Origin of the sequence: Pyrinomonas methylaliphatogenes, from assembly GCF_000820845.2 — a bacterium.
Classification (GTDB): domain Bacteria; phylum Acidobacteriota; class Blastocatellia; order Pyrinomonadales; family Pyrinomonadaceae; genus Pyrinomonas; species Pyrinomonas methylaliphatogenes.
The window spans coordinates 344,210-443,598 of record NZ_CBXV010000002.1 but is presented as its reverse complement, the minus strand read 5'-3'; the positions used below and the strand labels follow the sequence as shown (position 1 = coordinate 443,598).

General features: G+C 59.1%; 79 protein-coding genes and 2 pseudogenes (1 of these 81 cut by a window edge). 37 read left to right on the top strand and 44 right to left on the bottom strand.

Annotated features, from left to right (window positions below):
* The first annotated feature begins 79 nt into the window (after positions 1-79).
* Positions 80-475: a hypothetical protein gene (locus tag PYK22_RS03565; RefSeq protein WP_041974326.1), complete on the top strand. Its 396-nt coding sequence runs from the start codon at positions 80-82 to the stop codon at positions 473-475.
* Between the two features lie 295 nt (positions 476-770).
* Complete coding sequence (locus PYK22_RS03560; RefSeq protein WP_041974324.1) at positions 771-1,163, top strand: hypothetical protein; 393 nt, start codon at positions 771-773, stop codon at positions 1,161-1,163.
* Between the two features lie 876 nt (positions 1,164-2,039).
* Here the strand turns inward: PYK22_RS03560 and PYK22_RS03555 are convergent.
* The 10 genes and pseudogenes from PYK22_RS03555 to PYK22_RS03500 form a co-directional block, all read right to left on the bottom strand.
* Entirely contained in the window at positions 2,040-2,519 is a 480-nt protein-coding gene (locus PYK22_RS03555) for a RidA family protein (protein WP_041974322.1), read from the bottom strand.
* 541 nt (positions 2,520-3,060) lie between these two features.
* Positions 3,061-3,978: a DNA adenine methylase gene (locus PYK22_RS03545; protein ID WP_041974318.1), complete on the bottom strand. Its 918-nt coding sequence runs from the start codon at positions 3,976-3,978 to the stop codon at positions 3,061-3,063.
* A 1-nt stretch (position 3,979) separates the two neighbouring features.
* Positions 3,980-4,867: a NotI family restriction endonuclease gene (locus PYK22_RS03540; RefSeq protein WP_041974317.1), complete on the bottom strand. Its 888-nt coding sequence runs from the start codon at positions 4,865-4,867 to the stop codon at positions 3,980-3,982.
* Positions 4,868-4,961: 94 nt separating this feature from the next.
* A complete protein-coding gene (locus PYK22_RS03535) occupies positions 4,962-6,779 on the bottom strand; it encodes an ATP-binding protein (protein ID WP_041974316.1) in 1,818 nt (605 codons plus the stop codon).
* A 4-nt stretch (positions 6,780-6,783) separates the two neighbouring features.
* Positions 6,784-7,542 carry a DNA double-strand break repair nuclease NurA gene (locus tag PYK22_RS03530; protein WP_175577163.1) on the bottom strand — a complete coding sequence of 253 codons (759 nt, stop codon included), beginning with the start codon at positions 7,540-7,542 and terminating at the stop codon, positions 6,784-6,786.
* A gap of 276 nt (positions 7,543-7,818) precedes the next feature.
* A pseudogene (locus PYK22_RS03525) lies at positions 7,819-8,966 on the bottom strand (IS256 family transposase).
* Positions 8,967-9,217: 251 nt separating this feature from the next.
* Positions 9,218-10,051 (bottom strand): class I SAM-dependent methyltransferase, encoded by an 834-nt coding sequence (locus PYK22_RS03520; protein ID WP_041974313.1) that lies wholly within the window; start codon positions 10,049-10,051, stop codon positions 9,218-9,220.
* Positions 10,052-10,366: 315 nt separating this feature from the next.
* A complete protein-coding gene (iscB, locus tag PYK22_RS03515; protein WP_041974311.1) occupies positions 10,367-11,797 on the bottom strand; it encodes an RNA-guided endonuclease IscB in 1,431 nt (476 codons plus the stop codon).
* 298 nt (positions 11,798-12,095) lie between these two features.
* Positions 12,096-12,902 (bottom strand): restriction endonuclease subunit S domain-containing protein, encoded by an 807-nt coding sequence (locus tag PYK22_RS03505; protein WP_041974307.1) that lies wholly within the window; start codon positions 12,900-12,902, stop codon positions 12,096-12,098.
* Positions 12,903-12,905: 3 nt separating this feature from the next.
* Complete coding sequence (locus tag PYK22_RS03500) at positions 12,906-14,744, bottom strand: N-6 DNA methylase (RefSeq protein WP_041974305.1); 1,839 nt, start codon at positions 14,742-14,744, stop codon at positions 12,906-12,908.
* Positions 14,745-14,837: 93 nt separating this feature from the next.
* On the opposite strand from PYK22_RS03500, the pseudogene PYK22_RS03495 reads away from it, so the two are divergent.
* The 11 genes and pseudogenes from PYK22_RS03495 to PYK22_RS03445 all read left to right on the top strand — a co-directional run bounded on the left by PYK22_RS03495 (position 14,838) and on the right by PYK22_RS03445 (position 31,006).
* Positions 14,838-15,835, top strand: a pseudogene (locus PYK22_RS03495) (integron integrase).
* 225 nt (positions 15,836-16,060) lie between these two features.
* Positions 16,061-17,656, top strand: coding sequence for an amidase (locus PYK22_RS03490; protein WP_041974302.1), 1,596 nt, complete (start codon positions 16,061-16,063; stop codon positions 17,654-17,656).
* Positions 17,657-17,781: 125 nt separating this feature from the next.
* Positions 17,782-20,055 (top strand): M28 family metallopeptidase, encoded by a 2,274-nt coding sequence (locus PYK22_RS03485; RefSeq protein ID WP_041974299.1) that lies wholly within the window; start codon positions 17,782-17,784, stop codon positions 20,053-20,055.
* Positions 20,056-20,349: 294 nt separating this feature from the next.
* A complete protein-coding gene (locus PYK22_RS03480; RefSeq protein ID WP_083437570.1) occupies positions 20,350-23,679 on the top strand; it encodes a TonB-dependent receptor in 3,330 nt (1,109 codons plus the stop codon).
* 248 nt (positions 23,680-23,927) lie between these two features.
* Positions 23,928-24,287 (top strand): DUF5658 family protein, encoded by a 360-nt coding sequence (locus tag PYK22_RS03475; RefSeq protein ID WP_157770644.1) that lies wholly within the window; start codon positions 23,928-23,930, stop codon positions 24,285-24,287.
* A 389-nt stretch (positions 24,288-24,676) separates the two neighbouring features.
* Entirely contained in the window at positions 24,677-25,846 is a 1,170-nt protein-coding gene (locus PYK22_RS03470; protein WP_060635294.1) for a S1C family serine protease, read from the top strand.
* A gap of 161 nt (positions 25,847-26,007) precedes the next feature.
* A complete protein-coding gene (locus PYK22_RS03465; protein WP_041974292.1) occupies positions 26,008-26,697 on the top strand; it encodes an inorganic pyrophosphatase in 690 nt (229 codons plus the stop codon).
* A 572-nt stretch (positions 26,698-27,269) separates the two neighbouring features.
* Positions 27,270-28,847 carry a hypothetical protein gene (locus PYK22_RS03460; RefSeq protein ID WP_157770643.1) on the top strand — a complete coding sequence of 526 codons (1,578 nt, stop codon included), beginning with the start codon at positions 27,270-27,272 and terminating at the stop codon, positions 28,845-28,847.
* A complete protein-coding gene (aroB, locus tag PYK22_RS03455) occupies positions 28,847-29,995 on the top strand; it encodes a 3-dehydroquinate synthase (RefSeq protein ID WP_162199783.1) in 1,149 nt (382 codons plus the stop codon). The genes PYK22_RS03460 and aroB overlap by 1 nt, the downstream gene beginning before the upstream one ends.
* Positions 29,996-30,010: 15 nt before the next feature.
* A complete protein-coding gene (locus PYK22_RS03450) occupies positions 30,011-30,439 on the top strand; it encodes a hypothetical protein (protein ID WP_157770642.1) in 429 nt (142 codons plus the stop codon).
* Between the two features lie 39 nt (positions 30,440-30,478).
* Positions 30,479-31,006 carry a metal-binding protein gene (locus tag PYK22_RS03445; RefSeq protein WP_041974285.1) on the top strand — a complete coding sequence of 176 codons (528 nt, stop codon included), beginning with the start codon at positions 30,479-30,481 and terminating at the stop codon, positions 31,004-31,006.
* Here PYK22_RS03445 and PYK22_RS16325 read toward each other — a convergent pair.
* The 4 genes from PYK22_RS16325 to PYK22_RS03425 form a co-directional block, all read right to left on the bottom strand.
* Positions 31,003-32,454: a serine/threonine-protein kinase gene (locus PYK22_RS16325; protein ID WP_060635292.1), complete on the bottom strand. Its 1,452-nt coding sequence runs from the start codon at positions 32,452-32,454 to the stop codon at positions 31,003-31,005. The two genes, PYK22_RS03445 and PYK22_RS16325, sit on opposite strands and share 4 nt — an antisense overlap.
* Before the next feature lie 180 nt (positions 32,455-32,634).
* Complete coding sequence (locus tag PYK22_RS16320) at positions 32,635-33,066, bottom strand: DUF2085 domain-containing protein (protein ID WP_060635291.1); 432 nt, start codon at positions 33,064-33,066, stop codon at positions 32,635-32,637.
* A 4-nt stretch (positions 33,067-33,070) separates the two neighbouring features.
* Positions 33,071-33,556 carry a zinc ribbon domain-containing protein gene (locus PYK22_RS03430; protein ID WP_041974283.1) on the bottom strand — a complete coding sequence of 162 codons (486 nt, stop codon included), beginning with the start codon at positions 33,554-33,556 and terminating at the stop codon, positions 33,071-33,073.
* An 11-nt stretch (positions 33,557-33,567) separates the two neighbouring features.
* Positions 33,568-34,392, bottom strand: coding sequence for a hypothetical protein (locus PYK22_RS03425; RefSeq protein WP_041974281.1), 825 nt, complete (start codon positions 34,390-34,392; stop codon positions 33,568-33,570).
* Between the two features lie 146 nt (positions 34,393-34,538).
* On the opposite strand from PYK22_RS03425, the gene PYK22_RS03420 reads away from it, so the two are divergent.
* Complete coding sequence (locus tag PYK22_RS03420) at positions 34,539-34,919, top strand: hypothetical protein (protein ID WP_041974279.1); 381 nt, start codon at positions 34,539-34,541, stop codon at positions 34,917-34,919.
* Here the strand turns inward: PYK22_RS03420 and PYK22_RS03415 are convergent.
* A complete protein-coding gene (locus PYK22_RS03415; protein WP_083437568.1) occupies positions 34,910-35,851 on the bottom strand; it encodes an NAD(P)/FAD-dependent oxidoreductase in 942 nt (313 codons plus the stop codon). The genes PYK22_RS03420 and PYK22_RS03415 overlap by 10 nt on opposite strands.
* Before the next feature lie 124 nt (positions 35,852-35,975).
* On the opposite strand from PYK22_RS03415, the gene PYK22_RS03410 reads away from it, so the two are divergent.
* From PYK22_RS03410 to bcp, 4 genes are all read left to right on the top strand, one after another.
* Positions 35,976-36,197, top strand: coding sequence for a Uxx-star family glutaredoxin-like (seleno)protein (locus tag PYK22_RS03410; RefSeq protein WP_041974275.1), 222 nt, complete (start codon positions 35,976-35,978; stop codon positions 36,195-36,197).
* Positions 36,198-36,302: 105 nt separating this feature from the next.
* Positions 36,303-38,732: a serine/threonine-protein kinase gene (locus tag PYK22_RS03405; protein WP_041974272.1), complete on the top strand. Its 2,430-nt coding sequence runs from the start codon at positions 36,303-36,305 to the stop codon at positions 38,730-38,732.
* Entirely contained in the window at positions 38,732-39,511 is a 780-nt protein-coding gene (locus PYK22_RS03400) for a metallophosphoesterase family protein (RefSeq protein ID WP_060635290.1), read from the top strand. The genes PYK22_RS03405 and PYK22_RS03400 overlap by 1 nt, the downstream gene beginning before the upstream one ends.
* A gap of 62 nt (positions 39,512-39,573) precedes the next feature.
* A complete protein-coding gene (gene bcp / locus PYK22_RS03395; RefSeq protein WP_041974269.1) occupies positions 39,574-40,032 on the top strand; it encodes a thioredoxin-dependent thiol peroxidase in 459 nt (152 codons plus the stop codon).
* Positions 40,033-40,252: 220 nt separating this feature from the next.
* Here the strand turns inward: bcp and PYK22_RS16315 are convergent, their stop codons facing one another.
* From PYK22_RS16315 to thiO, 5 genes are all read right to left on the bottom strand, one after another.
* On the bottom strand, positions 40,253-40,930 hold the full coding sequence (locus PYK22_RS16315; protein ID WP_083437567.1) for a TlpA family protein disulfide reductase: 678 nt from the start codon (positions 40,928-40,930) through the stop codon (positions 40,253-40,255).
* A gap of 16 nt (positions 40,931-40,946) precedes the next feature.
* Entirely contained in the window at positions 40,947-42,161 is a 1,215-nt protein-coding gene (locus tag PYK22_RS17470; protein WP_157770640.1) for a cytochrome c biogenesis protein/redoxin, read from the bottom strand.
* 112 nt (positions 42,162-42,273) lie between these two features.
* Positions 42,274-42,819, bottom strand: a complete 546-nt coding sequence (locus PYK22_RS03380; RefSeq protein ID WP_041974267.1) for a PepSY domain-containing protein — start codon at positions 42,817-42,819, stop codon at positions 42,274-42,276.
* A 74-nt stretch (positions 42,820-42,893) separates the two neighbouring features.
* The gene (locus PYK22_RS16310; RefSeq protein WP_060635288.1) at positions 42,894-44,261 is read right to left on the bottom strand and encodes a TlpA family protein disulfide reductase; all 1,368 of its coding nucleotides are present in this window, start codon (positions 44,259-44,261) and stop codon (positions 42,894-42,896) included.
* 12 nt (positions 44,262-44,273) lie between these two features.
* Positions 44,274-45,416, bottom strand: coding sequence for a glycine oxidase ThiO (gene thiO / locus PYK22_RS03370; protein WP_041974264.1), 1,143 nt, complete (start codon positions 45,414-45,416; stop codon positions 44,274-44,276).
* Between the two features lie 66 nt (positions 45,417-45,482).
* Between thiO and PYK22_RS03365 the strand changes: the two genes are divergently transcribed.
* Positions 45,483-46,496, top strand: coding sequence for an isocitrate dehydrogenase (NAD(+)) (locus PYK22_RS03365; protein WP_041974262.1), 1,014 nt, complete (start codon positions 45,483-45,485; stop codon positions 46,494-46,496).
* Positions 46,497-46,623: 127 nt separating this feature from the next.
* Here PYK22_RS03365 and PYK22_RS03360 read toward each other — a convergent pair whose 3' ends face one another.
* The 3 genes from PYK22_RS03360 to PYK22_RS03350 form a co-directional block, all read right to left on the bottom strand.
* Positions 46,624-49,443, bottom strand: a complete 2,820-nt coding sequence (locus tag PYK22_RS03360) for a M16 family metallopeptidase (RefSeq protein WP_162199782.1) — start codon at positions 49,441-49,443, stop codon at positions 46,624-46,626.
* A 517-nt stretch (positions 49,444-49,960) separates the two neighbouring features.
* Positions 49,961-52,714: a preprotein translocase subunit SecA gene (secA, locus tag PYK22_RS18000; RefSeq protein ID WP_041974257.1), complete on the bottom strand. Its 2,754-nt coding sequence runs from the start codon at positions 52,712-52,714 to the stop codon at positions 49,961-49,963.
* Between the two features lie 162 nt (positions 52,715-52,876).
* Entirely contained in the window at positions 52,877-53,878 is a 1,002-nt protein-coding gene (locus PYK22_RS03350) for a hypothetical protein (protein WP_041974255.1), read from the bottom strand.
* Positions 53,879-54,016: 138 nt separating this feature from the next.
* On the opposite strand from PYK22_RS03350, the gene PYK22_RS16305 reads away from it, so the two are divergent.
* Positions 54,017-56,731, top strand: coding sequence for a DEAD/DEAH box helicase (locus PYK22_RS16305; RefSeq protein WP_060635287.1), 2,715 nt, complete (start codon positions 54,017-54,019; stop codon positions 56,729-56,731).
* Positions 56,732-56,829: 98 nt separating this feature from the next.
* Positions 56,830-57,699, top strand: a complete 870-nt coding sequence (gene ispH / locus PYK22_RS03340; RefSeq protein ID WP_041974252.1) for a 4-hydroxy-3-methylbut-2-enyl diphosphate reductase — start codon at positions 56,830-56,832, stop codon at positions 57,697-57,699.
* A 178-nt stretch (positions 57,700-57,877) separates the two neighbouring features.
* Here the strand turns inward: ispH and PYK22_RS03335 are convergent, their stop codons facing one another.
* Entirely contained in the window at positions 57,878-58,480 is a 603-nt protein-coding gene (locus PYK22_RS03335; protein WP_157770639.1) for a hypothetical protein, read from the bottom strand.
* A gap of 96 nt (positions 58,481-58,576) precedes the next feature.
* On the bottom strand, positions 58,577-58,807 hold the full coding sequence (locus PYK22_RS03330; RefSeq protein WP_041974246.1) for a hypothetical protein: 231 nt from the start codon (positions 58,805-58,807) through the stop codon (positions 58,577-58,579).
* 306 nt (positions 58,808-59,113) lie between these two features.
* Here PYK22_RS03330 and PYK22_RS16300 point away from each other — a divergent pair, with 306 nt between their 5' ends.
* From PYK22_RS16300 to PYK22_RS17465, 6 genes are all read left to right on the top strand, one after another.
* Positions 59,114-60,229 carry a response regulator gene (locus PYK22_RS16300; RefSeq protein ID WP_157770638.1) on the top strand — a complete coding sequence of 372 codons (1,116 nt, stop codon included), beginning with the start codon at positions 59,114-59,116 and terminating at the stop codon, positions 60,227-60,229.
* Positions 60,230-60,411: 182 nt separating this feature from the next.
* Positions 60,412-63,135, top strand: coding sequence for a valine--tRNA ligase (locus PYK22_RS03320; RefSeq protein ID WP_041974242.1), 2,724 nt, complete (start codon positions 60,412-60,414; stop codon positions 63,133-63,135).
* Positions 63,132-63,986: a carboxylating nicotinate-nucleotide diphosphorylase gene (gene nadC, locus PYK22_RS03315; protein WP_041974239.1), complete on the top strand. Its 855-nt coding sequence runs from the start codon at positions 63,132-63,134 to the stop codon at positions 63,984-63,986. The genes PYK22_RS03320 and nadC overlap by 4 nt, the downstream gene beginning before the upstream one ends.
* 92 nt (positions 63,987-64,078) lie before the next feature.
* Positions 64,079-64,819 (top strand): hypothetical protein, encoded by a 741-nt coding sequence (locus tag PYK22_RS03310; protein ID WP_041974236.1) that lies wholly within the window; start codon positions 64,079-64,081, stop codon positions 64,817-64,819.
* 22 nt (positions 64,820-64,841) lie between these two features.
* A complete protein-coding gene (locus PYK22_RS03305; RefSeq protein WP_041974234.1) occupies positions 64,842-65,189 on the top strand; it encodes an XdhC family protein in 348 nt (115 codons plus the stop codon).
* 214 nt (positions 65,190-65,403) lie between these two features.
* Positions 65,404-65,706, top strand: coding sequence for a hypothetical protein (locus PYK22_RS17465; protein WP_157770637.1), 303 nt, complete (start codon positions 65,404-65,406; stop codon positions 65,704-65,706).
* A gap of 213 nt (positions 65,707-65,919) precedes the next feature.
* Here PYK22_RS17465 and PYK22_RS03295 read toward each other — a convergent pair whose 3' ends face one another.
* From PYK22_RS03295 to dapF, 3 genes are all read right to left on the bottom strand, one after another.
* Positions 65,920-67,452: a DUF3108 domain-containing protein gene (locus PYK22_RS03295; protein ID WP_162199781.1), complete on the bottom strand. Its 1,533-nt coding sequence runs from the start codon at positions 67,450-67,452 to the stop codon at positions 65,920-65,922.
* Positions 67,453-67,668: 216 nt separating this feature from the next.
* Complete coding sequence (pyrF, locus tag PYK22_RS03290; RefSeq protein WP_041974229.1) at positions 67,669-68,394, bottom strand: orotidine-5'-phosphate decarboxylase; 726 nt, start codon at positions 68,392-68,394, stop codon at positions 67,669-67,671.
* A 24-nt stretch (positions 68,395-68,418) separates the two neighbouring features.
* On the bottom strand, positions 68,419-69,276 hold the full coding sequence (gene dapF / locus PYK22_RS03285; protein ID WP_041974227.1) for a diaminopimelate epimerase: 858 nt from the start codon (positions 69,274-69,276) through the stop codon (positions 68,419-68,421).
* A 122-nt stretch (positions 69,277-69,398) separates the two neighbouring features.
* On the opposite strand from dapF, the gene panD reads away from it, so the two are divergent.
* Entirely contained in the window at positions 69,399-69,797 is a 399-nt protein-coding gene (panD, locus tag PYK22_RS03280; RefSeq protein ID WP_083437565.1) for an aspartate 1-decarboxylase, read from the top strand.
* Positions 69,798-69,826: 29 nt separating this feature from the next.
* Here panD and tyrS read toward each other — a convergent pair whose 3' ends face one another.
* The 7 genes from tyrS to PYK22_RS03245 all read right to left on the bottom strand — a co-directional run bounded on the left by tyrS (position 69,827) and on the right by PYK22_RS03245 (position 79,704).
* Positions 69,827-71,041, bottom strand: a complete 1,215-nt coding sequence (tyrS, locus tag PYK22_RS03275; protein WP_041974556.1) for a tyrosine--tRNA ligase — start codon at positions 71,039-71,041, stop codon at positions 69,827-69,829.
* A 29-nt stretch (positions 71,042-71,070) separates the two neighbouring features.
* A complete protein-coding gene (gene ftcD, locus PYK22_RS17145) occupies positions 71,071-72,480 on the bottom strand; it encodes a glutamate formimidoyltransferase (protein WP_083437564.1) in 1,410 nt (469 codons plus the stop codon).
* 64 nt (positions 72,481-72,544) lie between these two features.
* On the bottom strand, positions 72,545-73,321 hold the full coding sequence (locus tag PYK22_RS03265; protein WP_041974222.1) for a sulfite exporter TauE/SafE family protein: 777 nt from the start codon (positions 73,319-73,321) through the stop codon (positions 72,545-72,547).
* Between the two features lie 120 nt (positions 73,322-73,441).
* Complete coding sequence (locus PYK22_RS03260) at positions 73,442-74,299, bottom strand: hypothetical protein (protein WP_157770636.1); 858 nt, start codon at positions 74,297-74,299, stop codon at positions 73,442-73,444.
* A gap of 81 nt (positions 74,300-74,380) precedes the next feature.
* On the bottom strand, positions 74,381-75,892 hold the full coding sequence (locus PYK22_RS03255) for an outer membrane beta-barrel protein (protein ID WP_041974218.1): 1,512 nt from the start codon (positions 75,890-75,892) through the stop codon (positions 74,381-74,383).
* Positions 75,876-78,146 carry an outer membrane beta-barrel protein gene (locus tag PYK22_RS03250; protein WP_041974216.1) on the bottom strand — a complete coding sequence of 757 codons (2,271 nt, stop codon included), beginning with the start codon at positions 78,144-78,146 and terminating at the stop codon, positions 75,876-75,878. Before PYK22_RS03250 ends, PYK22_RS03255 begins: the two co-directional genes overlap by 17 nt.
* A 208-nt stretch (positions 78,147-78,354) precedes the next feature.
* The gene (locus PYK22_RS03245; protein ID WP_060635285.1) at positions 78,355-79,704 is read right to left on the bottom strand and encodes a DUF512 domain-containing protein; all 1,350 of its coding nucleotides are present in this window, start codon (positions 79,702-79,704) and stop codon (positions 78,355-78,357) included.
* A 370-nt stretch (positions 79,705-80,074) separates the two neighbouring features.
* On the opposite strand from PYK22_RS03245, the gene PYK22_RS03240 reads away from it, so the two are divergent.
* Positions 80,075-80,443 (top strand): response regulator, encoded by a 369-nt coding sequence (locus PYK22_RS03240; protein ID WP_041974549.1) that lies wholly within the window; start codon positions 80,075-80,077, stop codon positions 80,441-80,443.
* A 101-nt stretch (positions 80,444-80,544) separates the two neighbouring features.
* Here the strand turns inward: PYK22_RS03240 and ald are convergent, their stop codons facing one another.
* The 7 genes from ald to PYK22_RS03205 form a co-directional block, all read right to left on the bottom strand.
* Positions 80,545-81,669: an alanine dehydrogenase gene (ald, locus tag PYK22_RS03235; RefSeq protein WP_041974214.1), complete on the bottom strand. Its 1,125-nt coding sequence runs from the start codon at positions 81,667-81,669 to the stop codon at positions 80,545-80,547.
* Positions 81,670-81,774: 105 nt separating this feature from the next.
* A complete protein-coding gene (locus PYK22_RS03230) occupies positions 81,775-83,337 on the bottom strand; it encodes an aldehyde dehydrogenase family protein (protein ID WP_083437562.1) in 1,563 nt (520 codons plus the stop codon).
* 474 nt (positions 83,338-83,811) lie between these two features.
* Positions 83,812-85,371 carry a Do family serine endopeptidase gene (locus tag PYK22_RS03225; protein ID WP_060635283.1) on the bottom strand — a complete coding sequence of 520 codons (1,560 nt, stop codon included), beginning with the start codon at positions 85,369-85,371 and terminating at the stop codon, positions 83,812-83,814.
* Positions 85,372-85,622: 251 nt separating this feature from the next.
* Entirely contained in the window at positions 85,623-86,531 is a 909-nt protein-coding gene (locus PYK22_RS03220) for a DMT family transporter (RefSeq protein WP_041974212.1), read from the bottom strand.
* Positions 86,532-86,646: 115 nt separating this feature from the next.
* Positions 86,647-87,609, bottom strand: coding sequence for an MDR/zinc-dependent alcohol dehydrogenase-like family protein (locus PYK22_RS03215; RefSeq protein ID WP_041974210.1), 963 nt, complete (start codon positions 87,607-87,609; stop codon positions 86,647-86,649).
* An 11-nt stretch (positions 87,610-87,620) separates the two neighbouring features.
* Positions 87,621-88,142 (bottom strand): hypothetical protein, encoded by a 522-nt coding sequence (locus tag PYK22_RS03210; RefSeq protein WP_041974208.1) that lies wholly within the window; start codon positions 88,140-88,142, stop codon positions 87,621-87,623.
* A 75-nt stretch (positions 88,143-88,217) separates the two neighbouring features.
* Positions 88,218-88,466: a glutaredoxin family protein gene (locus tag PYK22_RS03205; protein WP_041974206.1), complete on the bottom strand. Its 249-nt coding sequence runs from the start codon at positions 88,464-88,466 to the stop codon at positions 88,218-88,220.
* A gap of 285 nt (positions 88,467-88,751) precedes the next feature.
* Between PYK22_RS03205 and purF the strand changes: the two genes are divergently transcribed.
* From purF to PYK22_RS16295, 8 genes are all read left to right on the top strand, one after another.
* Positions 88,752-90,188, top strand: a complete 1,437-nt coding sequence (gene purF, locus PYK22_RS03195; protein ID WP_211197601.1) for an amidophosphoribosyltransferase — start codon at positions 88,752-88,754, stop codon at positions 90,186-90,188.
* Between the two features lie 157 nt (positions 90,189-90,345).
* On the top strand, positions 90,346-91,479 hold the full coding sequence (locus PYK22_RS03190; RefSeq protein ID WP_041974201.1) for a ComEC/Rec2 family competence protein: 1,134 nt from the start codon (positions 90,346-90,348) through the stop codon (positions 91,477-91,479).
* A gap of 87 nt (positions 91,480-91,566) precedes the next feature.
* Positions 91,567-91,851, top strand: coding sequence for a DUF3006 domain-containing protein (locus PYK22_RS03185; protein ID WP_041974198.1), 285 nt, complete (start codon positions 91,567-91,569; stop codon positions 91,849-91,851).
* Between the two features lie 111 nt (positions 91,852-91,962).
* Positions 91,963-93,003, top strand: coding sequence for a phosphoribosylformylglycinamidine cyclo-ligase (gene purM, locus PYK22_RS03180; protein WP_041974195.1), 1,041 nt, complete (start codon positions 91,963-91,965; stop codon positions 93,001-93,003).
* Positions 93,004-93,058: 55 nt separating this feature from the next.
* Entirely contained in the window at positions 93,059-93,688 is a 630-nt protein-coding gene (gene purN / locus PYK22_RS03175) for a phosphoribosylglycinamide formyltransferase (protein ID WP_041974192.1), read from the top strand.
* Positions 93,689-94,155: 467 nt separating this feature from the next.
* Positions 94,156-94,674 (top strand): hypothetical protein, encoded by a 519-nt coding sequence (locus PYK22_RS03170; RefSeq protein ID WP_162199780.1) that lies wholly within the window; start codon positions 94,156-94,158, stop codon positions 94,672-94,674.
* Positions 94,664-95,041, top strand: a complete 378-nt coding sequence (locus tag PYK22_RS03165; protein WP_211197600.1) for a winged helix-turn-helix domain-containing protein — start codon at positions 94,664-94,666, stop codon at positions 95,039-95,041. The genes PYK22_RS03170 and PYK22_RS03165 overlap by 11 nt, the downstream gene beginning before the upstream one ends.
* Before the next feature lie 118 nt (positions 95,042-95,159).
* Entirely contained in the window at positions 95,160-96,692 is a 1,533-nt protein-coding gene (locus tag PYK22_RS16295; RefSeq protein ID WP_083437561.1) for a DUF4153 domain-containing protein, read from the top strand.
* 20 nt (positions 96,693-96,712) lie between these two features.
* Here the strand turns inward: PYK22_RS16295 and PYK22_RS03155 are convergent, their stop codons facing one another.
* A complete protein-coding gene (locus PYK22_RS03155; RefSeq protein WP_060635281.1) occupies positions 96,713-97,753 on the bottom strand; it encodes an alpha/beta hydrolase family protein in 1,041 nt (346 codons plus the stop codon).
* Positions 97,754-98,108: 355 nt separating this feature from the next.
* Positions 98,109-99,389: the 3' portion of a S8 family peptidase gene (locus PYK22_RS03150; RefSeq protein ID WP_041974188.1), read on the bottom strand. The gene runs 132 nt beyond the window's last position; only the last 1,281 of its 1,413 coding nucleotides appear in the window; its start codon lies off the right edge, out of view — the gene reads right to left on this strand; the stop codon is at positions 98,109-98,111.

The following is a 99,389-nucleotide window of genomic DNA, read 5'->3' as shown; positions in this document are numbered from 1 at the left end:
TAGAACTTGAAGAGCCTAGCGAGAACGTTTTCTCGCTAGACTCTTCCTTAAAGGATAAACAAAAAGGAGAAGCTGTCCTATGTTTAAGAGAATCATCACACTGCTTATAGTAGGGCTGGTCATTAACTTGGTTTGTGTTACGCCCACCGTCGTTGGTCAGCAAACTGGCTCGGACGCGCGTGCTGAGAAGATGAAGGCGAAAGTCATTAAGATTGGAACGGGGCCGGATGCGCGCGTCGAAGTTAGATTGAGCAATGGCCGACGGGTGAAAGGCTACATCAGCGAGAGCAAGGATGATTATTTCACAGTAGTGGATGATAAAGCTGGTGTCGCCACGCGGATAGATTACGCGCAAGTTGTAGGCTTCAAAACCCCGAAGATTTCTACTAAAACCAGGCGAATCCTTACTTTTCAAGCGATCTTCTTGGGAGTGATTCTAGGTGCTGCCCTGCTCCTTGTAGCCTCAGGGGATTAATCGCTTCTCTAGCGAAACTTCGTCCAAGTAAGCAGTTTCGCCTTCTACCCCTGCTTTGTTGAACGGTTTGATGAGCAAGGTGTGGCGTTTGCTGCCGCGCGCATCAATGTTGGCGAGCCAAGCAACCCGATCAACGGTTCGCATTTCATTCAAGACACGCAACACGGATTGCGGCAGAAGTTAGAGATGCCGTTGTGGTGATACCTAGCTCAGAGGCTTGGGGATAGATCGTTCTCCCTAAGCCTCTTTCTCAACGTGGCGAAATCACTCTAACAAGTCTGAAAGGAGAAACTCTATGTTCAAGAGAATTCTGGCGGCGATTTTAGTGGGACTGGTCATCAATTTATTTTGCACAACATCAGTCGTAGTCGCTCAGCAAACTAGCAGTAATACGCGGGCTGTCGAAGAGGTAAAAGCCAAAATAGTCCAGATTGGCACAGGACCAACTGCGCGAATTGAGCTTAGATTGACTGATGGAAGGAAAGTTAAAGGCTACATCAGTGAGATTGAAGAAGACCATTTTATCATTGTAGATGAGAAGACCAGTACGGCAACGCAGGTCGCTTACCAGCAAGTTCAGAAAGTTAAAAGACAGAAACTCTCTAATGACGCTAGAAAAATCGGCAAAATAGCTGCTCTGATTGCAGTGCCGATTGTACTGCTACTGATTCTTACTCCAAAGTCATAGCTGAACCGCGAGGCGCTCTTCATGCAAGGAACCTGAAATGTTAAGTCTGTAATTTGCTTGACTTTAATACATTGGAAATTAGGCACTTTTTCTTCGGCCAGAAATCATCACCGGACGTCGTGCCACATACAAAGCCGTCAAGCTATCGCCTCTTTCGCCGCATGGCGAGAAATTTCGCTCAGCTCGGATTCACGGCGAGCTTTCGAGGCCAAATGTCTTTTGCATGCCTGATTCTTGCGACATTTGGCTGCCTCCTTGTTGCCGCTGGCGCGGCCTTATTTCAAAGATCACCCTTTTGTCTATGGCGTTTTGCGCGACTTGCGGCTCTCTGGTCCCCTCTGTAAAACACCGCAGCATAATCATTTCGACCCTACAACGCTGGTGAGACCTGATGGCTTTCTTGACTGATATCGGGATCAGTCAGGTTTTGTGCGACTATGTAGCTGAGACAACCGGGCAAGCTGCTTGCACCCTAGATGAGGATGGAGATCAGCGCGGCGCGTTGCCTTGGCACAATCTTCATCTTTACAGATCAGACCGTACATATTGGTGCTCCTTTCAGCGATGCACAGCTAGAACGACCGCAGCCATGACGGACGCACGAACCCTTTCAATAGAGTCTCGACGAGTCGTGTGCATGATTAGCTGCCTCGACGACCTCCACTTCACTTGCGCCACGCGAGCGGCAGCAGGTGCGAGCGCTTGTTAGTCGCAATCGCTGACCTGACCCTGAGCAACACTCTACCGCCTTCACGCACGTCGTCCCTCTTCCGGCGAAGCGCCAACGCTATCACACCATACGGCTTCATAGCATGCCGGCGATGCAACAGCCCAAAGCCCGCCAGACTTTCCGCCCCCTGCCAGGCAGGATTCCGCTCACCGGATGGCGACTTCTGCAGCGATCACCACCGGGAGATTTAGAGGGAGCTGTGCCACGCCGATCGCGGTGCGCGCGTGTGCTCCCACTTCTGATCCGAAGACCTCCAGGAGTAGATCGGAGCAGCCGTTGATGACATTGGTGGTTTGCGTGAAACCGGGCGCGACGTTCACCATCCCGGAGACAAGCAACCACGCGGCGATGCGGTCGAGGTCGCCGAGAGAGCGCTTGAGACTGCTGAGGATCGCCAGTGCCGCAAGCCGGGCCGCAGCATACCCCTGCTCGGCTGGAACTTCGGCGCCGACGCGCCCGAAGGGAGGTGCCGGAGAGCCGTCTGGATTCAACGGGCCGTGGCCCGAGATGTATGCCCGATCGCCGTGCAGACGAACCCACACAAAGGAGATCTGCAGGTCCGGTGGCACCTTCGTTGGCTCAGGCAGAACCAAGCCAAGTCGTTCAAGTTTTCGCTCGATCTCCATTTTCGATCTTCTCCTCTCATGCCGGTGTTTGGCGGCAAGGTGGTGACGCATAGCCTATGGGCCGCGTACATTTCATCCATCTACGCAAGTGCTAGTTTGTCTGTATTCAACATTGGACGATTGAGCTTTCTGGGCGCGTTGTTGGCCTATGGCAATAGCCTCGAGAAATCGGTCCACGCCGATGACTGCCCTATCTAGACCAATCAAGCTTCTTACAAGAGAAGCAAGGATCACTCGCACCCAATTAGAGCACACAGGCCGCTGTTTATGCCAGCCAAGCGCAATGCATGCTTGGTCAGGCTGCCGATGAATTTGCCCTAGGGAATGGATCAGTCTGGCTCGTTTTGCGTATGGCCCAAAGTGTAGTCGCTGCCATTTGTGTGATTGTTCTCCATCCCGCTTCTCCCTGAAAGGGACTGACGGCTGAATTAGACGAGCCTCTCAGCGGTTGGCGTGAGCAGTGCGCGTGCGGCGCGCCCGCTTCACGCTTTTGTGAGGGCGCCTCTCATTTGGTTCTTTGACCCGACACATAGCTTTGCGCTCAAGCTCGGTGGGTAAGCGCGTCCAACCAAGACAAGTCCCTGCTGATGACGATTTCCCTCATAGTTGCGTGATGAGTGTTCTTCATCGGGATCAAGCGCATGTGAAATCCATGCCGTCGGGCCATTTCCTTCACTTCTTCTGCTTCATCATAGGTCATCAGAAAATGGCCCGCAAGCGACTCGCACAGCGTAAAGAGATATTCATGATCGATCTGATGATGCCTATAAAGACGCTTGCCGGCTTTCTTCCCACCGGCCGTGTATGGAGGATCGATGAAAAAGACTGCTTCTTCGCTCCTCGAGAATTCCGCCATCACTTTTAATCCGTCATCGCAACGGAAGTCGATTCTGTTTACGACCGCGTTGAGGTTAAGGAGTCTGTTGGCAAGCGTCTTGGGATACCAACGAGAGCCGATCCCTTTTCCGTTCTCCCCGTACTTTATAAAACGAGATCCTTCAGCGAGTATTCCTCCATGTAACGTTCTATTCTTCAGAATTGTCTGAAACGCCTTCTCTCGCGTCGTCGTGGGAGTTTTCTGAAGTTCCTCTAACACCGCTTCTCTCGTCATCTCGAACGTCAGAATTCGATTGGCCAGCCACTCCGCATCGCCATTGACTACGGTTTCCCAGACGGCAGCGATTTCGTCATCCAATTCGACCATGACAGCCCGTTCAACCAAATTCTCGAAGAGGGCTGTCAGGCTGATGGTCCCTCCGCCCGCAAACGGCTCGACCAGAATACGCGGCCTGTTCTTCAGACTGGCCATCCAGCATCGGAATGTCGGCACAAACCATGTCTTCCCGCCGGGATACCGAAACGGACTGCGCTGCGGGACAGAGGCAACGTTGACCGGCTTCGGTGTTTCTGCCTGCCCATATACATCAGCAAAGAGTGGTAATTGCCTCACTTTAGCCATATCAAAACAGCCTTTCGATAGTTTGATTTGTAGGGGGAGTTTCCAATTGCTCGTCGAGTTTTTCCTGAAGCAGTTTTATGAAATCTTCTACTCTCCCAGGCAACGGTGTAGTGATCGAAAGCAGAGCTGGTTCAAACTCAGTAAATACTTCATCCACCTTTGTAAGGTGGTATCGTCCCGGTGCGTTGCCTGCTTTCGTACGAAGCTCCAGATCATAGATGAGCCATGCAATATCTGCATCACGCTTCGGAACCTGTTTCAAGGTGGGAAGAGTGGCGAAGAAGCTTTTGTTCAATGCCACGGCAATCTTCTTTCCCCAAGCGTGGAGAATCCCACCCTTATAGACGAGCTGCGGGACGAGTCTCTTTCGAGAAGACGAAAGGTAATCGGGACGAGGATAGTTCGGCTCTCTAGACCAGTCCATCGTTGCTCGGCTTTCCGGGTCACCCATGTAATACTCGAAAGGTTCACGAACGTTGCCGGAGATGTAGACGGCCTGAATTTCCAGTGCGCCAAAATCAAGGACCTTGCCGCCGTCGTCATAAGCGACGAGAACCACATCGATGTTTCCCGCAGACTTGCCGTTGGCGTCATTTAAACGCACTTCGGTTAGGGAACTCCATCTCGTCCCTTCCTCAAAAAAGAAAGCTGCGGCATCGTCAGCGATGATCCAATCCTGGCGAAAACGGATTGGACAGGTAATGACGGGTTCGCTCTCGTGATAGATGCTGCATACGCCAAGAGGATTCTTCGCCTTGTCCTTCGTGCAATTGGGCACTTTGTTGTTAAAGGGACAGAGACGATGAGACTGGTATCGTTTAGCTGCGTCGGTTTGATCGGTTATCAGGTGACCGAAGACCTCTGCCAGTGGCTGTTTAATATCAGTCATGAAGCTTGCTCCCTTGTCTCAAGTCCTAACGGCACCGAGCTCAGCCGCTGCGACCGAGGCGAGCGAAGCGAGCCGAGGGGGCTGGAGCGAGATGTTAGGCCGCCTTCACTCGCTTACTGTTGACCTCCAAGAACTCTTCCACTGTGTTGAAAGCATTGAAGAACAGCGGCGTCCCGGCAAACGAGAGCGGGGACACCGGGCCGATGGTCATAAACGAGTACTCCCTCGTAGCAATGTCAAAGGATGAATGTGGGTCACGAAATAGCTGGTAGAGGTCAAGAGCTTTGCTCCGTCCGCCAACTAGTTCGCTCAATGCCTTGAACTCGGCTCCCATCCCCAAGCCGAAACCGAAGAAAAAGATGCGTAACTGCTCCAAGATTTCGCGGTGCAGGCTGGAGAGAGTCTGGCTGATGAAAAGCCACCCTACTCCGTATTTCCGAGTAGTGCGTGCCGCATCAATCAAGATGCCCCGCACTGCTTTCTTCTCCTCGCTTTCAGGGTCTTCACGGGGTGCAAGGCGGTGCGCTTCATCTATCAGTACTAGTGTATTGAGACTGCGGTTCTGTTTGTAGGCATATTCTGCCGCTGTGCGAATACCTTCCAACAATCGTTTGATGACCAGCGCTTGTATCATCTCATTCCAGAACAAGGGGGTACTTAGCTGGGATTGATCCCCAACAAAGAAGGGAAGCGTATCCAAACTGCCAGCAGTTTGAGTCGCCTGTTCTACCGATAGGTCTATCACGACAAGAGGCCGTTGCGTTTGATCGGGATCGAACAGGCTGGCCAGCAGCCGTTCCACTTTTTGTGCACCCTCTCGGTCTTCACGAAACAGTTGTGTAACAGGAAGCCAATAGTTGGTGAAGAAGAAATTGCGATCAGCTTGGTCGTACATGGACTGAAACCTATCTCGTGACCCTTCTGTACGATAAAAGACCTTCTGTACATTCTCATCGCCAAGCAGCCCCCAGGCACGATCGAAGGATTCACGGGTATGGAGGTCCTTTAGTGTAACTTTGGCACGCTGCAAGCGATCAGCCAGTGTGCTTGCTGCCAACTGCCGGTTTTCGCCCTTGGGAATGCTCAGTTGTTCAAAGAAAGGCGACTCATAGAGGATTTGAGCGAAGAGCTCCCACCGGTCCAGCACTAAGTCCCTCACACCATGCACCTGAACGGGTTTCCTAAGCCTGTTCAGAATGCTTTTCATCGGCAACTGAAATTCGCCTGGCACCGTTTCACCCCTCGCTTCCTTGGCAAATTCACCCTGAGGATCGATGACCAGAAGAGCCATCTTGGGATAACGGGCATAGGCCAGCAGGATCATCTTGGCCAGCACTGATTTCCCAGAACCGGTTTTACCAAAGATGCCCAGATGGTAAGCTTCGCCAGCGCCCTGTGGGCCAGTATCGAAATGCTTGAACCAAAGCGGCAGAAGAGGCTTTGAACCGTAGACATGTCCCAAGTAGAAAAGTTGATCGCGGTAGGGTGAGAGGAGTTCGGATAGAACAGCGTCATTCACCAGATGAATGGGCGTGCCCGTGGCCGGGACGGTGCCCAAGATACTGGGGCGATAGCCATTGGACCCGGCCGAGAAGACAGCACTGATCGTCATCTCCCCCAGGTGGGTATCTTGGCGCTCGCTCACTGTCTCCACCCGCCCGCGTTGACGGATCAGGCTGCGCATCGTGGGGTCTTCATGCCAGACGTTCCGCAATTTTACCTCGGTGATCTGCCCCAGCGCGTAATGGGAAAGACCGTCCTGGTGGTAGCGGAACAAGGCCAGTTCCCCTACAAGTTTCTTGTTGACAGCTTCGGCCAAGATGTCCAACGTTATTTCGCTGGTGGAGGATGGCGACCCTACAACGCCAATCCGTTCCGCCTCGTCCACAAGCTGGTCAAGGTTCTTGTCCATAGGGTCACACTCCTGATTCTGTGCGATAGCCGTGCAGGCCCAGAAAAATCTCGCCGATGTTTCCCTGGTAAGTCTCGGCAATATGCTGACTGGTTACTTGGCGAAACGTAGGGATGGCTTTGGGCAAGTGCTTTACCATCCGGTCCGCCATATAGAGAGGATAGGGCTCCATCACCGCAGGTGCACCACATTGGTGGCGAACTCCATGGAGCAATTTGGCCAAGCGTTGCTTATTTTCGGCTACTGCACGGCTCATTTCTATTCGGAGGGCTGGAAGCCAGGGATAGGGCCGATAGTAGGCGACCTGGATTTCGTTCAACGATGAGATTACCTTCTCCTTTATGCGGCCGGCTGCTTCCTTGGTGGCAGGCTCAAGCGGGGCCAGATTCAAGTGCCAGGGCTCGGATGGCTGCTGCAGTGACCTGGGGCTTGTATATTCACCCGGTTCCAACAGAAAGCTCAAGAGGCCGCGGTCGTCGTACATATCTGGCCACCCCATCTCCTGCCCGATTTCTCGCCTCGTCGTGTACTTGGGTATCGCCAACCAACAACGGTCGCTCCGAGTTGAGGCGAGTATGGTCAGGTATGCCTCCAAAGCCGAGATTGTCCGCTCAAGAAAGTGTGCTGTAGTACGCAGATGTGAAGTATCCCGACTTTTGTTCAATGCTTGGTTGAAATAGATGAGAGGAGTGGTGAGCGATCCGTCCAGAAAGACAACCTCATGCGGCGCTTGTGCAGCCAGCTCCAACTCCATTCCGATCATCAGGGCACGCAAAATCGTGCCTGTTTCGGCTTCATGAGCCTCTGTCTCTACCCAAACGAGATGCCGGGGTTCTGGCCAATGGCGCGCTTCCGAGGGTGGTGTTAGGCCTTCTACAGCGACGGCAGCCGCGGCAACTAGGTCGCTAGCCAACAGTCGCTCTACGGCATAGGAACCATCTACGCCACAGGTTGTTGGAATAGGCGGATATGGAAGTTCATTATCGCGGTGCAGCAAACCGGCCCGTTCAAGGCTTTCTCGCCATTCTTTGCGGTCGTGTCAAGATTTATGTGTAAGCGTCTGTGTACGGGGGGCATACCGCTCCTGAAGCATCCTCTCCAGTACTTCCTGCACGTCAGCAAAACCCTTGAGCTTGCGCTCCGCCCACCGCCCTTCCTGGCGCTCCCCCTCCAGGTACAAAAGCTTGTACACCGCTCCTTCGCCTGGGAACTTGTGATCCCTCACCTTGGTTCCTCGCCGCACTTCACGGATAAACCGCTCCATGAGGTTGGTGCTTTGAAGATATGGCCAGAGCACCTGGGGGTAATCGTAGAAGCGAAGCAGGGCCCCTGAGTTCTCCCACCAGGCCGCCACTAGGGAAGGGTACCTCCCTGAGCCCCTCCAGCTTCCGCAACGCCTCTTGCCGGCTCTCCGCCATGTAGACCCCCCTCAAGTCCTGGATCAGGGGAGCCCTGTCCCGTGTCCGCACCTAGCCCAGGCTGCCCCTCACCTGGTGCACCACACACCGCTGCCACCCCGCCTGGGGATACACCCGGCGGATAGCCTCCTCTATCCCCGGTAGGCCATCGGTGACGAAGAGCAAAACCCGCCGCAGGCCCCTCCCCCATAGCTCCTTCAGAACCCCCTCCCAGGCCGAGGCGTTTTCCGTGGGTAAAAGCCAAAAGCCCAGGATCTGCCTCTCCCCGCAAGGGGTGACGCCCAGGGCTACGTAAACGGCTTCTTTCTCCACCCCCAGACCTTCCCTGTGAACCTTCAGAAAGAAGCCGTCCAGGTAGACCCAGGCCATCTCCTCAGGCAGCGGCCTTTGGCGGAAGGCGCTTACCTTTTCAAGCACCCCATCGGTGAGGGCGCTCACGGTCTCGTGGGAGTACCGGTGGCCCAAAAGCAGGCTCATCACCTCGGCCGCCTTGCGCTGGGTGACCCCGGCGGCGTACAGGGCCACGGCCACCTCCCCCACGTCCACCTGGTGCCGGGCGTAGGGCTGGAGCAAGCTGGGGTAATACCGCCCTTCCCGATCCCGAGGGATGGAAGGTGGTCTCCAGTTTGCGGGGGTAGTGGCCGTTCTTGCGCCCGCCATGTTGGCGGAGGAAGGCGTCCCGGTCAACGTCCAGGAGAAACTGGAGCACCTCGGTCACCGTTTCCTTCACCGCTTCCCGTAACATCGCCTGCAGGGTATCCTGGTCCATGGGGTACCTCCTCTTGTCTGGTACCCCCTCTTTTTACACAAACCCCTACACATAATTCCTTACACGACCGAGTCTTCTGAAACGACGACATACAGATAATCAGGCTTCAGGTGCAATATCGCTAACATATTTGGCACCGGGCGACCACCTAATAGTGAAACCATTACTATTGCCATTGGTACTCCTTAAAGCCCGTGAGTACGACGAAGCAGGCTAACCATCAATTAGACCGCGTTGTGTTGAGTGCATTGTCAGGCCCTGGCAAGTACTACATTGGTACCGATTTCGTAGTGGAATCCCGCACCATCACTCTGCGAGCGCACGAGTTCAGCGCTGTCGTTGACAATGGCGTCGACGGTGCGCTGGCGTCCTTCGTCGTCAAGCGTGCTTGCCTGCGTGCTCATGCCGACGAGAGCCATGGCATTCAGGCGTACGAACACAGATCCGTCTTGGAACCGAATCGTCCGCGAGAAGCGCTTCGACCGAATGTCGTGAAATCCCGTCTCCCGAAGGATGGCTTTCAGAGAAGCAGGGTCGCCGAGGCTGTGGCGACGGTCGGCAATCGGTCCAATGTGTCGTTCCGCAATGGCGCGCAACTCGCGCAGCACCGGAAACTCCTCGTCAGGACGCCAGGTGCTCACGCCAAATCGCCCGCCCTTAACCAGGGCGCGATGCATCTCGCGGGCGGCTGTGGCTCGATCCGGGAAAAACTGAAATCCTTGCTGGCACATGACCACGTCAAACGCTTCGCCATCGCGCAACGGCAGGGCGCCAGCATCACCTTCCCGCCAGTCAATGGCGGGAGCTAGGCTTCGTGCGACGGCCAGCATCTGAGGGTTGACGTCGACGCCAACAACCGTCCCCGTCGAGCCCAGGCGCTCCTTGGCGATTCGCGCAACAATTCCGGTTCCGCACGCGATATCGAGAACGCGGTCGCCGGGTCCAAGGTCAATGTCTTGAAGCAGCGCGTCAACCCAAGGATGGAAGAGCGGGCCGACCAGGATCTGCTCATAGAGTTCGGCGAAACTCTGAGAGGACAAACGCTGTACTCCGTCAGCGTGTTCCAAGGGCCGTGTTGTGTTCATGCGAAGGCACCGCCTTAATTCTTCTGCGGTCTAACGCTCCGGTTCAGCGGCAGTTCCGCGCGCAGCGTGGGATCGCCCGCTGCAACCCGTTGTTGTGCGGCTCATATACACCGGCCCTCATCGCAGGTCCAGGCCCATGACATGCCTTCTCCGGTTAAAACCGCTCTCTCATCAGCGGGAGCCGTCTAACGGGCGGCGGTTCAGCCGCACGCGGAGCGAAGCGAAGCGTGTCGGCTGGAAGCGCGTGTTATGCCGCACCTTACTTGAGAGATTACTCGATTTCAACGGAAACTATCGTGGCGGAATCCCCTGCCTTTAGGCATGGGGAGGAGCCGCGACAGCAGGCCTCATCTGCTCATACGCCCACCCGTCACCACGTTGCAGCACCCGGCAATGCTTGTGGCTCACGCCTTGCACCGCACGTACTCCTCCCACGAACAAGTCGAACCACCCATTGGCGCGCACCGCTACCCGCCCCCTCCATCTCCCCGCGTATTTCCCGCGCGGTATCTCAGCTACGACCATATCCCCCGTCTGAAACCCAAAATGCCTCTTCTGCCGGTTTAAGTGCCGGACCGGGAAACCTTGTTTGTCCGTCCGGCATACCTGCCGGTTTCCACGGCCCTTCGCCTCCCATACCTGCACCCAAGCGGGAATGTCCCGGAACTTCTCTGGGGTGCTGTCCCCCACACAAGCCGCGTCCCAGTAATGTTCTTTCGGCAGCCCCATCCGCTCCCGGTTCCACTTCGTCCGTCCGCCACTCCCCACTTTCACCGAAGATCCCAGGGACAGAAGACGCCGGTACAGCGCCCAGCGGGTGGTGTTCGCCGCCGCGGCGTCTCTCAGCGGCACTTTCAGTTGCCCAAGGGCTTTCTGCACATTTACCGCCCGTACCCGGTCCAGCTTTCGTTTCGACCGCTGAAGAATCGCCAGCCACTCGCCCGGCATCCAATCATCTTTCTCCTCGTTGCACGTTCGGCAGGCAATCGCCAGGTTCGACACACGGTTGCTCCCGCCCCTGGAGCGCGGCACCACGTGCTCCACTTCCAGCACTGGGTCACCCGATTCACCACCGCAGTACGCGCACCGGTGGCCAAACTTCTGAAGCAAGTACTCCTTCACTTCATAGCCAAACAAAGTCCCATGCTGGTACTCGACACCCGAAATCTCGGGGTTCTCCAACTTCTGCGTGTCGAACCGCACCAACTCTACCGAAATCCCGCCAATCGGCACCCGAATCTTCCGCAGAGCATGGATCACTTGGTCCACTCGCGCCCCAAGCGATGGGGGCAACCATGTGTTGCGGTTCCCGTTGTCCTTTGGCCGCTGTCCGCACTTGCGACAGTACCGGCTACCGTGTTTCGCATTCTTCCCGCACCCGGCGCACTTCTCCGGGTGCCGGTTCAGGAAACGGGGCTTCCGGTACCGCGTCTTGCGGTTCCGCCGATTCCGCCGGATCATCCGGCGTTTCGCCAGCCGATCCTCGATGTCTGTCCGGTGGCGGATCTCTCCCAGGAACACCACTTCATTGCCCCGGAGCACGGCCACGCCCGTGACCTTTGATCCCGGGTCCAGCTTGAGTCGCAACGGTTGGACTTCGGAATCCTCCAGTACCCTGTCTTTGAGCCGGATCGTGAACGGGGCCAGTCTGTGGACGACAGCCCGCCCACGCCGTAGTAGTAACCGCGCACGTTTTTCCGTGCAGTGCATCAGCGGCTTCTTGTGCTTGTCCAAAACGAAAACCATCTTCCCACTCCTTTCGGAGTGCCCTTACGGGCCTGGTGACGCGCGGGATGGACTCCGCCCGCATCTCTCCTCGCCCATGTTCCGTGGGCTTTTTACGCCTGTGGCACGGCTCGCTTACACCCCCAGCTCGCTGTTTAACCGCAGGCGGCAGGGCCTGGAGCTGGAGAAGCACCCCAGGGTGCCATCACCCACAGAACGTAGCGCCTTCATCGCCCTTGTCCTTCGGGCTCCGGCGCTCGGGCTGGTCATAGGTACCGGCCTGCGCTGAAGGCTCTCAGGCACCTTCAAGCCCCCGGCTTTAGCTGTGGGGTCTATGACGTTCCATTTGTAATGCTTTTGGAGACGCCTGATATTCTTGTGGCAACGGATTGTTGAACTCTGGTTCGTCAGGTACGGCAATGTCCAGCAAATTAACATCTTCTACATTTTCTCCAGATGCAAGCCTTTCTATTGCATGACGAGCTATCCGAAGCAATTCGCTACGCTCCAGTAGCTTCTGTCGCCTAAGGCGTAACATAGAAGTATGTATATTAGCGACAAATTGCTGTTTCTCCTTCGGCATTAAGGGAATTCTGATGGTCATGAAGTCATCTTCTAGCACACGAGGACGCGAAGAACCAGTTTGCAAATAGTTAACCTGTTCTTGGACAAACTTGCTCAGCAATAGTGCGTGAAGATACTCTGGCAAAACTTTGTCTTTGTCTGGCGTAATGACAATACACTCACCAGTGCAAACCCCTTCCTTAACTGGGCCTTTAGCATGGTAACATTTGTTTAAATAAGGGCGAAGTCGTCCATATAACAAGTCATCTTCATGAAAGACTTTACACTGACTTCTTATCTCTCTTCCCTTAATTGGTGAAAAATCAACTAATTCTCCCGTGTCCGAGGCGATATTTGCAAGACTCAAGTAGTTAAAAGTGTGCTCTGGATACAAAGCAGGGTTAATCAATTCGCGTCTCAGTGTAGCAACCTGAGAGATTTCAACCAATTCATACTGCTGTACACCGTTAAGAGATGCTCCAAAATTCTCATCAAAGAATTCTGATTTGAAAACACCCTTCTTTATCAAATCGGCAATTGTGTGAGTTTCCGATACCCACATGATTTACCATCCGTTCCTGTTAATGAAATCTGCAAATTGCCTAGCAATTTCATCTACTTCTGAATTGGAGCGTTCTCTACCAGTTGCGTCATAACCGATATTATCAATGCGCCCTAAGAACACTGGCGCGTCAAAATTCTTGCTTTCGCCTGTTTTCCATTTTCGGAATATACAAAGACTTGTCTTGTGGGTTGCGCCATAAGGCATAAAAGTTTCTATTGGCAAACTCACTATTGCGCGAATTTTGACTTGATGCACTAGCCACTCTCGGACATACGCCGTTTGCTTATTAGCCAATATGCTGTCTGGTAATACAATTGCCATTCTTCCACCAGGCTTTAGAAATTGCAAACAGCGCTCCAAACCAAGTATTTCAAGCGGGACTGTTTTCCTATTCCTGCCGAGTTCAAATCTACCAAGCATGCGACGTGCTTCTTCTTGCATAAGTGAACCAAAAGGAGGGTTTGACACCACGATAGTAAATATCTCTGGATCCTTGTTTTCGTCTCCACCGAGAGCTATTATGTCTGGATAATTGTCAAAACTCAACAGCGCGTTGGTATTACGGATATTGCTATGACCATCATCGTGCAGTAACATGTCAGTCATTGCAATACGAACCATTCTGTCCGACTTCTCAATCCCATGTAGCTTGAAAAAACGAAATTCGTGAAGCGTGTATTCGTCAGTTTTATCTCCATAACGTTCAAGCACAAAGTCCAGCGAACGGGTTAAGAAATGCCCTGAACCGCAAAAAGGGTCTAGAATAATATCTTGTGGCGTGGGATTCAACATTTCTATCGCTAGGCGAACTACAGGATCGGGAGTAAAATATTGCCCCATTCCTGCGCGTATGGCTGAACTCAACACGCGTTGAAATGCTCTTCCTTTGACATCCAAGTTGCTGTCAATGAGTGAATAGTCTTGTAATATCTCTACGACTCGTGCGAGAGCCTCATCGCTCAGTCTAATGTTTGCTGAAAACACGCCACGACTTCTTTCATAACCAGGGATTCTCTGCGCGAAAATCTCTATGTCTCTTTTGCGCGCTTCATCATATAGCTCTCTGATGTTGGAGGCCGCTTCGGAGGCGCTGCTTGCGCCGTAAATCTGAAAACGGAAAGTTGCGCCTATCCCTTGTGTGCTGGTTGTGCGCTCATCATATATCTTTGTGTACAAGATTTTGCTTAATTCATCCAGTGCTTCATCAGCGTGCATGCCATCAATATCTCTGATTGCACTATGTGCTTCAAATAGAAGATTTTCATACCGGTGGGATATCGGCTTCAAGCCCGTCTTTATGCGCTTTGCGTCTGCATTGGGCGGAAGTTCACGGACAAGTCTTCCCTTGGTTGATAGTTTTTGCTCATAATGAGGGATGTCAGGGATATACTCAAAGTCATTGGGGTCTATTTTCTTGCGAATAACTTTAACTCTATGTGCGTCTGTCAACATCCCAATAGTAGCAGTATGTGTTGCTGATAAGTAGGTCTCTAGCTGACGTTCAGCACGCTCAAACGTTGGGTCAGACAATCCTGCTTTCTTAGTCTCAATAAAAATGTAGGGACGTCCACGTTCGTTTTTTAGGGCGATGTCAGCTTCTTTATCGGCAGTAGCAACTGGCACACTCTCTTCTACAACAATACGCTCGCCAAGCCACTCTCTAGGATAGCCATAGGTTTCAATTAGTTCACGAAGAACCCATTGCCGCACATATTCTTCAATGTCCCGCTCATCCATTTGGGGGTTTTCTATGGCTTTCCTTTGAGCGGCGGCAACATCAGCGTTAGTTGTGAGAAGCCAGTCTTCTGGTGGAATGCGATAAAAAGGGCGTATCTTCATTGACCTTCACCTTGTTTGGATGGGTTAAGCGGCATAACTAGTGATTAAATGTCACGCTGCCATATAACACCCCGTACTAGGATGTTATCCGATATGTCAGATGTTTCCCATAGCCAAAAACGGTACTCGCCCAAAACTTCCCCCTTTCTCAACGAGGTTCGCAATGTTCTGAGGCTCAAGCATATGAGCCGACGCACGGAAACCTCGTATGTGTATTACATATTTAGACTTCATTCGTTTTCACGTCAAGCGCCACCCAAACGAGATGGGGGTCGAGGAAATCCGGGCTTACCTATCCCACTTGGCTACCAAGAACAACGTGGCGGCCTCTACCCAGAACGTAGCCCTATCGGCGCTGCTCTTCTTGTACCGCCAGGTGCTGAAAGTCAACCTACCCGACATCGAGAACATTGAAAGGGCCAGGCGCTCTCGGCGGGTTCCGGTGGTGTTCACCCGTGGCGAGGTAGAGCAGGTTTTATCTCGTGCGTCGGGCATCCACCATCTGATTTTGAGCCTGCTGTATGGAACCGGGATGCGCCTGTCCGAATGCCTGAGCCTGCGGGTGAAGGATTTGGATTTCGAGCGGCTAGAGGTTACAGTTCGGGATGGCAAGGGTGAGCGAGATCGGCGAACCATGCTCCCACGCAAACTGGTTCCGGCGCTCCACCGGCAGCTCGAGTACGCCCGGCGTATGCACCGGCTAGACCTGGAAGAAGGCTTCGGTGAGGTCGAGATGCCCTACGCTCTGGCTCGTAAATACCCCAACGCGGCCAAGGAGTGGGGCTGGCAGTATGTATTTCCTGCGGCTCATCGTTCAAAAGACCCCCCGCACGGGACGGGTAGGGCGGCATCATCTGCTCGAGCACGCTGTTCAACGCGCCATGAAAAAAGCCGTACGCGCAGCAGGTATTCATAAACACGCCAGCATCCACACCCTGCGCCACAGCTTCGCCACCCGCTTGCTGAAGTCGGGCGACGATATCCGCATCGTGCAGGAGCTATTAGGCCATAAGGACGTAAAAACCACCGTGGTTTACACGCACGTTTTGAACCGAGGTGCAAGGGGCGTTCGTCGCCCGCTCGATTCATAGGGCCATCCCAGCCTACTTGAGGATGGGAAGTCCCGCGCCGTCTTTAAAAAAGCAGTCGAGACGTACGAAGCCATTCCCATCCCTTCAGTCCGAGACGGTCGCTGCCAAGAGCGACCGATCTCGAAGGGAGTCGAGATGTCCGATGCCATTCCCACACTTCTGGCCAACGGCATATAATGCGCTTGCGTTCTTGCAAACAGTCTCAATCGTCAATGGAAAGGATCGATGAATCGACGTGACTTCTTGCTGGCGGCGACCCTGGCCGGAGTGGCCGCCAAGATCGGCGCGTCGGCTGCGCAAAGCGGAGTGCCGGCGGCGGAACTTGAGGAAGTGACCATCGCCGAGTTGCAAAAGCGCCTGCAATCGGGCGAATGGAGCGCGCGCCGGCTCGCGGAGCGGTACATCGAGCGGATCGAAGCGATCGATCGCGCTGGCCCAAAGATCAACTCTGTCGTCGAGATCAACCCGGACGCGCTCGCCATCGCCGACGCGCTCGACCGCGAGCGGCGCGCAGGGCGCGTGCGCGGTCCGCTCCACGGCATCCCCATTCTGATCAAAGACAACATCGACACGGCGGATCGCATGGAGACGACCGCCGGATCGCTCGCGCTCGTCGGGGCGGCGAAACCTTTGCGCGACGCCTTTATCGTCGAACGCCTGCGCGCGGCGGGAGCGGTTATCCTTGGCAAAACGAACTTGAGCGAGTGGGCCAATTTTCGTTCGACGCGCTCGACGAGCGGTTGGAGCGCGCGCGGCGGACAGACGCGCAACCCCTACGCGCTCGATCGCAATCCATGCGGTTCAAGTTCCGGCTCGGGCGCGGCGGTCGCCGCCAACCTGTGCGCCGCTGCGGTCGGCACGGAGACCGATGGCTCAATCGTCTGCCCGTCTTCGACGAACGGCATCGTCGGCATCAAACCGACGCTCGGCTTGCTCAGCCGCTCAGGGATCATCCCGATCGCGCACAGCCAAGACACGGCTGGACCGATGGCGCGCACGGTCGCCGATGCCGCCATCTTGCTCGGTGCGATGGTCGGCGTGGACGCGCGCGACCCGGCGACGCGCGCCTCTCAGGGGCGCGCTCTTAGCGATTACACGCGCTTCCTCGATCCGCAAGGTCTGCGCGGCGCGCGCATCGGCGTCGTGCGCAAGTTCTTCGGTTTCAACGACGCCGTCGATAAATTGATGAGCGAAGCGCTCGACGCGATGAAACGCCTGGGCGCCGTCATCATCGATCCGGTGGAGATCGTCACCGTCGGCAAATTCGATGATTCGGAATTGGAAGTGCTGCTTTATGAGTTCAAGCACGATTTGAACAAGTATCTGGCTGAACGGCGCGTCGGTCCGCCGGCGCGCACGCTCGCCGAATTGATCGAATTCAACGAACGGAACCGCGACCGCGAGATGCCCTACTTCGGGCAAGAGCTTTTCGTGCGCGCGCAAGCCAAGGGCACGCTCGCCGATCCGGCTTACAGGCGCGCGCTCGCCAAAAACCATCGCCTGTCGCGCACGTTCGGCATCGACGCGACGTTGCGCCGCCATCGTCTCGATTGCCTTGTGGCGCCGACCAATGGTCCAGCGTGGACGACCGATCTCGTCAACGGCGATCATTACACGGGTGGAAGCTCCACTCCGGCGGCGGTGGCAGGTTACCCGAGCATCAGCGTGCCGGCGGGCTTCGTCTTCGGCTTGCCGGTCGGCATCTCTTTCTTCGGCGCGGCGTGGAGCGAGCCGAAACTGATCCGCATCGCTTATGCCTTTGAACAGGCGACGCGCCATCGCCGTCCGCCGCGCTTGCTCGCGAGCCTCGATCTTTCGTAGAGGTCGGCGAGCGCAGTTCGTTCCATGCGATGCGCGGTTCATGCGGTAAACGAACGGTTCTGACGCGCAGCGCGCTTTGTTCTACGTGACGATCCACTCAAACGATCATCGTCGGAGGGGCGTAAATGTTGAAGGGACATCGCAACGTCTCGATCTCTTCTCTGTTGATCTTTCTTCTCATCGTCTTTCCCGTTCAGCCGGCCCTTGCGTTTTCAACCTACGGCTTCGTCGCGGCGCGGCAGCGCGAGCAGGAAGAGCGCGAAGCCCGATTCGATGCGCTCTTGAAACGCGAGAACTTGCGCGACTGGATGCAGCGGCTGTCTGCGCGCCCGCATCATGTCGGCTCGCCTGCCGGGCGCGAAAACGCCGAGTTCATCGCCGCGCAATTCCGTTCGTGGGGCTATCAAACGGAGATCGAAGAGTTCAAAGTTCTGTTTCCAACGCCGCGCACGCGCTTGCTTGAACTCGTCGCGCCGGAGACTTATCGAGCGCGACTCGAAGAGCCGTCGCTCAAAGAGGATCGAACTTCGAGCAACGTGGGCGAAGCGTTGCCGCCCTACAACGCTTATTCGGTCGATGGCGACGTGACGGGCGAACTCGTCTATGTCAACTACGGCTTGCCGCGCGATTACGAAGTCTTGCGTGAACACGGCATAGACGTGCGCGGCAAGATCGTCATCGCGCGCTACGGCGCTTCGTGGCGCGGCATCAAGCCGAAAGTGGCCGCCGAACATGGCGCGATCGGTTGCATCATCTATTCGGACCCGCGCGATGATGGTTACTTTCAAGGCGATGTCTATCCGAAAGGCGCGTGGCGCAACGAATGGGGAGTGCAACGCGGTTCGGTCGCCGATATGCCGCTCTATCCGGGCGACCCGCTGACGCCCAATGTCGGTGCCACCGAAGGGGCGAAGCGGCTGGACCGGAAAGAGGCTCCGACGTTGACGAAGATCCCCGTGCTGCCGATTTCATACGGCGATGCGCTGCCGCTCCTTCGCGCGCTCGGCGGACCGGTCGCGCCGCCCGAATGGCGCGGCGCGCTTCCGATCACGTACCACATCGGCCCCGGACCGGCTCGAGTCCATCTCAAGCTCGAATTCGATTGGAAGCTCGTTCCAGCTTACGACGTGATCGCGCGATTGCCGGGTGCAGAGTTCCCCGATGAGTGGATCATCCGCGGCAATCATCACGATGCGTGGGTCTTCGGCGCGGACGATCCCGTGAGCGGATTGGTCGCGATGATGGAAGAGGCGCGCGCCATTGGTCAACTGGTCCAAAGCGGTTGGCGCCCCAAGCGGACCATCGTCTATTGCGCGTGGGACGGCGAAGAGCCGGGATTGCTCGGTTCGACCGAGTGGGTCGAAGCGCACGCCGCGGAATTGCACCAGAAGGCTGCCGTTTACATCAACTCCGATTCCAACGGACGAGGCTTCCTCGGCGTCGGAGGCTCGCATACGCTCGAACGGTTCGCCAACGAGACGGCGCGCGCCGTCGCCGATCCACAGAAGGGCATCAGCGTTTGGGAGCGCTTGCGCGATCTTCGCCTTGTGCGCGGAAGCGCGGATGAAAGACGCGACGCGCGCGAACGGCGCGACCTGCGCATCGCCGCGCTCGGTTCCGGTTCCGACTACACGCCCTTTCTGCAGCATATCGGCATCGCCAGCTTGAACATCGGCTACGGCGGCGAAGACGGCGGCGGGTCGTACCACTCGAACTACGATTCGTTCGATCATTTCACGCGCTTCATCGATCCGAACTTCGATTACGGTCTGGCGCTCGCTAAAACCGGCGGGCGATTGGTCATGCGTTTGGCCGATGCGGACGTGTTGCCGCTTGCTTTCGGCAACTTCGCCGACACAATCGGCACCTACGTCCGCGAATTGATGCGCTTGACCGATTCGATGCGCGAAGAGACCGAGGAGCGGAATCGCCTGCTGGATGAGCGCGCGTTGACGAACGTCGCTGATCCGAAAGAACGGTATGTGCCGCCCGAGCGGGAAGCTCCGGTGCCTTATTTGAACTTCGCGCCGCTTCAGAATGCGCTCGTGCGCTTGCAAGAAGCCGCGCGCCGCTACGATCGGGCGGCGGAGCGCGCCTTGAGCGGCGGGCGCACGCTTTCGCGCGAACAACGCGCAGCGCTCGACCGTCTGCTCACAGAGACCGAACGCGCCATGACGCGCGATGAAGGGTTGCCGCGCCGCCCGTGGTTCAAGCATCAGATCTACGCGCCGGGCTTCTATACGGGCTACGGCGTGAAGACTTTGCCCGGCGTGCGCGAAGCGATCGAGCAGCGCAACTGGGATGAGGCGACGCGCGAAATAGAAGTGGTCGCGCAAACGCTTCGAGCGGTCGCCGATAAGATCGAACAGGCGGCGAAGATGCTCGAAGAGGCCTCATAAAAACAGCGGTGGGCGGGCTGATCCAAAGACCATTTGCTCCTCGTGCTGCGCGTCGATCCGGACCGATCGGCGTACAGCACGAGGATGGTTTGAGCTGTCGCTCTCAAAGCGTATCTCCCGCCCCGAAAATGTTACGGTGTGATTGACCCTCTTGATTCGGTCCCGCCGAAGTGATAGATTCCCCGCCATCAAATTAATTGCGCGGCGCATAAATCGAGCGACCTCAGGCTCGAACGGCGCTAGCGTGTCTTTTGCGTTTCAAACGGCGCGAATCCTCACGAAGGAGTTGACAAGATGTTCCCTTCGCCCTCACATAAACTCTGGCTCTTTGCTGGCTATGCGCTTCTAGCGGCCTCTCAAATGGTCTCTTCGCAGGATTTGGATGATGTTTCGCTTCGCGGTCGCGTGCGCGATGCTCATGGCTCAGTCGTCGTCGGCGCGACGGTAACGGCGACGCTCCGCGACACGGCTCGCGCACGACAAGCCGTGACGGATGAAGAGGGGCGTTTTAGTTTGCTCGAACTCGAGCCGGGGAGTTACATCGTGCGCGCTGCGGCGCCCGGTTTCGCCACCGCAGAGATCGCGATCGAAACCATAGCTGGACAGACGGTCGAACTCGATATCGCGTTGCATCCTGTAGGCGTCGCTGCCGAGCAAACGGTCGTCGCCGAAACGGGGCCCTATGTTCCTGATGTTTCGCGCACGGTGATCGGCGCGACCGTCACGCGCGAAGAGGTGGAATCGCTCCCGGTTCAGTCGCGCGCGCCTTATGATCTCGTTTTCACCTTGAGCAACGTAACGGAGCCTCCGTTCTCTGATCGCGATCTGGCTGAGGATAGAGACAGCAATCCGCGTATGACGCCCGAAGAGGCCGGCCTCTTCGCTTTGAGCGGCGGGCCAGCTTATTCGAACAATTTGACCATCGAGGGATTCGATAATAACGACGATCGCGCGGCGCGCGAGCGCTTTCAACCTTCGATGGAATCGGTCGAGGAGGTCCAGATCATCACCAATCAATTCGCCGCCGAATACGGGCGCGCTTCTGGTGGCCGAGTCAACCTGCGCGTGCGGCGGGGAACGAACGAGCTTCGCGGCAAGCTATTCGACTTCTTCCGCGATGAATCGCTCGAGGCAAACACGTTTCGCAACAACGCGCGCGGATTGAAGCGGTTGCCGCTGCAAAGGCATGATCTCGGATTCGCCGTCGGTGGTCCGGTCATGTTGCCGCGCTTCGCTGGCCCATTGCGTTACAATGGTTTGGGGCGCACCTACTTCTTTCTCGCTTATGAGTTCAACACGGTGTTGGACTCGACGTTGATCGATACCTTAGTGCCGATCCAGCAGAACCCGCGCTTCCCGCTGCCACCACCGACGACGCTCGTCGGGCGTCGCCTTGAGACTGAGGCGACACCGCCCAATCAGCCCGCAGAGTTAGCCCCTTTCGTCGATCGCGTCTCGACCCCTTCGCGCAAACATGAGACGGTCCTGCGTGTGGATCACGAGTTCAGTCAGCGGCACAGCGGGATGTTCCTCTATCAACATGGACGATTGCGCAATCGGCGCCAAATGAGCGGCGGAAATCGCCTGCGCGAGGCTTTCCAGACGCGCTATCGCGCTTCGGACGCGCTCGCTTACGCCGACACGCGCCTCCTTACGCCAAAGCTGATCAACCAATTCCGCGCGCAAGCATCACGGCTCGCGCCGGAAGAGCACGCGCCTTCATCGCGTCCCGTCGTGACGATCGCGCTCAACGATCCGTTGGGGCGATCAGGCACGCTCGTCGCTGGCTCGTCTTCGCTCGGCGCCACACTACGGCGCGAAGCGCGATTGCAGTTGCAAGATTCGCTGACGTCGACGCGCGGCACACACACTTTCAAAACGGGAGGCGAATTACAGTTGGTCCGCTCGGCGTTCCGCGATCTCGCCGACCTCGCCGGAACCTATAGCTTCGCGAGCGCGGGCGATTTCTTGGCCAATCAGCCGAGTCGTTTCCGACAGAGCTTTCAGCCCGATTCGGTGCAACGAAACGTGTACCTCGCCTTCTTCGCGCAGGATGAATGGCGTCCGGCAAACAACTTCACCTTGAGCTTCGGTTTGCGTTATGAACGCGAGACGATCATCGCCGATGGCGACAATTGGGGCCCGCGTATCGGCATCGCCTTCGATCCGACCAAAGGCGGGAAGATGGTCCTGCGCGCAGGCGCAGGCATCTTCTACAACCGCGCGCTTTTGCGCACTATAGATGACTTCACGCTCGGCACACGGCGTTTGATCTTCGATACGGATCTGTTGCGCGATCCGGCGACGGGAAGGGCGTTGACGCCGGCGCAGCGGCGCGCCTTCATCGCCGCGAATCTCAATTTCCCGGAGACGCTCACGCTCTCCTCGCCACTGGTCCAGCGATTCGCTACGTCTGAAACCGGTTTCATGCGCCGCCTCGATCCAAACTTGCGCATCCCGGAAAGCTATCAGCTCAGCTTCGGAATCGAACGCGAGATCAAGCGCGGTTGGATGATCGAAGCGAATTACGCTTGGGTGCGCGGCCTGCACCTGTGGCGTGAATTCAATGCCAACGCGCCCGTCTTGCCAGCGGGCTACAGCGATTTCACTGCCTATTTGTTGTCGCGCGATTTCCCGAACTTTCGCGATGCGGCCGGTGTGCGCCCTCTTTACGATGCTTCAACGGCAGGCGAATTCATCAGATTTATGTTGACCCCGAACGATCCTGCAAATCCCAATTCGATCGGGCGCATAGTGGAGGCGGGCGTTCCGATCTCGCTCGTCAATTTGAACGGCACGAGTCAAACCGCGCTGGAGATCGCGCATGCGGCGGTGAACGACCTGCGCCCTGATCCAACGCGCGGTGAGATCGAACAGCTCGCGTCGATCGGTAATAGCTCCTATCGCGGATTGACGCTTGAAACGCGCCACCGCTTGATGGGCGCAAAGGGCGGTTTCTCTTTCACCTTGCGCGCTTCTTACACGCTGTCAAAACTGATCAGCGATGGTGAGCTCAACACTTCAGACGCGCTTCGACCGGGAGATTTCCGCCATGAGCTGGCGCGTAGTCTGCTCGACAGGCGCCACCGATTCGCCCTGAGCGGCATCTTCGATCTGCCAGCGTGGCTTGGCCGATTGCGCCTCGCACCCATCTTGCGCCTCGCTTCGAGCGCGCCGTTTAACATCACGCTCGGCGCAGATCGTAATCTGGACGATGTGGACAACGACCGGCCAAACTTCAGCGATGACCCAGCTTCGATCCGCTTCCGTCGCCCGGGCGAGCCGCTCGACCAAAAGCTCGTGCAGGTCTTTTCGTTGCCGACGATCGGCAGCACAGGCAACCTTCCGCGAAACGCGGGTACTGGACCGGCTCTTTTCGCTTTCGATCTGAATATCGCCCGCGTCTTTCGCCTCGGGGAAAGCGCACGTCTTCAAGCTTTGGTCGAATGCGACAACGTGCTGAACAAGACCGTCTTCAGTTTCGGCGCCGAATTCATCAACTTCAACGCGCTCGGTGCAAATGCGACCCCTGAACAACGGAGTGCCTTCAAAGATACTTTCCTCGTCCCACAAAGGACGCTTCGCCCGCGCCAGATCAGGCTCGGACTGCGCCTCGAATTCTGATCTCAACGCGCGCTCTTTGCGCAAAAGAGATGGCCTCGATCAAGCGAGGGGAGACTTGCCTCCCTCTCGCAGCGCGCTTTGAGCGATAAAATCGCCCTGCTTCGCGCTGGAAACGGAGCACGATTCGTCGTCTATCTTAAGGTAAAGAGAACGATTCATCGTCTCCCCTCACAAAGCCCTGGTCCACCCGGACCGGGGCTCTGTCGTTAAGGGGGCGGTTTAAACGGGTTTATCGGAGGTGAAGGCGCGTGCGCGCTTTAGCGAAATGCTCTCTACTCTTCTCTTTGAACCTTCTGGACGCGCAATTGACCCTGTATTGGGTGCGGATGGGCGTGGCGCGGGAGGGGAATTTTGTGATGTCGCGTCTGCTCGAGTGTGGGGAAGGGCCATTTCTCGCCGTCAAGTTGGCGATCGGCGCGTTTGCGGCTTGGGTGTTATATCGCTGGTATGATCGCGCGCTCGCACGGCGTGGTCTCGCGCTCGCGTTGGGCTTATACCTCGCCCTGATGTTTCTGCATGGGCTGACGGCGCTTTCCGCCTTCGATTACGAACCGATCGCCCTTATGGCGCAACTCTTCAATCGCCTTTCGCTCTCTCTCCTGCGGTAGTGAAAGATCGGGCGAGTTCCAGCGGCAATCCTGCAAGAGGCGGAGCGCGTTCTTAATGTCATATCGCGTAGTGTAAAGATCGGGCGAGTTTCAGCGGCGAGCCTTAGAGAGCTGTTGCCCGGACGTATACATCTCATCCAGCCAAGGATCTCGTAAAGACCTGCTGCCCGAAGGATAACCTCTTACGGCGATGAGTGCAGTTTTATAGGTCACATCGTCGTCGCGTTCGGAGCGTTAATAATAGGTTCTTGTGGGGATGAGTGCGGTTGGCGATCGGCTTTGTGGGGCGCGGTGCTGGCGCGAACAACTTGCGGATCGAGGCGCGGAAGGGGGAAAATAGCTTGCTAGAACTTGGTTGATTAAAGTCTTCTCATGTGGGTAGGTGAAGGATGGTTGATCGCTTGCGGCCAAAGATCACATATCAACTCTCTGTGCGACAGATCCTACTGATCGCTTTGACCTCAGCGTTTGTCGCGGCGATAGTGATTTCGAGTCTGAACTATTGGAACCGCCGTTTTCAATCGAATGGGGCTCCTTTCAGCGAAACGCCGCCAGCGGGCATCACCGATCCATCGGTCGCGACCGATGAGCGCAACAACATCGAGATCTATCGTGCGGTTTCACCCGGAGTCGTTTCGATCACCTCGATCTCCGGTGGGCGAAGCCTTTTCGATCCCGTGCCGCGGGAAGGGACCGGCTCCGGTTCGGTGATCGATGAGGAGGGGCACATTCTAACGAACGATCACGTCATCGCCGACGCGCGACAAGTGTTGGTGAGCTTTGGCGGCGATAAGGTCTATCGCGCGCGCGTCGTCGGGCGCGATCCCGATACGGATCTGGCCGTGATAAAGGTCGATAACGTGCCGCGCAACCTTTTGCGCGTGATCCCATTTGGCGATTCGGACCAGTTGGTCGTCGGGCAGAAAGTTCTGGCGATCGGCAATCCCTTCGGTTTCGATCGGACGCTGACGACAGGCATCATCAGCGGGTTACAGCGTCCGATCTATTCGCAAGCGACCGGGCGTTTGATCGAAGCCATTCAGACCGATGCGTCCATCAATCCGGGCAATTCCGGTGGACCGCTGCTCGATTCGCATGGGCGCATGATCGGGATCAACTCGCAGATCATCAGCCCATCGGGAGCATTCGCCGGCGTGGGCTTTGCTGTTCCCATCAATGTCGCCAAGCGCGTTGTGCCTCAGCTTATCAACAACGGTTACGTCATACGCCCCAAGCTTGGTATCTACACGCGCGATGTTCGCCCAGAACTCGGACTGCCGATAGATGAGGGGGTGATCATCGTGCAGGTCGAGCAGGGAGGGTCGGCGGCAGCGGCTGGTCTGCGCGGCATTTCTGTCACGCCGGACGGAGATTATGTGCTCGGCGACATCATCGTCGCGATCGACGGCGAGCGCGTGCGTAATCGCGATGACCTGACGCGCATCCTCGATCGGCACGAGGTCGGAGATGTGGTGCAGGTTGAGGTCTGGCGCGATGGGAATCGCGTGCGCGTCCCCGTGCGTTTGCTTCCAGAAAGGCGCAGCCTATTCCGCAGGTGAAAAGATCTCTTTCTGCTCACCGCTTCCCCTCACGGCCTTCGAGCCTTTTGTTTGAAGGGAGGGCTCCTTTCGCGTGTGTGGGAAAGAGGTTGGACGAGAAGGAACCATCTCTTCGTCGGTGAGACGAATCGCCGAACTTTTTTCGCTAGAGGAGTTGTGAGATGACGACGCGAGAGACGAAGCTTCACAATCTATTCACCCTGCTTTTTCAAGCGCATCCGTGGCACGGCGTGTCGCCCGGCGAAGAAGCGCCCGAGACGGTCAACGTCTACATCGAGATCGTTCCCACGGATGCGGTCAAGTATGAGCTGGATAAGATCTCGGGCCATTTGCGCGTCGATCGCCCGCAAAGGTTCTCATCCTTCTGCCCGACGCTTTACGGGCTAATCCCACAGACCTTTTGCGGCGAAGCGGTCGCGGAACTGTGCCGCCAGCGCACGGGCTTGAAGGATATCAAGGGCGATGGCGATCCGATGGACATATGCGTGCTGACGGAGAAGACTGCGGCGCACGGCAACTTCTTCGTGCGCGCGCGCCCCATCGGTGGACTACGCATGATAGATGGCAACGACGCTGACGATAAGATCATCGCCGTCCTCGAATCCGACGTCGTTTACGGACGCATCCGAGAGATCGATGAATGCCCGAAAGGTTTGATCGACCGGCTCAAGCACTATTTCCTCAGTTACAAACAGTTGCCGAACGAAGCCCCGCGTCGAGTCGAGATCATCGACGTCTATGGTCGCGCTGAAGCGCTCGATGTGATAAAGCGCAGCATGGATGACTATCGCGAAAATTATGGCGAGCCTGAAGAGAGAATGGGAGCGCTTCGCCATCTACTGGCTCATTGATTTCGGTTAGACGGCGGCATCGGCGGGCGCGACCTCGGCAGCTTCATGATCCCGCCATCTACAGCTCATTGATTTCGGTTAGACGGAGCGCATCATCCAGCGTCCATCTCCATCTTCTTCGCCTTTCTGTGGCGCATCTATTTCGCCCCGACGATCTCGGGGAGGCGGAAAATAGGTGACAGTGGGTGAAGAAGTTACTCGGTTGTGAGTGTAACTTTTACATTCCGCCAGCTTCCCGCCGCGCTTGGCGTTCATCGGAGGGAGCGTAAGACCTTGTCAGATTGAGGGTTAGAAGATGGCCGGAAGGAGGGCTTGCATGGCACGGCCATTGCGGTGTATATTATGGGGCAAGAGAGACGGTTGGTGGATCCTCCGTCTCGGTGGTTGCTGGGGTGAGGACAGTAACCACATATTAGAGAGCGGGTGCGGCATTCCCCAAGTTTGTCGCGCCCGCTTTTTGTTCCGCGCCATTTCATCGATCCAACCCGGAAATGATCATCTCGCTTGCTTCAGATCCCGTTCCTTCGAAGGCGATCTTGGGCGTGCCTGTAAGATGGTTGTCAAGCGCGTCGTTGCCAGAGACGGGCGCCTCGAGGGCGATCTTGGGCGTGCCTGTGAGCGTGTTACAATCGGCCCTTATCACGCCGAGGTCAGGGGCCGAACGCGAGATGGAGATAGGCGTTTATCGTCGTGAATACGGGGCCTATTGGGCCGAAAAGGGACGGCGCGAGTTCGAACGATTGCTGGGAAGAGGCTCATCCGACGAAGAGCCGCTTCACGAACGTTTCGCCGATCTATGGACGCGAGAAGCGCTTGATCGATTGGCGCAGCATCTTGAAAGCGCTCCGGAAGGGGCAGCGACCGAGCGGCTGGCGTTGGAGAGGCTCGTATCGGCGGTCCGTTTCCTGCGTCTCGAAGAGGCCGCGCGGCCTGTTTCGGAAGAGCTTGCGCGTTGCGAACGTGCAGCGTCGAAACGCTGGGAAGAGGCCTGTGATGAGATCGCGGAGGAGAGCGATGTCTTCCGCCGCCGCGCCCTCGCGCTCAAGGCGCTGAATGCCCTTGGGCCTTGCGATGATTTGCGATGCGCGCGCTATGCGCTCTTCGATGAAGAGGCGCGCATCCTCGGGTCGGCAAACCATCTTGCGCTGCGCGAGGCGGCATTGCCGACCGCTTTCAGCGCTCTGGTGGCGGTAGCTGACAGGTTCCTCGAACGGACGGCTGAGGTGTATGCGGCGCGATTGCGTGAGCATCTGCAGGCAGAAGCTGCCTATGCGCCCGACCTGAGCTATGCGGATGAACTCCGTTTTCGTCGCTTAGCGCCATTTGACGGTCTCTTCCCCGCCGAAGGGCTCGACGTGATCTGGCGTGCAGCGGTCGAAGCTTTGCACGTAAAGTTGGACCGGTTGGCCGATCTCGTGGTCGAGATCGGACCGGAAGGGGCAAAAGAAGCTGCCTGTTTTGCCGTCGATCCGCCACGCGATGTGCGCCTCGTGGTAGGGCGGTCCGGCGGATTGTCGCGTTACTTGCGACTTTTTAGCGAAGTTGGTCGCGCGCAGTATTTCGTTTGGCTTTCGCCCGAGATGGCGGATCGTTATCCCGAGTTCGTGTATGCGCCAGAGCGCGCGACCGAACAGGGGCATGCGGCGCTTTTCCGCCATCTATGGCTCGATCCGCGTTGGATAACCGAGCATCGTGGTTTGACGCCGACCGAAGCGCAAGCGGTCGCGCGCGCCGTTGCGCTTCTCGAGCTCCACGACGCTCGGCGTCGTTGCGCTCTTTTGCGCGTATTCACAGAGACGGTGGGAGGGACGAACGTCGGCGAAGCGCAGAAGGAGAGCTACGCCTCTTCGTTGAGCGAAGCGACCGGGTTCCGTTACGAGCAGGCGACCTTCTGGCTCGACATCGAAGCTGGCTGGGATGCGGTGACGGAATTGCGCGCGCAGTGTTTCGCGCTGATTTGGCGCGATCGCTTACGCACGCGCTACGGTCGGGCTTGGTGGCGGAGTCGGCGCGCTCGCGATGAGTTGATCGATGTCTGGAATACAGGAGCGCGTTATCATCTGGAAGAACTCGCCCCGCTCATCGGCGCAGGCGAACTCGATTACGAGTCGATGGCGGAGATGATGGTGGAAGCTCTACAGGTGGGATGATGATGCAGGGGGTTGAGAGGAGAAGGCGCGTCACTGTGAGAACGCCGGAACGCGCCGGAGAATATGAGATAGAGGTTGAAGCCGGAGCGCTCGCGCGTGTGGGGGAGAGGGTGCGCGCGGTCGTCGGGCCATATTCGCGGCGTGCGGTCGTTATCTCCAATGAGCGGGTTTGGGGCCTCTATGGTGCGCGCCTTAGCGAGAGCCTTCGCCTCGGCGGTTTTGAAGTCTATCGTTGGCTGATGGGGGAAGGCGAGCGCCACAAAACGTTACGCACTGCCGAGCGCGCCTTGGAGTTTCTGTGCGAGGCGCGTTTTGAAAGGAGCGATGTCATCATCGGGTTCGGCGGTGGAGTCGTCGGCGATCTGGCCGGCTTCGTCGCCGCGCTCTACTTGCGCGGTCTCGCGTTCGTCCAAGTGCCGACGACTCTGCTCGCCCAGATAGATGCTTCGGTGGGCGGGAAGACCGGCGTCAATATGCGCGCCGGGAAGAATCTGGTCGGAGCCTTTTATCAACCGCGCGCAGTTATCATCGATCCGGAGACATTGCGCACGCTACCGCAGCGCGAGTTGACGGCTGGATGGTGTGAAGCGATCAAGCATGGAGCCGTCGGCGATCGGCGGTTGTTCGATGCGACGCGCGCGTTGTTGATGAGCGGCGAGCCGCTCGGCGAAACGGAGCTTTTGGCGGATCTGATTGCTGCGCATTGCGCTTTCAAAGCGAACATCGTTGCTGGTGATGAACGCGAGGAGATGACGCGCACCGATCACCTTTCGCGTCGCATCTTGAATTTCGGCCATACGATCGGGCACGCGCTCGAAGCGGCAACCGACTATCGCCGTTTCCGTCACGGCGAGGCGGTCGGCTACGGCATGTTGGCTGCCGGAGAGATCTCCGCGCGATTGGGATTGCTCGATCGGGGCGAGCTGGACGAACTGCGCGCGGCGATCAAGCTCGCCGGAAGACTGCCGCGCGCGAAGGATCTGGATTTTGAGCGCATCCTTCAAGCGCTGCGCCTCGATAAGAAATCGTTCGGGGGAAGTATCAAATGGGTGCTTCTCGAGCGGATCGGTCGCGCGCGGATCGTCGATGGACAAGAGGTGGATAGATCACTTCTAGAAGCGGCGTTGCAGGCTGCGCTGAAAGACTAGATGGAGGAGATTCACATGAACCGAGCGCTTGGCGTGAAAAGAAGCGGTGAGGGTTCGGGAGCTTCGAGAGCGCACACATCGTGCGAACGCGGCGGAGCGATGTTGAAATTCGTCATCGTCATGGCGTTGATCGGTCTGGCGGCTTACTCCCTGATGCAGTATGTGCCCGTAGCCATTCAGGCCTACGGTTTCAAAGATTTCATGCAGGAGAAGGTCAATATCGCCGCGGCGACGGGGAAGACGGCGGATTGGGTGGTTAAAGAGATAAGAGCTGGTAGCGAGCAATATGGCGTCCCCCCAGACGCGGTGATTAAAGCTCAGCAGAGCGGCGGTCGCATGGAGGCCCATGTGCAATTCGTCAAGCCGATTCGATTGCCCGGCTTCACCTACCAGTACTCTTTCGATCATACGGCGCGAAGCAACAGTTTCCTGTCTTCCGAATGATGGGTCACATGAATCTTCCAAAATGAGCGCGAAGTAGCGATGCCCTCGGGAAGAACTCATGATCGGGTCACTCTCCTCTCTCTTGGACCAACGGCCTTCATCGCTTGGGCGCTGACGCACGAGCTGACACTGAGCGCGCTGGTGGTCGGCGCGACGCTTTTCGGCGGGGTCATGTTCGGTCCCGATCTCGACACCGCCTCAAGGCAATACAGGCGCTGGGGGCCGTTTCGCTTCATCTGGTGGCCGTATCGAATCGCCTTCGCGCATCGATCGCGTTGGTCGCACGGTCTCCTCTTCGGAGCGATCATCCGCGTCTTCTATTTCACGGGGATGGTCGTCCTGTTAGCTTTCACGGCGCTTTACTTGCATTCGGTCCTCTTTGCCGGAAAAGCGTCGAATTTGAGCGATCTATTACATGCTTGGCAGTTGCTGGCGGATCATGTCGATGCCCGTCTCGATCGTCGCGCGATCTGGGCAGCGTTCATCGGATTATGGTGGGGAGCGGCTCTTCACACGCTACTTGATGTGCTCTGTTCTATCGGGCGCAGGTTGCTGGACCTGTTCTAATTCGAAGCCGGACGAGCTTTCTGGGCCTTCTCGCTCAAAAGTCGTAAGCGCGCTACGTCGGGAGGGCTGGGCGAGCGATTTTCAAGCGCATTCGCTTTGACTTGGAGGCTGAAGGCGCGCCGCTTGCGCGGAACGTAAAGCACATAACGACGCGCGCGCCCGTCCTTGCGCTCGCCCGTGCATAGCACTTCGTATTCGCCGTCGCCGTCTACGTCAGTAAAGCCCACACGCCAATGCGCAGTCCGCCAAGTCGTATCGCCGAGCCTGATGCGCTTTACGCCTCTTCCCTCATCCTCTGCGATCTCCAAATAGGGGCTGCCGTGGCGCGTCGTCAGGGAGAGCGAGGTGAACGCAGATCGTTGTGGCGGGGCGTCATCCGAGTTGGTTTGAATGGGAGTGGAGTTCGGTTGATGCTGCGCGAGCGTCTGAGGGCGAGGGTGATGCGCCTGGTCCGGCCCGTTCTCATCATCGGTAGCGCGTACGAAAAAGGCGCCGCTCAACGCGAGTGCGATCGCAAGAAAGCAGAAGAGGCGAAAAGGGAGCGAGCGCTTTTCGTTCAAAAAATCTATGGTCGAGGCGAGCGGAAATGAGCCGCTTTCGGAGCTTCGCGTGGCGATGCTCTTTTGAAGCAGTAGACGCGCTTCGTTTGCTGATCTCGGACGATCGTTTGGATCCTTAGCCAGAAGCGCGTGCACTGTGCGCACGAGGGCTGGCGGTAGATCGGCGCGAAAACGCGGCAGCGGCGGCGGCGGCGCGGTCGCCTGCTTGACCAGCACGACCGATGGCAGAGGATCAATGAAGGGCGGGCGTCCGGCCAGCATTTCGTAGAGGATGACGCCGAGGCTGTAAAGATCGCTGGCCGGCCCGACCGGCAGATCCATGCATTGTTCGGGCGACATGTAGCGCGGCGTGCCGAGGATGATCCCGGACTCCGTGGTCGCGTGTGTGCGCGTCGCTTCCGTCGAAGTTTGGAGGACTTTCGCGACGCCGAAATCGAGCACGACTGCGCCGCGCGCGCTCAGTATGATATTTGAAGGTTTCAAATCGCGATGCACGATCCCCAGCGAATGGGCTTCGGCCAACGCTTCGCAGATCTCTGCGGCGATCTTCACTGCCGTCGCCGGAGCGAGCTTGCGTTCGCGCGCGATGCGTTCGGCGAGCGTTTGACCTTCGACATGCTCCATGACGATGAAAGGGCGCCCATCGTCTAGCTGGCCGACGTCGAAGACCATAGCGGCGTGTGGATGGCGAAGTCGCGCCATCGTCCGCGCTTCGCGCAGTATCCGCTCGGCGACATCTTTACACGCCGAGAACTCCGATTTGAGGATCTTGATGGCGACGGTCCTCTCCAGCGCGATATGCGTCGCGCGGTAGACGGTGCCCATCCCCCCGCACCCGATCTCACGTTCGATACGGAACCGTCCGGCGATGATCTGCGGAACTTCCATGTCTGACCCTCTAGTCGGGATCAAGGGTCGCTCTCCAGGGAATGGAGGGCGGCTCTGCGTAAAACTCTTCCCGCAAACGCAGAGGGGGGAAGATGGGAAGCGCTCGTGCGTTTGTGGGCGCTTGTTGCGCGCAAGTTTAGCACGGCTCGATCGGCGGAATAAATGGCGGTGCCGATCGCGTTAATTTGATGGCGTAAACGGCGGGAGAGATGTTTGGGATTCAAGCTCCAGAGGCCTGTTTGGCGGAGCCGGTTCATTTCGCTTTGGACGGAGCGCGAGCTGCAAGATGGCGCTCGTGCCGAAAACGCCCCACAGGGTGCCGGTGATGAAGCGCGCCGCGTTCAGCCCTTTCCACAAGCCAAAGATCGCGCCCACGACATCGAGCGGCATCAGCAGGGCGAAAGCGAGGCTCAGGCGAAGCGGGGGCAGCCGCCGGCAAACGATGGTCGAGGCGACGAGCGCCAAAGATCCAAAGAGTATGCCGCTGCAGCGCCAGCAAAGCGGTATCTGCACATGCCATAGATGAGGCGAGCGCTCCGGCGCCTGATGGCAGACGAGGCTGCCGAGCGCCATCAAGGCATGGTATAAGCTGTGCGTGATGCTGAAGAGCATCGCCCTACTTGAAGAGAATGGGTTGATACTTACCGTTTGATGCTTTAGCCGCCTCATCGTAAGAGTGCAAAGCGATGAGGACGTTGATGACCGGGATGAACAAAAACAGACATAGGCCGACTCCAACGAAGAGGAGAAGAGCGGCGACTATGCTATAGATGGTTATCCCGACGGCATAGCCGATGAAGATCGCTATAGCCAACCCGACCTTGTTCGGCACGAACAGGAGCCCAAGCCCCGGAAAGATGAAGCTGATCAGCGCCGGGATCGCCGGATGGATCGGTTCGCCATCAGATGCTCGATATTGTGGCGGCACCTGCGGTTGATAGGTAAGCGGAGGCGAGGTTTGGTTGACGGAGCCGTGCTGTGTTCGTTGTCCTTCTTCAGTCATGCGCCAAGTTCCCGGTTGCGGCGGCAGCATCGCTCCGCAACGGATGCAATAGCGCAGCCCTTCTGCGTTCTCCGTCCCACAAGCGGCGCAATAAGCCATCTCCGTTCTCCTTACGAGTCGATCGAAACGTTTTCATCACCTAAATCTGGCGTCCAGAAGATCTGGTCGGCAGAACGGATCGATTTTAACCCATGATGCGGCAATTCGTTCTCTTCCAAGCCCAGGAAAGTGAAATGCGGCAGGTCGTCGAGCACGGTCTGAAACCATCCGTGGCGCATCAATACGTGCCTTACGCGCGCATCTTGGAATTCGTTAATGTCGAGGGCGAGCATCGTCAAGTGTTGGGAAGCGCCGGGAAGCGCCACCGAACGCATGATCGGTTTGGAGAAGCATTTGCTGAAAAAAAGCCCGCGCGCCTCATAATCGAGGATGATCATCGCTTGTTCGTGCGGGGACAAGCGCCTTATCCTCTCCGCCTCTTCGGGCAGAAGGCGCCCCTGGTCGGTCCAGTGGCGAAGCGCCGGCAGAACGCGCGATTGCCATAGGCGCAGCGTGTCAGAGTAGGTCCGACGCGAAGCTTCGAGCCCGCCGCGCGGCGTAAGGTCAAGCCCCGCTCCTTGTAACTCCTCGCGGGCGAGTATCAGCGCTTCCATCGCGGCTGGCTGTAGCGTGACCGGGACGCCGCCGAAGATCTCGGTTCGCGCTCCAGCGCGCTGCTGAAAGTCGCCGACCTCGGCCTCGTCTCGGAAGATGACGCGGTGCGGTACGCAGACCCTTTCGCAAGCGAGGAAGATCGCGCCATATTCTTCCAGCGCGCGCCGGGCTAGCGCGTCATCGGGCGGACAGACCTCATTTAGCGTCAAGCCGCGACGGCGAAGCGCCTCTTCTAAGGCGAGATAGAATGGCGCGGTGCGCTCTTTCGTCTTATCGCCCATCGGATTAGCGTGAGCATGATAGAGGGCGATGGGCTGCAGGTCAACGTCGTGTGGCTTGGCCGTGACTCGACTTTAGGCCAATATTGAATCGGCTCATTAATGCGGAGAGGAGCTTTAGAGCTCATGCTGTCAAAGGGCGAAGATAGATGACGAATCCTTTGGAGCTTTTTCAGCGAACGTTGGAGACTTACCGCAAACACGGGTGGCAGTTGCGCGAAGTCTTGATGCGACCGGAGACGCGCGCGCAGTTGATCGCGGAATCGGGCGAACCCATCTTCGAAAGCTCGCCGGTGCGCGACTTCCCGCTCGATGCGATGTGGTTTGCGCGGCCAGCGCGCGGCGGATTTGAAGCGTGGGAGTTGCGTTTGGTTTCGGCGACGCCTTACGCTCTGTTCGAAGCGTTCGCTTCGGGGACGCCCGAAAAACAGCGCGAGGAGCGAAAACGCGCATTGGAAGGCGAACTGTGCGCGCGCTGTCTCGCAAAAGGCTCCGGCGCGAACGAAGGCGGATATCCGGATCAGGTTTGATGCCTCATGCGCTCGGCGATCACTTTGGCGACGGTCGCCCCATCGCCAATGGCCCCGCTGATCGTTGGGGCTGATGGGTTGCTGATATCGCCGATGGCGAAGACGTTCTCGATCGTCGTTTCGAGTTCGCGATTGACGCGCACGTAACCTTGAGCGTCGAGTTCGAGTTGCTCGCGGAAGAGCTCGGTGTTCGGCGCGAAACCGATGCGGATCAGGACGGCGTCGGTCGGCAAAGTCAGGCGCACGCCTCGCCGTTCGATCTCCAAGCCCTTTACAGTCTGTTCGCCGAGGATGCGAAGCGCTACGGCTTCGGTGATGAGTTCGATATTGGGCTTTTGATGCAACCGCTCGATGAATTGGCGGCGCGCGCGGAGTTCAGCTCGCCGATGAACGAGCGTTACGCGCGCGCCGACCTCGGCAAGCATCAGCGCGTTCTCGACCGCGCCATCGCCGCCGCCGATGATGCAGACCCTTTTGCCGCTGAAGGAGTCGAGGTCGCGGGTGGCCGAAATGGCGACGCCGCGCCCCTCGAATTCGCGTTCGCCCGGGATGTTCAACCGCTTGCGGCGCAACCCGGTCGCGATGATGATGAAGCGCGCTTCGTGCTGTGCGCCGCTCTCCAACCAGATCCTGCCCGCCGTCAAATCGGCTTTGGCCACTGCGCTGTTCAGTAGGATCGGCGTGGCGAATGTGGCGAGTTGAGCGGCGAACCTGTCGCGCAGTTCGCGCCCGTTCTGAGCGGTGGAACCTAGATGGTTCTTCACCGCGTTGTGAATCCAGAGCAATTGCCCGCCGATCTCAGGGCGGCGTTCGAGGACGAGCGCTTCGATCCCAAGATCGGCGCACCACAATGCGGCGGAAAGTCCGGCTGGACCAGCTCCGATGATGATCGCTTCAGCTCCCATTCGAGAATTCACCTCGATCCCGCTCATGCTCAATCGGCTTCCCACGAAGCATTATGGCGAGATCCGGCTTTCGCGTGAAGGGCGCTTAAGCTAAGGTGCAAACTCGCGGCATCGTTGATAAACTATCGGTTTCGCGGGGGAAGGTAAAAGCATGGCTCTTGTCATTTACACCAAACCGGGATGCCCTTATTGCCAGCAGGCCAAGGAGTATTACGCGGCTAAAGGCATCCCCTTCATCGAATACGATGCGCAGAACGATCGCGCGCGACGTGCTGAGATGCTCGCTTATTCGGGCGGCGATCCGACCGTGCCATGCATCGTGCAGGATGGCGTCTATCTCGGTTCGGGCTGGGGCGATCCGCCGCGCGGTTGAACGGTTCACGATTGAAGCCAACCGTGAGTTGGCGAAGGCGCAAGTCGAGCGGATCGGAGCCTAGACCTCTCAGCGCAGCGCTCGCGCTGAATCCCCGGTTGCGAGATGATTGGGCAAAAGCTGCTCAATTACCAGATCACGGAGAAGCTCGGCACGGGCGGACAGGGCACGGTCTATAAGGCGATCGACACGCGGCTAAATCGCCCGGTCGTCATTAAAGTGCTCGCGCCGGAATTGACGTCCAACGCCGCTAGCCTCAAACGCTTCGAGCGCGAGGCGCAGCTCGCTTCAGCGCTCGACCATCCGAACATCTGCACGATCTATGGCCTCTACGAACTGAACGGCGTGCATTTCATCGTGATGCAGTACGTCGAGGGGAAGAACGTGCGGCAGCTCGTCGCCGGGCGTCCGCTGGAATTGCGGAGCGCGCTTTCGATCGCCATTCAAGTCGCGGATGCGCTGGCCGCTGCGCACGCGCGCGGCATCATCCACCGCGATATCAAAGCCGGCAACGTCATGGTGATGAGATCGGGCCAGGTCAAGGTGCTCGACTTCGGTTTAGCTAAACTTCTCAGTGAGGGCGGGCGCAGCGCGCATGATCTCCATCTGACGGAACTCGGCGTGCCCTACGGGACGGCGACCTATGCGGCGCCGGAGCAGGCGCGCGGGCAGGTTTCGGATCATCGCACGGACATCTTCTCGACTGGCGTGCTGTTATACGAGATGCTGACAGGCACATGGCCTTTTCGCGGCAAGACGAGCGTCGAAGTGCGCTATGCCGTCCTCCATGACGTGCCGCGTCCGATCGCCGAGTTTCGCTCTGGGCCAGTACCGCCTCGTTTGCAACAGATCGTGGATCGCGCGTTGGCGAAGGATCCGAAAGATCGCTATCAGACGATCACCGAATTTCGCGACGATTTGCGCGCTGTGATGCGCGAACTCGGAGCATCCGATCCGGTCCAAGAGGATCTCATCGGGGCGGTCGCGCCTCGTCACATCAGCACGCCTTTCGGCGAGGCGATCCGCCACTGGTGGCGAAGGCTCATCGGGAGATCGAAAGAGCCATCCCCTTCTACGTTAAAGAGGACGCCCGATCAGACGCCGAGCCAAGGTGAGACGGTCAAGAGCGTCGCCATCCTCCCTTTTCGCAACTTGAACAACGATCCGGCGGTGGATTTCTACGAGTTCTCGCTCGCCGATGCGGTCATCACGGAGCTAGCGCGCTTACGCTCGCTCATCGTGCGACCGTCTTCGTTCATCGCCAAGTATCAAGGGCAAACGCGCGATCCGCGCGAGGTCGGTCGCGAGCTAGGCGTCGATGCGGTGCTCGATGCCGGATTCCTGCGTTCTGAGAGGCGCTTCCGCGTCAACGCGCAATTGCTCGACGTCGCCACCGGCGAGATACTCTGGAGCGATCGCATCGACGCTTCGGCTGACGATGTCATCGCCATACAGGATCGCATCGCCCAGCAGATCGTCGAACGGCTGAGTATAGAGTTGAGCACGGACGAGCAGATCGGTCTGCTGGAGCATGCGATGCCGAGCGCCGACGCCTATGAGGAATATTTGAAGGGGCGCGATCGTTTAGGGCGTTTCATCTACCATACGCTCGCGCGCGAAGATTTAAACGCCGCCATCAACCACTTCGAGCGCGCCACCGAACTCGATCCGCGTTTTGCGCTCGCCCATTCCGGATTGGGCGCGGCTTACGCGAATCGCGTCATCAAGGGATCGGGCAATCCGGAAGATTACGCGCGCGCCGAGGAGGCTTTCATCCGCGCGCTCGAGATCGAGCCGACGCTGATCGAAGCGCGCATGCACATGGTCTTCATCTTCCTCTCCCGCGGCGAGAAGGAGAAGGCGCGCGCCGAAGCCGAACGCCTCCGTCGCGAAGCGCCGAACGATGTCGGCGTCCATTTCGTCCGCGCGATGATCCATCGCCTCGATGGCGAATATGATGAAGCGTTGCGCGAATATGATCGGATGTTGCGTTTGAATCCGGCGGAAGCGGTCGTCGTAAGCTACAATCGAGCGCGCATCTTCATGTATCAAGGGCGATATGACGACGCCCTGCTGGCTCTTGCGCGGGGGAGCGCGCTTGAACCGGACCATCCGCTGATCAAGACCTTCCGCGCGCTCATCCACTACTACCGAGGTGAGTTGAAGGTCGCCGCCGATACCTTGCGTGAAGTGCTCGCGCGCCATCCGCAGATGGATGGCATTCGCCCTTTGTTGGCGATCGTTCTCAGCGCACGGTGCGAGCACGAAGCGGCGCGCGCCATGCTGACCGAAAGGGTGCGTGAAGCTGCGCAAGCGGATCCGGATGTCGCTTACTGGCTCGCCTCCGCCTATGCCCTAGAAGGCGAGAGGGACGAAGCTTTCGCCTGGTTCGAACGCTCCATCGATCTCGGCAATGAGAATCTCCCTTGGTTCCGCACCGATCCGAACCTCGCGCCTTTACGCGAGGATCGGCGGTTCGAACAGATCATCGCGCGTCTCGAAACGTCGCGCCAACGCGCGCGGGAGGGCGCGTGATGAGAAGTTTCGTCATCGGCGATGTCCACGGGCGTCGCAAACAGCTTCGCGCGCTGCTCGAGATCTTGCCGCGCGACGCGCATGCGGATCGTTTGATCCTTCTTGGTGACTTGATCGATCGCGGCGAAGATTCGCCCGGCGTGATAGCCGATCTCATCGCCCTGCGGGGCGGCGCCGATCAGGTACATGTCCTGCGCGGCAATCACGAGCAGATGATGCTCGACTTCCTCGATGGCCTATCTTCGGATTGGAGACGCGCCGGAGTCGGCAGCGAAAGAACTTTCGAGCAGTATACCGGGAAGGCCCTGACTCCGGAAATCCCGGATGACAAGGCGCGGGGCATGCTGCGCGAGGCCGTGCCCGCAGAGCACGTGGACTTTTTGCGCTCGTTGCCCTTCTATTTCGAGGACGATTTCGCCATCTACGTGCATGCCGGATTGGAGCGGAACAAGCATCCGCGCGAGACTCCGCCACAACATCTGCTGTGGACGCGCGACGCCGAGTTCTTCAAACACTATCGCGGCAAGACTTGCGTCTTCGGTCATACGCCAACCCCTCTTCTGCCGCTCATCGGACGCTTGGGGACGCATGGGATCTATATCTTTCATAGCGCCATCGGCATCGATACGGCCTATAACGAAGCATCGCCGCTCAGTTGCTTGTCGCTTCCTGACTTCAATCTCTACCAAGTCAAGGCCGATGGTTGCAGTGAAACTCACCATCTCTATCAATCCTTCGCTGAAGCCTTGCGTTCGATCTGGAACGATTTCGGCGCGTGAGCTTTCGGGTTAAAATGATCGTTGCACGTTGTTAGATGATTCTCGAATAGGAGGCTCTCATCATGCTCAAAGAAGGCGATCTCGCGCCGGATTTCACCGCGCGCGATGCGAATGGGAACGAGATCAAGCTTTCGGATTTCCGCGGCAAAAGGGTTGTCCTCTATTTCTACCCGAAGGACGACACCCCCGGATGCACGAAAGAGGCCTGTTCGTTCCGTGATGCTTACGCTCGATTCGAAGAGCGCGGGATCAAAGTGCTCGGCGTCTCGCTCGACACCGAAGAGTCGCACCGCCAGTTCGCATCGAAATACAATCTGCCGTTCACGCTTTTGAGCGATCCCGATCATCGCATCGGAGACGCTTACGGGACCTACGGCAAACATGTCTTCGGCGATAAGGAGTACTGGACAAATGCGCGCAAGACTTTCTTGATCGACGAAGAGGGGCGCATCAAGAAGATCTTCGATAAGGTCGATGTCGAGCGGCACGCCGATGAAGTGCTCGAAGCTTTCGAGCGATGAACCGAAAAGGAGACGCCCTCCGCGTCCGCTTCATCGGGCGCGGGGGGACCTGCGAAGAGCCGGCTTCATCGCTTTAAATGAAGAGAGCATCGCTCGAATTATAGAGTGGGTCAAAGCGAACGCGGGCTGGGCCACGCACGGCCCTGCTGCTCGCATCGCTCGAATCATAGAATGGGTCAAAGGCTAAGAGAGCGTCGCTCGAGGCATGATATAGAATGGGTCAAGGCTTCTTCGCTGGAGCGTTGAGTTCAATGGCACAATGATCATCCGCATTTCTCCGCTCGGAGGTGGTTGGCGCGCTCGACGGTTCCAATCCCAACTTTGCACGAATGAACCTCTCCGCCTCGTCCTCGATCAACTCCCCATTAGCGACCCAAGCCTTTTCGGCGAGAATGTCGCCTTGCGATGGGACCTTCGCCGGTTCGATGAAGACGTTGTAGGGTGATCCCCAGTTACGTTTATCGCCCGAGCGTTGGCGGTAGGCGTAATGCGTCGTTTTATCGCGCGCCTCGCGCGTCTCGGATTCGATGACGACCGGATATGGCGAGCCGCGATCGCCGAAAAAGCGTCGCGTCTCATCAAGCGCGCCATACTCGCTGATGGCGATGATCTCAAGGCCATGCGCGTGATACTTCTCGTAGAGTCTCTGCAGAATCGGCGCCTCGTATCTCCAGTTAGGGCACCAGGGGGCGAAGTAGACGACCAGCACGAGCCTCTTCCCTTGGGTGAAAGTGCGAAAGTTGATCGGCGAGCCGTCGCGCAAGCTTTTGAAGGTCCAGTCGGCGTAATCGATCGTCCTCTCTTCGATTGGCGCGTACTCGTGCCTCTCTTGAGCGCAGACGATCGTCGAAGCGCAGAGCGCGAGCAGAAGATGGAAGCCCATGACGAGCCTGTTCATATGATCGCCCTTTCGCTCACTCGGCCAGTTGTGCGCCGAGCACGGGTTTAATCGCCGCTTCGAATCCAGAACGATCGCGCGCGCCGATGATCTTCTGGCGTATTCGCCCCTCGCGGTCGATGATGAAGGTCGTCGGCAAGCTCGGTATGCCGCCGAACTGTTGCTGTACGTTTTCGCCGCCGAGCAGCACGGTATAGCTTTGCGGGATCTCCTTTTGGAACTCCTTGACTCCCTCGGCTGTATCATCCCATGCGACTCCGATGATCGTCAGCCCTTGCGCTTCCATATCGCGCTGCATCAGATTGAGTTCGGGTATTTCGTCGCGGCATGGCAGACACCATGTGGCCCAGAAGTTGAGCAACACGACGCGCCCGCGAAAATCGCTCAAGCGGACGGTGCGCCCGTCGAGCGTCGTGAATTGAACGTCTGGCGCTAAGGGATATGCGGCGTTCTTCTGCGTCGGGCTTTCGCCGGTTGAGATCTTCGCGCGCGACCCAACCCACGCCTCCAAATTGGGCAGCACCGAAGCTAGGCGCGAGCTCGCCAGCCGAGTCGCGTATCCTGATGCGATGAGCGCTCCGATCAGGACCAGAACGAGGCCGGAGACGACTTCGACCTTATGCAAATGCTTGCGGAAGCGGCTATAGAAGGTGAGGAACTGGTTGAGGCCGAGTCCAGTTAGCAGAAAGGGGACGGCGAGACCCGCCGCGTAGAAGGCCGAAAGCGTCAACCCGGATCGCCAGTGGCCCGTCGTCGCTGCCAAACCCAAAATCCCGCCGAGGATCGGGCCGATGCAGGGCGTCCAGCCGGCGGCAAACGCCAAGCCGAGCGTGAATGAGCCGAGCACGCCGCGCGGTTTATCGCTCGATAGAAAGCGCGTGTCGCGGTAGAGCGCGCTGATGCGCAACAGACCCATCAGGTGGAGGCCGAAGATGATGATGATGATGCCACCAGCAATGCGCACCCAAGGATTGGCCACGATGGACGAGCCGATCCATCCGGCGGCGGCGCCGAGCGCCAGGAAGATCATCGAAAGTCCGGCATTGAAAGCGAGCGAATTGATGATGACGGCTCGCCGCGCCGATGCTCCGCCGTCGCTCTTCAGCCGATCGATGCTTATGCCTGAGATCAGAGATATGTAGCCGGGGACGAGGGGCAAAACGCATGGTGAAAGGAATGATGCGAGCCCGGCCAGAAAAGCTATCGTCACGGTGATGTTAGTGCTCTCCATAGCGCTATAAGCTTAGTAAGAAACTTGCAGCCTGAGACTGATGCGCCGGTGGCCGCCCTAGGTTGTTCCTTAAGTCGAAAATTTAACTGAAATGCGCCGCGCGAAGCAACGGTTAACCATCATGCGAGGCGCGAGCCGGTTGCGCGCCAGATCCCTTCCAAAGGGCCAATCGCAAGTAGATTCCGGTCAGGGCCGAAAGGCATGAAAGGAGAGAGAGCGAGATCAGAAGCGGGATCTGCCATCTTCCGGCAAAGAAATAGAAATGAGCTTGGCGAAAATAGCGCGTCAGCAGATCGGGCGGAGGGGTCGGTCGCACTTCGCCAGTCTCAGCATCTATGAGCAGCGAATCGGCCCCCATCCCGCCGATCGCTTGATAGGTCGGGCGCCCTTCGCGCACGAGCAGCGTCAACGCGGTGATCGGCAACTTCCGTCCGGCGAAACTATTGGCTCGGTCGAGCGCTTCGTTCGGCGTCAGGCGGATGCGCGCCGCATCGATGAGCTCGACTCTCCCGCCTTCGATCGCGCCGGGCCAGGCGTAAAGAAGGCCGCTCGAGGCCCAAGCGAGGATGGGAAGGGCTGTGATCAATCCCACCCAAACATGTAAGGCGCGAACGAATCTTCGCCTCGAATCGCGAGCGGTCGGATCTTCACGTTTCATAGGAGAGTTCATCGCGTTATAGTTTTGCGCCCGATGCGCCGTGGCAACTGTCGCTCGGGATTCTCGGGGAGAGCTCATTGCGTTATAGCTTTGCGCGCCTCATCTGGCGCGGGTTCGGCGATGAGTTTCTCGATCCACTGGCCGAGCTTATCTAATTCCTCATCGTTGATCCCGACGGTGATGAAACGCACCATGCCGCGGCGGTCGATCAGAATCGAGGTTGGGAGCGAGCTTACGCCATAGCGCAGAGCCGTCTCCTCGGTCGCTTCGATGCCGATGCCGTAAGGGAGCTTGAACCTCTTTTTGAATTCGCGGAGGAAATTCAGCTCCTCTTTCGGCGCCATCGGGATGCCGCGCTCTGCTCCGTAATACCTCGTCAGTCCGATGATCGTCAGCCCGCGATCTTTGTACTTCTGATGCCATTCGCGCAATTTGGGAAAGGCTTCGAGGCATGGGCCGCACCAATAGGCCCAGAAATCGAGCAGGACGACTCGCCCGCGCAGATCGGCGAGTCTCACGGGTTTCGTGTCTATCCATTCGGCGGCTTGGATCTCCGGCGCAGGCGCGCTCTCTTCGTTCTGCTGGATGGCCCTTTCGGGATTCGATAGATCTTCAGCCTCTGCGCCATCGTAGTTGCGCAAGCGCCGCGTCGCTTGGCGAAAGAGTTCGGCTGACGGGAGCTTGAGTCCCAGACGTTGCAACTCGCGCAGCACGCCGAGAAGTTCGTCCCTTTGATTGTGAAGGGCATAGATGATTGAGAGATCATCGGCTGCGGCGAGCAAGAACCGATCGCGTTGCGCTGGGTCGAGCGCCGCATAGCTCTGTTTGGCCGTTTCGAAAGCTGCGCGCGCATGCCGGAGCGCGCAATCCTCATCTTTCGCTTGATAGCAGGCCGAGGTCAAGGTCCTTTCGAGCGCGAAGATCTCTTGCGCTTTGCGCGGTTCGTTTCGCTGATACTCGGCCAACATCTGTTCAGCTTCTTTAAGTTCTTTGAGCTGAGCCGCGTGGATCGCGATGATGACGCGCGCCGTTTGCTTCATCTCGCCAGGCGCGTTGCTGGCCTCGCGCAAGAAGCGGCGCAGAGCATCGAGTGAACCTTCCGCTTGGCCCGCTAGATCGAAGAGCAGGCCCAAATAGTAAAGATCCTCGCCGGCGAGATTCGGGCGCATGCTCAACTGCGCGGCGCGCGTTTGTGCCAGTTCGCGCTGCTCTTGCAGCGTCTTTTCGTAGAGCTTGCGATCGAAGGCCAGCTTCTTTTTATCGAACTCCTCGAAGCGACGGGTCGCATAGCGCGCCGCCTCTTCATAGAGTTCGCGAGCGGAAGGGAGTTTGGGCGCGTTTGTCTCTTGTTCAGATCGTTGCGGGGCGGGGAGTTCTTGCGCCGAAATCGCGCCGTCCAAAAGAAGCGATATAGCGAGCGCGAGTGCGATTTTGACCACCATGCCAACCTCTCGTCACTTGATCTTAAACCTCGCCGGTGTGAACCTCTCAGTGAACGATTGAGGCTCTTCTCCGCAGATGAGGGAGCCGATGATCTTCCCTGTGATCGGAGCGAGCAGAATGCCGTTGCGATAATGGCCCGTCGCGTAGAAGAGCCCTTCGATCGCTTCGCTCGCCCCGATGAGCGGCCATCCGTCGCGCGTCTGAGGGCGCAATCCGGCCCATGAATCTCTCACCGGCAGTGCGGCCGCTTCGGGAGCGATCTCGAGCGCGTGATCGATTATCTCGCGAAGCCCGTGCACGGTGACCGATTTATCGAACCCGACCCGTTCGATGGTCGAACCGGCGAGCAATCGCCCATCGCGTCGCGGGACGAGATAGCCGCGCAGGCTATAGACGACGTGGCGGACGATGGGCGGGCGCGCTTCGAGGCACAACATTTGACCGCGCACGGGTCTGATGAGCGGTTCCCCCAGATCGCCCTCGCCGAATCTGATGAGATCGGTCCAGGCCCCGCAGGCGATGATCGCCATCGCGGCGTGAACCCTTCCCGTAGAAGTTTCGACGGCTTCGACCCTTTTGCCTTCAATCTTGATGGAAGTCGCTTCGACGTCGGCACATAGCCTCGCGCCCAGCTTCTGGGCCGCGCAGACGAGCGCGCCGATCAATCTCCTGTTTTCGACCTGCCAATCGCGCGGGAAACGAAGCGCAGCTTGGATCTCGGGTGAAAGCTTCGGCTCGAGCGAAAGGGCTTCGGCGGCGCTCAGGATCTCGACCTCCAGACCGGCGCTCTTCTGCCACCGATAGCGCTTCTCTAGCTCGCGCGCCTCCTCCTCCGTAAAGGCCAAATAGAGCGTTCCCGTCCGATCGAGTTCGATGTCTATGCCGGTCTCCTCATAGAGGGTTTGGGCGAATTCCGGATAGAGATCGCGGCTCGCGCAAGCGAGTCGGAGGAAATCATCGTCACGATCGGCCTCTGCTTGCGGCGCGAGCATCCCAGCCGCCGCCGCAGAGGCTTCGGCTCCGAACCGCCCGCGCTCCAATAAAAGGACGTCGAGTTTTCGCCGGGCGAGTTCGCGCGCGATCGACAGGCCGATCACTCCGCCGCCGATGATGACGACATCAGCTTTGGATCCATTTGTCACCACGTCTTTCATCGAGGCAGACTTGTTGATAAGATTCGTTGCGTTGTATGAGTCGCCCGACAATCGAAGTCATGCGCTATGAAACATACTATCACACTCATCCCCGGCGATGGCATCGGTCCCGAAGTCACTTCCGCAACCGTGCGGATCATCGAGGCGGCGGGAGTTGAGATCGAATGGGAGACGCATTATGCCGGCGCGCAAGCTTTGGCGAAATTCGGCGATACGTTGCCGAAAGAACTGCTCGACTCGATCAAACGCAACCGCGTCGCGCTCAAAGGGCCGATCACGACGCCGGTCGGGAAAGGCTTCACCTCGGTCAACGTCGGACTACGCAAAGCGCTCGATCTATACGCGAACTTGCGACCGGTCAAGGCGCTGCCGAACGTCCCGTGTCGCTACCCGGAAGTCGATCTCGTCGTCGTCCGCGAAAACACCGAGGACCTTTATTCGGGGCTCGAACACGTCGTCGTCCCGGGCGTCGTCGAGAGTTTGAAGATCATCACCGAAAAAGCCTCACTGCGCATCGCGCGTTTCGCCTTCGAATACGCGCGGCGCGAAGGTCGGCGCAAGGTCACCGCCGTCCACAAGGCGAACATCATGAAGCTTTCCGATGGATTGTTCCTCGATTGCTTCCATCGAGTCGCCGCCGAATATCCGGAGATCGAAGCCGACGACAAAATAGTCGATAACGCCTGCATGCAGCTCGTGATGCGCCCCGAGCAGTTCGATGTCTTGCTGCTCGAAAACCTTTATGGCGACATCATCTCGGATCTCGCCGCTGGATTGATCGGCGGGCTCGGGCTTGTGCCGGGAGCGAACATCGGCGAACAGGGGGCCGTCTTCGAGGCCGTCCATGGTTCGGCGCCAGACATCGCCGGGCGCGGCATCGCTAATCCGACGGCGCTTCTGCAATCGGGCATCCTGATGTTGCGCTACATCGACGAGCGCGAGGCTGCCGATCGCATCCAGAATGCGCTTTTTGAGGTCTTGCGCGAGGGCAAGGTGCGCACGCGCGACATCGGCGGGACGGCGAGCACGGCGGAGTTTGCCGATGCGATCATCGCGAAGTTGGATAAAGGGCGAAATTGATCTTCGATCGCATATCGCCTGATGTGAAGCTTCACGATGCCGGCGCCCCTTTTTGAGTCGCTTCAAAGTCGCTCGCCTCGGCGCGCGATCGGGCGTGGAGGCTCGTCGGCGGCAACTTCAAAAGCGGCTAGTTCCCCTCATCCTCCCGTTCAAAATCTCCGGCTAACACGATCGCCAGATCGTCCGGCGTGAAGTATCGGCGGATCGCGGCGTTGGCTTCATCCAACGTGACGGCTTCGATCAGATCGCCGTAGCGGTCCAGATAGTCGAGACCCAGGCCGTAAAACTCCGCTTCCCAGATAGCTTCGGCTATCCCCGCCGTGGTCGAAAGCGAGACCTTGAAGGAGCCCACAGCTGAAGATTTTTCATCGGACAGCTCTTGCGGTGTGAGACCATTGGCGACATACTCGCGCAGAACGTTCAACGCCGAAGCCGTAGCGCGATCCAAATTCTCCGGGCTGACCGAAAGGCCGATGTACCACGGACCGGCGACCAGTCCCGGCGAGTAGAAGCGCGAGCCGATCCCGTAGGTCAACCCTTCGCGATCGCGAACTTGCAACCCTAGTCTGGATGAGAGCGTCGATTGGCCGAGCGCGTTATTGGCGAGAAGCGCCGCATGGTAGTCGGGCGATCGGCGGCGCAGCGGCGCATGTTTGCCCATCACGACATCGATGTTGGCCTTGTCCGGAACGCGCACAAATTCGCGCCGGAGCTGGGCCAGCGGCTCTGGATCTGCCGCTTCGATTTCGATATTCGCCGGACCGGCGAAGTCGCCGAAAGCCCCGCGGATGAGTTCCTGTGTGCGCGCCGTCTCCAGATCGCCGCAGATGGCGAGGATGAGCGAGCGCCCGCCATACTGCCTCTCATAAAAACGGCGCACGTCCTCGGTCGTGACCGAAGCGATGCTCGCGATCAGCTCTTCGCTCGGCGGGATATGGAAAGGATTCTCGCGTGGATAGACGATCTGCGTGAACCGCTCGAAGGCGCGATAGCGCGTGTTGTTCTGCTGCTCCCGTATCTGCGCGATGGTTTGTTGCTTGAGCTTTTCGAGTTCGTCTTCGGGAAAGGCCGGTTCGCGCAATTCTTCGGCGAGCGCGCCGATTACGAGCGCAAGATCGCGCGCGAGCGCTCGCGCTTCGATGCTGATCGCAAAGCGTCCCGCGCTGAGGCTCACCTGCGCGCCAGCCCTTTCAAGTTCGTTCGCAAGCTCTAATTTCGTGCGGCGGCGCGTGCCGCGTTCGAGCATCTCGGCGGTCAATCGCGCTAGCCCCGGGCGATCGCGCGGTTCGAAGTAAGAGCCGGCGCGCAAACTTCCGACGAGCGAGAAGACCGGCGCGGCGCGGTTTTCAAGGACGAGCGAAACCGCACCGCTAGGCATCACGTCGCGCGCAACGCGCGAGGAGAAGCGCGGCGCATCGCTCGCTGAAAGATCGGCTATCGGCGAGGCTCGATCCGCGCGCGATTCGAACCGCTTGGTTCGACTCTTTCCGGCTTTAGCCTCATCGTAAAAACAAGCCGACCGCGCTTTGGTCATGGTCGCTCGCGGTCGAGCGGAGATCGGTTCGTGAGCGGCGATCATCGCGCTCGATCCGCCCGCCCCCTGTTTCGGGATGAAAAGGCCGACGGTGCGATTGTCTTCGGTGAAATATTTCTCGGCGACGCGGCGCGTATCATCCGCTTTGACGCGCTCGATGTTCTTCGGATAGTTGAGATAGAAACGCCAATCGGCCACGGCCTCTGCCTCCGACATCTGAAGCGCGATGTTGAACGTCCCATCACGATCAAAAGCGAGATGGGTCAAGATCTGCCGCTTCGCTTTCTCGAGTTCCTCCGCGCTCAACCCTTCGCGCGCGACGCGATCGAGTTCGCGCAAGATCGCCTCTTCGACGGCGCGCGGCTCGACTCCGGGCCGCACCGTCGCGTAAACGTTGAAGAGGCCGGGATCGCGGAACTGGTCCACATTCGTATGAACTTTGATGGCCAATTCGGTTTCGATGAGCGCTTGATAGAGGCGGCTCGTCACCCCGTGTGACAGGGCCGTTGAAAGGACGACGAGCGGGAAGATGTCGTTCTCCATCGGCGGATTGGCCGCGCGGCGCGCCAGCTCCTCGTTCGACAGCACGCTCGTCTGGCCCAGCGCCGCCGGCGTGTGAAACGCGATCTGCACGAGCGCGACTTCGCCAGCGCGGCGGATCGTGACGCGCCTTTCGCCCTCTTGCGGCGGCTCTTCCGTGTAAACTTCGGGGATCGGTTCCGGCGAAGGCGGATATTGCCCGAAGTGTTTGGCGATGAGCGAAAGCGCCGTCGCGCGGTCGAAATCGCCGACCAGAATCGCCGTCGCGTTGTTCGGGTGGTAGAAAGTATCGTAGAAGGCTTTCAGGCGCGAGGTCGGCACGTGCTCGACGTCGGCGCGCCAGCCGATGGTCGGGTGATGGTAGGGATGTTCGCGGAAAGCCGCCGCGTAAACGGCTTCATCGAGCACGATTGATGGTTCGTTCTGGCCGCGATCGAGTTCATTGCGCACGACGGTCATCTCCGCTTGACGATCGGCATCGGAGATGAGGGAATTGCGCATGCGATCGGCTTCCAACCAGATGGCGAGTTCCAACTGGTCCGATGGGACGGTCTCGAAGTAATTGGTCCGGTCGAACCACGTCGTCGCATTGAAATCGGCCCCGATCCGTTGGAGCACGGCGGCGATCTGCGTCCCACGCTCTTTGTTGAAGGTGGGCGTCCCCTTGAAGAGCATGTGCTCGAGGAGATGTGTGGCGCCCGTATGCCCGACGGCCTCGTTGCGCGAGCCGACACGATAAAGCACGAGGAAGGTCGCCACCGGCGCGACGCGGTTCTCCAAAAGCAGGATCTTCATCCCGTTCCATAGGCGATACTCTTCAACGCCGCCTTCCTGGGCGACGAATTCGACCTCAGCGTTTTCGATCTTTCTCATCGAATCAGCTCTCCTCGGAAAGATTAAGGCAGCCGAAAGAGCGATCATAGTCGCTCGGACCGAAGGAACGGAAGCGCGCCGACGCCCGCTCCGGCCCTTTCGGAAGTCTGATCCGCCATAAGCGATTTTAGGAGGCGCGCTTCTCGATGATAAGGTTCGAAGATCTCGCGAGGTGCGGACTCAGACCGTTTCCCCATCGCTCGTTGCTTTCAGGTTAAGACTCACAGGCCATCTTCATGGCGTTCGTAAGGCAGCAAGATTCGAACCTTCAGCGGTGGATCGAAAGTGAACCTGAACCTAAAATTGAATTCATGATTACGCGATGCGCGATCGGTTTGAGGAAACGGTTTACAACTCACGCACTTGTGTACAAGGGACGGCTTCGGTGAAGCGATCGCGCCCGAACCGTGGTTACAGCCCCGCTACAATCTCCGAACGAGGTCTGCGAAAATTCGCGCTTTGCGCTCAGCCTTCGCCTCGCGCGTTTCAGTAAGAGCGCCTCGATCTGGCGATGGCCTCATGCGCCGCAGCACTTCTTATATTTTTTGCCCGACCCGCACGGACATGGATCGTTGCGCCCGACTTTCGGATGATCGCGACGGACCGTTTTAACCGCTGCCTCCTCGCCCGCCGCCGCGGCGCCTTGATTCGGTCCCGTGAAGGTCATGCGCGTCGGACGGCTCATGCGGCGGCGCTGCAGCGCCTCGGGCGCTTGCTCGGAGACGACCTGCAGATTGAAGAGCGCGCGCACGGTGTTCATGTCGATGCGGTCGAGCATCGCTTCGAAGAGCGCGAAGCTCTCCTTCTTGTACTCGACCAGAGGATCCTTCTGGCCGTAACCGACCAACCCGATGCCTTGCTTCAGATGATCGATGGCGAGCAGGTGATCTTTCCACTGCGCGTCGATGATGTTGAGCATGATGATGCGCTCGTAGGTGCGCATCGCTTCGGGGCCGACCTGTGCCTCTTTTTCGGCGTATTTGGCTTCGAGCTTCTGCCAGATGGCCTCTTCGATCTCGCGGCTGTTCATCCGCTCGAAGTCTATGCCTTCGGCATCGGCGTCGAAACCGTAGATGGATTTCAGTTGCGCCTTGTAATCGGCGATGTCCCACTCATCGGGCGACACATCCGGGTCGAGATATTGTTTAGTCAAATCGGAAAGCAGATCGCGCGCGATCCCCAAGATGTACTCGCGATGGTCGGGCTCAGCCATCAACTGGCGGCGCAGGCCGTAGATGGTCTCGCGCTGCTTGTTCATCACGTCGTCGTACTGGAGAAGATGTTTGCGGATCTCGAAGTTGCGCGCTTCGACCGACTTTTGCGCCGCTTCGATCCGCTTCGAGACCATCTTCGATTCGATGGCGACGCCCTTCTCCATGCCGAGTTTCTGCATGATGGCGCGGACTCGATCGCCCGCGAAGATGCGCATCAGATCGTCTTCGAGCGAGAGGAAGAAGCGCGATGAACCGGGATCGCCTTGACGACCAGCGCGCCCGCGAAGCTGGTTGTCGATGCGGCGCGATTCATGCCGCTCGGTGCCGACGATGTGCAACCCGCCGAGCTTGACTACCTCTTCGTGCTCCTTCTCGACGATCTCTTTGGCGCGTTTGAGGGCCGCTTCCCACTGTTCGGGCGTCGCTTCGTCCGGGTTGATCTCGTCACGTTTCAAAAATTCGCGCGCCAGGAACTCAGGGTTGCCGCCAAGAAGGATGTCCGTGCCGCGACCGGCCATGTTGGTCGCGATCGTCACCGCCCCTTTGCGACCGGCCTGCGCGACGATCTCGGCCTCGCGCGCGGCGTTTTCGGGCTTGGCGTTCAGGACGTTGTGCGGAATGCCCAGGCGCTGCAAACGACGCGAGAGGAGTTCCGAGTTTTCGACCGAGACGGTGCCGACGAGCACGGGTTGGCCGCGTTCATAGCAATCCTTGATCTCTTCGATCACGGCATCCCACTTTTCGGGCAGCGTGCGATAGATCACATCCGGATGATCGACGCGGATCATCGGTTTGTGCGTCGGGATGACGATGACATCTAGGTTATACGTCGACTGGAACTCGGCAGCCTCCGTCTCCGCCGTGCCGGTCATCCCGGCGAGCTTTTCGTAGAGGCGGAAGTAGTTCTGCAACGTGATGGTCGCCAGCGTCTGGTTTTCGCGCTCGATCTTGACGCCCTCTTTCGCCTCGACCGCTTGGTGCAGACCATCGGACCAGCGCCGCCCGTGCATCAGGCGTCCGGTGAACTCATCGACGATGATCACTTGCCCATCTTGCACGACGTAATGGTGATCGCGCTTGTAGAGCGTATGGGCGCGCAGCGCTTGCTCGACGCAGTGGAGCATCTCCATGTTCGACGGATCGTAAAGGTTGCCGACGCCGAGCAATCGTTCGGCTTTGGCGATGCCCTCCTCGGTCAAGACGACCGTGTGTTGTTTTTCGTCGACGATGTAATCGCCCGTGGTCCTCCCATCCTCGAGCTTCTCGCCGCGCTTCAAGTGCGGGATGATGGCGTCGGCTTTGTAGTATTTGTCGGTCGCTTCTTCCGACGGGCCGGAGATGATGAGCGGCGTGCGCGCTTCGTCGATCAGGATCGAATCGACTTCGTCCACGATCGCGTAGTAATGGCCGCGCTGGACGCAGGTCGCCAGATCGAACTTCATGTTGTCGCGTAAGTAATCGAAACCGAACTCGTTGTTCGTACCGTAGGTGATGTCGGCGGCATAAGCGTCCTTGCGCTCCCAATCGTCCATGTCGTTCTGGATGCAGCCGACGGTCAATCCCAGATGCTTGTAGATCTTGCCCATCCACTCGGCATCGCGCGAGGCGAGATAGTCGTTGACCGTGACGATGTGCACGCCGCGCCCCGTGAGCGCGTTCAAGTAGGCGGGGAGCGTGGCGACGAGCGTCTTACCTTCGCCCGTCTTCATCTCGGCGATCTTGCCTTCGTGAAGGACGATGCCGCCGATAAGCTGCACATCGAAGTGGCGCATCCCCGTGGTGCGCACCGAAGCTTCGCGAACCAGCGCGAAGGCTTCGGGCAGCAGCTCGTTCAAGATCGCCTGTTCGCGCCGTTTGCGCTCTTCCGCGTCGCGCGCCTCGGCGACGGCGTTCGCCACGCGCTCTTTGAATTGGATGGTACGCGCCCGCATCTCTTCGTCGGAGAGCTGCTGCATTTCGGGTTCGAGCGCGTTGATCCGTTCGATGAGCGGGCGAATGCTCTTCAGGTAGCGTTGATTCGGGGTGCCGAAAAGCTTGGTTAAAAATCTGTCTATCATCGCTCGATTCCGTCAAATGTGCTCCTGGCGGGAGATCTTCAACTCGCCTCGCGCCTTTCAGTGCAAACCACGATTGTAAGCGAGCGCGCTAGGCGGGGGCAAGCGAGCTTTTCCCACCTCAATTTTGATGCGCCAGTGAGGAGATCTGGTGGCTGATCGGATTCAGCTCGATGGCAGTTGTTTGGAGAGCATCTGTCCGGCCAGATTGCGCGGCATTTCGAACCTGACCAGAACCTCTTTGCCCTGCGAGGAGACGGTGGTGTTGTTCCAGATGACCGCCTCGTCGCTGCCTCGCTTCCTGAGCCTTTCGACGATGAGCAAGCCGCTATAACCGCGCGCCATCTCCGCCGCCCGCGCCGCCGATTCCACCTCAGTCGATGCGCGCACGCTCACCCTTTGCTGGTCCAATCGAAGCGTCATGCGAAGCTTCCGCGCGCCTTCGAGGAACGAGAGTGCGCGGCTCGCGCTCAAAGCTTGGACGAACTCTTCGGCGAGCGCGTAAAGCGCGCGATCGGTCGTCTGCGCCGAGGTGATGCGGACGTTCTCCAATGTTCCATCATCACGGCGGTCGGCCTCGATCGTCATCACGATCGTGCCGTCGAGTTTGAGTTCGCCGCGCTCCATCATCTGCTTGGCTTTGAGCAGAAGATCGAGGAAAGGCTTTTTGTTGATGCGCGGCGGGCGTTTGATCTTGGCCTCTTCGGCCTGCTTGTCGAGCAGTTCTTCCGCTTTCTGCTCGGAGGCCATCGCTTCGGCAAGATTCTGCGGATCGAGGCTCGGGGACGGCGAAGCCTCGGGCTGCGGTTTCATTTCAACTGTCGGGCGCGGTTTCGGGCGAGGGCGTTTGGTCGCCACCGTTTCGATTTGTGAAAGCGGTTCCGGTTTGGCGAAATAGCCGGGCGGATATTGAAAACGATCGCTCAGCAATTGGATGACCGTGGCCCGTTCGATCTTCGTGCGTTGATACTCTTCGTTGACATACTCGGCGCCGGCGAGCGTTGACGCGACATTGAACATGTCGCGCAGCGCTGGGATGAAGAGGATTGAGGCGAGCGTCGTCAGGTGAAGGGCGAGCGAGCAGACCAGCGCCGCGCGCATACGCTTTCGCCAAAGCGGCAGGTCGCGCCCTTCGATGCGGAGAAAGGTTTTGAAGATCTCAGCCATGACGTCTCCCGGATCTCGACAAGACTATCCTTTAGACGTCGGCTCGCAAGCAAACGTTTGCGGCGAAGTTCGACCGCCAGCGAAAAGTTTAGCAGACTGCGCGCGTTCGCCAAACTCTTGGGGTAAAATCGCTACCGCATGGCACGGCTTAAGGACAGAGATCGAGAGCGCCGAACCAGAAGGCCGGCAGGGCGGAAGGCGCAAAAGGGCGGGGCGCAGCGTTCTAAAGCGAGCGCGACTCGGGCCGCAACGCGCCCGCGCGCCGTCCGCCGTCTGCTCGAGGGGATCGGCACGCCGGAAGCGGGTCCGTTTATACCGGACCCATTTCAACTCGAAGCGCTCGAGCGAATAGAACGTGAGGATCTTTTGGTGACGGCTCCGACCGGGGCGGGTAAAACTTGGATCGCGCGCGAGGAGATCCGTCGTCTGCTCGGACAAGGTCGTCGCGCCTGGTACACCAGCCCGCTCAAAGCCTTGACCAATTCGAAGTACGAAGAGTTCAGGCAAGAGTTCGGAGCCGAACTGGTCGGAATCCTCACGGGAGATCGTCGCGAAAACGCGGACGCCCCGCTCATCGTCGGCACGACGGAAGTCTACCGCAACCAACTCTTCGATGCGCTGCGCGGCGGCAGTGAGGTGCGCGCCGATCTGGTCGTCTTTGACGAGGCGCACTACATGGCGGATGAAGAGCGCGGTCACGTCTGGGAAGAAGCCATCATCCTCACCCCACCGCGCGTGCGCGTGCTGCTGCTTTCGGCGACAATCGGCAACCCTGAGGAGGTGGCTGCGTGGATCGAACGGGTGCGTGGCACGCGATGCGGGATCGTCAAGCGCGAAGGCGCGCGCCCAGTGCCTTTGCGTGCTGCATTCCTGTTCCCCGATGGGGAGATCGCGCCGCTCGTCGATGAGGCGGGTAAGTTCAACGCTGAAATCTTGCGGGCGTTGGAAGATTTCGTCGTCAAGGATGGCTGGACCAGATCTGGACGCCAAGCGCGCATACACTTGCCTGAAATGCCGCCCGCGACGCTGCTCAACGCTTTGGGAGCTTACGATCTTCTTCCGGCGATCGTCTTCTTGCCGACGCGGCGACGTTGCGATGAGGCGGCGACCGAAGCCGCCATGTTACGGCGCGATCTGGACGAAGAGAGAAGAGCAGCGCGGCGCGCTTTCTTGCGCGAATTCGCGCGCGCGCATCCGGAGATCCGTCATCATCGACATTGGGAGGCGGTCGTGCGCGGCGGCGTGGCCGCTCATCATGCTGGCCATTTGCCGGCGTGGAAGCTGGTCGTCGAACGGATGATGGGCGCAGGGCTTCTCGATGCCATCTTCGCCACCGCGACGGTCGCCGCCGGCGTCGATTTCCCGGCGCGGACGGTGGTGCTGACTTGCACGGATATGCGCACAGGGCACGGCTGGCGTCCGTTGACGGCTTCCGAGTTTCAGCAGATGACGGGGCGCGCCGGCAGACGCGGGAAAGACAACGTCGGGTTCATCGTCGCCTCTCCGGGACCGCATCAGAATCCGCAACGTATGGTCCAACTCTTGAACGCGCCGCCCGATCCGTTGGAAAGTCAATTCCGCGCGACCTATACGACGCTGCTCAACTTGCTCGATGCTTACGGCAGCTTCGCTCAGGTGCGCGAGATAGTCGAGCGCAGTTTCGCCTATCGCGATCTGACGGAACAACTTTCGGCCTTCGAGCATGAAAGCCGACGGATCGCGGAACGGATCAAGGAACGGATCGCGGCTGCCGGTTGCGACTCCGGTGTGGAGCGGGCGCGCGCCTTGGAGCGATTGGCGAGCGCGCGCGCTTATCTTCTTGAGGGCGGTCCGGCGACCCAGGCTGAAACGCTCATGCACTGGCTCGACGATGTAGTCGTGCCGGGCCGCGTCGTGCAGATCGGGCGGAACAGAGATCGTCTGATCTTCGTCACGGAGAGGCGCGGGATGAACCTGATCGGCGTGCGTCCAGATGGGCGGCGCGTCGTCTTGAGCCTCGCGCGCGTCGGGCGCGTTTACAGCCGCATCTACGGATTGCGCGACAAGGCGCGCGAGGTCGCTTTCGCTGAAGTGCGCGCCGGCAGCGTCGAACCGCTCGCTGAGCCGCGTCTTCGCGAAGCGCGAGAGGAGACGAGTGAGGCCGTCGCGCTGCTCGACGAGCTCATCGAACGTGTGACTGGTCCAGCCGACGGCCCTTGCGCGCGCGCGTTATGGGAGACGATCGAAGAGGCCGAAAGGCTGGAAAGGTTGGAGCGCCGCCTCGAAAACCTCCGCGCCGAAGCGTGGCGTCCGTTCGAACAGCGCGCGCGCGTGCTCGCGCACTTCGGCTATCTCGATATGCGCGCTGAGCGCGTCACCGAACGCGGACGCTGGCTCGCCGACCTTCGTCTCGATCGTCCTTTGCTCGTCGGCGAGGCTTTGGAGCGCGGCCTCTTCGCGCGGCTCGATGTGCCGCGCACAGCCGGTTTGATGGCGGCGCTTGCCGCAGATGAAGAGCGCGATTACGGCGAACTCCCGCTCGACGATGAGTTGGTGATGGCGCTCGCCGATTTCGAACAGATCGCTTACGAAGTGGCGAGCATCGAGTGGCGTGAAGATTTAGAACCGGCTTCGGAGATAAACTTCTCTGCCGCCGCCGCGGCAGCGCGTTGGGCGCAGGGCGTTTCGTGGCTCGATCTGGTGCGTGAAACCAAAGCCGAAGAGGGCGATCTGTTTCGACTCTTCTCGCGCACGGGAGAATCGCTCATGCAGATCGCGGCGCTTCGCCACGCTCACGCGGATGCGGCTCGTCGGGCAAAGGCTGCGGCGGAAGCCATCTTGCGCGAGCCGGTGCGTTCGGAAGCCTTGTTGTAATCTTCGATCGCGACGATTCGCGCCTTGAAATCGGGCGAGCGAGCCTGTTATCCTCTCCGCAGGCATTGCGCCGATCTTTCGATAGACTGGCCTGAACGATGGAAGTGCTTTTGGCGGAAGAGTACGGTTTCTGTTTCGGCGTCGAGCGCGCCGTCGAAATGGTCGAAAACGCGCTGCGCGAAGGCGGCGGCAAAGTGCGAACGCTCGGACCGCTCATTCACAACAAACAAGAGATGGAGCGGCTCGAGCGTGAGGGCGTATCGACCATGGATGCGCCCGAAGAGGCTGACCGCGAAACGGTCGCGGTGATCCGCGCGCACGGCGTCGCGCCGCAAGTCAAACGCGAACTCGAAACCCGCGCCGCCAAGGTGATCGACGCGACATGCCCTTTCGTTACCAGGGTGCAGCGTTTGACCGAACGCGCGGCCAAGCAGGGGCGGGATGTGGTCGTCGTCGGCAATCCGGACCATCCCGAAATGATCGGCGTGCGCGGACATGCGCCCGAAAGGACTTATATCGTGCGCGATGCGAGCGAAGTGGAAAAGCTGCCGCCATTGCATGCGCCGATCGTGCTTTCGCAAACCACGCTCAAACTGAAGACGTTCTTGGAAGCGGCTGAAGCTGTGCGCGCTAAGGCCGATGCTGAACCCGAAGTCGTTAACACGATCTGCTCGGCGACGCGAGATCGTCAGGAGGCAGCCCGCGCTTTGGCCAGTCAGGTCGATGCCTTCTACGTGATCGGTAGCACACACTCTTCCAATAGCATGAAACTGCTCTCCGTCTGTAAAGAGCAGTGTGAACGAAGCTTCCTGATCGAGACGGCGGATGACATCAACCCGCAGGACCTGAAAGGCGTGAAGCGAGTCGGCGTGACGGCTGGCGCTTCGACGCCGAATTGGCTGATCGAGCAGGTCATCACGCGCTTGCATGAGATCGGTCGCGCGCACGACGCGGCGCAAGATGCTTGATTGCCACCTCAGGGCCGAAAAGAGCCTTTGACGCGCCCATTAAACTCGGAGGCGAAGACGAAATTTGAGCGCCGGCAAAGGCTAGGCGCAAAAGCGAAGGGCCGTTTGAAACGGCCCTTTCAATCTGTCGGCAGGTGAATTGACGTGACCCAGCCCGCTCACAACCTCTTTTCCGCGGTCATGAATCGAGCTCTACTTCCGCCGCCTCTTCGATCGCTTCGATGACCCAGCGCGCTTCTTCCGATCCGTACTCCTCAGCTTGAATGTAGAGCGCGATGCGGGCGACGCCTGCGTCCACCGGATCGTTGAGCAATTGCACGAGAGCGGATGTCGGAGCTTGGGCCAGGGTTTCGAACGCGATCGCACGAATCATGACGTTGTTCGAGCGGGCCAACTCGCTGATCTCGCTCAATGCAAGGCGCGTCAGAAGCGAATCGGCCAGTTCGTCCACCTTCTTAAAGTCCTTTGCGCGTAGAGCGCGCGTGAAAAGGAGTTCGAAGCTTTCGGCTGAACGCGCTTGTGTGTGCAGGATGGCTGCACAAGCGTCCGCCATCCGCATCAGCGCTTCGATCTGCTCCGCGTTGAGGTTACCTTTGGCCTCTTTGGCGCGATCCTCTAACGCGGCGAGTAGCCGGCAAAGCTCCCACTCGGCGCGGGCATCGTAGGGGATGGCCGTCAGCGAGGTTTGCAGCGCGCGCTCGACCAATCTCTTGGTCGTCGGACGCATCCCTTGCCATGCGCTGGCGACGCGCTCGCCAAATTCCTCTATCGTCTTGTTCAAACTCTTCTCCATACTCTCGGCGCTGGGGCTAGCCCAGCAGAGTTAACTATAAGCGAAAATCGTGCCAAAAGCGAGACCGGCTGACGCGCCCCGAGACTAGCGCGAAGGATCGACGTTATGATCGATGATCTCGGCGATCGAATCGAAAGCGATCTTGACGATCTCGCCATTGGCCCGTTCGATCTTGACGCTCGGTCGGTTGAGCGCTTGGGTCGTCTTCAAGCTGCGGATAAGCCCGCGCACGCGCCTTCCATCCAGCGTCACGATCTCGATGTTGTCTCTGCCATAAAGCGGCCGTAGGACCTCTAGGGCTTTGCTGACATCCATTGAAGCTCTCCTCCTTCGCAAATGTTCGAAAACGACACAGCTCTCGGCCCGATGCCGACGAAAAATTCTACGTCGAGACGCCTCGAATCCGATAGGGATACCGAACATCGCCGCTGGTGACGATATTTGTCAAGCGGAGCGCCCGCCAAACGGCTGGGCCAAGAGTTCGTTAAAGTGCGATGATAGGTAAAAAGCGCGTTAAAAATCTCTTGACGGGCGGTTATGGCCGATGTTAGTGTTTTGGCGAGTGCGCCGCATGGCAGCGCGCTCGGTCAGAGCGTGAGCTCCTGTCGTGGGAGAGCCACGTTGTTAGCGGGGCGCAAACTTCTGGTGGCGGATGATTCCGTCGCGATTCAGAAGATCGTCAGCCTGACCTTCGCCGATGAAGGGGCGAAGGTGATGGTGGCGAGCGATGGTGAACAGGCCATTGAAATATTGAAATGGGAGGTGCCTGATCTCGTCCTTGCCGACGTGCACATGCCACGGCGCAGTGGTTATGAGGTTTGCGCTTACATTAAGAGTCGAAAGAGTCTGCGACATATCCCCGTCCTACTTCTCGTTAATGTTTTTGAACCTTTCAACGAAGCGGAGGCGCGCAAAGTAGGCGCGGATGGAGTCTTGACGAAACCCTTCCAATCGATTCGGGAGCTTGTAAACAAGGTCGGTACGCTCTTGGGCGGCAAGTCGGGTGGAGACGTGGCTGAGGAGCGTGTAACGGAAGCAGCCGAAACAACGCCGCCTGCGGCTGCTGATTCGCCGAAAGTGCCATCGCCGAGCGAAGTGGGCGAAGCGAAAGGCGCTGCTGGGGTGGGCGCATCTGTGGACCAGCAGATTGGAAGCGGCGCTAAGACGACACCGCTCGTCTCAGCGGAGGCTCCGGCGGACCTGTCGGCGAGCGAGGATATCATCGAGATGAGCGAAGCGGAAGGCATGGCACAAGAGGCCGATGATCTCATCCTCGACTTGGGCGAAGAGGAGGTTAGGCAGGAGGCCGCCCTCGCTGAAGAAGAGGCTTTTGTGCTCGACCTAGATGATTTGGAGACAGCCGATGCGGGACCGAAGGTCGAAGCGGTGAGCGAAGAGGGCGAGGCCGAGATCGTGGTTGAAGTTCCGCCGGAGGAGAGCGAAGGGAGCGCGGTAGCGATCGCTGCAACCGAACCGCTCGAAGCGCAGATCACGCCCGCTGTGCTGGAAGATCAGGCGGAGCCAGACACGCCCATCTCGACGCCGAGAGCTGAGAGCAGCGCCAGTCAATTGCGGATCGACCATCTGTCACCTGAGGTGATAGATGCGATTGCGCGACGGGTCGTCGAACAGATGTCCGAGCGCGTCGTGCAGGAGATCGCCTGGGAGGTCGTTCCGCAACTAGCCGAACTGCTGATCAAACGGCAACTGGAAGAGGAACGCGCGCGGCGTCAATAGTCATTCATTACAGCTAGCAATTCGAGAGAGGATCGAAACGAGCGTCGAGGCGCTCGCTTCGATCCTTCTCCATTTATAAGGTGTATTGGCTCGGGATCGTTTGTGCCTGAGTCTCCCTTTGTTTACTATAACTGGAGGGGGCTTTCGATACCCATTCGACAATAGCGCGTTAGGTTAAAGGCATGACCGATTCGACAAAGACGGCGAAGTATATCGCTTCCGACATTCCGAAAGCTTACGATCCGCACTTAGCCGAATCGAAGCACTATCAGCGTTGGGAGGCGCAAGGGTGTTTCGCTCCGGAGAAGAACCGCGATCCCCAAGCGCCCATCTTCTCGATCGTCATTCCGCCGCCCAACGTGACGGGCTCGCTCCACATGGGCCATGCCCTTCAGCATACGTTGATGGATGTGCTCGCGCGCTACCATCGCATGCGCGGTTACCGCACATTGTGGCTGCCGGGGACGGACCATGCGGGCATTTCGACGCAGATCGTCGTCGAGCGCGAACTCAAAAAAGAGGGGTTGACGCGCCATGACCTCGGACGCGAGCGGTTCGTCGCGCGCGTCTGGCAGTGGAAAGAGCAGTACGGCTCGCGCATCACCGAGCAGTTGCGGCGCGAGGGCGCGTCCGTTGATTGGTCGCGCGAGCGCTTCACGATGGACGAGCATTTGTCGCGCGCCGTGCGCGAAGCTTTCGTCCGCCTATACGAAGAGGGATTGATCTACCGCGGCGATTACATCATCAACTGGTGTCCGAAGGATCAGACGGCGCTTTCCGATCTCGAAGTTGAAAAGGAGCCTTTTCAAGGCAAGCTCTACTACTTGCAATATCCGGTCAAAGGAAGCGATCGGCGCATCACGGTCGCCACCACGCGCCCCGAGACCATGCTCGGCGACACGGCGGTGGCGGTCAATCCGCACGACGAACGTTATCGCGAGTTGATCGGCCAAACGGTGATTCTGCCGCTCGTCGGGCGCGAGATCCCGATCATCGCCGACGAATCGGTTGACCCTGACTTCGGCACGGGCGCGGTCAAGGTCACGCCGGCGCATGATCCGAACGACTACGAGATGGGGCGTCGACACAACCTGCCGCACGTCATCGTCATGGACCAACACGCGCGCATGACCGAAGCGGCAGGACCGGAGTTCGCCGGACTGGACCGGTATGAAGCGCGCGAGCGTGTGGTCCAGCGCTTCAGCGAACTTGGGTTGCTCGAACGGGTCGAGGATTACGAATTCGCCATCTCGCGTTGCGATCGGTGCCGCACGGTGATCGAGCCGTTGATCTCGACGCAGTGGTTCTGTCGCATGAACGAGATGGCACGCGCGGCGCTCGAGGCGCTCGCCCGAGGGCGCGGTCCGCGCTTCATCCCCGAAGTTCCGTGGACCAAAGTCTACAGCGACTGGTTGGAGAACATTCACGACTGGTGCATCTCGCGCCAACTCTGGTGGGGACATCGCATTCCGGCTTGGTACACCGAAGATGGGCGCCTCATCGTCGCGCGTTCTGAAGATGAGGCGCGGGCCAAAGCTGGAACCGATCGGCTCGAACAGGATCCAGACGTTCTCGATACGTGGTTTTCGTCGGCTCTGTGGCCCTTCTCCACGCTCGGTTGGCCCGACGAGACGGAGGACTTGAAGACCTTCTACCCGACTTCGGTGCTGGTCACGGCGCGCGACATCATCTTCCTCTGGGTGTCGCGCATGGTGATGACCGGTTTGAAATTCGTCGGCGAAGTGCCGTTCCGCGATGTGGTGATCACGGCCCTCATCCTCGACAAGCACGGGCAGAAGATGTCGAAGATGAAGGGCAACACGATCGATCCGCTCGATCTTTTCGACAGGTATGGCGTGGACGCAACGCGCATCACGCTCGCGGCGGCGAGCACGGGCACGGATGTGCGTTGGCGCGACGAACAGGTCGAATCGTTCCGCAACTTCGCCAACAAGATCTGGAACGCGGCGCGCTTCTGTCTGTTGAACGCCGAGGGCGCAACGGTCGGGCGCGGATTCAGTGAAGATCGGGGGCGGTGGGCGCTTCATGATCGGTGGATCGTGTCGCGCCTCAATCGCGTGACCGAGCGCGTCAACGCGGCGATCCAGAGCTACGAATTCCACGATGCCGTACAGGCGCTTTATCACTTCTTCTGGGACGATTTCTGCGACTGGTACATCGAGCTTGCCAAAGTCGATGTCACGGCGAGCGAAGCGTCGCCGGCGGTCGTCGATGCGCGCAGCCGCCTGCTCACCATCCTCGAACAGGCGCTCCGGCTGCTCCATCCGTTCATGCCGTTCATCACCGAAGAGATCTGGCATAGACTTCCGGGCGCAGGGAAGGCGCAGTTGCATCCGGCTTACGCCGACGCCGAACCGACGATCATGCTCGCGAGCTTTCCGCAAAGCGACGCGGCGCGGCGCGATGAGCAGGCCGAACGCCAAATGCAGTCGGTGATCGATCTCATCAAGCGCGTGCGCAACATCCGTTCGGAGATGAACATAAAACCGTCGGAGCACGTGCGTGTGCTCGTCGGCGCGGCGGACGCGCATCTGCGTGAGGTCTTCGTCGCCTACGTGCCGCACATCTCGCGACTGGCGCGCGCTTCCGAAGTGCTGATCGCCGAGCGGCTGGAAGCGCCGCGAGCTTCGGCGCGCGCGGCGGTGGGCGGAGCCGAAGTGGCCGTTCCGCTCGAGGGGCTGATCGATTTCGCCGCCGAGCGCGAGCGCTTGCGACGCGAGCGCGCCAAGCTGGAAAAAGAGGCCGAAAAGATCAACGCGCAGCTTGCGAATACAGGGTTCCGCGAACACGCGCCAGCCGAAAAGGTCGAAGAGGTGAAGCGGCGGCTCGCCGATATCGAACAGCGTTTGAAATCTCTCGCGCAGGCTCTGGAGGCACTCGGATGAACTGGCTCGATGACAACGCGCTCTTTTCGCAGGTCGGAGCGTTCCTCAACGAAGACATCGGGCGCGGCGACATCACCACGCAGGCGATCGTTTCGCGCAACGCGCACGCGCGCGGTCGCTTCATCGCCAAAGAGCCGCTTGTGGTCGCCGGTTTGGAAGTAGCCGAAGCGGTCTTCGCTTCGCTCGATTCGCAGCAGCAGATCGAAGCTTTCGTCGCCGACGGCGACGAGGTTGAAGCCGGTAAGACCATTGCGCGCACGAGCGGCTTTGCTGACGTGTTACTTGCCGGCGAGCGCGTCGCGCTCAACCTGCTACAGCGGCTTTCGGGGATTGCGACGCTCACGCGCCAGTTCGTGCGCGCTGTCGAAGGGACGCGCGCGCGCATCGTCGATACGCGCAAGACGACGCCGGGCTTGAGGATGCTCGAAAAGTATGCCGTCGTGGTCGGCGGCGGGCAGAATCATCGCTTCGGATTGGATGACGGCGTCCTCATCAAAGACAACCACATCGCGCTCGCAGGCGGAGTGGCGACGGCGGTCGAACGCGCGCGTCGCTCGGTCGGGCATCTACACAAGATCGAAGTCGAAGTGTCGAACGAACGCGACCTGCGCGAGGCGATCGCAAGCGGCGCGGACATACTGTTGATCGACAATTTGACGCCCGAAGAGACCGCGCGGCTTGTCCGGATCGCGCGCGAGCTTGCGCCGCATGTTCTGATCGAAGCTTCGGGCGGCATTACGCTCGAGAACGTGCGCGCCTACGCGGAAACGGGCGTCGACTTTATCAGCGTCGGCGCGCTCACCCACTCGGCGCGCGCGATGGACATCAGCTTCAAGATCCAGCCCGGTTAAAGGAACCGCGGCGGATAGGGCGGCGTGTAAATCGGTGAGCCTCGAGCGACAATGGTTCCCTCGCAAGAGATCGAAGCAGAGGGCACGAAAAGATGTTGAACATAGTGAGATCGATGCTGCTCGTACTATCGTGCGCGTCTTTGTTGGTAAGTTCGCAGGCGCAGCAGAAGCGCGTATCGCCGCAACGGGCCGCTTCGCCGCTCGGCTACGAACCGGAACTCGTCAGCACGGCTGAAGCGGATGACGCGGCAGCAAAAGAGAATGCCGGTCGGACCGGCGGGGAGAGCGAGATCGAAAGCCTACAACGCACGGTCCGTCGCCTGTCCGCGCAGGTCGATCGCCTCAGCGAGGAGTTGAACGCGCTCAAGACGCAGCAGCGCGAACTCTTCGATCTGGAGCGACTGTCACGGGCCGAACAGCGTGCCGATAGCCTGCGCACGCAGTTGACCGATGTGCAATCGCGTGAAGCTGATCTGAAAGCGCGGCTCGAACAGCTCGAGTACGATCTGGATCCGGCAAGCATCGAACGGCGTGCGGCGCTGATCGGCACGACGCGACCGGAAGAGGTGCGCGAGCAGATCAGGCGCCAATTGGAGAGCGAGCGCGCGCGTTTGCGTTCGCAACTCGAGCTGCTCGAAAGAAGGCGTCAAGGGCTGGAATCCGCCATCGCCCGCGCTGATGCGGAGATCGAGCGGTTACGCGCGCGCCTCAATGAGGCCGATGACGAGGCGACCTCTGGTTCGATAGAATCTTCGGACGGCGAGCAAAACTCTCAGCGTAATGCGCCGCCGGTCACACAGCCGACGCGACCGCCAAGATCATATGTGCCATGATTGAATCGGGGAGCGATCGGCCATGGGAGCATTATCGCAAGCCGAAGTTTATCGGCTGATACGCGAAGCGAACGCGCGTGGCGAACGGGTCGTCGTCGCCACGGTGGCCCACACACGAGGTCCGACGCCACAACGGCGCGGCGCCAAGATGCTCTTCTTTCAAAACGGTGAAACGGCTGGGACTGTCGGTGGAGGTTGTGTCGAAGCTGAGGTCTGGGCCGAAGCGCAAGAAGTGATGCGCACGGGGCGACCGGCTCTGTACACCTTTCGATTGACGGCGGATGAGGCTAGCGAAGAAGGGATGGTTTGCGGCGGCGTGATGGAGATCCTTCTGGATGTGTGGGATGTTTCACGCCCCTCGGAGGGCTAACGTAAGCTGATGAACTCGGTCGGACGATTCTCTGCGAATGCTCGATGGCTGCGCTTCATCCGACCGGCTCGTCAGAGAAAACCTTCTCGCGATGTATCGCCCGAACTTTTGCGCCGAGTGCGGTGAACGCGTCGAACGCCGGCGATGGTTTCCGTGGACCAGTCGGCGATTCTGTTCAAAGTGTGACAAGCGCTTTCGCGCGAGCGAGTGGAAGATGGCCATCCTCCTCACCGCGTCGCTCTTGGGGGCGGGCGTCATCATCGGGCGTTGGAGCGTAGATCGCAACCCTCCGCTCATTCTTCAGCCCGCCACCCCGCAAACGGTGAGCGCGATGCCGCTCGCGACACGTCCTGTGGGCGATTCCAGCGCGGCGACCGGCGAGGTCTTCTACATCTGCGGCGCGCGAACGAAGAAGGGAACTCCTTGCCAGCGACGGGTGCGAGGTCTTGAGCGATGTTGGCAGCACAGAGGAAAACCGGCGATGCTGCCGCCCGAAAAGCTGCTCGTCCGCGATTGAAACCTCGGCGATCCCTTCTCAAGAAAGGCTCAGATCATTTGCCGGTTACATGCAGTATGCGCCCTTGCGTGCCACCATGCGGATTCTCAAAAAGCATCAATAGCTTGATCGCCTCGCCCATCACCGATTCTGCGCGCCACCATGCGGATTCTCAAGAAAGGCTCAGCCCATTTGTCGCTCACATGCGAAGACGCACAAGCCGCGGTGATCTTCTCACTGTTCGATCAACGGGATGATCTCCAGATCGGCCCTGAGCGGACCGAATGGGGTCATCGCGGACAATCTCAGCGGCAGATGCCGGCGATCATCGCTCACCCACAGGCGAAGCTGATGCTTATCGCCTTCCGCATCATCCGTAGTGAGCGCAAGTTCGATGGCGCGTATGCGCTGACCGCCGAGTTCGATGGTCGTGCGCTGTAGCGCCGTGACGTAGAGCGTGCGGGGGCGCGAGATGGCGAGGATGGCGACGGCGTTGCGTTTCGGTGGGGTGAGATCGAAGGAGCGCAGCGCATAGACGACCGATAATAGATCGTGCGTTCCGACGGGGATCTCGATCCGCTTGCCGTCATCTTGTAGCGCGAGCCCTCGATCCTGGTCCACGGTGATCGTCCGTGTGAGGCTCCAACTGCCCTCTCGCATCTGCAATTCGATCCTGAAGGGGAGCAGCGTCAGCGGATCGACATATGAGTTGATTCGATCGTTGAGCGAAAAAAGACGCGCGCTCTCGGAGGATGTTTGCGCCGTGAGCGTCAAAAGCAGCGCGTCGCGGTCGAAATAGCGCGCGCGTGGGCGAGCTTGTAGCGTGATGCGACCGATCGGAGCCTCGGTCGGACCGAGGATGAGGCGGAAATTGAGCTGCTCGTTCGGACTGAAGGGCAAGTCTCCGCGCGGGACGAGGCGTTCGACGGAGCGCGTTGCGACTGGCGGCGAAGCTCGTTTCGTTTCCGGATTAGGCGTTGGCGATCCCATCTCTTCGAAGCTGGCGATCTCGGCCCGTATCTCGCCAGCCGGATGCTGAATGGTGATGAGGAGCGGGAGATGGTTCGCGTCATCGCTGAAGTAGATCTGCGGGCGATAATCGTTCAAACGCTGATCGTTGCGCACGCGGATTTGGACGACGAGCGCGTTAAAGACGCCGATGTTGGTGTTGATCCTTTCCGCGCCTCGCACCTGCGCTTCAGCCTCGACGATCTCTGAGCCGTAGAGGATTCGGAAGCGTTGGCGCGCGCCGATCGCAAGCGGTAACGCGCGCAGATAGTAGATGGCTGACAATGGATCGAATGCGCCGGAAGCGACATTCAAAACCCGCGTCAGCGGCGCGCTCGGCGATGAGGTCAGTTCCGCTGACGGATCGTTCATCGGCGGGCGTTTGATTTGAGCGAAGTAGAAAGGGAGTCCCGAAACCGGATCGATGCGCGAAATGAAATCGTCATCGAGCGCAAGCAGCGCCGCGTTTACTATGTCAACGGTTTCAAGGTGAGCGCGCAGTTCGATCCCGTCGCGCCCATTGAAGTCCTTCCGTCCCACGACTTCCAGCTCGGCATGCGCCGCGACCGGAATGTGGGCGAAGGAGATGTTGTAGATCAATCGTTCGCCCGTTTTATAGGCGTTCGTCTGGTTCGCGCTTGATCCCAGCGCATCCGCATGGTGTGAGATCCTCGCCGTCGAGAGCTGCAAGTTTGAGACGAGGATGAGGATCAGCAGAAGCGGTCTGTTGAGCGCGGGAAGGATCCCTTTATGCAACATCGGCCAGTTGTCGGTGGCTTCTCGCAATTCGCTTCGGATACGATCATTAATTTTGAGGACGCGCCTCACCTCCGCGCGCCCTCGATAATCATCGATCATTACACGCCATCCGTCAACGCGCGTTTCCAAAATATCGCTTTGCGCTTGCGATCATGAATCTTCTACTCCCTCCATGATTGACTTGACGCCTTCGCGCTCGCGAAGATCGGACAGCTGTTATGAATCCTCTATCTCCTCAATGATCGACTCGACGGCGCGCGCCGGATCGGGCGCATCGAGCACGGCGCGTCCGATCACGATATAATCCGCGCCGGCGTTGAGCGCTTCTGCTGGCGTCATGACGCGCTTTTGGTCATGATGGGCCGTCCATCGAGGGCGCACGCCGGGCGTAACGATGAGGAAGGAGGCGCGTTCAACGGCGTCGCGCACTGGACGGATCTCGTGCGGCGAGGCGACGACGCCGTCGAGACCGACTTCCGCCGCGAGCTTGGCCAGACGCACGGCGAACGCAGTGGGCGATTCCGCGATCCCGAGTTCGTTGAGGGTCTTTTGATCGGCGCTGGTCAAGGCCGTGACGGCGATGACGCGCGGGCGCGCGATGCCTCCGCGCTCTGCCGCCATCTGCGCGGCTTCGAGCGCACGGCGCATCATTTCGCTGCCGCCGAGCGCGTGGACGTTGAAGATCGAGACGCCGAGTTTAGCCGCTTCTGCCGCGGCGCTTGCGACCGTGTTGGGGATGTCGTGGAACTTCAGATCGAGAAAGATGGGCACTCCCATTCGACTGACTTCGCGCACCGCTTCTGGCCCAGCGGCGGTGAAGAGTTGTGAGCCGATCTTAAACATGCCAACCGAAGAGCGAAGTTGCTCGACCAGCAAAAGCGCTCTCTCGATCGTTTCGACGTCGAGGGCGATGATCAAGCGATCTCTGATCTCTCGTTTCATAGGTTTGTGGTGTGCTGTGTGCCGTTAGCCTTCTTCTCCCAACCATTCGCCGCGGTAGACCGCTTCCGCCGTTCCCGTCAAGATCACTTCGCCATCTTCGCGCCATTCGACTTCGAGCGCGCCGCCCGGCATCTCGACCGTCACGCGACGGTTCACGCAGCCGTTAAGATAGGCCGCGACGGCTGCCGCGCAAGCGCCCGTGCCGGAGGCCATCGTTTCGCCAGCGCCGCGCTCCCAAACTCGCACGACGATGTGATCGCGGTCGCGCACGCGGATGAATTCGACGTTCGTCCTTTCGGGGAAACGCGGATGGCGTTCGATCAGGCTGCCGAGCTTTCGCCAATCGAATCGGTCGAAATCTTCGACGAAGACGCAGCAGTTCGGGTTACACATCTGCAACGCGGTGATCGTGACGATCTCGCCATTAACTTCGAGCGGATAGTTCAAAACGGCGTCGAGCGGTTCATCCGTTCGCATCGGGATACTCGCGCTTTCAAGCGCGGGGCGCCCGATCTCAGCCTCGAAGCGGAATCGACGTGCGCCGTAGCGCCCGCGCAAGCGATAGAGTTTGATGCCGGAGCGCGTGTGCAAGCGCAGTTCATCGTTCGTCCACGATCCGGTGTAGTGGAGATAAGCCGCCGCGCAGCGCGTGCCGTTTCCTGACATCGCGGCTTCGCTCCCGTCTGGGTTGAAGATGCGCGCTCTGAAATCGGCGTCGGCGCTCTCGGCTGGACCGATAATGGCGACTCCGTCAGCTCCCGCGCCATAGTGCCGATCGCAAAGGCGACGCGCCAGTTCGTTGAGATCGGTTGCGGGGCGAAGCGATCCTTCCTCTAGGATCAGGTAGTCATTGCCATATCCGTGAAATTTGAAGAAGCGCATAGCCGAAAGATTATACGCACAAACGGCGCGCCGTGCTGAATGGGGCCATAGGCTTTTCGCTAATTCGCTTGCGATCAGTTAAAATCGGAATCGTCGAAATGCTGGGTGAGCGTCGAGGATCGATGGGACGAATGATGCGGACGATGATTCATGGCAAGATTCATCGCGCGCGCGTAACGGGCGCCGACCTCAACTACGTCGGTTCGATCACGGTGGACCAAGATCTGCTTGATGCGGCGGGGATTTTGCCATTCGAACGGGTGCAGGTGGTGAATTTGGATAACGGCAAGCGGATCGAGACCTACACGTTGGCTGGCGAGCGCGGGAGCGGCATCGTGCAGTTGAATGGTGCCGCCGCGCATCATTTTTCGGTCGGCGATCTCGTCATCATCATGGCTTATGCGCAGGTGCCCGATCCGGTGCCGCCCGACTGGGAGCCGAAGGTGGTACTGGTGGACCAAGAGAATCGGATCGTGGAGATCATCGGCGCGCGCGAGCGTATATCGGCGGCGACCGAATAGCTCCCCTCTTCCTCGCGCCCATCCCCTAATCATCCTGCGCCGCGCACGCGCAGGAAACGGCGTTTGCCGACTTGAACGAGCAAGGGGCGTTCTGCTTCGAGCTCGATCTCGGCATCGGTGCGCGTGATGCGCTCGCCTTCTATGCGCACGCCGCCTTGTTCCATCAGACGGCGCGCTTCGCCCATGGAGGGCGCGAGTCCCGTTTCGACCAGAAGCCGCGCGACTTTCCACCGCCCGCCCGTCAAGGCGAGTTCGGGCACTTCGGAAGGCGCTTCGTGACGACGGAAGATACGATTGAACTCCTCTTCCGCTCGACGCGCGGCCTCCAGACCGTGAAAATCGGCGACGATGCGCCGTGCGAGCTCCGCCTTCGCATCGCGCGGATTGATTTCGCCGCGCTCGGCCTTAGCTCGCATCGCCTCGATCTCATCGGGGCGTAAATCGGTGCAGAGCTCATAGTAGCGCCACATCAGTTCATCGGAGATGGACATCACTTTGCCGAAGATCTCCTGCGGCGGTTCGTTGATGCCGATGTAGTTGCCTAGACTCTTCGACATCTTCTGCACGCCGTCGGTGCCTTCGAGAAGCGGCATGATGATGGCGATCTGCGGCTCTTGACCGTAAGCGCGTTGCACTTCGCGCCCCATCAAAAGATTGAACTTCTGGTCCGTCCCGCCGAGTTCGACGTCGGCCTCGAGCGCGACCGAGTCGTAGGCTTGGACGAGCGGATAGAGCAATTCGTGAAGCGCGATAGGGCGTTCTTCGGCAAGCCGTTTCTGAAAATCGTCGCGTTCGAGGATCTGTTTGACCGTGACGTGCGAAGCTAGGCGGATGAAATCTGCCGTCGTCATCCGTTCCATCCAGCGCGAGTTGAATTCGATGACGGTCCGTTCAGGATCGAGGAGCTTGAAGATCTGCGCTTTGTAGGTTTCGGCGTTGGCCTCGATCTCTTCGCGCGTCAATTGCGGGCGTGTGACGGATTTGCCCGAAGGATCGCCGATCATCCCCGTGAAATCGCCGATCAGGAAGATCGCCGTGTGGCCCAATTCTTGAAACGCGCGCAGCTTGCGAATCACGACCGTATGCCCGAGATGTATGTCGGGCGCGGTCGGATCCGCTCCCAGTTTGACGCGCAGTCGTTTGCCGGTTTGCGCTGATCTTTGAAGTTTCGCGCGAAGCTCATCTTCGCGGATGATCTCAACTGTGCCTTTGCGTAAGTATGCGAGTTGTTCTTCGATATCCATGAGTCCATTCTTCATCGGTGCGATCAACCTCATTCGAGCAAAGCGTTTTCGATCCGTTCGACGCTCTCGCGCGCGCGTTCGACCAGATCATCGGCGCGCGCGCGGTGCTCGGCGCGGAACTCTTCATCGAGAATGCGGCCAGCGCGCAAGCGAACGAAGAAGCGTAAATGCTCGACGAGCGCTCGCGCAAGCTGCGCGCTGCGGGCGAGATCGGTCTTCCAATCTTCCGCCTCATCGTGGCCCATTTCGACGTCTTCCGCGAGGGTCTCCAAAACGGCGAGCGTTTCTGCGGTGCCGCTCATCACTTCGAGCGCGAGACTGATCGCGTTCGTCATCGCCGCCTCGTCGCCTTCTGCCGCCCGCTCGTCCTGTTGCATCAACGCGCGGGCGGCCCATTCCAACTGTTGACGCAGCATCTCCAGTTCGGCGCACGACTCCCGGGTCTGATCGGCAGCCGGGCGTTTCTGGTAGGAATCGATCAGACGCGCGAGCTCTATTGCGAAGAGCGCGTGAAGTGGCGCGCGTTCACGCCGCTCGAGCGCCGCGGCGATGCGCCGTTCGAGCGTGACGTGCGCGGGATCGTTCTCCAACTGCAACCAGTAGGAGACGGCCAAATCGAAGGCCGTTTGTGGAACGAGCCCGACGATCTCGCTGCTGGCGACGGTTACACCGTAACGCGCCGCCTCGCGCCGCACGGCTTCAAAGGCGTGGTGGAGCGTCGTCCGCTCATAATCCGTCAAGTTCATCGAAACTTGCGCCATGCCGCGCCCATCGAGTTTGAAACCCAAAGCTTTCAAGAAGCGCAATCCGCCATCGCGCCCGCGCACGGCGCGGGCGATCCGTCTGGCGATCTCGGCATCTTCGGTCCTGAGATATACGTTGAAAGCGATCAGGAGCGGGCGCGCGCCGACGATGCAAGCGCCAGCCGTTTCATGCAATCGCGCTTCGCCGATGTCCGGCGCGCGCGCGGCATCTTTCTGTACAGCTTCACGTAGCCGTTCGAATCCGCCGCGGCGAACGTCTTCGAGGTTGACGCGATCCGGGCGCAGCGCCGCCCGTTCGTAAAAGTAGACGGGGATGTTCAGTTCGTTCCAGATGCGTTCGCCCGCCTCATGCGCCAATTCGACGCATTCTTCCATGCTCACGTTGCGCAGGGGGACGAATGGGACGACGTCGGCGGCTCCGATGCGCGGATGAAGTCCCGTGTGCTGCCTGAGATCGATCAGTTCTTTGGCGCAAGCGACGGCGCGCACCGCGGCTTCGACGACTCTTTCAGGCGAAGCGATGAAGGTGACGACGGAGCGATTGTGATCGGCATCCGCATGCACATCGAGCACGGCGACCTCTGGCACCGATTCGATGGCGGCGACGATCCTTTCGATGCGGTCGCGCCTTCGCCCTTCGCTGAAATTGGGCACACATTCGACGATGCGGTCCATATCTTGTTCCGATCGGAGCAATGATAAACGATCGGAGCGAATTGATGAATCGCCGGTAAGCCGATCAGGGCGCATGTAGCGCGTTTTTCCAAAGGAAATCGTAGAGCAGGATCTTGAGCGCGAGTGCGACGACCGTCGTCAGGAAGATGCGCCGGAGGAGGAGATTGTTCATGCGAAGCGCGAGGCGCCCGCCGACGAACGCGCCCGCGAACATGACGAAGGCGAGCGCGACGCCGAGCTTGTAATCGATCAGATCGCGCCACATGAAGATGAGCGTGGCGATCAGGGAAGAGAAGATGTTGATGACTTTGGTGATCGAAACGGCTTCGATGAAGGTCATGCCGAAAAAAGCGACATAAACGGCGGTGAGCATCGTAACGTAACCGCCGCTGAAGAAGCCGCCGTAGACGCCGAGCGCGAAAGTCAAGAGATACGCGGTGAAAGTCTCACGGCGTGACGGTTCGCCGCGGCGCACGCCGGCCCCCTTTTTGAGCGTCGAAAAGAGCGCCACGCCGAGCATCGAAAGCGAAACGATGAGCGGGAGCGTGCGCGATGGGATGATGAGGATGAGAAGCGCGCCGAGCGTCGAACCGGCGAGCGTCAAGGCGACAAGCTTAGGCAAGCGCTTCCGGTCAATGGCGTTCTTGCCAACGAATGGCAAGGCGCCGCCGACGCTCATGAAAGTAAGCCCGAACATGTTCGTCGCAACAGCGACGCGCGGCTCGATGCCGAACTGGAACATGACCGGCACGGTGATGAGCGAGTTGCTGCCGGTGACGACGCCGACGACGCTCGTGACGAAAAAGAGCGAAAGGAGCGCGACCCATTCAGCGATGCTCATAAGTTTCCCCGAACTGTGAATAGTGAAGCAGAGTGAGCGCTGAAAAAGCAACGCCTGACGAAGCGTCTAACTGCGAGAAGATCGGTTTCACCGATGCCGTAACAACTGCGATCGGATTTGTCAGTTGGCCTTGAAGATCCGAGGGTGCAGTTTTTGGTTGAAGGCGAAGTTGGAGAGCCTCATCTCCCATTCGGCGAGGTAGGTTCCGTTTCGCGTCTCTAACTCTAACTGGAGTTTGTAGGTGTGGGGCAGCATCAATCCGCCCTCTTTCCTGAAATCGGAGAAATCCTCGATCATTCTATATCTGGTCTCCCTTTGACTCGCTGATAGATCCGGAGCTATGCCCATCGGCGGCGGGATGGTCCGTTCGTACAAGGTGCGTATGTGCTGAAAGGTCGTGCGATCGAGGTAGATTCGGATCTTCAAATCGGCCCCTTTGCGGGGAGAGTAGCGGATCTCGTAAGCTTCCCGCTCTCCGATCCGCTTGATGCCGCCGTACTCCAGTTTAGCTCCTCGCTTGTTTTCATCGAACAATGGCCACGCTGTCGATAGCGTGCCCCCGAGAAGCCCTTGCTCGATTATCGTTTCGTGAGTTTTGAGGAAATCGGCCAGCGTTGACCTTACGCCGGGGCGGATGTAACTTGTCGTCACTTCGCTGCCGTCATATCCGAACTTATCGATAGGGTATTCGGCTCTATCGAACGACATGCCGATGATGTTCTTCTCCCCCTCTGAAGCCAGGGCGGCGTTGCCGGCGATCCTGCCAAGTTGCGGGGAGCGAAAAGTGGCGATGACGATCCCGGTGATCAATCGGGTGGAGACCGAGCGGCGAGTCTCTTCAGCGCCGATCGTGGCGAGATGTTTGGTGATGATCTCCTCCAGCTTAGGGTTGGAAGTTTGAGCTGTGCTGAGGTGGAAGAAGCCAGAGGAGATGACGGCCAAAAACGTGAGGGTGAATCTGACAGATAGTCCTCTCATCGAGGCTTTCCTCCGAGGGCGGCTGTAAGTTCAAGCCGGTACCGCTGCTGTCACGGTACCGGCTTGAACTCTGGGCTTTGGTTAAAACTCGATCCTTCCGACAAGTTGAATGATGCGCGGGTCGGTCACCGTTGAAGTGATGCGCCCGAAGTTCGTGCTGTTGATGTTGAATCCAGAGCTGTTCCCTCCGGTCGGGAATTGCGGGACGAAGAAGTTCGCGCGATTCAGCACATTGAACGCTTCGACTCGGATCTGGAAGCGAACTCGCTCGGTGATCGGGATGTTCTTCAGCAGCGAAGCATCCCACGTGAAGATGAACGGTCCGTTGATGAACGCGCGCTCCAAATTCCCAGTTTGCCCGGGGGCGGCGTTAAAGAAGACTTGGCCTGAGAAAGGAGTCGTCCCGAACCCTTCTGCTCCGCGCCCGCTGCCAAGTTGCGAGCACAACCCGGCTTGCAGATTGGCCTGATTGATGTTGATCACCGATGGGTCTATGTAGAAGATGCCGCAGGGTGTGCGCCGGACGCCGATCAGGCTTTTAATCTGGTCCTTGGTTAGCGAGGAGACGGCCGTTTGGCGTCCTGAGCGCCCCACGCGGTTCAAGGTCCCGCGCGGATCGGTGATCGTCACCGGCGCACCAGTGCCCGCGCGGATGATCGTTCCCAGTTGCCAACCGCCCAGCAGAAGGTTCGCCACCCCGCCTTGGTTCAGGAAGCGACGCCCTTTGCCGATCGGCAGTTCGTAGATCGTGTTGAAGTTGAACACGTGGGTCTGATCGTAATCGGCGCGCGAATACTCGAGTTGCGGCTGATTGTTATCGAGCAGCGGATCGAATCGCGTCTGTCCGACACCGGGCGCATCGGTCAGCGTTTTCTGGAAGGTGTAGTTGGCTTGGAAGAAAAAGCCCTTCGCAAAGCGCCGCCTGACCTCAACTTGCAAAGAGTTGTAACGCGCCCGACCGCTGTTGTCCAGTAGATCCGCTACACCGGTGTTGGGATTCGGGAGGAATTTGACGTTGCCCGTCAATCCGTTTTGGATGTAAATGACGGCCAAATCGGCTGGCGTCCCATTGCGCAATTGCGATTGTATAGTGGCGTTGCTAAGCAACCCTCCGCTTGCCAGTTGCGGGAAGACAGTCAGCGTCTGGCATCCCGGATTCTGCGCCGGTGTGCAGGCCGGATTCCCCGTCAACAACAGATTGTTCCGCGCCCGTATGAAGTCTTGGACGAATCCGTTGCTGAAGATATCGACCTGATTGAGGTCACGCCCGCGCACCAGATTGTCGCTGCGCCCACCGACATAACGGATCTCGATCGCCGTTTGAAACCCGATCTCACGCTGGATGCCAACGCTATATTCGGTCCACCGTGGCGCTTGCAGATTGGGATCGATGGCGAAAACGGTGCCGAAACGCCCAGCAAGCAAATTGTTCTGCGCGTAGGTGCGCGGCACTTGGAAGGTCGGAGTTGAAAAGGTGGGCAATGCTGAGAACCGCGCGTTGATGTTGCTCAAGGTCACCTGCTGCGTCAAACCTTGATTGCTCGAGAGAGCATTATCAGCAGCGCGAACGAACTCATCATTGACATAGCTCATGCGGAAAGACATAGCTCATGCGGAAACCGCCACGGATCACCGTCCGCCCGTTATTGGAGAAGAGGGCCGTGAAGAGACGGTTCTTGAACTGTGGCGCGTAGGCGACGCTGATCACAGGCGCGAAGTTGTTGCGATCGGCTTTGAAGAACTTGTTGTCCCCACCTGCATTATGTCCGACGAAGTCGTAGATGCCGTTCGGATCTAGGATGGTGGAGATTACATCCTTGCCTTGTTGAATCACGGGTTCGAGCGCTAGCCCGTTCGGCTCCCGTATTGGCGTGTAGAGTTCATAACGCAATCCGTAGTTCAGCGTCAGCTGCGGAAACGGACGCCATTGATCCGAAACATAGAAGGAGTAGTGTTCGAAGTTCAGGTTACGGCTCGGGAGCGCCCCCGGCACGTAGCCCGAATTCTTGCTCGTCGCGTTGAAGGTCAAGTTAGCGCTCCCCACTATGCCGCCGAGCAGCGCCAGAAGGGCGTTGGCGTTATTCAACTGGGTCGCGCTGATACCGCCGGGGAATTGGCTGGCGTTCAAAGTCGGCGTGTTGTTATTGGTCCCGAGGACGTATGTCGGAATCGTCGAATTGGAGAAAGCCGGTGGACCGTATGGGTTGATGCGAAAGACTTGCAATTGTCCACCGAACCTCAACGAATGTCCTCCGAGGACATAGATCGCGTTGTCCTGCAGGTTGTAGTAACGGACGTTGCGCCCCTGCGTCTGGAAGTTGACCTCTGGATTGCTGATGAGAGTCACGGTGCTGCCTGCCGGTGTTGGCATGGCGATGAAGAAGTCCGATGGGACGCGCGTGTTATCGAAGCGCGGCTTGTCGTCGCTGACGCCGCCGCGAACTTCATTGGTGAAGCGAGACCCCGTGTACTGGTAGGCTAAGACGAGCGAGTGGTGATGGTTGTCTTGGAAAGATGCTGGGATGTTGCCGAAGCCAGCGTTGCCCGAGTTATCAACGTCGGGACGTAGCAGGAACTCTTTGCGGTATTCATAAACGCCGCTGATCGAGTGGTGCGTGCTGAGTTCTTCGTCGATGCGGAGGGTGAAGGCTTCGCGATTCTGGTCCTGTTTCTGCGTAAAACCAAGCCCGGTCGTGTTCAGCTGATCGCCGATGTCGGTCCGATTGCCGACGGTAGGAAGTTTAGACAGGATCCGGCTTTGGACGAAGGGATCGATTCCGGATAGACCGGCAAGTTGAAGGATGTTGACCGAGCGCACGACGCCGGAGTTATCGCGATAGGTGAAGATGCCCTGTCGCGCTTGCGGCAGCAGGATCGTGCGCGTGACGGTTGCCGATTGGCGTAAGCGGAAACCCTCGTATGAGCTGAAGAAGAAGGTCTTCCCCTTGTAAAGGGCCGGTCCGCCTTCGCCGAAGCGCGGCAGGTAGAGCGGACCGCCGAGCTTGCCGCCGAACTGATTGCGGTTGAGGAACGGGCGCGGCGTTCCGGCCAGATTGTTGAAGAAGTTGTTGGCGGCGAACTTGGAGTTGCGATTGTAGATGAAACCTGCGCCGTGAAATTCGCTTCCGCCGCGCGGGGTCACCAGTTGCACTTGAGAGGCTCCATAGCCCGCATCGGCTCCAGCGTTCTGTGTGATCACGGTGAACTCCCCGGTATCGTCAACGTTCGGACGGTCGGGGACGAAATCGGTCGCATTCGCACGGATGAAATTGTCCTGGACGTTGAGTCCGTCGCGCGTGATATTGGTGAATGAGCTGCGCTGCCCGTTGATCGTCGTGTTGGTCGCCCCGTTCGAGGCCACCCCGGGTTGGAGCTGAATCAATTGCAATGGATTGCGGCCATTGAGCGGCAGTTCGACCACTTGGCGTGGGCTTACCGTGTTGCTCAACTCGCCTGACGTCGCGTTCAAAATATCCGCCCCTGCAACTACGGTGACGCTCTCTTGCACGCCACCGACTTCGAGCGTGACGTTGAGCGAATATTCGCGCGCGATGTCTATCTTAAGATCGGTCGCGGTGAAGGTCTTAAATCCTTGGGCCGTCACCTTCAGCGTATATGTTCCGACCTCGAGCTGAGGGAAGATGAAGACGCCTTCGGCGTTCGTGACGACCGTTCGCTCGCGTCCCGTTTGATTATCGGTGATGGTAACCGTTGCGCCCGCAATGACGCCATCGGGGCCAGAGACGGTCCCAACCAATCGCCCCGTGCTCGATTGACTCAGAGAGAGCGAAGCTAGAGCGAAAATGAGAAAGAAGAACCCAACGAAGGTCGATGGACCTCTATACATGCCTCCTCCTTACAACCTGATGCTGAAATTTAAGCCCCAACTTGGGTTGAGGGCTCCATCAATTTCGCTAATGCAACCTCTATGCCGCTGGCGGTTGCCGAGGCGAAATCGAAGTAAGAGCTGAATTTTTCGATCCGATCGGAAAGCGAAGAGGCGAACGATCCTCCGAAATTTCGGATTTTCCATCCGAAATTTCGGAGAGCTCGATTTAGTTCGAATCGCGAGCCTTCGAGAGCAAGGCGTGTAGATCTTCGGTGGGATGCAAGGGGATCTCGAACTCGGCTTGAAGTTCAGGCAGTCTCATCCCATCGAGCATGATATCTTCATCGCCGCGAAAGACGACGCGCGGGATGGCGACGAAATCGCCAGCGATCTGTTGGCGCATGGCGAGGATATCGGAACCGGTGATCAATCCGGTGACGACGATCTCCGGCCCGAAGTAGCGATTCTCAACACCTAGGACGTGCAAGCGCGTGCCGAAGCGTTGATTGAGGCGTTCAATGCGCTCGCGCAAGATGGGGGCGAAGAGTTTTCCCGTCAAGAGTGTGCCGTTCAACTTCTCGGGATGAGCGGGTGGACGCCGTTGCAATCTTCGCCAAAGCGAATTGAAGTTTTCGTAGAAGGTGCGAACCATGCCGACCCCGTCTTCGATCTGCGGATAATCGCCATAGTGTCTGCGGCTCGGGATCGGATGCCCGGCGCGCAAATAGATCTCGTCGCCGAGAAAAGCGAAAGTCGTCCCCAGCCTCTTCCGCAGACGGCGCTGGATCGGCGTCACCTCCGCTATCACGCGACGGCAAAACTCTGCGGTGACAGGGACCAGACGCGGATCGCGATTGTAGCGCGTCAAACCGAGCGGCACGATGGCGACGCTGCGTATGCGCGGGTAGTGCGCGGCCAAGTCTTCGATTGTACGGATCAGCACCGGCCCGTCATTGATCGTTGGACACAGGACCACTTGTGCGTGTATCTCGATGCCGGCATCCATCAACCGGCGGAGCTTGGCGGTGATATCAGCACGGCGGCGATCTATGCCGAGCAGATAGGCGCGGACGTCCAGATCTGTCGCATGAATCGAAACATATTGCGGCGAAAGGTGCTGTTCGATGACGCGCTCCATCTCCTCTTCGGTGATCGAAGTGAGCGTCGTGTAATTGCCGTAAAGGAAGGAAAGGCGCACATCTTCATCGCGGATAAAAAGCGCCGGTCGCGCATCCGGCGGGTTGCCTTTGCAAAAACAGAAGATGCATTCGTTGGCGCACTGGCGCGGGACGATCTGCTCGAAAGTCAAACCCCACTCCTCATCTTCATCGCGCTCGACGATGAGCTCCCAATGTTCACCGTTACGCTTGATGACCTCGAGCGTAAGCTGCGTCTCCCCTGCCGTGTAGAAGTTGAAGTCCAGGTAGTCGCGCACCTTGCGCCCGTTGATGCGGATGATGCGGTCGCCCGCTTCGAGTTCCAGCTCTGCGCCCAGGCTTCCGGGGACGACCTCGGCGATCTCCGCGCCGCGGCGACGTATCTTCAATGTGGCTGGCGTGACGGCAAATTCGTACATCTGGCGATCTGCAAAGTATAGCATGAGCCGCCGCGCGAGCGCTTCTTGCTCGCAGAATGGATCGCCGTGCTGTCAAAATGACGGCATGTGGCATTCGATTTGACAGATTTTTGTAGAGTGGGCCTGGATTGAGCCCGACTAAAGCGCCGGATGCCGAACCGAAGCGAGGGGGCGCAATTCGTTGTCAGCGAAGATCATAAGGCGAAGATCGGAGATCTCGCGAAGGCCTTCGCCCACAGATCGGGTGGATCGGTCCAGAGGTACGAAATTTGCTTGAGATTGTCGCGCCCGTCTATCCTTCGGAGGAAGGGCACAGAGGGTCGAATTAATGGATGCAAAAGTCGAAACAGAACTGGTGTCTGATCGAAGGATGAGCAGGACGATCCTTCTGGTTGAAGATGATCGCGCCGTGCGGCGGTACATGGAGATCCTTCTGCAGCGCGCTGGGTTCAGCGTCGTCGCCGCGGCGGATGGTTTGGAAGCGATGAAGTTGGCGCTTTCGACCAAATTCGATCTCGTCATCACGGATGCCATCATGCCGCAATTGAACGGTTACGAGCTTTGTCGCTTTTTACGGCGCCACCCGCATTTGGCGCGCGTGCCCATCGTGCTTTTGAGCGGGGCGGAGCGTAACGGCGATGAGTCCATCAAGCCTGATGCCTATTTGACGAAGCCCGTGCAACCCGAGCAGTTATCGGCTTGTTTGGCGAAGCTCATCGAGGGGGCGAGCGACGTTTAAGGCCCGGCGCGCGCGAGATTCCAAAGAGGCGAATCGGGCCAGCCCGATTCGCCTCTTTCAGTTTTGTTCAAGGTTCGTACAAGAAGAGGGCTTTCGCGAACTTAAGCCAAGTCTTCGACGAGCTCTTCGAGCGGCGTGTATGGAAGGTTTTGCGATTCGGCGACCGCTTGGTAGGTGATGTGACCGGCGTAGGTGTTCACGCCGGCGCGCAACCCTTTGTCTTCGGAGATGGCTTTGAGGAAGCCGAGATTGGCCAGCTTGAGCGCGTAGGGCAGCGTCGCGTTGGTCAGCGCAAAGGTCGAGGTACGCGGCACGGCGCCGGGCATGTTGGCGACGCAGTAGTGAAGCACGCCTTCGACGTAGTAGGTTGGATCCGAATGCGTGGTCGGGTGCGTCGTCTCGATGCAGCCGCCTTGATCTACTGAAACGTCGATGATGACCGCGCCGTTCGGCACGTCCTTGAGCATCGAACGTGTGACGAGTTTAGGAGCCGCCGCGCCCGGGATCAACACGGCCCCGATGATCAGATCGGCGTGGCTGATCGCTTCGTGGATCGAATAGGAGTTCGAGGCGAGCGTCGTGATGCGCGACAGGAAGATGTCATCGAGCTCACGCAGACGGTCGAGGTCTTTGTCGATGATCGTTACCTGCGCGCCCATGCCGACGGCGATCTTGGCCGCGTTGGTGCCGACGACGCCGCCGCCTAAGATCACAACTCGCGCCGCGGGCACGCCGGGGACGCCGCCCAAGAGCACGCCGCGCCCGCCGCCCATCTTTTCAAGATAATGAGCGCCGATCTGCACGGCCATGCGCCCGGCGACTTCCGACATCGGCGTCAAAAGCGGCAGATGGCCGTGCCGGTCGGTGATGGTCTCGTAAGCGATGCCGGTCACTTTGCGCTCAAGCAATTGGCGCGTCAGTTCGCGATCGGGCGCAAGATGCAGATATGTGAAGAGTATCTGCCCTTCGCGCATGCGTTTGTATTCGGGTTCGATCGGCTCTTTGACCTTGACGATCATCTCGGCTTCAGCCCACACATCATCGGCTGAATCGAGGATCTTCGCGCCCGCTCGCTGATAGAGCGAATCTTCGAACCCCGAACCTTCGCCCGCGCCACGCTCGACTAGCACCGTGTGGCCCGCATCGGTCAACGCGCGCACGCCCGCGGGCACAAGTCCGACGCGATATTCGTTGTCTTTGATCTCCTTTGGAAGTCCTACGATCACTACCTTTCTTCTCCTAGATGATTTATGCTGGATGCCGCTTTGGCTGCGACATCACCGGAAGAGTCCTCCTGCCATTCAACGCTGCGCGGCGGAAAGTCGGCCATTTCACTCCATCTTCGCCGTATCGATCTGCGCGCGTTGAAGTCTTCCGCTGTAATCGACGTAAACGGCCTTCCATTCGCTGAAGATGTCGAGCACTTGCGTGCCCGCTTCGCGATGCCCGTTGCCGGTCGCTTTGGTCCCGCCGAACGGCAGGTGGACTTCGGCGCCGATGGTCGGCGCGTTGATGTAGAAGATCCCCGTGTAGATCTCGTTCATCGCGTGGAAGGCGCGGTTGACATCCTGCGTGTAGATCGAAGCCGATAGCCCGTAACGGACGCCGTTGGCGATCTCAATCGCCTCTTCGAGCGAGTCGGTCGGGATCACCGCCGTCACCGGACCGAAGATCTCCTCTTGCGCGATGCGCATCTGCGGCGCGACGTCAACGAAGACGGTCGGTTCGATGAAGTACCCGTGTGCATACTCGCCGTTGGTTAGGCGCTTCCCGCCGCAGGCCAGCTTCGCCCCGTCTTCGCGCTGGCCGATTTCGATGTAGCCCATGATCTTGGCGACGGCGTCGGCGTTGATCACCGGACCCATCTCGGTTTCGGGATCGGCGCCGTTGCCGACGCGCAGCGCGCGCGCCCGCTCGATGAGCATCTGCGAGAAGCGCTTGTAGACCTTCTTGTGGACCACCAGCCGCGACGATGCCGTGCAGCGTTGGCCTGAGGTGCCGAACGCGCCCCACACGGCCCCTTCGATGGCGAGGTCAAGATCGGCATCGTCCATCACGATGATGACGTTCTTGCCGCCCATCTCCAGCGAGCAGATGGCGTTTCGTTCGGCGCACTTGCTCGCGACGATCCTTCCCGTCTCGGTCGAACCGGTGAACGAGATCAAACGGACGCCCGCGTGTTCGGTCAACGCGGCACCGACCGTTTCGCCGTAGCCCGTGACGACGTTGACCACGCCGGGCGGGATGCCCGCCTCTTCGCACGCTTTGACCAGATTGATGGCGGAAAGCGGCGTGTCTTCCGCCGGTTTGAGCACGACCGTGTTGCCGCAGATGAGCGCGGGCATCAATTTCCACGACGGGATCGCCATCGGAAAGTTCCACGGCGTGATCAATCCGCAGATGCCGACCGGCTGCCGCACGCACATGGCGAATTTATCGGGAAGCTCTGATGGGGTGGTGAAGCCATGAAGCCTTCGCCCTTCACCTGCGGCGAAATAAGTGCAATCGATCGCTTCTTGCACGTCGCCGCCCGTCTCTTTCAGCACCTTTCCCATCTCGCGCGTCATCTCGGCGGCGAACCGCTCCTTGTTGCGCACGAGTATTTCGCCGAGGCGAAAGAGCAGTTCGGCGCGCCGCGGCGCGGGCGTGCGCCGCCAACGGTCGAAAGCGTCCGCCGCAGCCTCGACCGCGCGCGCGATGTCTTCGGCGGTCGAAAGCGGGAAGCGCCCGACCACATCGCGCGTATCGGCTGGGTTGATGTTTTCAAAAAACTCGCCCGCGGCGGGTCGAACCCATTCTCCGCCGATGTAGTTGTAGTAAGTTTTAACCGCCGTTCGACGCGCGGCGGCGCGCTCGTTCTTCTTTCTTCTGACGGCTTTGCGTGCTTGGACCATAAAATGATAGGCGAATGAGTGATCGATTAGATTTCGGTTCCGCTCCACGCTTGCAAATCGCTGCCCGGCTTGAAAGAGCGACGGAATAAGCTTGAAGCCATGTGATCGAGCGATGGCGTGGAAGCGCTTCAAAAGAACTCGACGAGTAATTCTAACATGCGACGTGGGACTTTTAGCAAAAGCTTGAAGACGGTTGGGATCGAGGCGGAGGTAAGAAGTGTGAATGGGACTTATTACTGATCCTTATGCCTAGGATTCGGCAAGGCTCGTATCCGGATTGGACGTAGTTAAGCGTTCGCTTTTCAGCCTATGGGAAGCGAGAGGGAGAATTTGGAGAGCATACAGGGTCTTCCAAGGTGAACAATCTCGCCTTTGCTTTAAGCGAGAGGAAGAAGATCGGAGAGCATAACCACAGCTCGGCGCGTCACGGGACGCGATTCTCCATCGCATTTCGAGCTTTACCCGCGCCCTCCGTCATTGATAGGTGAACTGAATGATCCGTTGGTTGGCGCGCCCGCCTTCGTAGCTAACGACGATCATCACGACCGGATCGCCCGGCTTGAGCGCGTTGACGATGCGTTCGAAGTCGGCGATCGTGTTGACCGGAACCCGATTGACGCGCTGGATGATCCAGCCCTTCGCCAGGTTAGCTTCATCCGCGATGCTGTCGGGCTCGACTTCCGTGATGAGCAGTCCGCGCGCGCCGCGCAAGTTCCTCTCCGCAATGATCTGTGGCGTCAATTCGCTGACGGTCAGTCCCAGACGCGGGCGCTCATCGGCAGGGCGCTTGGTTCGCTTCTCATCCGACGTCAAGCGGGTGCGTGCGGCGTTGCGCGTCGGGCGCTCGCCGACGGCGACGCTCGCTGTGCGCCGCTCGAACCTACCGTTGATCTCGCGCAGGTAAGCGATCTCGACCGTTTGCCCGACGGGCGTCGAGGCGACTTTGTTGATGAGGTCTTGTGCGTTGATGATGGGTTGTCCGTTGAATTCGATGATCACGTCGCCGCTTTGCAGTCCGGCGCGCGAGGCGGGACTCGGTTCATCGGAAAGATCTGTGACGATCGCGCCGCGCGCCTCCGGAAGCCCGTAGACTTGGGCGTATTCGCGCTGGACCGATTCGAGGAAAACACCGAGATAGCCGCGCCGCACACGACCTTGCGTGACGAGTTGATGATAGACGAAAGCCGCCATGTTGGACGGCAGGGCGAAGCCGATGCCGTTATAATCTCCGGTCGTCGTCGCGATCTGCGAGTTGACGCCGATCACCTCGCCGTGCATGTTGACGAGTGGGCCGCCCGAATTGCCGCGGTTTATGGCGGCGTCGGTCTGAATGAACCGCTGAAAACTGGTCGCTCCGCGCGTTTGCCGATCTTTCGATGAGATGATGCCTGCGGTGACGGTCTGGTCCAATCCGAAGGGCGATCCGATGGCCAGCACCCAATCGCCGACCTGCGCTTCGTCGGAGTTGCCGAATCTAACTGTCGGCAGATCGCGCCCAGCGTTGATTTTGATGACGGCCAGGTCCGTCTCTTCATCCATGCCGATGATCTCGCCGGGGAGCTTCTCTCCCGTTTGAAGCTGGACCTTGATTCGCGTCGCGCCCTCGACGACGTGTTGATTGGTCAAGATGTAACCTTTGGGATCGACGATGAAGCCGCTGCCGACGCCGCGCGTCGTCGGACGGCGGCGGCGGAACATATCAAGGAATGGGTTGCCCGATGGCGGGGCGTTCTGTCCTTCATCCTCCTCATCTTCGTCGTGCATGGCGATGTCCAATGTGGAGACCGTTTCGATATTGACCACGGCCGGTTCGACGCGCCGCGCGATCTCGGCGAAGGAGGCCGAAAGGGCCTCGGGCGCATGGGCGATCTGCGCGTCGTTTTGGGCGATGGCCGGATGCCCGACGAGCAATGCGCCGATCAACGCGCCGCTCGCGACGCAGACGATGGCCAACAGGATGATCCACAAACGCACGCGCCGCATGATTTCGCGTTCGATCTCTTGTCGGGCGTTGGGCTGGATTTCGTACCGCATAAGGCTAACCCCTCATCCTTCGCTTGCGCGAGGAGTCTGAGTCTCTGGCTAAGAATAAAGGACCAAAACGCTCCGGATTCCTCGATCCCGACACGCCTTGCCGCTTCAACGAGCAGTTCGAGTATAACCGGAATCCGAAGCGCGCCGCAATCGAAGCTCGTTCGCGCCCGTTATGGCGGGACCGCCTTCTTCTTCGCTTGAGTCTTCGACGACGGGAGATTTCAGGCGTTTGGGAGCGGCGGCGATTCAATTCAGTCGAGCACCGCTTCTTCGAGGCGATCAGTCCAGCGCAGTTCCGAAGCGATGACTCCGATTAGCACGAGCGCCGCGCCGATGCTCCCTCGAAGACCGAACCACTCTTCGCCGCCGCGTACCGCCAGTGCGAAGAGAGTCGCGAAGACCGGTTCGAGGCTGAAGATGATCGCCGCGTGCGTAGCCGAAGCGCGCGCTTGCCCCCAGGTCCAGAGCAGAAAGGTGAGAACCGTCGCAATGAGCGCGAGATAGATGATCTGCCACAGGACGCGCCCGCTCCAGACGAGCGGAACGGATCCGCTATGAGCCGCCCTCTCCAAGGGCCATAGCGCGATGAAGCAGATGGCGGCCACGCCGATCTGCAACGCGGATAACCTTTTGATATCGTGGCGACGCGCATAGAGGCTCATGTAGACGATGTGAAGCGCGAAACAGATGGTCGAAGCGAGCGTCACGAGATCGCCGAGATTGACCTTGCCGCTTTCGTGCGGCATGAGGATGAGCGCGCCGCCGAGCGAAGCGAGCGTGATCCCGACCGCATTCTCTCTGCTCGGACGCGCGCCCGTGAGCAGATAGGCGATGATCGGCACGAGCGGCGTCGTCAGCCCCGTGATGAAGGCCGATTTCGCGGGCGTCGTGTAGACTTGGCCGATGGTTTGGAGCGCGAATCCACCGCCGACGAGAAGCCCAAGCGTGATCGCCGCGCGCCATTCTTCGCGCGACGCGCGAAAGATGTGGCGTGGAAAGAGGAGCGCGAAGGCCAGGCTCGCCAGCGCGAAACGAAAGCTCAGGTAGGCGAAAGGCGGCCAGCTTGTGAGGAGTTCCTTCGCAATGACGAAGGTCGAACCCCAGATCAGAGTCGTCAACAAAAGGGCGGCGTCAGCCGCTAGGTTAGTTCGCAGACGCATTCGCAAAGCAGATTTCTAAAGCTCCGAAGAGTATTGGGTCAACAGCTGTTGCTGGGATGTTGCGCGGCGCATTCGCAAAGCAGAGCCCCAGAGCTACGAAGCGAACGCGATCTCCTCAGGGGCGAAGGAGGATCTTCAAGACGCCGCGCTCTGCGGCGCGCGCCATCGCTTCGAGCCCATCGGCCAATCGATACTCTTCGCTGATCAGACTCTTCACATCGACCGCCTTGCGGCGTAGCAGATCCAGAGCCGGAGGGAAACGTCCACAGCGCGAGCCGATGATGCTCACCTCGTCAACGACGATGCGCGCCGCATTGAAGCTCGTGTCGCCGTGAAAGGTCGATTTCAGGACGAGTTTACCGCGCGGGCGAAGCGCCGCGAGCGCGATCTCGAACCCCGACGCCGAGCCGGAGGCTTCGACGGCGACATCGAAAGCGCGTTTCAGGTCGTCGGAAGCGAGGAATTCTTCTAGGCGAACGGTTTCAATTCCGCGCCTTTGTGCGATCTCGAGTTTGTTGTCATGCTTCCCGATGAGCGTGATGGGGGCGCCGGTGATTGAAAGGGCCTGTGCGCAAAGCAGGCCCAATTTGCCATCGCCGATGACGACCGTGCGCGTTTGACGGTCGAGGCGAACTTGCTCGGTGATGCCATAAGCGGCGGCGAGCGGTTCCGTGAAGACCGCCTCCTCATCCGCTATCTCGTCGGGGACGCGATGGAGGTTCTCGATCGGGAGCTGCAGAAACTCCGCGAAAGCTCCGTCGCGCCCGACAATGCCGAGCACGGTGCGGCGCGGACAATGGCGCGGGTCGCCGGCGCGGCAGAGTTGACACGCGCCACAGCCAGCGTTGATCTCTCCGACGACGCGCTGGCCCACCAGCGACTGGTCCGGCGCGCTCTCGACGACGCCGACGAACTCGTGTCCCAACGTGCCCTCGAAGCCGGCGTAGCCGCGCGTGATCTCGAGATCCGTGTTGCAGATTCCCGCTAGCGTCACGCGGATCAGAGCTTCGCGCGCGGCGCGCGGTTTCTCCGTCTCGGCGATCCTCAACCGACCTCGTTCGTAACGAAGCGCCCGCATCTTCTCACCTCTCAAAAACTGCGCAAACGCGCGTAGGCGTTCTCCGGAGTCAATTCGACGATCAGTTCCCGCCCGGAGATGTTGACCGGAAGACGCCAGATCAATTCGGGGCTGCCTTTAAGCGTCGCATGAAGCCACCACTTGCCGGGCGGAACTTGGGCCACCGCTCGGCCCTGTTCGTCGAGCTTCGAGACGATGATCTGGCGATCTTTCAACCTCGTTGCGAGAAAATCTTCGAAGCGTTGCCCCGGTTTACGCTCGAAGGCGAACTCGCGTTGCAAAGCTTCTGTATCGACCGGGTAAAATTCAATCTTCGTGCCCGCCGCGCCGTTGACGGGGAGGCGACGCAAGCGCACTAAAACGGTCGTCTCGGAGACGCGCGCGCGCTTTCCCCAAACGATCGGAGGTTGTGGCGGCAATCTTCGATAGATGCGCCAGCCTGCGCCGACGAGCGAGAGGACGAGCGTCAAACTTAAAACGAGGATGATGATCTCCCGGACCGGGTCGAAATCCGTATGTGAAGATCGTCTCACCGAGAAGCGAACTCCCTGCCACAGTTCTTTCGCTCGTCCGAGCGCTCTTCCGGACAGAAACCGAAATGGCGGCGCTCAGGCCATGAACCCTTTTTCGCGCAGCACGCTTTCGAGCTCCTCTTCATCCGGCACGCTCAAGATCTGGCCGCCGACCTCGAGCGTGGGCGTCCGTTGTTTGCCGCCGTTCTGTTCGCGCACCCAACGCGCCGCTTCGGTATCTTGTTCGATGTCGATGTACTCGTAAGCGACGCCGAAACCGCTCAGCTGTTTGAGCGTGCGCTGCGTATCTTCGCACCAACTCGTGCCGTAAACCTTGACTTCCATGTTCAGCGCCCCTCTAAAGGATGACCCTCAAGCGTTCAATGATAGCATAGGCGAAGCGCGAAAACCGTTAAGAGCCGCTCGCAGTTTCTTCTTTTCTTCGTCGTCGAATCTCATGAGCGAAGCGCGAAAACCGCTAAGGGCCGCTCGCCCCAAGTTGCGGCTTTGGTCGCCGTCACTCGCGATCTTGTCCGTGCGCGCGAAAACCTCTAAGAGTTGCTTGCTCCAAGTTGCGGCCTAGTGGTTTAATTAAGCCGAGACGAAAAACTCATAGCGTGCGTTGAGGCGGTGGGCGACAATTTGGAAGAATTTCACCACGAGCGCGATAAGCTCCGCGAAGAGTGCGGGGTCTTTGGCATCTACGGCCATCCGGAAGCGGCCCGGCTGACCTATCTCGGACTCTATGCCTTGCAACATCGCGGTCAAGAATCGTGCGGCATCGTCGCCAGCGATGGCGTGTTGTTGCGTTCGGAAAGGGCGATGGGTTTGGTCTCGGACGTCTTCGATGAGGAGCGATTGAACCGGCTTTCGGGCGCGAGCGCCATCGGACATGTGCGCTATTCGACGGCTGGCGAAGTCTCCATCCGCGAAGCGCAACCCTTCTTGGTCGCCTGTCAACATGGTCAGATCGCCGTTTGCCACAACGGGAATCTGCCATTCGCTTCCGAAGAGAGGCGCGCGCTTGAGCGCGAGGGCGCGATCTTCTCCTCGACTTCGGACACCGAAGTCGTGCTTCACAAACTGGCCCGTTCGCATGCCGCATCTGTCATCGAGGCGATCCCCGAAGTGCTACGCGATACGGAAGGGGCCTTTTCGATGCTCTTTCTGACGCCTGCGGCCCTCATCGCCATTCGCGATCCGCGCGGCTTTCGTCCGTTGGCGTTGGGGCGCTTGGGCGATGCTTGGGTGATCGCGTCGGAGACGTGCGCCTTCGACTTGATCGACGCGCAGTACGTGCGCGACATAGAGCCGGGCGAGATGGTCGTCATAAACGATCACGGCCTTCGTTCATCTCATCCGCTGCCGCATCGCCAGCATGCCTTTTGCATCTTCGAACACGTCTATTTCGCCCGGCCCGATTCGATCATCTTCGGGCGCTCGGTCAACGAATCGCGCCACAAAATGGGCAAACGTCTGGCCATCGAGCATCCCGCGGATGCGGACATCGTCGTGCCGGTGCCCGATTCGGGGGTGGCGGCTGCCATCGGCTACGCGGCGCAATCGGGTCTCGCTTATCGTCATGGTCTTGTGCGCAATCACTACGTCGGGCGCACCTTCATCGAGCCGAAACAGTCGATCCGTTCGTTCGGCGTGCGCGTCAAACTCAATCCGGTGCGCGATCTTTTGCGGGGGCGGCGCGTCGTGCTGATCGATGATTCCATCGTGCGCGGGACGACCTCGAAGAAGATCGTGCGCATGGTGCGCGAAGCCGGGGCGACCGAAGTTCACGTGCGCATCAGTTGTCCGCCGACCATCGGCCCGTGCTTTTACGGCGTCGATACGCCGAACAAATCGGATCTGATCGCCGCGCGGATGTCGGTCGAAGAGATCCGCGATTTCATCGAGGCCGATTCGCTCGGTTACCTTTCGCTCGAGGGCATGCTCGAAGCGTGCGGCTTCAGCCCCGACGTCGCCTGCGTCGCTTGCTGGACCGGTCGGTATCCGACGCGCATCACGCGCGAAGCGGAAACGATGTACGAACGCGAGCACGAACCCGTCCCTTGAGCGCAAAGCTCGTCGAAGGCTCTTCCCATTCCCAATGGCTTGAGCGTCGGGCGTTCAATCCGTAAAGTTGAGCGTAGGTGGATGAAAGATCGCATGGGACTGACGTTTAACTTCGTGGACGTTTTCGGTCGCACGGCGCGGGCGCTGGAGGTGAAAGTTGGCGCGCGATAGACGCGGTTGCGGTTGCCTTTTGCTCTTCCTGCTGATCGTCCTCGGCGGTTCCGCGCTCATCTTCTACTACCTGATCTGGCCCAAATGGCGCGAGAAACCGCCTCCGCCGTCGGGCGGCGAACTTCAAGTTCACGTCCTCGACGTCGGTCAAGGCGATTCGATCCTCATCATCTCGCCGGAAGGAAAAGTGGCATTGATCGATGCTGGGGATACGGGCAACGGCGACCACATCGCGCAGACGATGCGTCGTCTGGGCGCGCGCGCGATAGACCTGTTCATCGCTTCACACGCGCACGCCGATCACATCGGCGCGGCCGATGAGGTCTTCGCGCAGTTTCCCGTCAAGAACGTGCTCGACGCTGGGTTGGCACCGCCGTCGAGATCGGCTTCCGGCGATAACGAAAGTCGTGGGCGCGTTCGCACGGCGCGCACGCGCGGCGAAGTGGTGTTGCCGACGACCAAGGCATATCGAGACTTTCTCGCGGCTGCGGAAAAGAGCGGCGCCGAGTACATCAAAGCCGAACCGGGCCAGCGGTTCGATCTGGGCGGCGGCGCGATCATCACCGTGCTGGCGCCGACAGAACCGCTCTTCACCGAAGACCAGTTGCGCGCGGGCGGCTCCGTCGTGAACGCGAATTCGATCGTCGCGCGCCTCGATTATGGGGATTTCTCCATGCTCTTGATGGGCGACGCCGAGGAGCAAACTGAAGAGCGTTTGATCGAGCGCGGGGCCAACCTGCGTGCGCGCGTGCTCAAGATCGGCCATCATGGTTCGCGCTATGCTACGTCGGAACGCTTCTTGCGCGTCGTGCGGCCCGAGATCGCCGTCATCTCGTGCGGTTACGACAACCGCTACGGGCATCCGAGTCAAGAGGTGCTGGACCGATTGCGCGCCGCGAACGTGCGCGTCTATCGCACCGATCTTCAGGGCGAGATCACGATCACGACGCGCGGCGGGAAAGATCTCGCCGTCCGAACCGAACGGCAGGCGACCGAGGATGTTTGGATCGGGCGGCGCCCAGCGCGCGACGATTCCGACCGCGCGGGATTCGTCGCCTATGGCGAGTTCGGCGAGCCGCGCCGCAAGAGACGCCAACATGCGGCGGGCGAGGGGCGCTGACGAAGAATATGCGCCATCGTCGGAAGGCCGCAAGAAGATGGCGCGGGCGGCTAAATTCAAAGATCCTGTCAACGGAGATTCGGCGTCATGGCGGATGAAGCGAACAAGGAGAGCGCGGTGACGATTCATGCTGTCGTAGATCGCATCGAAGATGGCGATTGGGCTGTGTTGCTGCTCGGCGACGATGAACGCGGGCGCGCCGACTTCCCGCTCGCCTTGCTCCCATCAGGAACGCGCGAAGGGACGCACTTGCGCATCCGCATAGAGTTTGACGAAGAATCGCAACGGCGTGTCGAAGAAGAGACGCGCCAACTGCTCGAACGACTTCAGCAGAAGAGCCGGAGCAAAGGCAGAAAGGAGTTCAAGTTGTAGGCGGATGAGAGGCGATGGGGCTGGCGGGAAATGATGAGCGTTGATCGCTCTCCAGTCGCTTGATCCGATGTGATGATCTGTTGATCATTTGTCGGTTTGGATGATTGAACCATGAACGTCAAGCGTTCGCTTACGTACAGCGACGCCGGGGTTTCGATTGAAGCTGCCGATCACGCCAAAGAGCGGATTAAGGCTCTGGCGCGCGCGACCTTCAACGAGCGCGTGCTGACCGAAATCGGAAGCTTCGGCGGGATGTTCGACGCGCGTTTTGCCGAGATGCGCTCGCCCGTGCTGGTTGCCTCCGCCGACGGCGTCGGGACGAAGTTAAAGGTCGCTTTTTTGATGGACGTACACAACACTGTCGGGCGCGATCTGGTCAACCATTGCGTCAACGACATCCTCGCGCAAGGGGCGCGTCCGCTCTTCTTCCTCGATTACATCGCAACCGGAAGGCTCGCGCCCGAGAGGATCGCCCAAGTGGTCGAAGGCTTGGCGCAGGCCTGCGCCGAGAACGGTTGCGCGCTTCTTGGCGGCGAAACGGCTGAAATGCCCGGCTTCTACGCCGATGGCGAGTACGATCTCGCCGGCTTCATCGTCGGCATCGTCGAACGCGACGAGATCATCGACGGGCGGCAGATCGAGCCGGACGATGTGGTGTTAGCTTTGCCCTCTGCGGGATTGCACACGAACGGCTATTCGTTGGCGCGCAAAATCTTCTTCGACATCGCTGGGTTAAAACATGACGCTTATGTCGAAGAGTTGGGGATGACCGTCGGCGAAGCGCTCTTGAGGCCACACTTGAGCTACTTGCGCGCGCTCGAAGGTCTGCTCGAAGAGCGCATCATCAAAGGTCTTGCGCATATCACGGGCGGCGGATTGCCCGGCAACGTGCCGCGCATTCTGCCCGCAGGCACGAGCGTCCGCATAGAGCGCGGTTCGTGGCCTGTGCCGGCGATCTTCGATCTCATGCAGCGTTTGGGCGGCGTCACTGATGACGAGATGTTTCGCACGTTCAATATGGGCATCGGCATGATCGTCATCTCGGCTCCGGAGATGGAATCGCGAATTCGCGCGCACCTCGAAGCGCACGGTCAGGAGTGTTTCGCTATCGGGCGGGTCGTCGAAGGCGAACGCGCCGTGATCATCGAATGACGCTGTTGATCGAAGCCTCGAATGGTTCGATAGATCGAAAGCGGACGATCGTCGCATGATATCGAACGAATCCAGCGGAATTTGCCGCATTGCCGTGTTGATCTCGGGGCGCGGCTCGAACATGCTGGCGCTCGTGCGCGCTGCGCGGGATGGCGCGATCCCGAACGCGCAGATCGTCGTCGTCATCAGCGACAGGGCCGATGCGCCGGGCCTGAAGCTCGCCGCCGAGCAAGGGATCGAAACGCTCGTCATCGAACGGCGTGGGCGCTCGCGTGCGGATCACGAACGGGAGATCATCGCCGCATTGCGCGCGCGGCACGTCGATCTGGTTTGTCTTGCCGGTTACATGCGCCTTCTCTCGCCGGTCTTCATCGAAGCTTACCGTTGGCGCACGCTCAACATCCATCCGAGCCTGCTGCCCTCTTTCCCGGGGCTCGATGCGCAGCGCCAAGCTCTCGAACACGGGGTGAAGTGGACCGGCTGCACCGTCCACTTCGTCGATGAGACGCTCGACGGCGGCCCGATCATCGAGCAGCGCGTCGTGCCCGTCCTCGATGATGATACGGTCGAGACGCTTTCGGCGCGCATCCTCGCCGAAGAGCACAAAGCCTATCCGGCGGCTGTAGCGCGCGTTGTGCGCGGCGAACTTCGGTTGATCGGAAGACGAGTCATCTCTAAGTCGTAACGGGCGAAATGCTGAATGGTCGCTCATGAGCGGTTTGTGGATGATCAAATGGCGATGCGCCCCATTCTCTTTCAAACGCGCCATTTCGATCTTCTCTTCTAATCGCGGCGCAAAATCGGTCCGCCGCCCGTCAAATGTATCTTCTCGATGTTCAAGGGAACGGAAAATCTCCGCCGAAACTTCACCTAACTTGAGATCCGCTCTTTGAGCGAAAATGGCGGCTTGTCGTTTGCAGCGGCGAATTGTCGCTTCCGCTTCAGCGAAATGCGACGGGCGTCGTGACGCGGGATGCTTTGCGCCCACCTCGTGATAGTGTAATTGCTTTATATTGCAAAGTACTTGACAAAATCTGAAAAGAGATTACCATATGGCCCATGCGCGCGGGAGAGACTGCCTCGGACAAAAACGCTGATCCGATCGCGCTGTACGATCGGGCTATGGATAACCTCTGCTTCATCCGGGAGACGATGGAGCGGGCCGTAGCTTCCACCGCCGTCTCCGGCATAGGGTTGGTGGCGGCGGGCGTCGTCGCGTGCATCGCTGCGCCGATGGCGGCTGCGCAGTCGGCTCGTCGAGCGTGGCTCGGCGTTTGGTTGATCGCCGCAGCGGTTGCCGCTTCAGTCGCCGCGGCGACGATGTGGCGCAAAGCGCGCAGGCTGCGGACCTCCCTGTTGTCGAAGCCGGGAAGAAAACTCCTTCTCAATCTCTCTCCGCCGATCTTCGCTGGCGCGCTGTTGACGTGCGAGTTGGCGCGGCGCGGCGACTTCGACGTTCTGCCCGCCATGTGGATGTTGCTTTATGGGGCTGGCGTGATCACAGGCGGCGCCTTCTCCGTGCGGTTGGTCCCCACAATGGGGGCATGTTTCATGGTCGCCGGAGCGTTCGGATTGCTCTTTCCGGCTTGGCAGAACGTCCTTTTAGCGATCTCCTTCGGCGGACTGCATCTTGTCTTCGGAGCTTTAATCTCGAAGAACCATGGCGGTTAGACGAAGCGCATTGAAATCGAAGGCGAACGCGGGCGAGGTCGCCCCTGCCGAAAAGCGCATGGTGGGGGCGACCGCCGCGGAGCTCGACCGCTTGATCCACGATCGAATCAGGTTGGCCATCTTGAGCGCGCTGGCGGCTGGAGGAACGCTGACTTTCAATGAACTCAAAGGACTGTTGGAGACGACGGATGGGAATTTGAGCGCGCACGCTCGAAAGCTGGAAGAAGCAAAATACATCCGCTGCCACAAAAGCTTTGAAGGGCGCGTCCCGAAAACTTCTTACAGCCTAACGGAACGCGGGCGACGCGCGCTCGAAAAATACCTCGATCACATGGAAGCGTTGATTCGGGCCGCACGCGGTAAATGAGCGCGCCGATCGGTTTCGTCGCGCCGACGTGTGAAGATAAACGTGCTCCGCAAGTGATCGACACCGAAAGCAAGAGCTGGGCGAATCTTGCGATCGACGTTCCGCTCTGGAGGATTTTATGTCTCGACAATCGACGGCGTTGCGCGTTCTGGAAGTGGCATTGTTGATGGGACTGTTCGGCGACGCTCTGCTTCGCTCGGGCCGTTTGGGGCTCAACCTGTTTCTGTGGATGGGGGCGTTGATCGGCGGCGTCTTCTTGCTTCTACGTTGGAGTCGAAGAACAGATCTTAAGCAGACGGGCCTGCTCTTCGCGTTGGCCCTGTTCGGCGTTATCGGCATCGCGTGGCGCGCGTCGCCGACCTTGAAGTTCCTCGACGTGTGCAGCATCCTCTTCGCCTTGGCTTTGTTGGTTTGGTACGGGCGCGGTCGAGACGTTCGCGTTGCGGGCTTCATAGACTACATAGGCGCGATCCTAACCGCCGGTCTGCATTCAGCGCTCGGCGCAGTGGCGCTTCTTTTTTACGATATCGAATGGAAGCGTCTACTGCGTTCGACGCGAACCAGACGCCTCGTATCGGTGACGATCGGCGTCATGTTGGCGATCCCTCTGCTCTTGGTCTTCGGCGCGTTGCTCGCCTCGGCGGATGAGATCTTCGCCAGCCTGTTGAACGGCCTTTTCGGTTATCCGTCCATCGATGAGATCTTCGCGCACGTCTTCTTCACGCTCTTTCTCGCTTGGGTTGTCGGCGGTTTTTTGCGCGCTTTCCTCCCGGATGGCGCGAAGAGGGCGGACTTGGTGAACGACGCTCTGCAGCTAGCGAGCCGTGCCGTTCCGAAATTGTCGCTCGGGGCGATCGAGATCGGGATCCCGCTCGGGCTTTTGAACCTCTTGTTTTTAACCTTCGTCATCGTGCAGTTCAGATACCTGTTCGGCGGCGCGCCGCTTGTGGAGATGACCGAAGGGTTGACTTATGCCGAGTATGCGCGGCGTGGTTTCTTCGAGTTGGTCGCGGTTGCGGCGCTGGCGCTGCCGCTACTTTTGGCGGCCCATTGGTTCATCGAGCGCAGCGGAGAGCGAAGTGCGGAACGGATCTATCGTTCCCTCGCCGGCATGCAGCTTTGTTTGCTTGGCATCGTCATGCTTTCGGCGCTCAAACGCATGCTGCTTTACACGGAGGTTTACGGGTTGACGGAATTGCGCGTCTACACGACGGCTCTCATGCTTTGGTTGGCGTCCGTCTTCGTCTGGTTTGCCGCGACGGTCCTTCGCCGCAGACGTTCGCGCTTTTTGCGCGGTGCTATCGCTCTCTGGTTCGTGATGCTCATCGCTCTTCACGCTCTCAATCCGAGTGCCTTCATCGTCGGCGTCAACGTCGCGCGGGCCCACCGAGCGCCGTTCGATGGCGCTTATTTGCTATCTTTAGGCGAAGATGCTCTGCCGACGTTGATCCGTGAGTTGCCCAAGTTGGAAGAGACGCAAAGGGCGATCGTCGCCGGAAAGATACTGGCCCTTTGGGAAGGGAAGGCGAAGGAGCGCGAGGATCTGCGCAACTGGACCTTCGCCGCGTGGAGCGCCGAAAGAGCCATCCGGCAACGCGAAGCGCAACTGCTCGAATGGGCCGCTAGCCCGCACCCTTCGGGAGGGAATTGATCGGAAGAGGGCAGGTCGCCTCAGAGGTTACGGAGCAGGAAAGAGGCGATCTTCCATCCGTCAAGGTATTTCCATGGGCGTTCGCCGCTCGTGTAATGTCCACACGGGAGCCACGCCACATCGAGTCGCAGGCCATGGCGAAGCGTTTCGGCGATCATCTGTTGAGATAGATCGGGCGGGAAGGTCAGATCGTAACGCGCGGCGATGAAACGAAATGGACGGCGATCCCGCCTTTTCGCCAGTCGCGCGGCGTAGGGCAGAGGGCTGATGGGAAGCCAGTAGACGCGCAGTTCTTCGAGTGAAACCTCATCCGCGAATCCGGTGCGCACATGCGCCGTCGAGATGCCGCGCCAGACGACATCGGCAAAATAGCTCGAAACGTGGTTGAAGACGCCCGTTTTGATGCGCTCGTCATGCACGAAGGCAAGAAAAGCCGTACATGAGCCGACGCTCGATCCCACGATCCCGATCTGGTCAAATCCGGCGTGTTCGCTGAGCCAATGGACGGCAGCGCGCGCATCCACCACCGCTTGACGCATCGAAAGGAGCGTGCGCCCGATGTTCGCGCTGACGAGATAGTCGGCGCGTTCCATCCACGACGGACGACGCGCTTCGTGATAGGGCAGCGTCAGGCGCAAGGCGGCGACGCCGAAGCGATTGAGGAGGCGACACAGTTCGACATGGCTGTGTTCGTCGGCGTTCCATTGCGGGAGCACGAGGACGGCGCGCTTCGTATCATCTTCGCGTTTTCGGTGAGGGGCAAAAAAGCGCGCGCGCGCCGTGTTGTTCTCGCGCTCGGGAGTGGTGATGGCGCTCGTCCAGAGGAGAGTCTCGCCATCGAAACGAAAATCGTCTATGGGCGGCAGGGCGAAGAACTGGTCGCTCTTTTGAAAAGCTTCGAGGGCGATGGCGCGCAAGATGTGACGCGGGTCATCGCCGTTGACGTGGGGGGCGAGCAGCGGGAGCCCCCAATCGAACGGCAGAATGCGACGATTGGTGTCGCGCCGGGCCAACTTGATTTCGCGCTCGCGCATCAGGCGAGCGAAGAGGTTGATCGGCATCTCCCTTCAAACGAAGGAGAACATCCTAGGGAGATCATCCTGCGAGATCAAGTCCGCGGGACGCAAGTTACAAACCGTCGTGGTGGAAAGGGGACGATTGACGGTCAGCGTTGCATCGATATCGGAGAGGCCGTGTTTGAGAGGAGAGGTCGAGCGACGATCGCCGCTAGGTTTAAATCGCCCCGACAAGCATTTCGGGACCGGGCGCTCTTGCGTTCACATCAACGTTAAGCGCGAATCGCCTCCTGCAGGCTCCAAGCTTCAGGTGCGGTCGGCGCTTCTCGCCGAGTTGGTCCGAACGAAAAAGCGCGGGCCAAATGGCTTGCGCCCGCGCTTTTCGCCGATCGACCGATCGCTAGAATCCGCTGACGTTCAACCTTCCACCCGTCACGGTCTTGCCGTTCAAGGATGATGTCGGGATGGTGCTTTGCAGTATGGCATCTTTGATCTGTTTAGCCGTCGCGCCCGGATGGGTCGAGGCATAAAGCGCCGCTCCGCCCGTAACGTGCGGCGTCGCCATCGAGGTGCCGCTGAAAGAGCTGTACGTATTGTTCGGTGTGGTGGACCAGATGCCGACGCCGGGCGCTCCGAGATCGACCGTTCGCGCGCCGTAGTTGGACCATTTCGGTTTCGCTCCGGTCTTGTCTATTGCGGCGACGGCGATCACCGCATCGTAACTTGCCGGCGATTCGGTGCTCGTGCCGACAGTCGTGTCGTAGTTCGATGGGTAGTTCGCTCGGCGATCGTTATTCGTGCCGTTGTTCCCCGCAGCGGCGACGAAGAGGATATCGGCCTTCGCGGCGCGGATGATCGCGTCATGCAGCGCTTGCGAATAGCCTCCTCCGCCCCATGAGTTGTTGGTCGCCACGATGTTCAGCCCGTGGCGAAGTTTCAGATCTGTGATGTAGTCGATGGCTTTGACCGCATCCGACGTGTAGCCTCCATTCGGCCCGAGGAATTTGGCCGAAATGATCGTCACGGCCCAATTGACGCCGGCCACTCCCCGGCCGTTGCCGCCAACGGCGCCGATCGTGCCGGCGACGTGCGTGCCATGGCTATCAGTGGTATTGTCGCCCGGCGATCCATCGTAGATCGTGTTGTCGTTGTTGTAAAAATCCCAACCATGTACGTCATCGACATAGCCGTTGCCGTCGTTATCTATCCCATCCGGCGGATCGTATGGATTGGTCCAGATATTGGCTGCTAGATCCGGATGACGATAGTCTATGCCCTCGTCGATGACGCCGACATAGACGGCGTTCGATCCCGTGTGGTTGTTGGCCCACGCTTCGCCCGCTTGGCTGCCGTACTGGTTGGCCGGTGAAGTCGCATCGCCATACATGCCCCACAAGGATCCATTGGTGTAGTACGGATCGTTGGAGACGGCTTGGTGCGTGACGATCCAGTTCGGTTCGACGAAAGCGATCGCCGGATTATTCTCCAGCGCGTGGATGGCTTCGATGAGCGAGCGTCCGCGCGGGATGGCGAGGCGATGCAGCTCCCCTTGGCCGAACTGGCGCATCGGAGCGGTATGAATGCGTTCCCGGACGCGCCCGCCGATGCGGCTGCGGACGTCGATCTTCTCCGCCTCTGTGATGCCGGCCCTGAATTGGACCAGAAGCTCATCGGCGACGAA

Bases quoted from the DNA above. Each gene is read 5' to 3' on its own strand.
- PYK22_RS03565 (WP_041974326.1), top strand. From the start codon at position 80: ATGTTTAAGAGAATCATCACACTGCTTATAGTAGGGCTGGTCATTAAC.
- PYK22_RS03560 (WP_041974324.1), top strand. From the start codon at position 771: ATGTTCAAGAGAATTCTGGCGGCGATTTTAGTGGGACTGGTCATCAAT.
- PYK22_RS03555 (WP_041974322.1), bottom strand. From the start codon at position 2,519: ATGGAGATCGAGCGAAAACTTGAACGACTTGGCTTGGTTCTGCCTGAG.
- PYK22_RS03545 (WP_041974318.1), bottom strand. From the start codon at position 3,978: ATGGCTAAAGTGAGGCAATTACCACTCTTTGCTGATGTATATGGGCAG.
- PYK22_RS03540 (WP_041974317.1), bottom strand. From the start codon at position 4,867: ATGACTGATATTAAACAGCCACTGGCAGAGGTCTTCGGTCACCTGATA.
- PYK22_RS03535 (WP_041974316.1), bottom strand. From the start codon at position 6,779: ATGGACAAGAACCTTGACCAGCTTGTGGACGAGGCGGAACGGATTGGC.
- PYK22_RS03530 (WP_175577163.1), bottom strand. From the start codon at position 7,542: ATGATCGGAATGGAGTTGGAGCTGGCTGCACAAGCGCCGCATGAGGTT.
- PYK22_RS03520 (WP_041974313.1), bottom strand. From the start codon at position 10,051: ATGAACACAACACGGCCCTTGGAACACGCTGACGGAGTACAGCGTTTG.
- iscB (WP_041974311.1), bottom strand. From the start codon at position 11,797: ATGGTTTTCGTTTTGGACAAGCACAAGAAGCCGCTGATGCACTGCACG.
- PYK22_RS03505 (WP_041974307.1), bottom strand. From the start codon at position 12,902: ATGTGGGTATCGGAAACTCACACAATTGCCGATTTGATAAAGAAGGGT.
- PYK22_RS03500 (WP_041974305.1), bottom strand. From the start codon at position 14,744: ATGAAGATACGCCCTTTTTATCGCATTCCACCAGAAGACTGGCTTCTC.
- PYK22_RS03490 (WP_041974302.1), top strand. From the start codon at position 16,061: ATGAATCGACGTGACTTCTTGCTGGCGGCGACCCTGGCCGGAGTGGCC.
- PYK22_RS03485 (WP_041974299.1), top strand. From the start codon at position 17,782: ATGTTGAAGGGACATCGCAACGTCTCGATCTCTTCTCTGTTGATCTTT.
- PYK22_RS03480 (WP_083437570.1), top strand. From the start codon at position 20,350: ATGTTCCCTTCGCCCTCACATAAACTCTGGCTCTTTGCTGGCTATGCG.
- PYK22_RS03470 (WP_060635294.1), top strand. From the start codon at position 24,677: ATGGTTGATCGCTTGCGGCCAAAGATCACATATCAACTCTCTGTGCGA.
- PYK22_RS03465 (WP_041974292.1), top strand. From the start codon at position 26,008: ATGACGACGCGAGAGACGAAGCTTCACAATCTATTCACCCTGCTTTTT.
- aroB (WP_162199783.1), top strand. From the start codon at position 28,847: ATGATGCAGGGGGTTGAGAGGAGAAGGCGCGTCACTGTGAGAACGCCG.
- PYK22_RS03450 (WP_157770642.1), top strand. From the start codon at position 30,011: ATGAACCGAGCGCTTGGCGTGAAAAGAAGCGGTGAGGGTTCGGGAGCT.
- PYK22_RS03445 (WP_041974285.1), top strand. From the start codon at position 30,479: ATGCCCTCGGGAAGAACTCATGATCGGGTCACTCTCCTCTCTCTTGGA.
- PYK22_RS16325 (WP_060635292.1), bottom strand. From the start codon at position 32,454: ATGGAAGTTCCGCAGATCATCGCCGGACGGTTCCGTATCGAACGTGAG.
- PYK22_RS16320 (WP_060635291.1), bottom strand. From the start codon at position 33,066: ATGCTCTTCAGCATCACGCACAGCTTATACCATGCCTTGATGGCGCTC.
- PYK22_RS03430 (WP_041974283.1), bottom strand. From the start codon at position 33,556: ATGGCTTATTGCGCCGCTTGTGGGACGGAGAACGCAGAAGGGCTGCGC.
- PYK22_RS03425 (WP_041974281.1), bottom strand. From the start codon at position 34,392: ATGGGCGATAAGACGAAAGAGCGCACCGCGCCATTCTATCTCGCCTTA.
- PYK22_RS03420 (WP_041974279.1), top strand. From the start codon at position 34,539: ATGACGAATCCTTTGGAGCTTTTTCAGCGAACGTTGGAGACTTACCGC.
- PYK22_RS03415 (WP_083437568.1), bottom strand. From the start codon at position 35,851: ATGAGCGGGATCGAGGTGAATTCTCGAATGGGAGCTGAAGCGATCATC.
- PYK22_RS03410 (WP_041974275.1), top strand. From the start codon at position 35,976: ATGGCTCTTGTCATTTACACCAAACCGGGATGCCCTTATTGCCAGCAG.
- PYK22_RS03405 (WP_041974272.1), top strand. From the start codon at position 36,303: ATGATTGGGCAAAAGCTGCTCAATTACCAGATCACGGAGAAGCTCGGC.
- PYK22_RS03400 (WP_060635290.1), top strand. From the start codon at position 38,732: ATGAGAAGTTTCGTCATCGGCGATGTCCACGGGCGTCGCAAACAGCTT.
- bcp (WP_041974269.1), top strand. From the start codon at position 39,574: ATGCTCAAAGAAGGCGATCTCGCGCCGGATTTCACCGCGCGCGATGCG.
- PYK22_RS16315 (WP_083437567.1), bottom strand. From the start codon at position 40,930: ATGAACAGGCTCGTCATGGGCTTCCATCTTCTGCTCGCGCTCTGCGCT.
- PYK22_RS17470 (WP_157770640.1), bottom strand. From the start codon at position 42,161: ATGGAGAGCACTAACATCACCGTGACGATAGCTTTTCTGGCCGGGCTC.
- PYK22_RS03380 (WP_041974267.1), bottom strand. From the start codon at position 42,819: ATGAAACGTGAAGATCCGACCGCTCGCGATTCGAGGCGAAGATTCGTT.
- PYK22_RS16310 (WP_060635288.1), bottom strand. From the start codon at position 44,261: ATGGTGGTCAAAATCGCACTCGCGCTCGCTATATCGCTTCTTTTGGAC.
- thiO (WP_041974264.1), bottom strand. From the start codon at position 45,416: ATGAAAGACGTGGTGACAAATGGATCCAAAGCTGATGTCGTCATCATC.
- PYK22_RS03365 (WP_041974262.1), top strand. From the start codon at position 45,483: ATGAAACATACTATCACACTCATCCCCGGCGATGGCATCGGTCCCGAA.
- PYK22_RS03360 (WP_162199782.1), bottom strand. From the start codon at position 49,443: ATGAGAAAGATCGAAAACGCTGAGGTCGAATTCGTCGCCCAGGAAGGC.
- secA (WP_041974257.1), bottom strand. From the start codon at position 52,714: ATGATAGACAGATTTTTAACCAAGCTTTTCGGCACCCCGAATCAACGC.
- PYK22_RS03350 (WP_041974255.1), bottom strand. From the start codon at position 53,878: ATGGCTGAGATCTTCAAAACCTTTCTCCGCATCGAAGGGCGCGACCTG.
- PYK22_RS16305 (WP_060635287.1), top strand. From the start codon at position 54,017: ATGGCACGGCTTAAGGACAGAGATCGAGAGCGCCGAACCAGAAGGCCG.
- ispH (WP_041974252.1), top strand. From the start codon at position 56,830: ATGGAAGTGCTTTTGGCGGAAGAGTACGGTTTCTGTTTCGGCGTCGAG.
- PYK22_RS03330 (WP_041974246.1), bottom strand. From the start codon at position 58,807: ATGGATGTCAGCAAAGCCCTAGAGGTCCTACGGCCGCTTTATGGCAGA.
- PYK22_RS03320 (WP_041974242.1), top strand. From the start codon at position 60,412: ATGACCGATTCGACAAAGACGGCGAAGTATATCGCTTCCGACATTCCG.
- nadC (WP_041974239.1), top strand. From the start codon at position 63,132: ATGAACTGGCTCGATGACAACGCGCTCTTTTCGCAGGTCGGAGCGTTC.
- PYK22_RS03310 (WP_041974236.1), top strand. From the start codon at position 64,079: ATGTTGAACATAGTGAGATCGATGCTGCTCGTACTATCGTGCGCGTCT.
- PYK22_RS03305 (WP_041974234.1), top strand. From the start codon at position 64,842: ATGGGAGCATTATCGCAAGCCGAAGTTTATCGGCTGATACGCGAAGCG.
- PYK22_RS17465 (WP_157770637.1), top strand. From the start codon at position 65,404: ATGGCCATCCTCCTCACCGCGTCGCTCTTGGGGGCGGGCGTCATCATC.
- PYK22_RS03295 (WP_162199781.1), bottom strand. From the start codon at position 67,452: ATGTTGCATAAAGGGATCCTTCCCGCGCTCAACAGACCGCTTCTGCTG.
- pyrF (WP_041974229.1), bottom strand. From the start codon at position 68,394: ATGAAACGAGAGATCAGAGATCGCTTGATCATCGCCCTCGACGTCGAA.
- dapF (WP_041974227.1), bottom strand. From the start codon at position 69,276: ATGCGCTTCTTCAAATTTCACGGATATGGCAATGACTACCTGATCCTA.
- panD (WP_083437565.1), top strand. From the start codon at position 69,399: ATGGGACGAATGATGCGGACGATGATTCATGGCAAGATTCATCGCGCG.
- tyrS (WP_041974556.1), bottom strand. From the start codon at position 71,041: ATGGATATCGAAGAACAACTCGCATACTTACGCAAAGGCACAGTTGAG.
- ftcD (WP_083437564.1), bottom strand. From the start codon at position 72,480: ATGGACCGCATCGTCGAATGTGTGCCCAATTTCAGCGAAGGGCGAAGG.
- PYK22_RS03265 (WP_041974222.1), bottom strand. From the start codon at position 73,321: ATGAGCATCGCTGAATGGGTCGCGCTCCTTTCGCTCTTTTTCGTCACG.
- PYK22_RS03260 (WP_157770636.1), bottom strand. From the start codon at position 74,299: ATGAGAGGACTATCTGTCAGATTCACCCTCACGTTTTTGGCCGTCATC.
- PYK22_RS03255 (WP_041974218.1), bottom strand. From the start codon at position 75,892: ATGAGCTATGTCAATGATGAGTTCGTTCGCGCTGCTGATAATGCTCTC.
- PYK22_RS03250 (WP_041974216.1), bottom strand. From the start codon at position 78,146: ATGTATAGAGGTCCATCGACCTTCGTTGGGTTCTTCTTTCTCATTTTC.
- PYK22_RS03245 (WP_060635285.1), bottom strand. From the start codon at position 79,704: ATGTACGAATTTGCCGTCACGCCAGCCACATTGAAGATACGTCGCCGC.
- PYK22_RS03240 (WP_041974549.1), top strand. From the start codon at position 80,075: ATGAGCAGGACGATCCTTCTGGTTGAAGATGATCGCGCCGTGCGGCGG.
- PYK22_RS03230 (WP_083437562.1), bottom strand. From the start codon at position 83,337: ATGGTCCAAGCACGCAAAGCCGTCAGAAGAAAGAAGAACGAGCGCGCC.
- PYK22_RS03225 (WP_060635283.1), bottom strand. From the start codon at position 85,371: ATGCGGTACGAAATCCAGCCCAACGCCCGACAAGAGATCGAACGCGAA.
- PYK22_RS03220 (WP_041974212.1), bottom strand. From the start codon at position 86,531: ATGCGTCTGCGAACTAACCTAGCGGCTGACGCCGCCCTTTTGTTGACG.
- PYK22_RS03215 (WP_041974210.1), bottom strand. From the start codon at position 87,609: ATGCGGGCGCTTCGTTACGAACGAGGTCGGTTGAGGATCGCCGAGACG.
- PYK22_RS03205 (WP_041974206.1), bottom strand. From the start codon at position 88,466: ATGGAAGTCAAGGTTTACGGCACGAGTTGGTGCGAAGATACGCAGCGC.
- PYK22_RS03185 (WP_041974198.1), top strand. From the start codon at position 91,567: ATGGCGGATGAAGCGAACAAGGAGAGCGCGGTGACGATTCATGCTGTC.
- purM (WP_041974195.1), top strand. From the start codon at position 91,963: ATGAACGTCAAGCGTTCGCTTACGTACAGCGACGCCGGGGTTTCGATT.
- purN (WP_041974192.1), top strand. From the start codon at position 93,059: ATGATATCGAACGAATCCAGCGGAATTTGCCGCATTGCCGTGTTGATC.
- PYK22_RS03170 (WP_162199780.1), top strand. From the start codon at position 94,156: ATGGAGCGGGCCGTAGCTTCCACCGCCGTCTCCGGCATAGGGTTGGTG.
- PYK22_RS03165 (WP_211197600.1), top strand. From the start codon at position 94,664: ATGGCGGTTAGACGAAGCGCATTGAAATCGAAGGCGAACGCGGGCGAG.
- PYK22_RS16295 (WP_083437561.1), top strand. From the start codon at position 95,160: ATGTCTCGACAATCGACGGCGTTGCGCGTTCTGGAAGTGGCATTGTTG.
- PYK22_RS03155 (WP_060635281.1), bottom strand. From the start codon at position 97,753: ATGCCGATCAACCTCTTCGCTCGCCTGATGCGCGAGCGCGAAATCAAG.